This is a genomic window from Paenibacillus sp. KS-LC4, from assembly GCF_036894955.1.
In the GTDB taxonomy this organism is placed as follows: domain Bacteria; phylum Bacillota; class Bacilli; order Paenibacillales; family Paenibacillaceae; genus Pristimantibacillus.
In genome coordinates, this window is record NZ_CP145905.1 from 5,423,015 (window position 1) to 5,538,357 (window position 115,343).

A 115,343-nucleotide genomic window follows, 5' to 3' on the forward strand; every position below is an offset into this window, starting at 1 on the left:
TTGATTCGAATTTACAGGTTCTTCCTCCGTCGCCCAAGCCACGCGCGGCGCAAGCCCCGTCAGCGTGCTGAGCAGCATAGCCGCAATCATCAGCATTGCTACTATTTTTCTTTGTTTCATGTTCCCCCTCCTAGATGTATGCGTTTTCATTGGTTCGTAATAATTAAATAGCATAGCGCTTCTCTAATCAATAGGATTATTTACGCCAGTCGTTTAATTTTTTGTTCAATTCAGGATCAGCGATATTAAAAATAGAATAAGCAGGCTGAAAGGTTGTTTTTCACCTTTTCTTAAGGTAAACGCTGCAAATAGGAGCCATTAACATGCCGCGTTTAGCTCAATTAGGAGCCTCCCTTTTAGTCATGGCTATGAAATCAATTGAATAATTTAATTTAACAAGGTAAAATTTTCATATTGCTAACGATAAGATTTCATGAATAACATTTCATTATTGTCCTGAGGAGACCTGCGCAATGAAAAAAATGCTGCTCAGCCTGCTGGTCATGTGCCTGCTGCTGACGGGCTGTATGTCAGATGCCGCCAATGGCTTTGATTTCAGCATTAAGCTGCTTAAATATGCTTGGCAAACGCCGGAGAAGCTGTCCGTGCAGCAGCTAAAGCAGAAATACGGCGAAGCCAGCAAGAAAACGATTATGCCGCTCTACAATGTAGCAAAAGATAGGAAGTTCGAGTTTAATTTCCAATCCGATTTGTCGAAGCTCGACATTTCAAAATGGGAGGAAACGATCACCGTTCATACAGACCGGCAGGCGCTGCCCTCCAGCAAAATGGCTTCATTCAACCGGGTCATCCCTGTAGAGGGCAACAAAAGCATGATTACGGTCGAGCCGCTGGATTCAGGCGTGCTGCCGCTTCCTTCCGCCTCCTCCTATGAGCAATTGGGCTGGGGAAATGCGCCGATTTATTATCTCCGTATTGATTATGATATGGCTTCCACTACGCCACAAAGGCTGGAGGAGCCGCTCATTATCCCATTCACGGTACAGTCCAAGCTGCCCGTTCCGAATCTCAGCTACGAAATTAGCGAGGATGGCCGGCTAAAGCTTGTCTGGGATAAAATAACAGGCATCAGCGAATACAAGGTGTATCAAACCTTTCCCGAGGCTCGGAAAACGGATGGCATAAAGAGCGCTCCCGGCAAAAAATCCGCTTTTTATATGGAAAAGCCTGTCCTGATTGAACGGGTCAAAGGAACGGAGCTGAACGATTTTGGCGATACCACTTACGACCAAATAGTGCTCGATAGTGGCGAGAGCTTTACACTCGCGCAAAATACTGGTGCACAGGGCAACTTCTATGTTACAGCCGTTTCAGGCGGCAAGGAATCCAACTTCAGCGTTCCGGTCGTGACGGCTGATCTGTCGAGCCAGCTTCCGACGGAGGTTGCCGACGAATATGAAGGAGAGCTGTTCGGCAACACCTACGAGTACGTGGATGATTTGCCCTACAGTGTCGAAGTAAAGCATACAGATGGCTCTATCAGCTTTAAGGACATCGTATATGACACGACTAAGCTTGCCTTTGAGCCATCGAGTCCCCTGCGTATTCCGTATTCCATTAAAGGCACAGCGCTGACAGGCGTCGTCTGGGTTGAAGACGTCATAGAGGAGGATATCGAATATATCGCTTCTTGGTATGAGGACGAGGATGGGGAAGACGAGGGTACAGCTAATACCGGCTATGTTCAGCCGGAGAATACGACCTATTTTATACCAGATGCCGATGTACCGACGATTATTACCCGCTTCACCAAAGCATCTTCAGCCACAGATAATCTGATTGATCGGCAAATCGAGAATACGCGCCGGGTTGTCGCCAAGGGCGATAAAGCAACCGTCCCCACCGACAAGCTGCTGGAGAAGCTGCATATTTCTGCTGACTCGGCACTGGAAGAATATTTGGCTCGCAGCTTGATGACCGGAGAGGAGGACATTTCGCTCATGTCCTTTCCTGAAGCGCAAAATACCGAGGTTCTCATAGATGTCGTCGAGAAGGTCATGTACCAAAATCCTTATATTATTGGGCTGGCAAGCTACGGCTACGATTACCGCACACTTACGCTTTATGTGTCCTACGAAAATCCCGTCAAGGAGCTGCGCGCGAAGCAGCGGGAAATTATGCAGGAGGCCGAGCGCATTATTGCAGCCACCATTACGCCTGAAATGAGCAACGAGGAAAAAAGGCTGGCGCTTTATGACTACTTGAACGATACGACGGTGTATGATGATGAGGCGCTGGATAATGCGTATAAATATAATTTTCGCAAGGTGGACCCGGAGTTTTATGATGCTTACAGCACCTATGGCATTATGATCAATAAGCTCGGCGTCTGCATGAGCTATGCCTACACCTACAAGCTGCTGAACGATCTCGCCGGGGTGGAGACGATTGTCGTAACCGGCTATTTGGATGGCGTTCCGCATGCGTGGAACAAGGTCAACATTGACGGACAGTGGCTGAACGTCGATCCGACCAACAATGCGACCAATTCTGACATTCCCTATATGCTGTATAACGCCAACGATGCTACGGCAATCAACGAGGAATATATGGAGGATGCCTCTTACTGGCTGGATGATGAGCTTGATCAATTTACGGGCGAGAGCAATAAATACGACTACTATGTGAAAAATGGCCTCGAAGTTACTTCCAATAAGCAGTATCGTATTGAATTGAAGAAGCTCATGCAAAGCGGGCAGGAGCACATTATTTTGCGCCTCTCCCCTGAGGTTGATTATTCAGAAATGCTGGATGACACATGGGATATTGTGTGGGAGGAAGCACCTGATCAATATGATGATGCCGAAATGTATTATATGGGCAGCTACGTGCTGCTGGAATTATAAGGGTTGACGAAGCAAAGCCCGCTCCTTCAGCTAACGTTGAAGGGCGGGCTTTTGTTGATCCGGCTAAATTTACTGCCGTTCCGCGGTTGGTCTTCGCATCGTATGATGCGTCAGCTTCATGAAGGGCCGGAGACCCAGCGACTCGGCGAGTCCGATTGAGGCGGTGTTCGTCTCCAGCACATGGTATCTCGGTCTTAATCCGCCCTGCTGCAAATGCTCCAAGGCGGCAGCCACAAGCTGCCTCGCCAAGCCTTGCCCACGCCAGCGCTCCCGGGTATGTACACCCGCAATTTCCCAAACTTCATTATAATTGCAAAAAATAAAACAACCCGCAGCAGCTTCACCTTCCCGGTAGATGACGAAGGCATATGCGCCTGCGGCAAAATAGCCGTGCAGCTCTTCCGGCGTATAACCGTTGCTGCAAAGCAGCGGCAGCAGTTCCTCTGCCAGCGCCTCCTGCTTCACAACGTCCTCATGCCTAAGCCCTTTATGCTGCTGAGCGCTGCTGCCTGTCAGCTCGTCTTGGCACGTATAGGAAATATAAGCTCTTGCCTGCTCCAGCTCGTAATAGCGGGCAAGCTGTTCCCGGTACTCCTCCTTCTGCAGCTTGAACACAAGGCGGGAGCCTGCGGGAACAGCCTGAAGCAGCTCGGGCAGCAGCGACTGCTCCGTATACGCGACAAAAACGATAAAATCGGTGCCGGGATACGTCTGCTGATCATAGGGATAAGCTTCGACCGGCAGCAGCAGGAGCAGCCCCCATTGCGACGATTCAGAGTCCCTAATGAGCTTGCTGATGATAGATGCCTCGTAAGCCTCGATCATTTTCAGCAGCGTAATGTTCGTAAGCGTGTCCTGTTCTAGAAGCGGCACGATTTGATCCAGCTGCTGCATCTTCGCTCCCCCTTTTATACGAACCATACCCTAGCTGCACAGGGGCTTCAAACCTTCTTTTAAATGAATACCATTAGACCATGACCTGAAAACACATATCTGTTGAGGATTGGGATTGACTGAACGTTTTGATGGCGGAAGTGTGTAGGCGAGCATGCAAGTGGGACTTTATGGATGAAGTGTCGCACTTAGCTTGACAAACCGTCATTTGCTAAATCTTCAATTCGGCCAACTTCCATTTGATTTCCAACCCACTGCTTCCAATAACAGCTTCCTGAATTTAATCGACTTAATATAATCTACCCATATTGGCAGCTACCTATAGGCCTACTCCAATAAAGTTACATCTGTAACTTCAAAAGTTCTATTCTTGTCACTTATGTTTACTTTACTATTAAAATTAACTTTAATTGAATCTCCAACGGAAAAATCAGTTATTTTTAATTCTTGATTACTATTACTCTTCATTTTAGTATCCTCATTAATAATTACTGAACACAAATAACCTAAGCTGTTCCTCGAATCATTATCACTTTTGTTTACTTCTTCAGTACAATCAAAATAAAATTGATTGTTCTCTATCTTCTCAATATTTTTAGTAAGCGAATCAATTTCAACTGTCTTGCCACACGCACATAAAAATATACAAAGCACTAAAGTAAATAATCCATTTTTCATTGGAAATCTCCTCATATAAACGTACTTGTAATATTTATTTTTTTACATTTAATCCAAAAAAAAAAAAAAAAAAAAAAAAAATGAAAATAATCAAAATGAATTTCCAGTTGGGACCTTAACTAGTGGGTATGGCCGAACCCGTGACGAAGCCCCAAGGGCTAGGAACGGAAGTAGGGGCCGATGCTTTAGAGGACTCCAGCTTCCGCATCTCTGCGTTACCGTTTCACGGCTTTACCTCGGATGAGAAAGCTGGAACAAATCATCCTTCTTATTCTGAAGACTGTTTTTTTATCTGCACTTATTTGTCATGCGCACTTTTAATACTTTATATCTATAACCGCTAGATGGTTCATGCCCTATTGTTAATAACCGGCTTTAGACTCCTCAGACCAACCTGTGGAACATGGGATCAACAAGCTCACCGCAGGATATTTCTTACTCTCCTTGCGAAACGATCAGTATTGCTGTTAAAGCCTGCTATCTGTGATCCATCACTCATGTTCTAACCATTGGTTGCGCCGCCGCATACGTTCTGGTGAGTAACATCCCATTAATTGTCGAACGAGTGCAGTTGGGTGCTTAAAGTAATCTGTCTAAGAGTAGTCCTAGAGATAATTTAATATGCGAAATAAAAAACACAACCATTTAGACCATGTAAATAAAAGCTCCAAATGGTTGATTAAGTCCTTTAAATAGTATAGCAAACAGGAAGGAAACAAACACTTATGCAACGTAAAAACTAAAATAAGATATGAACAGCTCCACCGTAGGAAGAGGCTAGATCACTCATTACGTATTCCAGATGCGAATATACTCCGTCACTACCGGAGTACCCTTTATTTACTCCTTTAAGAGTAGTACCTCCATAAACAGTTCCGCCACTATCGCCACCAACCGAAGTATAACTTGCTTTTCTTAATTTTGTAAATGTAGTGCCTGAAAAAGTAGCAGAATAATTTTTACTATTTAGGGTACCGCATGAAACCGAATTTGTATCTGAAGATGCACCTGACATACAAATAGCCTCACCCACTACATCTTCGGAAGCATTTTGTGTCCTGTCATATTTATCATTCGTAGAAGCTGTTTTATATATACCTCCACCTGTATAATCTACTGAAGATGGGCCACCACCTACCATTCCAGCATCGGTATTTCCACTATTTTTATAATAAACCATCGATCCAATTGAATTTGTCCCTTGTTGATAATTAGTTCCATAGCAATGGCCAGCTGTAACTGCAAACTTTGCACCATTAGGGGGCTTAACCATAAAACCTACCGAACATTTATAAGATGATGAATTGCTTGTATAGGTTATTTTTAATCCACCTTTCATTGTAGAAGAAGTAGTTGCACGATTACTATTTCCACTTTCCTCAGCTTCTTGTATGTTAAGCATATTTCCAAATAAGTTTTCCAACACCTTTTTTTTCTCTTCAGTTACCATAACTACTCCAACATTAACTCTTTGGTTAATAACATCCGTATATACTTGATTAACCATAATGTTTTGTCTTTTTAGATACTCTAGATTTTCATTAATTTTAGTAACTGTTTCGTCTAGATCACTTTCACTATATGAGATAGTTTCAATTCGATATTTATACTCTCCAGTAAATAAAGGATCTATTAACGTTTCAAGATTTTCTAACTTGAACAATCCTTTGTTCTTTACTCCAATATGATAAGTCCCATTATTACTCTGATCAATATATAGCGTATATTCACTTCCAAGTTTTTCGTCCAGAATTGTTGTGAGAGCCGAATTCACTTTCTCTTGATATTCAATCCTTAGATTTAACTTTGCTTCTTCAGTTGGTGACAAGTGTACACCATACTTTCCAACTTCATTATTCTTAATTGTATTTTGAACGGTTACAAGACTACTGTCTAAACCAAATTCCTTTCTGAATTTTAACTCATTTGATTCAGCTTTACTTAAAATATTCACACTCTCTTCTGCCTTTACTACACTAGACCCCAAAATTGTACCGTAGCCACTTGGTATTAAACTAACCATCATAACTAAAACAACTAACAAGTAAAACATCTTCTTCCTCAAACTTAACAACCCCAAATTTTTATAATAATACAAACAACACCTTAATAATACATTATGAAAGCGATATGTAGAATAGTTAATATTCCTTATTTGTAAAAAATTTGTTTTTTTGCTTATGTACCCTCCATCACTAGCTTTGCATTAATGTTCTCAGAAGACAGATTGTAATATGAAGTGCGGCACCTAAAAATGACCTATGACTGATTCATGTGTAGAATGAAAATACCACACATCCTACATGGGAGAATCAGCTATGAGCTGCCAACAGCTTACCTCAAGCGAGCGAAGCCCGCTAGAAGTACTCGATCAATCGGGATGCTTCGCTAGAGGCACTGCGCATAAGCTCGAGCGTCGTCATTCCAGCATATCCCGTGAGCTCAAACATCAGGGAATAGAAGAATCTTACTATGCGAATCGAGCGCAGGAATCATACACAACCAAGCGAGCAAGTCGTAAACCATCGGGTAAATGGAATACCGAAAGGCAGCGGCACATCTCGATGAAGCTCGCAGCGCAGAAACCTGGTCTCCTCAACAGTTTGAAGGCAGGATGAAACGGACAAGCCCTAGCTTCGTGTAAGTCATAAAACGATCTACCGATGGCTATACCAAGGATGGCAAGTTAAAGCTTTTCTAAGGAATAAGGGGGAAACATCGTCAATCCCTAGAGAAATGCGGACGCTTTACGATCGGGTTATCCATCCCAGCGCTCCAAAGAAATACGTCAGTGAGAAGCCTTCGGACATTCGGAAATGGATACGGTTGTTTCTAGTCGCGGAAAAAGAAAAGCTTGCGTTATGGTTGAAGTGTCGCATCTGACTAGACAATCCGCCCATAAAAAACATCTAACAATGCTCCTCAATAGTTTAAATGAAACAATGTGAGAAATTCGATAGATGACTTAACATTTTAAGGCTACTACAATTTCCGCGCTGGCTGCACCTTAAGCAGCTTGCCTTTAACCGTCGTAGTTTTCATCGCTTGCAGCACGAGGTTGCCTTTGCCATTCAAAATCTCGACATAGGTCTTGTTGTCCTCAATCGTAATTATGCCGATATCGACAGCTGTCATACCCTCGATCTTCGCAATGGTACCGACGAAATCAACCGCTCTGAGCTTGTTTTTCTTGCCGCCGTTGAAATGCAGCTTGAGGATGTCCGCACTCAGCTGTGACTTTTTGTCTTGCTTCAATTCGGGACTTGCTTTCAGCTTCAGCTCAAAGCTTTCCCGGCGGCTGTCCACGATATTTTCGGGCGGAGCCTCTACCTGCCGTATTTTAAACCCGATGTACGCCTCAACATTCGCGAGAAAAGAATCCTCATTCGGCGTCACGAACGAGATCGCCTTGCCCTTGTTGCCAGCTCGTCCAGTTCTCCCCGCGCGGTGGACATAGCTTTCCTTCTCCATCGGAAAATCATAGTTGATCACATGGGTAATCCGATCAATATCAATGCCTCGCGCCGCTACATCAGTCGCTACCAAATAACGGAACTCACCTCTGCGGAACTCACCCATGACCCGATTGCGGTCATCCTGCTCCATGCCGCCATGAATTTTGCCAATCGGATAACCGAGCTGGGTCAGCTCACGCTGCACCTCATCGACATTCACCTGAGTCCGGCAATAAATAATGCAGCTATCCGGGCTTTCCATCACGGTCACATCCTGCAGCAATTGCAGCTTGCGATTATCCCGTACCGTATACAGAGAATGCTCGATTTCAGCCTTCGTACTGCCCTCTCCTTTCATTTCAATATCAACAGGATCATTCATGTAACGATGGCACAGCCGCTCTACATCCTTCGGCAGCGTAGCGGAGAACAGCAGCGTCACCCGCTCCTTGGGCAGCTCCTGAATAATCATTTCCAGCTGCTCGATGAAGCCCATGCTCAGCATTTCGTCCGCCTCGTCAATGACGAGGAAGCGCAGCTTGTCCAGGTCAATCGTATCTTTTTCAATATGATCCATAATGCGGCCCGGCGTACCGACGACCACATGATTTTTTTGCGTTAGCTGCATGCGCTGCGGGGCAAAGGGCTGCTTGCCATAAATAGCCGTCGCTTTAATTCTCTTGTAGCGGCCTATGTTCGTAATATCCTCGGTTACTTGATCAGCAAGCTCGCGGGTCGGTGTCAATATGAGCGCCTGCGGCCGATTTTCGTCCCACTCGACCATTTCACAGATTGGAATGCCGTAGGCTGCCGTCTTGCCGCTGCCCGTATGCGACTTGACCGTATGCGACTTGACCGTAAGATCGCGCTTGCTCAGCGCAATTGGAATTACCTCGCGTTGTACAAGAGTCGGCTGCTTGTAGCCTAAGCTATCCAGCGCCCGGGTAATGTCTTCACTTAATAAATAATCCTTAAAGCTTGCTTCACTCATCATAGAGCTCCTTTGGTGACTGTTATTTAGGCAAGTGTAAACGGCTGAAGCCGTCCTGTAGCGGCAAAGCTTCCGTTTCTAGTCAATGAAATATCGTTCCTTCAAAACGTTCAAATGGTGCAGCTCGTGACCAGCGATAATGTAGGCGAGAGCCAGTGCCGTTACCTCAGAATTGCTTGCGTTGCCGCGCCGTGCCAGCTCCTCATCGGAAAGCTTGCTAAGCAGCTTAAGCGTCGATTGCCTGATTACCCGATATTCCTCGGTCAGCTCCTGAATCGTATACTCGCTAAACCTCGCGCCCGCCACAAACACCTCCTGCTCAAAGCCAGGCAGCGGCGTCGTATCGCCCCGCGACACCCGCAGCAGGCGATAGCTCATGACGCGCTCGGTATCATTAATATGGCCAATGACTTCCTTTATGCTCCATTTGCCCTCTGCGTATTTAAAGTCGCCGCGCTCCTCTGGGATGCTCGCGAGCAGCTCGCTTGTCGTATCGTAAGCCGCAAGCAGCACATCCTTAATGCTGCCTTCCGGCACCTTTTCAATGTACGTTTGATAAAAAGGGTTATAGTCATGAATAGAAGGTCGATTGCTCATATTCGTTACCTGCCTCTCTTTATTTTCAAAGCTTTAGTTTCAGAGATTGTAGCATTCCAGCCCCTGTTTGAAAAGAGCGCTGCCGCTTCCTCCCCGCTGCAACCGCAAAGCGGGCTGCTCCCCAAGGCGGAATCCTCCGCCCTAGTGAACAGCCCTCATCTAACAGGTGGACTTTAGCCCCGCCTGTTAGCTTTTTTCGCTACTCTAAGGAGCTGCGAGGAATTTAGTACCCGCTTTTGTTGACAAAATCTCCACGGTTTTGGGAGTTTTGTCAATAAATTAGCGGTACTTTATTTCGTCGCAGTCTCCAAGCTCTATTATACGCTATTTCGTTGCCACAACCGGTTTATCCTGCGAAACCGCCAGCTGATACAAATAGATGCCTGTGCCGTCGCCAATCGCATAGTTCATAATCCGCTTGTTGACAGGGGAAAGCTCAGAGCGGTACAGCGTCGGGAATACCGGCACCTGATCCACCATGTATTGCTGCCATTCCTTATAAATGCCTTGGCGTACCGCTACATCAAAGGCTTTCTCCGAGACACCCTCGGCAAGCAGCCTGCTGTTCTCCTCCGTCTCAAAACGCGGGAAGTTATAAAGCGCATCCTTGCCATATAGACCAGCCGGATCGACATCAATACCAACCGACCATGCTGCTTGATAAACATCAACCGAAGGATCATCATCACCATTAGAGCCAACACGATCGTAGAAGGAGTTGAACTCGACCATCTCAAGGTTGACCTTCAGACCGATTGCCGCCCATGATTGCACATAATAACGGGCAAGCGGCTCCGCAATGTCTCCGCCCGTCATCGAAATAAAGTTAATGACCAGCTCGCTGCCATCCGGATTGGTGCGGAATTCGCCGTTCAATTTGTAGCCTGCGTCATCCAGCAGCTTTTTCGCCGCTTCCGGATCATAGGTTACACCTTTGTTCGTAGAATCATGGAATTCTGGGTGGGACGGTGGAATTAGCGTTGTCGCATTCCAGCGCAGACCGTGATAGAACTTTTTGCCGACAGCATCGTTGTCCACTGCCTGCCACATCGCCTTACGCAAATTCACATCGCCCATTTTCGCTTTATCATTCGGCTTAACAACCTTTGCTTCTTTATCCCACGTACCAAGCTTAAAGCCGATATACGTATACGCGCGGTCAATCATGCCGAGAAACTCGACGTTCGACATGTTCGCATTGTCCGGATATTGGTCAACCGGGAAGGAATCGACGAGATCAACACCGCCGCTCTCAAGCTGCTGTACAACCGTCGTTGGGTTGATGACCTTCAGCACAACCTCATCCAACACGGGCTCTCCGCGCCAATAATCCGCATTTTTCTCGTACACAACGGACTCGCCTGGTACAATTGATTTCACTTTAAAAGGACCGAAGCCGATCGGCTTCTCGCGCACTTCCTTGGAGGCGGACATTTTCGCTACGTCCATATCGCCAAAAATATGCTTTGCCAGTGGATATATCCAAACGCCGCCCGTCAGCAGGGACGGTGTAGACTGAATATACGTAATTTGCAGCTTCTTGTCTCCAAGCACCTTAATGCCGGAAATCGTTTTGGCCTTGCCGTCATGGTAGTCCTGCATGCCTTCGATATTCGTAAAATTGGAATCGTAGCGCGGGCCGTCATAAGCTTTGTTGCCAATAACCTCATGCGCGAACAGCCAATCCTCAGCCTTTACCGGCTTGCCGTCCTGCCAGTTCACATTGTCGCGAATCGTAAAGGTAAATGTTCGGCCATCCTCAGCAACCTCATAGGTCGCTGCGCCATCATTCGTATAGACGTAGTTCGCATCCCAAGTCAATAGTCCCTCGTCAAACCACTGGAGCACCATCGCATCCGGGTTGCCCGAATAGAAATTGTAGTTCAGCGTACCTTCAAATGGTGTATCGGACACCAAGCCGTAGGTGACAGAGCCACCCTTCAGCGCTGTACCTTCATTAATTTTCACCTTGTTAAAATCCTCAATAGAATAAAGACCATCCTCTTCAGCCGGTGCTGCACTTGCGCTGGCCGCAGGCTCCGCGCTCGCCCCGGGACTTGCACTCTCTGACACCCCGCTTCCGCCATTTGATGTACATGCCCCCAGCATGAGCGCGAGCACAAGCATCAGCGCAACGAATACATACCTTGCCCCCATAACCTTTCTCATTAAACCATCTCCTCCTTTTATTAGCCTTTTCTTTGTCTTGCGTCCGTCGCGCGCTTCAGCGCTTGACCAACATTATTTATACTCAACATCAATACCAAAATCAGCACTGACGCGGGTAACCAGATCCACCATCTGCTCTCCAGGGTTTGCGGGTTTCTCGCATAGCTGACTAAGGTACCGAGGCTCGGCGTGCTTTCAGGAAAGCCAAAGCCAAGAAAGGAAAGGCCGGATTCAAGACCGATGTTCGCTGCCAGATTCAGTGTCATCGTCACAATAATAATGGAGCTGAGATTCGGCAGCAGCTGGGTAAACATGATTTTGAGGTGGGAGGAGCCGAGCGTTCTGGACGCCTGGATGTAATCCAGCTCGCGCTCCTGCAGCGCCTTCGACCGAATCAGCCGGGCAATGCCCATCCACAGAAATGCCGTCATAATGAGCGAGAACGAAATAATGCTGTATTTAGGCACAGCGGTTACGAACGCAATAACGATCATGAGCGTCGGCAAAATCATAAAGAAATCGACAAAGCGCATAAACACATTATCTATGCTGCCGCCAAAATAACCTGACAGCAGTCCAATCAGAATGCCGACTATTCCGGTCATCAGCGTCACAATAATGCCGATGGACAAGGAGTTGCGCGTACCGATGATCAGCTGCCCAAATACGTCGCGGCCGCCATAGTCCGTCCCCAGCCAAAACTCGGCGGAAGGCGGCTTGTACAGCGAGAACAAATCAACGGTCACGATCTGCTTCTGATCCAGCACAAGCGAAATGCCATAAACAAAGATAATGATGAGTCCTAGAAAAAGAAAGGAAGCAAATGCTACCTTATCGCGAATAATTTCCCGCCAAATGATTTTCCAGCCGGAGGGGCTTCGGTCCGTCTCGGCGGTTGCAAGCTTGCTCATCGTTTAAGCCTCCCTGCGCGCTTATTTAATCCGAATTCGGGGATCAACAAGGCTCAAAATGATATCCGATATCAAAGCTCCCAAAATAGATGCGACTCCATACAGCATGACCAGCGCCGTCACGACGCTGAAATCCCGCAGGGAGATGGAGCTAAGGAAGAGCTGGCCCATGCCGGGATAGCTGAAGATGCTCTCGATAAAGACGGTGCCCCCGATCAAGCCCGTAATCTCATAGCCGAAAAAAGCGGCAATCGGCAGCAGCGAGTTGCGCAATATATGGCGATTGTAGACGCGGGACTCCGAAGCACCCTTGGCCCTTGCAGTCAAAATAAAATCCCGCTGCTTCGTATCAATAATTTCGCTGCGCAGCAGCTGTACCGTCGTGACGGTCGTAATCAGCGCCATCGACAAGGCGGGGAGCAGCAAATGATAGATTTTGCTGATTACATAGGCAGCCGTGCCAGGCTCCGTTCCCGGCTTGACGCTGCCGCCTGTAGGGAACCATTCGAAGTGGAAGCCGAACAGCCATAGCATGACCAAGCCAAAAATAAACAGCGGTGCAGCAAAGCCCAAATAGGTGTAGCCCGTAATCATGCGATCTGCCCAAGTATCGTTGTAGCGGCCACTCGTAATGCCGAGCGGAATTGCGATTAAGTACGTCAATATCAGCGTAGCGACCGACAGCCAGATCGTATTAAAAATGCGCTGGCCAATGAGCTCGGACACGGGCATCTTGAAGCGGAACGATTGTCCAAAGTCGCCTTGCAGCGCATGGATCACCCAGTTCCAGTACTGCACATGCCAAGGATCGTTCAGGCCAAGCCGCTCGCGCTGCGCCTCCAGCGCCGCTGGATCAAGGCTCGGATCAACAAGGCCGGTGAGCGCATCGCCAGGCATCGCTTTAGCGAGCAAGAAGACGAGAACGCTAAGCAAAAATAATTGCGGAATCATAATAAATATACGGCGAACAATCGTTTTCCACATCGCTATCCACCTTTCCCAGGCAGAGCTACCAGATGCGTGCTTGAGATCGGCCTTAGAGAATAGGCCAGGCCCTCTTCGTCAAAATAGTCTCTGTAGGCTTGATCATATTCGGCTTTTACCGCTGCTCTAAACTGTTGCTGCTTCTCTCGCTGTGTAGGGTCGATATCAGGGATGGCTGCAAGGAGCCTCTTGGTGTAAATATGCTGAGGGGTATGAAAAATATCTGAGGTGGTGCCTTGCTCCACATGTCTGCCCTTGTACATAATGCCGATGTGATCGCACATATGCCTTATAATTCCAAGGTCGTGACTGATAAACAAGTACGTGAGGTTTAATTCCTTCTGGATGTCTTGCATAAAATTAAGCACCTGCGCCTGAACGGATACGTCCAGCGCCGATACGGGCTCATCAGCAATAATCAGCTTTGGCTTTAAGGCAATTGCCCTAGCGATCCCGATCCGCTGCCGCTGGCCGCCGGAAAACTCATGCGGATATTTATAGATCGTCTCTGCGCTTAAGCCTACCTGCTCCAGCAGCTCTCGCACACGCCGCTTCTCTTCCTGCGGAGACAGCCGCTCGAAGTTGCGCAGCGGCTCCGCCACGATGTCGATGACGCGCTTCTTCGGATTAAGCGAGGAATACGGATCTTGAAAAATCATTTGAACATCGCGGCGAGCATTCAGCAAGCTTCTCCTGCCGCCCTCGCTTAAGTCCTTCCCTTCAAAAATGACGCTGCCGGACGTAATCGCATTCAGGCCGATGATCGCCCGCCCCGTCGTCGTCTTGCCCGAGCCGGACTCGCCAACAAGTCCGTAGGTGCTGCCCTGCTCAATCGACAAGCTTACGCCGTCAACCGCTTTGACCTCGCCAACCGCTCTGCCGAATATACCGCCGCGAATCGGAAAATGAACCTTTAAATCCTTAATATCAAGAAGCGCCATAGTCAGCCCCCTTCCCGTCCACTTTAGGAAAATAAAAAGTCCGATAGCAGGTGCAGCGGACGAAATGACCGGGACTTACTTCGTGCATCACAGGCTCCGCCTCATGCGCCGCTTCCTGCATCCACGGAATGCGGGAGCGGAAGCGACAGCCTTCGCGGGGCAGCTTCTGCAAGGAGGGCACGATGCCCTGAATGACATGCAGCCGAGACTTCTCGGCACTGGCGGCCGGAATCGAGCTGAGCAGCGACTTTGTATAAGGATGCTGCGCATTCGAAATGAGCGTATAAATATCAGCGATTTCCACAATCTGCCCTGCGTACATCACCGCTACGCGATCCGCCATTTCCGCCACGACGCCGAGGTCGTGGGTAATAAGGATGATGCCGGCACCGATATCGCTCTTCAGCTTGCGGATCAGCTCCAAAATTTGCAGCTGGATCGTGACATCGAGCGCCGTTGTCGGCTCATCGGCAATGAGCAGCTCCGGCTCATTGGCAATCGCTATCGCAATGACGACGCGCTGCCTCATACCGCCTGACAGCTCATGCGGATATTGCTGATACGTATGCTCAGGACGCGGGATGCCTACCTGACCGAGCAGCTCCAGCACCTTCACCTTGCGCTGCTCCACCGTCAGCTTGTCGTTATGCAGCAGCAAGGCCTCCTCAATTTGGCTGCCAATAATCATGAGCGGATTAAGTGCCGACAGCGGGTCCTGAAAAATCATGCCCATTTCCTTGCCGCGCAGCTTATTTAACTTGCCTGGCGACAGATGAGCCAAATCCTGCCCCTTATAATAAATATGCCCTTCGATTTTCGCCCGCGTGTGGAGCCCCATAATCGAAAAGGCCAATGCGCTTTTTCCCGAGCCGGATTCGCCAACAATTGCTAAAATTTCATTTTTCCTAACGGTTAGCGAAACGTCATCCACTGCCGCAAAATAGCGGTCAGCTATACGAAAGGACGTCGTTAAATGCTCCATTCTCAGCAATTCCTCACTCACATTTAATCACCCTAACGAATTATAATTTCGAGCGTTAATTAAATTGATAATTCTGAAAATAACGAAGCGCTTGGCTCAGCCTTTCTGGCGAATCCTGCTGTTGGAAGATGACATCCTGAGCCTCAATCTATGTCACATTTTATATCATTAAGAATAGAGTTACAATACTTTTTATTTATATTTCTATCTTTTTTTAACATCTAGTTCGATTTAAGAGATAATCTTAGTCAAGTATTAACATATATGAAGTCGAATAGCTTATTTAAAACCTTAAATAAATATTCATATTTATGAATTAATTATATTATGATTTTAATATATTTTTTAATTATAATTCTTCCTGAATTTAGATATTGTGCGTTTTTCGTAAAGAAATAACGATTTTCTACTTAGAGTAGATAGGGAAAAGTTGTAAATTGTATTGAAAGCAACAAAATCTTGCTTCGCCCTCCTCTTTTTTTTATTCGCTGGCATGCATAAACGCTCATCACAAATGCTTATCATTAAAAAAGCTGGTATCCCTGTTCGGACACCAGCCAATCGAATCTTTTTTCCCGGATCTGTGCGCCCTCTCCTCCAGCAGTTATTCTAGAGGAAAATGAGCAGCAAAATGCCCGCGACAAAGCAATAATAGGAAAAATATTTTAAATTTCCGCGCGCCATAATGTTCATGAACCAGCGCATAGAATAATAGGTAACGATTAAGGTAGCTATAAAGGCAATGAGATAAGGAATCATCAGCAAGCTGCGGTTCGGATCATTCGCAATGTCCGACACGCCAAGCACTAGTCCGCCCAAGCTAATCGGTATGTATAGCATAAAAGAAAACCGCAGCGCCGTCTCCTGCTTCATGCCGACCGCAATGGACGTAATGACCGTGGAACCGGAGCGGCTAATGCCCGGAATGAGCGCTACCGCCTGCGCCAGGCCTACAATTAAAGCGTCCTTGACTGTCAGGTCGCCATCCCGCTTGCGCCCTTGCAAATTGCGGATTAGCCAGAGCGCCACGCCTGTTATGAGCAGCGATATCGCCACCGTGCGGACGGAGGAGAAATAAGACTCAATTTGATCTTTGAGCAGCAGCCCGATAATGACGGCCGGCACCGTGCCAATGACGACATACATCGCAAACAGGAAGTCGCTTTTGTAAGCTTTGTCCCGTGTTCTCATATATTTGATTGTGTTAACAATTAGCCGATTAATATCTTGGCGAAAAATGTAGCCGATCGCAATAAGCGATGCCGTGTTCGTTAAAACCTCAAAAGCTAGCCCTCGCTGTTCAACGCCGAGCAACTGCTGGGCAATAATTAAATGTCCGCTTGAGGATACAGGAATCGGCTCTGTAAAGCCCTGAATAATGCCGAGAATCAAATACTTCAGCCATAATACGAAATTGTCCATACCGTCTCCTTTGTCGCTTATATTTACCTCCCCTATCATAACGCACTCTAGTAAAGATGATCAAATCCTGTGAGTTGCCCGCTCTTTGCTATCATGGTATAACTAGCAAAAGCATGATCTTTTCTAGTTGCGAGGGGGAGAAATGGTTTTGAAGCTGGTTTCATGGAATGTTAACGGGCTGAGAGCCTGCGTGAATAAAGGGTTTATTGATTATTTTAACGAGATGGATGCCGATATTTTCTGTTTGCAGGAGACGAAGTTGCAGGAGGGGCAAATTTCATTGGAGCTAGGCGATTCGTATTCAGATTATTGGAACTATGCTGTGAAGAAGGGCTACTCCGGTACAGCCGTGTTTACGAAAACGCCGCCGCTTTCTGTCCGCTACGGCATCGAAGAAAACGAAGAGCCGGAAGGCCGCATTTTGACGCTGGAATTTAAGGACTTCTACTTGGTTAATGTCTATACGCCTAATGCCAAGCGCGATTTGCTGCGGCTGGATTATCGACTGGAATGGGAGGATCGCTTCCGTACTTATTTGCAGCAGCTTGATGCTGTGAAGCCCGTTATCGTCTGCGGCGATCTTAATGTCGCCCATCAGGAAATCGACCTCAAAAACGCCAAAGCCAACCATGGGAACTCCGGTTTTACTGCGGAAGAACGCGGGAAAATGACTGAGCTGCTGGCAGCCGGCTTTATCGACAGCTTCCGCCATCTATACCCTGACCGTACGGACGCCTATACTTGGTGGTCGTACATGCCGAAGGTCCGCGAACGGAATGTCGGCTGGCGCATTGACTATTTTCTGCTTTCGGGGCGACTCGCCCCATTGCTGAAGGATGCGGGAATTGATTCCGCTATTATGGGCAGCGACCACTGTCCGGTTCTGCTTAGTATTGATCTATAATGAAGATATTAATGAAGATATAATTGATTAAACCGTCCAATTCTGCTTGCAGCGTTGACGGTTTTTTGTATATTTTGTGTAATTCGTGTTTTTTTCGCCCTCTTTTTTCGACATTATTAGATCAATTTCGACTTCATTCACCTCCATTAGACAATTTCGTTCAGAATCGGTTCAGCCCTTTTAAGTAGAATAGAGGTAAGTATTCTACTATTCGGAACAAGGAGACTTGGACAAATGAACGATTATTGGCGCAAAATAACCGCATTATCCCTGAAAAAGGGTCCCTCTCTTTTTGTTTGTGCTGCAGTATTGGGAACCACCTTGTCACTTTCTACTCCGGCATATGCAATTCCAGAACCTTCGAACTACTTTCTTCCTGTAGTAAACAATGATCTGCATTGGGTTAAAAATGATTCCAATGCGAATGCGGGAATGGGATCAACCATTGACGTTTATGGCAGCTACATCTCATTGGATTCACAGAAGCTCTTCCCTCCATCAACGGTCATCACGATGTTGACGGTGACCTCCAGCGATACGAGCGTCGCGTCTGCGGAAAATTATTCGTCCTTCATTGACATGGAAATTTTCGGACCGGGCACGACTGAAATTAAAGTTGAAGGCCTTACCGCTGAAAATGAAAAGCTGACGGAGCACTTCCGTGTCACGGTAGACCTCTTCGCCGATACGAATAGGGATGGGGTTATTACGTCTGCGGATGCTTTTCACATCGTTCGGGAGCTAAACCGAAATTCCGTTCTTACAAATGGCGAATTCAATCTATATGATATCGACCGGGACAGGTCCGTAACGGCGGCAGATGCATCCGCCCTAATGAGCCTTTACACGGGCAAAACCGTTCTAGGCTCGTCTGAAAAATATATCGTCACCTTAAGCGCCATTGACGATGCTCCAGTTATATATAACGGCTCTTTATACGCGGATACATGGGCACCAGGGCAAACGGTTTCCGCAGACTACAACTATTTTGATCCTGAAAATGATTTTGAAGGAAACAGCGGCTTTAAATGGTTCCGCAGCTTGCAGGCTGATGGCTCAAACCCTACGGAAATCATAGGCGAAACGTCGTACAACTATACGCTTCAGCAAGACGATATCAATCATTATATATTCGCGGAAGTGACGCCAGTTGCCGAATCGGGCAATCTGCTGACGGGCCAAACGGTGCTCTTAAAATCTACATCTGTCGTGATGAGTGCTACCCCTATCATTGTTAGCCGCACACCCGAAAATAACAGTGTAAACGTCAATAGAAATGCTGATATTGTTTTTACGTTTGACAGAGAGGTTACAGCCGTTCCTGGTAAACACATTCGTTTTTATCATTACGGAATAAATGACTTTACATTGGATTATCTTGCCAATGATGATTATAATATCGTCGTTGACGGAAAAACCGTTACCATTAAATACCTATCTGGAAAACTGTCTTACGGCACGAACTATGCTCTAGTCATTGATCCGGGTGCCTTTAAAGATGCAGATGATAATGACTTTGCAGGCTACGATAATGGAGAATGGGTGTTCACGACCGATTTCCCGAGCTAGCACTGTAATCCCCATTGCAACTTCATTAAAATAATTAGCGTCATCCATCTATACTCACTTTCATGGAGGTTAATATGCAAACATTATTGAGACAAGCACCTTCCAAACGCTTTCTTCTGCTCATGCTGAGCTGCCTGCTCATGCTGCCAGCTATTTTTGTACCGACTTCTGCTCATGCTGCGTCTGACGCTCCTGCAAAGGTTACGATTACGAACACAAATGTGACAGCCGGACAATCGGCAACGGTGCCCGTTATGCTCACCGATCCAGGTGACGGCGTCGGCGCTTACAATATGCAAATCGACTTCGATCCTTCCGTGCTGAGCATTGTCAGCATTACGCCTACGCATGGAGTAGTGGCTCCAGAAGACGGCGCTCCATCAGATACTGGCTATTTCCAGTCCAACTTTGACAACACTGCTGGCTGGGCTCGCGTCATCTGGATCGATTCCACGGGCGGAAATGCGCGCATCAATGATCCAGCCCAGTTGTTCGCCATTGAAGTCAAATCGCTCAGCAGCGAAACGACAGGCACTTATCACCTGACTGTAGATACTTCGAACGATGAGAAATGGGCCATCTACCGCAGCTCATCTTACGCCGTTTCGTCTACCGTTGAAGGTGGAGACATCGTCATCTCGAAAGCCAACTCCGGCTCTGGATCAGGTTCAGGCGGCTCGTCAGGCGGCGGCTCCGCAACGCCGACTCCGACTCCTACTGCAACACCAGCTCCAACAGCGACAACCGCTCCGGTTATGGTCTACATCGACGGCAAGGAGCAGCAATATGCAACCGCCCAAACCTCTGTACAGAACGGACGCACAATGATTCAGCTTGAGGTTGACAATGAGAAGGTCATCCAGCAAATCGACACGTCGGGCATCAAGGAGCTACGACTTCCAATTCAGAGCAGCACGGCTGCGGTTGTAAACAGCGGACTGAACGGCCAGCTCGTGAAGGAGCTGGAAAAACGCGGTGCCACGGTTAAAATTGAGACGCCTTCGGCCAGCTACACCTTGCCTGCCGGCGACATCAACATTGATGCGATTTCCGCTCAGGTCGGCTCGGCTGTCAAGCTGTCTGATATTAAAATCATCATCACCATTGCCGCAGCGGACAATGCTGTCGCAAATGCCGTGCAAAACCAAGCGTCCCAGCAGGGGGTAACCCTCGTCGGCGCTCCGGTCAACTTTGAAATTATTGCGCAATACAATGGACAAAACATTAGCATCGGCCAATTTAACCATTATGTAGAGCGCTCGATCACTCTGCCTGCCGGCTCCGATGGCTCGAAGATGACAACAGGCGTCGTGCTTGGCGAGGACGGCACTCTGCGTCATGTGCCAACCTATATTTCCGTAACAGGCAGCACCTATTTCGCCAACATCAACAGCTTGACGAACAGCAGCTATGCGATTGTTTATGCCCCTGCCTCGTTCAAGGATGTTGAAAAGCACTGGAGCAAAAACGACGTGAACGATCTTGGCTCCCGCCTGATTATGAAGGGCGTATCGAGCAATGAGTTCGCGCCGAATGCTTCCATTACACGCGCTGAATTTACGGCAACCCTGCTGCGCGCGCTTGGCATTCACAAGGCTTCCGGCAGCCCTTCGGTTTCCTTCTCCGATGTGAAAGCGGGCAGCTGGTACGAGAACGAAGTGAAGCTTGCGGTATCCAATAAGCTCATTAGCGGTTATTCCGATGGCACCTTCCGTCCGAACGGACTCATCACTCGCGAAGAAGCGATGATTATTTTGAATCGCGCTCTAGCGCTCACAACCTTGCCAACCGTCAGCGATGCCGCTGAAATCAACAGCCTGCTGGCTGCTTACGGGGACAGCTCCTCGGTGTCGGGCTATGCGAAGGCTGCCGTTGCCAGCGCTTTGAAAAACGGTATTGTGCAAGGTGCTGACGGCGCTCTTAACCCGGATTCCAATGTGACTCGCGCTGAAACGGCGGCTATTGTAAAGCGCCTGCTTGTCAAAGCGGGACTGATCAACGGCTAAGCCTACTCGCAATCTTGTTAAAAAGCTGTAGGATTCCGTGCTCGGAATCCTACAGCTTTTATTAAGTACTGCTGTTTGAAATAGACTATGACGTATAGCGTCCAGATTCAGAATCTATTCAAACCTAAGTAGTAGAATAATACCAAGCAGCTTAATCATTAAGATTAAAGGAGACTTAAGACAGATGAAACATTCTTTGCGTAAACTAGTTGGGGTTTCACGCAGCAAAGGTCCTTCGCTATTGTTGTGCACCGTCGTACTAGGCTCAAGCTTATCATTGTCCGCTCTGGCTAATGCTTCATCAGAACCGTCCAATTACTTCCTGCCTGTCGTAAACAATGACATCCACTGGGTCAAGCCTACTTCTGTTTACAGCCCTATCCCCAGCGTAGGTTCAGAGATTATTACATACGACTCGTCGATCAAGCTCGATACGACAAAGCTCTTTCCTCAATCGGCTACCATCACCACGTTAAACGCTTGGTCCAGCGATACTAATGTGGCAAATGCAGCTGTGGAGCTTCCTTACATTGAGGTTACCATTTTATCTGCTGGAACGACCGAAATCCGCATGGAAGGCATTACGGCTGGCAACGAAAAGCTGACCGAGCATATTCGCGTAACGGTTGACCGCTTCGCAGATACGAACAAAGACGGCATGATTACATCGGCAGATGCACTGCTTATCGCTAGAGCCATTGAGCGGAATACAGTATTAACTGCTGGAGAAGCCAATCTATACGATATTAATCGCGACGGCAACGTCACTGCGGCTGATGCCACTGCATTGATGAATCTCTATATCGGCAAAACTAATCTGGGCTCTGAAAAATATATCATCACGTTAAGCTCCATTGACGATGCTCCTGCTGTGTATAACTCCTCCTTAAGTGTCAACGCATGGGTGTCAGGGAAGACAGCTACTGCGCAATACAGCTATTTTGACGCTGAAAATGATGCCGAGGGCAATACCCGCATAAAATGGTTCCGCGGCACGCTCTCTGACGGCTCCGACCGTACGGAAATCACCGGTGAAACGGCGAATACGTATAGCCTTCAGCAAGCCGATATCCATTATTATGTGTTCGCTGAGGTAACGCCGGTTGCTGCATCGGGCGATCTACTGACGGGACAGGCTGTCCTATTAAAGTCCGATTCTGTCGTGGCAAACGCTGCTCCTATCATTGTAAGCCGCACCCCTGTTAACGGAAGCGTTAATGTCAATCAAAATGACGATATTATTTTCACATTTGATAGAGACATGTCCGCCGTTTCTGGTAAACTTATCAGATTTTATTATACTTCAACTAATTCTGAAGCCCTTAGTTTTCCAGTAGACTATCCAGCTCATGTTGACATTAGCGGAAATACGGTGACCATTACAGGTTTAGGAATGTTCCTGGCGCCAGATACAGAATACAGCGTAATTATTGATAACGGCGCCTATGAAGACAACGATGGAAATGCCTTTGCAGGCACTGTATTTTCCGAATGGGTATTTACGACCGAAAATGTTGGTTAACGCTGTAAAGGTGGTCCAACCTCAAAATATTCATAAACCGCACTGCTACTCTTACATTCAATGGAGGTTAATATGCAAACATTATTGAAACAAGCTCCTGCTAAACGCTTTCTGCTGCTCGTGCTGAGCTGCCTGCTCGTACTGCCAGCCCTTCTTGTTCCTTCCGCCGCGCATGCTGCACCGGTCGCTCCTGCAACGGTTACGATTACGAACACAAATGTGACAGCCGGACAATCGGCAACGGTGCCCGTTATGCTCACCGATCCAGGTGACGGCGTCGGCGCTTACAATATGCAAATCGACTTCGATCCTTCCGTACTAAGCATTGTCAGCATTACGCCTACGCATGGAGTAGTGGCTCCAGAAGACGGCGCTCCATCAGATACTGGCTATTTCCAGTCCAACTTTGACAACACCGCTGGCTGGGCTCGCGTCATCTGGATCGATTCCACGGGCGGAAATGCGCGCATCAATGATCCAGCCCAGCTTTTCGCCATTGAAGTCAAATCGCTCAGCAGTGAAACGACAGGCACTTATCACCTGACTGTAGATACTTCGAACGATGAGAAATGGGCCATCTACCGCAGCTCTTCTTACGCCGTTTCGTCTACCGTTGAAGGTGGAGACATCGTCATCTCGAAAGCCAACTCCGGCTCTGGATCAGGTTCAGGCGGCTCGTCAGGCGGCGGCTCCGCAACACCGACTCCGACTCCTACTGCAACACCAGCTCCAACAGCGACAACCGCTCCGGTTATGGTCTACATCGACGGCAAGGAGCAGCAATATGCAACCGCTCAAACCTCTGTACAGAACGGACGCACAATGATTCAGCTTGAGGTTGATAATGACAAGGTCATCCAGCAAATCGACACGTCGGGCATCAAGGAGCTAAGACTTCCAATTCAGAGCAGCACGGCTGCGGTTGTAAACAGCGGACTGAACGGCCAGCTCGTGAAGGAGCTGGAAAAACGCGGTGCCACGGTTAAAATTGAGACGCCTTCGGCCAGCTACACCTTGCCTGCAGGCGACATCAACATTGATGCGATTTCCGCTCAGGTCGGCTCGACTGTCAAGCTGTCTGATATTAAAATCATCATCACCATTGCCGCAGCGGACAATGCTGTCGCAAATGCCGTGCAAAACCAAGCGTCCCAGCAGGGGGTAACCCTCGTCGGCGCTCCGGTCAACTTTGAAATTATTGCGCAATACAATGGACAAAACATTAGCATCGGCCAATTTAACCATTATGTAGAGCGCTCGATCACTCTGCCTGCCGGCTCCGATGGCTCGAAGATGACAACAGGCGTCGTGCTTGGCGAGGACGGTACTCTGCGTCATGTGCCAACCTATATTTCCGTAACAGGCAGCACCTATTTCGCCAACATCAACAGCTTGACGAACAGCAGCTATGCGATTGTTTATGCCCCTGCCTCGTTCAAGGATGTTGAAAAGCACTGGAGCAAAAACGACGTGAACGATCTTGGCTCCCGCCTGATTATGAAGGGCGTATCGAGCAATGAATTCGCGCCGAATGCTTCCATTACACGCGCTGAATTTACGGCAACCCTGCTGCGCGCGCTTGGCATTCACAAGGCTTCCGGCAGCCCTTCGGTTTCCTTCTCCGATGTGAAAGCGGGCAGCTGGTACGAGAACGAAGTGAAGCTTGCGGTATCCAATAAGCTCATTAGCGGTTATTCCGATGGCACCTTCCGTCCGAACGGACTCATCACTCGCGAAGAAGCGATGATTATTTTGAATCGCGCTCTAGCGCTCACAACCTTGCCAACCGTCAGCGATGCCGCTGAAATCAACAGCCTGCTGGCTGCTTACGGGGACAGCTCCTCGGTGTCGGGCTATGCGAAGGCTGCCGTTGCCAGCGCTTTGAAAAACGGTATTGTGCAAGGTGCTGACGGCGCTCTTAACCCGGATTCCAATGTGACTCGCGCTGAAACGGCGGCTATTGTGAAGCGTCTGCTTGTCAAAGCGGGACTGATCAACGGCTAAGCTTAATCTGTATCGTTTTAATCAGGCTGCAAAGTTCTGCCTTTAGAATTTTGCAGTCTTTTTCCTCAAATATATATTCGACAAAAAGATACTAAATTCGTTCAATCGCTTGTTCTACAAAAAAAGCATCATCTCATCAATCGGCTTACAAGGAGACCTGTACGAATGAATGACTATTGGCGTAAAATGACTACTTTTTCCCGCAGCAAAGGGCCTGCACTTATTTTGTGTGCGACGATGCTAGGAACCGCCCTGCCGCTGTCAAATGCAGCGCATGCAACTCAACTAAGCTCCAACTTTTTCACCCCCATCGTTAACAAGGACATTAGCTGGATTAAGCCTTCCTCGTCTTCCAACGCGCCATTTGGCGCTGCTATCGAGCACAACGGTTCACTGATTACATTGGATGCAGGTGTACTTTTCTCTAATGTGGCTGGACTTTCACAGCTGACGGCCTCCTCTAGTAATTCCGCCGTTGCTACAGCAAATGCTTATCAGCTTTCCACTGAATTAGAAATTTTATCTGCGGGCAGAACTACGATTACACTGGAAGCACATACCGCCAGCCTTGAGAAGCTTACAGAGCAGTTTGAGCTGACGGTAAGCCGTATCGGGGATACAACTGGCGATGGTGTTGTCACAGCCGCTGATGCTCTATACATCATGAAGGTTGTGAACAGCGGCACTGTACTGACGCCGGAAGAAATAAATCTGCTTGATATTAATCGCGATGGCGTTGTAACCGCTGCGGATGCGACCAAGCTAATGAGCAGCTATGCAGGCAAAGGTCTTTCTTCAAACAGCTCCTCCTACATCGTCACGCTTAGCGCCATAAACGATTCACCAGTGATGTACGGCGCTTCGCTCAATGGTTTGCTGAAGGCGGGCGAAAGGATGACGGTGCAATATGACTATTTTGATGCCGAAAATGACGCCGAAGCCGCATCCAGCTTCCAATGGTACCGCGGCTCACATGCTGATGGCTCGGACCGCACAGCCATTGCCGGTGCAGCTTCGGCCTCTTATCTCGTCGCGCCTGAGGATGTTGGGCTTTATTTGTTTGTCGACGCTGCCCCCGTTGCAGCAGCAGGCACAACACAGGGTCAAGCCATCACGCTGACCTCCGACACGGTGGTGCCAGATACTTCCGCACCCTATATTCAGAGCCAAGTTCCGGTTCATTTAGCGGGTGAAATCAGCGCAACTGCCGATTTAGAGCTGACAATGAATAAGCCTGTTACAGCTGTTTCCGGTAAAAAAATCTATATTACAAATACGGCAAATCCGCTTGATGTTTACGCCTACGATGCAGACGGTGCTAGTCATATCATTATAGATGGCAAAAATATAACGATTAAGCATGCCGATCTAGGCAGTGAGACGAGCTATTCCGTCACGATTGACGCTGGCGCATTCAAGGATCAGGCGGGAAATGAATTTGCAGGCATCAGCGATTCCTCGGTATGGAGCTTTACAACAGCCGATATCGCCGCTCCGCTGGTTACTCAGACCGCTCCTGTAAATCAGGAGCTGAACTACGCCTTGTCATCTGAGCTTTCCCTGACGTTTAACGAGGACATCGTTCCAGTCACAGGCAAAAAAATTACGATTCGTCAGGCCGCAGACGATGCAGTCGTGCAAACTTATACGGTATCCGAGCCCGCGCAGGTTACGATTCAAGGCGGTAAGGCGACTCTCCACCCTGAATCACAGCTTTATCCATTAACAAGCGTAACGGCTTATTACCTAGAGATTGAGGAAGGCGCATTTACAGATACACACGGAAACGCGTTTGCAGGCATAGATAATGATGCAGTCTGGACATTCCTGACCGCAGATTCGCGGACGTTAACGGCAGTCGATCTTGAGGATTTGACAGAGGATCAGCTGCGAGCTTCTGGCGGGGCTATTTTCAACGTTACCTTGGATCAGGATACCTTTAATTCAGCAGCTGACATTGGCGACTTCGAGCTCAATCATGCTCCACAAGGTATGTCTATACTGTCTGTTATGCATCTGTCTCCTAATGAAATTTGGCTCTCGGTTGATTACGACGGCACCGACTTTGATACCGATATTGCAAATTTCAGCATTACGGCCAAGGCTAGCGCTTTGACCAGCGGTCGCGAGCTTAAGACTACTGACCTGCTGATTGCAGCAACGAATGAGCTAGAAATCACGAGCCTCTCTCCTGCCAGCCAAGCGACAGATGTGAGTAAAGCTCTGACGCTCTCGCTTACGTTTAATCGGCCCGTTACAGCGACAGCAGGCCAGTCGCTTACCGTGTATAAAGCAGCGGACGATACTGTTGCCGCCAGCATCGCCCTTGATGATGCCTCCAAGGTGACGTTTAACGGCAATACGGCTAATATCCAAATAACAGGGCTGTCAGGCGCGACAGCTTATTATGTGAAGTTTGCCGCTGGAAGCTTTAAGGATGGCGATGGTCTGCCATCGACGGCAATGACTTCGAAGACGCAGTGGACGTTTACGACGGTTGCCGACGCTCCGTCATTCACAACGTCGCCCGTTTATATTTCTGAATTTTTACTTCAGGATGAACACCGAGCAGCCGTAGAAATTTATAGCAACGGCAACAACCTTACAGGCTACAGCTTATTTGTTTACGGACGCAGCACTACAAATGGACAATATTACGAGAAAGAGCTGTCTATCCCTCAGCTCATTGCGAACGGAGTCACCATTATAATAGACCCGGCGTGGTACGACTTTTTTGATTTAACCAATGCTGTCTATTACAATCTTGAAGAAAAACTTGCTCCAGAATGGGGATTTATCGTGAGCGGCATCGCTATTAAGAAAAATAGCGTAGTCGTTGATGTGGTTGGCGATATCAGCTCAAACGGCGCTTTAACAAGCACCCTTTTCCCAAGCGGCGGCACCATGGTTCGCAAATCGGGGGAAATCGGCAAGAGCCTGTACGATACGAGCCAATGGACTTTTTATCCTACAGGGACGTACCAGTATATGGGAAGTCACACGCCATAACAAACAAGAAGAAGGACGTTTTGCAAAAATCATACTTTCTCTCTATTTTGAAAAAAAACTTGCCATCCTCTTCCGAACTCGGTAGAATCGACAAAGATTATAGACATAGAATGATGGGGAGGATCACTGGTTTATGGAAAAGCGTAGTACAATTGGAATTATGGATCGCCCTCCGCTAGGGCAGAGCCTTATGCTGAGCTTGCAGCATCTATTCGCCATGTTTGGCTCCACCGTACTCGTGCCGAATTTGCTTGGCGTCGATCCGGCTGTCTGCCTGCTGATGAATGGAATCGGCACCTTGCTTTATTTATGGATTTGCAAAGGCAAAATTCCCGCCTACCTCGGTTCAAGCTTTGCTTTTATCGCTCCTGCGGGAGCCGTTATTGGCGAGCATGCTGCCGGAGAGAGCGGCAATTATGCGGCGGCACTGGGCGGTTTTATCGCCGCAGGCGTTATTTTCACACTTGTTGCCTTAATTATTCATTATGCGGGAACGGGCTGGATTAACGTCGTTTTCCCTCCTGCGGCGATGGGCGCGATTGTAGCGATTATCGGACTGGAGCTCATTCCGGTTGCAGCGAAGATGGCTGGCTGGATTATGCCGGATCAATACCCGGACCCTGCGAGCTGGAAAATGGACGGTGCCACGGTTGCTTTATCAACGATTACGCTTGGCATAACCGTGTTCGGCTCCGTGCTGTTCCGCGGTTTTATGAAAATCATTCCGATTCTAATCGGAATTGTGTCTGGTTATGTCATTGCCTATTGTATGGGCATGACCGACTTTTCCGGTGTAGGGAAGAGCGGCTGGCTGCAAGCTCCTGAGTTTACGCTGCCCATCTTCCAGTGGGCCGCTATTCTTGCCATCGCTCCGGCCGCACTCGTCGTTATTGCCGAGCATATCGGCCATCTGGTCGTAACGAGCAATATCGTGGAGAAGGATTTGTCGAAGGACCCGGGGCTGAGCCGCTCTATGCTGGGTAACGGGATTTCCACAATGATTTCCGGCCTTGTCGGCTCCACGCCGAATACAACCTACGGTGAAAACATCGGCGTACTCGCAATCACGAAGGTTTATTCGACCTTTGTCATTGGCGGCGCTGCCGTCATCGCCATTGCGCTCTCTTTTTCAGGAAAATTCTCGGCGCTCATTTCGGGCATTCCGACTCCTGTCATGGGCGGCGTCTCCCTGCTTCTGTTCGGCGTTATTGCTGCATCCGGCTTTCGGATGCTTGTCGAATCAAAGGTTGACTACAGCAAGCCGACTAATCTGTTTTTGACGACCGTCGTAATGGTAACTGGACTCAGCGGCGTCACCATCAAGCTAGGCGATTTCGCCATCTCCGGCATGGCGCTTGCGACAGTCGTAGCGATTTTGCTAAGCCTGCTGTTCAAGCTGTTTGATGTGCTGAAGCTGTCCAACGATCACGAGACGGCCGGGCACTAGACGCTACATGAAGGCTCTATTTAACGGCTGATCATGCTTAATGCTTCGTATCCCATGAACTATAAAATGACGCACAAACTAACCATAGTTTGATGCGTCATTTTTACTGTAACAACAAGAGCTTATAGAGGAGAAATGCCTAACGCCCTCTACTCCACTTTTACATAGGATAAAAGCAGAGGAGGGAAGCCTTGTATGCCTTCATACCGCATTATCGTTGATCTATCTGACCGCAGGCTGTATTTGCTCGATGGCAATACGGTCGTAAACGCCTATCCTGTTGGCATCGGTAAAATGCTGACGCAATCGCCGCTAGGCGAATTTACGATTATAAATAAACAAGCCAATCCCGGCGGGCCGTTTGGCGCTTTCTGGATGGGCTTGTCCAAGCCGCATTACGGCATTCATGGCAACAATGATCCTGCATCTATCGGTCGTATGGTTTCGCATGGCTGCATCCGCATGTACAATGACGACGTTGTTGCGCTCGCCCATTTGGTTCCGATTAATACCCGCGTGACCATTCGGGAGTAGCGGCTGGCATACTCTGCCCCAAGCCTAAGTACTTAAATCAAAACAAAACAAGACAAGACGCAATGATTGGGCGTCTTGTCTTGTTTTGTTTTATCTTAAACGTAGCTACGAAATAGTAGCTTCACTAAATGGTGCGTCTGTTGCCCTAATTATTGCCGAGAGACTGCTCTCCTCCACCAGAACTCCGGGTAGAGCGGTGCTCTGTGGATGCCTCCTGAATGTGTCCGAACGCCCAGTGACTTGTCGGAACGTCCTTCCAAGCGGCTTCCTCACCCGTGAGCGGACCACGCTCCAGCACGCGATTAAGAATAACGACCGCCTCTGCGCGCGTCAGCGAGTCGTTTGGACGGAACAGACCGCTTCCAGAACCGGACATGATGCCAGCTGCGCTTACTCGTCCGATAGCTTCAACTGCCCAGTGGCTGTTCGTATCCTTGAACGACGCCTTGGCATCGCCCGCCGACGCTTTGTCTTTCAGCAAACGATCGACGATTACAGCCATTTCTGCGCGGGTAATCAGCTTCTCCGGCATGAAGCGGCCATCAGAGCCCTGCATGTAGCCCTGAGCCGTCGCTTGCGTGATCGCCTGCTTCGCCCATGCAGCTGATGGTAGATCGGTGTAAGATGCACCGGCCGCTACTGTAGCCATTTTCGGCAACGCTCTGGCTAGCAGCGCCGCCATTTCCACCCGGCGAACTGCTTGATTCGGACGGAATGTGCCGTCGCTATACCCTTGAATATAAGCTGTATGAGACAAGCTATCTTCGTTTAGTTTCACGATGGAGAAGGTGCTGAACTTAGTGATGGTAAACCGAATGCCTGGCTTGTCCGTTCCATTATAGCCTACCCGTTCACCCTTCACCCATTCCTTCGTACCGTCGCTGTGTTCGATGAAAACGCCCAGCTTCTCAAGCTCCGCACTCGGCAACTCCTCGCCTACCGGCAGCTCCAGCGTCACTTTGCGGCTGCTCATATTCGTCTCGATCGTCATCGGCCGACCAATTAGCTGCAAGCCGTCCGCCGCGGCTAACTGGAGAAGTATTGGCTCACCTTTAATGCGCTCTTCCACCTGCTTGCGTTCGACCACTGCCTTGATCGGTACGATATGGAAAAACACTTCCTCCTGCAAGCCTTGCAATGAGCCGCTCGGAATGAGAATGCCACCATTGTTAGTCCAGATTTGCAAATCAATGCCTTGCGCGGCAAACTGCTTCGCAGCCTCTGCCTGCAGCTTGACATTCAAATCGGATACCTCATCCTTCTCATCAGGAATGACGATTCTCGCTGTAGACGAGCCGGTTTCCTTCAATTGCTTAACCGCCTGCTCCGCCTGTACCAACGACAGTGTTACTTCGTCTTTTTTGCGGCCGTCCGCAAGGGTCGTTCTTACGATAGTCGTGGTAGCAACTACGCCGCCCTTGCCGCTGCCGTCACTGACATCAACTTTAATTTGCTCCGTCGATGTTGAAGTAGAGGCTTCACCACCGCCACTGCCACCGCCTCCCGAAATCGGCGCCGTCGGTATCGCTGCTTGCGAGGCTGCGGACGAATCGGACATTCCCGCAGCATTCTGAGCAACAGCCTTGAAGGTATAGGACGTGCCGTTCGTCAACCCAGTAACGACGGCCGACAATTGGTCACCGCCAACTGTAACAGAGATGTCACCAGGAGTAGATGTCACAATATAGTTGTCTACCGGAGCCTCGCTCACATTGGCTGGCGCACCCAAGGTGACTTGTACTTGCCCATTGCCTGATGCAACCGCCAGAATAGCTGGGGCCAGAGGCTTCGCTACCGGGCGGACCGTGCCAATTAGTGGTGACGAATCTCCAACAACGTTTACCGCGTAGATACGAATCGTGTACGTTGTTCCGTTAGACAAGTTATCAAAGCTTGCGCTGTACAGGCTCTCGCCGCTTTCCGGCACTTCCTTCACTGAGACGATTGCGTTGTTTAGCACCGCTTCGATGCGGTACTTCAAAATCGACTCTCCGACCGTATCGGTCGGCTTTGCAAAGGAGATGACTGCCGTCCCACTGCCTGGTACGGCATCGAAATTAGTCGGCGCTTTAGGCAGCGGCACAGGAGCGACAGCTTCTGAAGCCGGGCTCAGAACGGATTCGCCGGCAAGGTTGACCGTCTTGACCGCAAACACGTAAGATGTGCCGTTAATAAGTCCTTCTGCGGTATAGGCATTAGTGTCAACATTTGCAGCTATCTCCACCCAATCGGCGACATTGTCTGGACCTGCTTCTCCTTCATAAATGTATACCTTATACGTCTCCGCCATCGGCACAGCCGGCCAAGCCAGCATGATCTTGCTATCTCCGGAGGTAGCCGCAACCGATGCTGGAGCTGCTGGAGGAATCACTACAGATAACCTGCCGCTTGCGAAAGTCTTGTTCATCTCCACAGCATGCACATCTGTAAACGTCAGCTCCCGCACGTCGTTCGGCATCTCGACAGTTAGCTCGTGATCGCCGATTGGCGCATCATCTGCAACTGCGAAATTTATTGTGAACAAAGTTTGGGCATCCTGTGAAGCCGGAATCGGATTGTCTCCGCCCGTAACATCCAGCCAAGTAACAAATAACCAACCTTCGGCATTGTTATAGTGCGACAGCAAGCCTTGTCCCTCAATTCCATTGTAGCTCATCACTTGTGGATCGAACTTGATCCGTATGCCGTAGGAGGCTATCGCTTTATCAAGCGTCACCGCCTTCACTGGCACGGAGACGATGCCTTCCTCCCCTGCCTTGATAGATGCCGAACCGATTGCAATGGCCGCATTTCCTGATGGAGACACGGTCACCTTCCCATGCACAAGATCGGCAGATACCGGCTCGACATCCTCATAAAGCTGACCCTGAACGAGCGTCAGGGCAGAGTCGCCTGCTGGCGCGCCTTCCTTGATCTTGAATCGCAGCGTGAACAGCTCGCTGGAGTCTTCGATAAAACCGGTAAGCGTTAGCTTTAGCTTCAGACTCCCGGTAGTTGCTGTGTCTACGATCAGCTGCGCATTAGAGTCGATTGCCTTAATCAGCCCGCTAATGGCTGCTTCCTCTCCTGACACCGGCTCCAGGACGTTCGGATCGTAATGAATCGCAACGTCCGAGCGGTAGACATATAGATCAGAGCTATACGAGTCGAAGAAAACCGGCACATCAATATAAGCACCCGGCGCTCCGGCCACCGTGCCGACACGCACGGATGGCGTACCCGACGGGGCAGCGGACGCTTTCGGGAGCGCCGGCAGCAGCAACGCCAGCACCAGCAGCAAAGCAAGGAGTGCGCTGAACTTGCCGCGCAGTCCAGATCGGTTAGTATAAGAATAGTCCAATATGTTCACCTCAACGTTTCTTAGGTTGCATTGCCCATATAAATGTTCATAATCAAGGCAGCATCCGTTTCGTTCACTTCACCATCTTCATTCATGTCAAGTGCTTCAAGCTGATCTGCCGTCAGTGTAATTTTCCCTTTTAAATACTTGGTGATGAGCAGTGCGTCAGCAGGCGTTACGGCACCGTCCCCATTGGCGTCTCCCTTCAGCCCTATGACAAGCTCCACCTTGCCGGAAGTCTCGGAATAAGCGCCACCGTTATCCCCGGCTAACCATTCGAAGAAGGTCGTGCCTCCCCAAGCTGCATCGGGCGTGAATGCCAGGTCGCTCAACGAGGCTACAGGAATTGCTTGTCCCGCTTGAACAGGAATCCCTGCAAGGCTCAGCGTTCCGTGAGCTGGCAGCGTGACGATGCGAATCCCCTTCATCGCATGGCCGTTCGGATCGGAATAATGGTTCAGGAAATCCGAACCGTTCAATGTAATGGCCTTGCCCTGCTTGCCGCGTTTCATGAAGGAGCCGGCGGTCGGGGGATCGTTCAGCTCGGCGGTCAAGCTCAGCACCCGATTAAAGGTGCCCGTGTCATCTAGATTAAGAACGACAATACGATTTTGAGCCGCATCCGTCACATACAGCTTATTGTCAGGGCCAATGGCAAGGGCATGCGGCTCGCTGATTCCGTAATCGTCGGTCAGGTTGAGCCAAGACTGCAGCGTCGGCCGATTGTAGTAGGATGCGCCGTTATATGAAGCACGCGAGATTTTCGTCTTGTTTACAACCACGTAAAACATCTGGCCAACAAAATCTATGGCAATTTCCCCGGTCGAGGAGCCTTCCTCTGGAAACATGTTAAAGACGGATTCCAGAGAGACAAAGTAGCCTCCAGATTCCCATACCTTACCATCCGAATGAAGTGCAAAGCCTAGCTCTCCTGGTCCGGTGCTGCCTCTGCTCGATCCGTTCAAATTCAAATTAAGAGTAGCAGTTGAATTAACCAGGCCATATGTAGTAGGGTAATAGCTGGTTATTCCATAGCTTTCGAAATGAAAGCTGGCTTCCTTATAGACTTGCTGAGTGTTCGTGTTAGTTCTTTGCCTAACGATAAGACTTTTAATGTTCATAAGCTTCGGATAGTTATCGACAGCGGTGACCATCTTAGAAATTAATTCAATGGGAGAGTCCATCGCCTCTCCGTTATACTTGACTAGTGGCAGTGTCTCTCCATCACGGTTAAATGCATGCAAGCTCGCATTCAAGCCGGATTCGGCTGCGTAAATATTGCCGACTTCATCGACAGCGACTGCTGTCGGATTGTTGACGGAAAGTATCAAATTGGCCAGCCCATTCATATCCGCCCGAATGACCCGGTTATTGCCGGTGTCGGCAATGTACATTTCCGTTATTCCATTGTAAGTATAAAACTTGATATCTTGCGGCGAATTAAGATTCAGGGGAGCAACTGAGGCATGCGCCTCTTGTAGCGGCAGCACCAATGCAGCCAATAAAGCAAAGCCCATCATGACCACAATAGCCCTTCTGGTCCATTCCCTCACCCTTTTTGTTCCTCTAGATAGCATCTCGAACTGTTCTCCTCCTTGAGCCATCAATTTGATGGTATTTGTCAAACAGTGTAGCACCGCGCACTTAACAAACGCTTAAACGTTGCTGCTGTTGGCTCACAGGCGGTAAACGACTCCTGGTTAATCGCGTTCTTCAGCAAAAACCTTTCCCATTACTTGATAAGACTTTCTTAATGTTGCGCGTTTATTTTGGAGCTGCTTCAACACAAACATAGAAAGCGTAAAAGGTTTCAACGAAATTCCCAGCACGCCAGCCTCCGCCGTTACAACCGTGCCGTTAACGAAGCTTGTATCATTAGAAGGGAGGAACAAGGCAACCTTTGTGATTTCCTCATACTCGCCTGACGCAGGTTGAGGCCCATTCCCACCATTGCACGCGAAGCTCCGAATGCATTAGGCTCGGTTAGAGACGCCGCAATATTCGTTTTCACACCGCCTAGCGCCATCGCATTGCAGCGAATGCCGAAATTCGCATATTGGAACCCGATATTTTTCGTAAGGCCGACCACAGCATACGAAAGCAAAAATAACAAAAAACAGGTTAATCATGGTGGTATCTATCCATAATCAACCTGTTCAATGTAACGTATTAGCGTTATTTGGGGTATAAACGTACAGCGTTGCCGTCCGAATAGTTTTTTGGTAAATACACCGTTTCTTTAACTACTCCAGCACCAGCAATATTTGCATATCCGCATCTCATGCCTTCGACTTTATTTACTGTAATTTTAGGAATTTGTCCGTTTATGATAGCTTGTTCTATAAAAAAGAAACCACAACACGGGCGGATAGCTCGCATTGTGGCATTGCTGGTTGTATTGTACGATTTTGTCGCTGGGGTTGTAAACTATAATTTTCCGCCCACTTCTTCGAACCAATCATCAAATATATGACTAGATAATTTTTCAGGATCATTTGTATATTTTATCTCGTAACTGTACTGAGCATCTAATTTGTTCTTAGATACATCATAAGTCAATTTCATCTCTGTAGGCATTTCCATATTATTTTTTTTGCACAAATCACTAATTTCACGGAGATTTTTATTTAAAATGTTAAGTAAAGTAACTTGTCTTTCTTTCGAAATATTATAAACAGGTCTTGAATTACTATCAGTGTCTGATACTGCATCATTAACCTTATGTTTTTTAACAAAAAAATTGTTAATTTGATAAAATACATCTGTACTAAATTGTCCAAATTCATTAGAACCGTATATATATATCATATCTGCCTTATTGCTCACATACTCAAGACAAATTGACACCATATCTGCTTGTAGTTCTGAAAAATAATCTTCAAATACTTTTGTCATAATCCAATCTCCTTTTAATTTATTAAATCGAAAACTTTTAGCTCACCATCTATTGTGTAGGTTACATTAAAGCCAGACGGTCGAAGCGAATCCCCATCATATTTTATTTCTACGTCAACAGTTGGCTAATCCCCCGTGCCTTGGAAGTCATTGCATACAGAGAGGCTCGATTCAAACGTTGCGATGTCTCACGGTTCAAATTAGAAAAACCTCAAGAAAGCGAACATTACAACGAACAGGTCAATTATGGTAGTATCTGACCATAATCGACCTGTTTATTGTAACGGCATAGCATTATTTAGGTTATAAATTCAAGCATTGAAGTACGTACTAACGAAATCATGAAATCTTCATACGGGTATTACATAGGTTAAGTGTGTTACTGGTTGAATGATAGGTTTATTCGGCACTGGGTAGCCTCATTATTGATATTTTACCGTCCCTAAAAATCTCAGGTAATTGGAGTGAATTGTAGCTTCTATAATTTCCCCAGTATACTTAAAGTTATAAAGTAAAACTACTGCATTAATATCATTTGGAAGCTCTTCCTGCACTAGCGCATCAAATCTCGGTACAATTTCGTCATCAGAAAATCCTTCAAGTAATTGATTCAGGTCATTACTTACTTCTTCATAATATTCTGCTTCTCTTACCGCATCATCATATCTACGAATCTCAAAGTGTTTAGCAAATATAGACGGAATAAAATCCCCTTCATCTGAATAAGAAACAACAAGTAATCTATCTAGTTCCTCGGAAGATTGAACATTCCCTACCCACAGAGATACGAATCCTTCCTTTTCCATGTTTTAAGCCTCCTCTAAGGTTTTAATCCATCAGGCAGAACATCTACCCCACCTTCAAATCTATAATTCGCCCAATTTTGTAATCTTCTTTTAAACATATCATAATCAGTAGACGAATCAATAATTTCTAACAATTCATTATGTGCTTTTGTTGAACCTTTCCCACCATGTTTGAAATAACTCGTCATAGTAGCTCAAACGACTTAATATTCGCTCATACGTTTGCGTTACACTCGCCTTTAACTCAAATTTTTCTTCCCTTTACATTTATTTCTTCCCAAATTCAATCGACTCCGTTGCCGTCCGAATAGAGACGTTTCCTCTTTGATTTTCAAACCTTTAGGCATTCATCAGCAACTTGTTTCCTACTCAAAAAAATGCCTATTCCAGCTTAAATTGCACGATGGAATAGGCATTTTGAATTACTATTAAAATGAGAAAAAAATTTATATATTTTAATTATAGTTTTGAAATAAACTCACTAAATGTATCTGCTACAAAGTATGTTACCGGTTCTAATTCGCCTGACTCTTCATGGTTCCAAACACATACACTTGGATTTTCTCTATCCTTCCTAAAATCCAAACAAACAAAATCGCCTGCAAACAAAACAACAATTGGCAAAATATCTGCACCAATTAACTCTTCATTATCAGTTAATCTATCTTCAAGTTGTGTTAGTGTAACATCTATATCATACATACCTAATCTATTTTCTCTAGGTGTTTGAAGTAAACATAGAAAGCGATCTATTGCATATTCACGTCCATTACATTCAAAAGCTCCTTCTAGCGTTCTTCCTCCATTATTTTCCTTTAAAAAATCAATAAAATCCTTTGGAAGTTTTACTCGCCAGAACTTTTCTTTTCTCTCAAACAACTCATCAATTGGCAATGGATAAATGATAGTCGCTTTATCTATTTCCACAAAAATACCTCCCACTACTTAATTCATTACAGGAACGGCTCTTTTTAGGAATTTGTCCGTTTATGATAGCTTGTTCTATAAAAAAGAAACCACAACACGGGCGGATAGCTCGCATTGTGGCATTGTTGGTTGTATTCTACGGTGTAGTTGCTAAGATATAAACCGAGTTAATTTTATGGGTTAAACGAATTATTCTTCATTATCATCGTATAGGGAGTTCAAAAATTCATTAAGATCATTTGCAAGAAAGAACATATTACTCATATCATCTGGATTATCAGATTCTTGCTCGTGATCCCAAAAATATATATTACTGTAGTATTTTTCGTTTAATCCCAAACAAATCACGTTTCCCGAAGGATCATTTCCAATGGGAATAAACCCCAAAGGAAGTCTACCTTCATAAATATCGATATATTCTTCTAAGTTACTATACATGTCCCCAATACCATAAAAAATATTAAGCACTCCTTCTCCTTGCTCATCAGAAATTTTGAACATGCTTGGTGAAGGATCGCCTCCATTCGATTCTAATAAAAAATTTTTATATTGTTCAGGTAATCTCAAATTAAGCTTCTGCTGGAATTCATTAATTTCTTCTAATGTAATAGGCTGATGTGAGCCATCCATTTGTACCATTAATTACACCCCTTAATTATTTTATTCATTACCTTTTCCATTAACTTTTGATATCCCGCCACTATGGGTGAATTCAGCATGTACCTTTTCTTCGACTAAAATCATTGTCTTACCATCTTGATGGTGATGCCAAGTATACCCTCCAGGTGATTTATTAGGCTTAGTTACAGGAGGATTAGAGTCCTTACTCAAACGTGCCTCCAGATTTGCTGCTTTATAATCTGCTGGTCTATTTGTTGGTGAAGCGAATGTAATTTCTACGGGCCCAACAGTCGGGTGATAGTACTCTGAAAAGTCGGGATACCCATCTGGATAACTCACAGATTGCCCTTTCTTATTTGTATACGTCCATGTTCCATTTTCATCAATTGAAATACTCCCGCCTTTATCATACCACTTTTTAGGGACAGGTGAATTCATCGGTTTGGTTTCCAATATTTCTTTAGTTAAATCCGACAGTTCTAACCTCTTACCTTTACCCGTCCCCTCAGCCTCTCGCTTCAGCCGATCCATCTCTTCCAAATACCGCTTCTGCACGTCTGTTTTTGGAAGTTCAATTATCGACTTGTTGTTAGGAAAAGAGTCCATGAATTGGAACCCCTCAGGGGTCACAAGCTGATTGCCAAAGCCTAATCCACGACCATTTCCTGCACCCTCCGGTTTGACCGCTGGACTTTTCGGAACCGTTGGTTCAATTCCTCCTGGTGCCTTTACTTTAACCGAAAACAATAAGCCGAGCACTCCGATTACATCCTGCACATGCTCCTTGGAATTTGGATTTTCCGGTGCAAACGCTCCTTGCACCATCCCCGTTAGACCCAGGCTCAAATAATCCAAATAGGCAGACACCGACTCATTCCGATTCGCCGTTCGATCTTCATGTTCCTTCCATAGCGCCCCAGGTACACTGATCAAGCCCATTGTCGCGTTGTTAAAAAAATCATAGACGGAGTCGTTACTTTTGTTCGCTCGTTCTACATGAGCATTATATAAATCCGTTCCCACTTCAGCTATGCTATTTCCGGTTTGCTTAATCGCAGCCCATTCCACTGATGCTTGGTTTTTTATCACGCTCCAGTAGATCTCAAGGCTTTGCATCGCATCCTGCCCAAACTTCTCCAGCATGCCCGGCTTTTCCTCGACGACAACTTCCTTTGGCGGGGGATCGTATTTGCTTAATGCCTGCATGCTCTGCAAAATCGTCAGCACGTTCAGCAGCCCGCTTTTCACTTGCCCCTGCTGGACATCCGTTACTAATCCGCCCGCAGCGTCTCGTATCGTTTGCTGCAACGCATGAATTTCCTTCAGCTGCACCCTCGCCAGTTCACCCGTCGGACCCGGCGTTTGCGCCATCATCACCATAAAGAGATAACGTGCGTTGTCCGGCAGCGGCACCCGTGTCGTCAGGTCCCCTTCCAGCGCAAACGATGGATCATAGTCACACGCCAGCAGCGGCACCTGCTTAAAGTAGCTCGTCATATTCACATTTGGGGCAAAATAGCTCTCTGCTACACCAAGCGCCTTCAGCTTCTCTCGGCTAATCTCCGCCTGCTTGTGCATCTCCGCCATCAGCAGATGGTTTCCGAACTGCTTGTACACCGCATACGCCGTCTGCGCCTTCGCAATCAGATCACGCTCCGCGAAGATCGCCTCCAGCTTCATTTCCGCGTCCAGCTTCTCTGCTGCTGTCGCGCCTTGCAGGCCTGCGACCCGCCGCAGCTCCTTCACCAACGGGTCACTCGACCAGCGGTCTCGGCTCACTTGCGGCAAGATTCGGTCGATTAGATTCGTCACCATCGGACGGAAGGTGACGGGCACGGGCGTGTAGCTGCCGCCGCCTGTCGTCCCTACCCGCTTCAACAGGTCAAAACGCTCCAGCCCGCTCAGCCCCTTCGCCAGCTGCTTCGCTTCCTGCGCCGCTTCCGCCTGCACACGCTCGATGCCCTTCAGCGCTTTGCTGATCACCTCCGTCATCTGCTCCGCTTCCTGCGTCAAGCCCGTCAACTGCCTCTGAATCTGCTCCAGGCTGCTCAGCATCGGCAAAGAGCGATCCCAGCTTGCGATCTTTCCGCTCACCCGCCGTCGCAGCTCATCCGTGTCCGCTCCGATTCGCACCATCTGCTGCTGCAGGCGCCTCACTTCATCCGGTTTAAATATGACCTGCTTTCCGGCCATTTCACTCCTCCTCTCCCACTCGTTCTATCTCCCCTTGCCTTGGAAATCATTGCCCACTGAGAAATACTTCTTTCTTATATGAAATATAAGAACTTTATTTTCAAATAATTACCTTACTCATTATCACATTTAAATACCTAATTTACCACATATTCTTGTGTATATTGTACGGGATAATCATTTTCAAACACAGTCCTTGTCGTTTAAAAGAGAGAATTAACAAGAATTATTAACTATACCCGCGCAAAATTCAATTCGATTTCATGTATGTATAAATTTGAGAACCGTCAGTAGCTCTGAACCTCGTTTTATGTGCTCCCTCCTTTTCTACCCTATCCATGCTGCCAAAAACAATTCCTCACTGCTCCAACGAAGTGATTTTCAGCTTGTCATCAATAAAGTCCAGCACCTGCTGCAAATCCGCTATTTGCCGCTGAATATGCTGCTTATGGTTCAGCATTAATTGCACCAGCTCGGGATAATCCGACGGGATATTGATGAAGGACACACCTATAAACGGTCTTATTTCGTCTAGCGACATACCTGTTTTTTTCAAGCAAACGAGCATTTTCATCGTTTCAATATCCTTTACCCGGTAAAAACGATGGGTGTTGTTTTTACGCTCCGCCCGCGGCAAAACGCCGATCTTCTCATAATAACGAATCGTATCCTCCGACAAGCCGCTTTGTTCCGCCGCTTCTTTAATCGTGTAGATGCTCTCACTATCTTGTACCCTCTTTATTTCCAGCGTAGCTTTTCCTTCCTGTACTTCCTTTGCTTCCGACATCTCGCTTCCCCCTGTTTCAACCTAGATATAAAGAGCGTAACAAGGTTTCGGGGAAATTACCAGTTCATAAGCTGAGGTGCAATCCCTAAGGTAAAACCTTACAAAAAATCACTTTTCAACCGATAATACTTTTTAGAAAGCTCCGTTTAAGGGATTATATTCACAAAAAAATAAAAATAAGAAGGACTGAGATACACATGTCTATATTCCGTCGGACGTTCATTTGTCTTCTGTTGGTTTCAAGCCTGCTTGGGGGAAGCATCGTTAATGCCGATACGAGCCTACCTAGTGCTAGTGATCACTGGTCAGATACGTTGAAGCAATGGGCCAGCGAAAATGGCATCATTGAGGGGTATTCGGATGGAAGCTTCCAGCCGGATAAGCTTATAAGCGAGGCTGAGTTTTTGAAAGTATTGTATGAGGCGTTCGATAATGGGTTGTTGAGGAACGCTGAGACGGATGGGACCATTAAAAGCAGGATAGACACGCTTTATAAATTTGCAAAAGAGTGGAACCATCCCGTTGTCGGGACAGCCTCGTCAAAGCTTCGTACAAAGCCTATCACCTATGCACAAGCGGCTGCGATTATTGCCTCGGCCAATGGCGTACACTTTGAGGGACAAAATAACCTCATCTATCTAATTGGACATGGCATGGTTCACAGTGATTCCGCTTCGCTGTCTACCTTTAAATCCGATTCTCCTTTGACAAGGGCTGAAGCGATTCAATGGATCAGGCAGTTGACGGTTGCAGGAATGATGAGTATACAGGAGCGTCCAAAATCCCTATCCAAACGCAGCATGCTGCCGAGTTTGGTGAATGCACCAAAGCCTTTGCCCCTATTCAGCACGCAGCCATTAGCCAAGGATGACTTTGATTTAATCGGAAGCGATACTCAATCCGTGCTGAAATTATGGGATTCGAAAGCTTCTGTCGATGCACGGTTTGGAAAACCTCAGGGCATCTCTTTTGGACTGAGCCCGTATCCTTCCTTCTCGGTTAAATACAATAAAGTTGATCTGATAGGCCTTTGGTCTATCTCTAATGATGATGAATATACGGACACTAATCAGAACTTCTCTACCAGCAAAGGCATAATAGTCGGGAAAAGCACATTAAGGGATGTCCTTCTGCAATATGGAACAGCGGGGTATTTAAGCCCAGGCAGAGCATACCTCTTTTATGAGCAGGCGGAGGATGAAAGCTATTTTTCGCTTGATCCATTTTTCCAGGATACTCCCATTAATAATAGAAACCAAACCTATGGCTTCGCCTTCTTCTTCGATGAAGAAACATTAAAAGTCGATCTCATCATGTCTTTTTGGCTGCCTGTAGTCAGTGGGGAGAATTAATAACGTATTTTTAAACATGTTTTATAGGAGCGGTATCTAACCAAGAGGAGGGCTAGGGAAAATGCCTATCATTCGTCGTACATTCATTTGTCTGTTGCTTATATCGACTATGACTGGAGGAATAACGGCTTACGCCGATTCGTATAAACCAAATGGTCATTGGGCTGATATGCTGCTTCAATGGGCGAGCCATGTAAAAATAATGGAGGGGTATTCCGACGGAAGCTTCCAGCCCGACAGGTTAATAAGCGAGGCAGAGTTTTTAGTCGTCTTGTATCGAGCTTTTGATGTCCGGCTAGACAATAATCCAATTAGCACAGCCTACCAGCTTGCGAAAAGCTGGAATCACCCCATTGTCGGTTACTCTAAGCCTGCCCTGAGGTCAGTACCTATAACGCAAGGTCAAGCAGCAGCCATTATCGCAGCAGCCAGAGGAGTCCACTACGAGGGTCATAATAATATTATATACTTGCTCGGGAATGGAATGGGAAGCAGCCCTGATGCTGCACTATCGACTTTTCAATCTGATGCTGCTTTAACACGCGCAGAAGCGATTCAATGGATAAGACAATTAACCGTTGCGGGTATGCTTGACATTAAAGAACGGCCGAAAGCACTTTCCGACCTCAGCAAGCTGCCGGATCCCGCAACTGCTCCCAAGGCTCTGCCTTTATTCAGTACACAACCTGTTGTAAGAGCAGATTTTGATCTAATTGGAAATAATCCAGCTATGGGTGTAAAGCTTTGGGAAAGTAAACAGGCCATTGACTCTCGATTTGGTGAATCACAGCAGGCCGGTATGTTTAAACGCAACCAATATTCCACTTTCACGGTTCATTATAATAAAGCAGGCCAAGTGGACTCATGGGATATAGCTAGCGATAAAGACCATTTGGAGGCGAGCAAGCTCTTCTCAACTTATAAAGGCATTGTTTTGGAAAAAAGTACGATAACGGATGTTTTACAGCAATACGGGACAGCCGGATATTTAAATTCGGGTAGCGCCTTTTATTTTTATGAAGAAGCAGAGGATGGCAGCTATACGCCGTTGCCCCCCGCCTTCAGTAGATCACAAGCTTTAAACGAAAAGAAGACCTACGTCATCTACTTTAGCTTTAATACAGAGACTTCAAAAGTCGATTTTATAATGGTTAGTTGGCTGGCGAATGCATTTGGGAACTCTAGCCCCGATTAACTCATCATGCTTGCAGCATAAAAATCCCTCTTGATTGATTCAGGCCTCCTCCATAGCTGTGTGTGAGGAGCAGGAAATCGCAAGAGGGATTTTATTGTTTTGGTCTATTAGATTTGTGCTTGACCTATATTAGTAAGCCAACCAGCCCGCATCTGCGGTAACGACTGTACCGTTAACGAAGCTTGCGTCATCAGAAGCGAGGTGGCGATTTCCTCCGGCTCACCCGTACGCGGGTTGAGGCCCATGCCTGCCATCGCACGCGATGCCCCAAAAGGGTTAGGCTCCGTTATTGATGACCCAATGTTCGTATTCACCCCGCCAGGCGCGATAGCATTGCAACGAATGCCGAACTCTGCATATTGAAACCCGACATTTTTCGTCAAGCCGACGACTGCATGCTTAGCAGCTGTATAAGCCGCGCCCGCTCTAGAGCCTTGCAGACCTCCAGCAGAAGCAATATTGACGATAACCCCGCTCTTCTTCTCGGTGAAAAGAGGCAGCACCTTCCGGATCATACGCATCGGTCCTGTTGTATTAATCGCAAATACCCGCTCCCACAGCTCATCCAAATCGATCGCCGCATCGTTCGAAGCAGACGAGCCTTACGGGAATCTCTCCTTGCCTTGATGGCGGATAAGCCCTTTCAAACCATATCTATTACCGAGATTGTTGAGCATGCCGGCTACAACAGGGGGACCTTTTATGCCAACTATGAAAATAAAGAGGGGCTGCTCGACGAAATTGTGAGTGGACTGCTGGATAAACTGCTGCAAGCGTTCCGGGCGCCTTACGAACACGTCGAGGTTTTTAACGTGATTGAGCTGCTGGCCACCTATAGTATGAGTGCTGTATTAGGCCTCGTATGGCACTGGATTGAAACCGGCTTTAAGCACCCGCCCGCGTATATGCAGGAGCAGCTTGTTAAAATCATTAATTTATATCCCACCATTGCCGACACGTCGCTTAATGGTAAGCAGTCTTAGGGCTGTTTTTAAAATACGCTGGCCCTTACAGATGTCGACGCAATGCCATTCGTGCCATTAAAAACAAGATTGCCCCATGAGGTGAGTGTCGTCCAGTTGCTGCTGCTCACCAGATCCAGCCATGCGTTCGCGCTGTCGTTGCCAGTCCATGACCAAGCCAAATATCCGATACCCTTCGCTTGGCATTGATTCATAATTTCCTGTGCATTAACGGTCGTGCCGAGATTGTTGTTGCCGTTATTATAGTTATAGCCGAACTCGCCAACGATGATAGCAAGGCCGAGATTTTTCACATTTTGCAGCTCTGTTCCAATCGTAGACGAATTGTTCCATGCCCCGTACATATGAACGGAAAATAAAAGGTTATGCTGTGGATCGTGGCTTAGCAGCGCAGCGCCGTAATTTTTAATCGGGGAAACGTATTGCCCCCAGCCGGAGCCGTCTATGACGATTGTATTCGTAATTCCTGCATTGCGAATTGTCGTAATCGCAGTTTTATAGGCGTCTCTCCAAGCCGTATCGGAGAGGCTGGCGCTGCCCCATTCATTGGCGATGTTAACTAGCGCATATTTCGTATTATTTTGCAAAACAGCCTTTACATCATTCCGGGCAAAATAGTTCGCCATATTATTGAGCGCGGCTGCGCTATCGCTGCCTGTTACATCATGCAGCTCCACGACGGATACCATTTTCAGCGCTTTGGCGCGATCAATGATTTGCTGCAAGCGAGCCGCTGTTCCACTCGTCGACCAAACGATGCGCACCGTGTTGGCGCCATAGGAGCTAGCCGTCGTCAGCGCATTATAGGACTGGGTGTCGTACCAGGCATGCGGCATATTAATTCCTCGCATAACAAAGTTGTTTCCATTAGCGTCCTTTAAATTGTTACCGCTTACATAAAAGCCCGTAGCAGCAGAAGCTGAAGGAATATGAACCAGAGACAGGGAAAGCAGCAAAGTCATAACAACACCTAACAAAGCCGTTTTTTTCAACATTTCACGATTCTCCTCTTCATCATTTATTAGGCTAACTATTATTACTAAGAGCGAACTCCCTTCCTCCTCTCCTCACCTGAAATATACTTCAATGCTACTATACAATAAAGCGTTTACGATTTCCATATTTTTCAAACTAACATTTCATCCTAAATTATACTAACTCTCAACTAACCTAATCCAATAAAAAAAGTAGACATTCGACCTAACAGCGCCCTACTTTCAGCTATGATGTTAGCACTAACTCCCCAGAATAACTTAGCTAAAAAAATAGCTGCAAGGAAGCATTTGTCTCCCATGCCCCTTGCAGCTCTCATCTCGATCTCCGAACCCATACATCCTTATAGTTAATTTTGCCCCAGGCATTCAAGGCAATTCCCTGCAAAGACTGGTGATGACCGACCAACTGCCGGCTATGATGCAGAAATAAAAGGCTGAATTGCCGCTTGAGCCGCTCTTGAATACGCATTAGAATGTCCAAGCGAGCCTCCTGCTGCTGCTCCCGCAAGCATAATGAAATATGCTCGTCGACAAATGCGCGGTCTTCCAAGCAGAGACTGCTAGCTACGAAGCTCGTATCCGACTTATACAGCTCAATAAGCGTCATATCCGGCTGTTCGCCAAGCACCTCTCCGCCCAAAATAAGATCGGCTTCCCTCCTATGCTCTTCACTCGCTGCCAGCTCCTCGATTGGAAACACCCCAATTTCGATTCGAATACCCATCTTCTCGCAGGCCTGCCGGATCCACTCCACACTTTGCTCGTTGCTGGGCATTTCATACGTATACAGCTTAAGCGTCTCGCCAGCGTAATCCGATTCGCTAACCAACTGCAGAGCATAAGTGAAATCATAGCTGGAGCCATAATCAGTAGCTATCCCCTCTTCCAAAAACCCCGTTGACGCCTGCTCGCGAATGCCGCCCAGATCGGCAATCATCTGCTGACGATTCAAGCCGTAATGGATCGCTTGGCGCAGCTGTAGCGACTGCAGCGCTCCTTTTTTCGCGAGATTGAAGGCTAAATAAGTGCTTCCCTGCTCCAACTGCTCTACTTGCTCCAGCTCAAGCTGCTCCTGCTTCCCATTCGCTTGCTGCTTAAGCTGCGCTTCAAAATAAGCAAGCTGCGAATCCTGCACAGCAACGGACCATTCCCCACTTGATTCATAATTTGGCCAAACCCACATTTCAATGCGGTCCAGATGGGGACAGCCTTCGAAATAGAGCTCGTTAGACTCGGCAATCAGCATCGATTCATCATTGCGGGTCAAGCGGAAGGGCCCTGTTCCAATTGGCAGCCTGGCAAAATCATTGGCTCCTCCCACCTCACCCGTATGCTCTGGCACAATGCTGAAGCGCTCCGTACATAAGCCATGAATAAACAAAACATTCGGCTGCTTCAGCGTAATCGTGAGACTGTATGCCCCGGTTATGTCGATTGCATCTATCATGGAAATCAGCCAATTGGCAGGAGAGCTTGCCATCAGTCTCCTAAAGGTAAAAGCGACATCACGCGCTGTCATTCGCTTCCCATGGTGAAAGCGTACACCCTTACGCAGAAAAAAGGACCACTGCCTATGCTCCGAATCGCTCTCCCAATAGTGGGCCAGCTGCGGCTGAAACGTCCCCTTTGAATATTTCACCAGCGTATTGAATATTTGCTCCACCCAATGCGATTCCGTGCGCCGCGACACATAGGCAGGATCAAGCCGCAGAACAGGCCGATAAAAGGGAAAACGCAGCACGTCCTTCTCCTCCGTATCCTGCCGCAAGCCAAACTGCCTGGTGAGCCATGCCATGAAATCGGCTTTAGCCGTTTGGTCGGAAAGCTGCTCCATCAGCTTCCACGCCTCATTGATTTTCTCCTTTTTAACCAGCTCCTGCGCTTTGGCAAACGCCAGCTCCCTATAGGATTTTAGAAAAGCCAGCTGCGACAGATTTCCCCGCCCGCGCCCCGGAATCCACTCTACAAGCGCAAGCTCTGTCATTTTGTGCAAAAGCATTTGCGTGTTGCGGCGAGTGCATGACAGCAGCTCGCTCAATTCCTCCATCGATACGGCAATTCGATGCCGCTTCGGCACAGCAATATAATGCTTCCTTAATTGGCCGTAATAGTCGTGGACGTCCATGCGGGCTCCTTTGCGAATCAGCAATTGGTAAAAGGCGAAAAACAAAATCAGAACCTTTCGCTTTTCCTTCGTCTTTTTCGAAAGTATACTTTGATCCATAAATACGGTCAAGAGGAGCAGCCGCGAATGATGATACAAACCAATTTACTTCCCCTATCCGAGCAGCAATCACATAAGACGATATGGGGTCATCGGAATTTCCTTATTCTCTTCTTCACTAGCGGCATTATTGCCTTCGGCAACAAAATCTACGAGCTGGCGCTGCCGCTCATTTTATACGATTTGACCCAATCGGCCGTCGCTATGTCTACGATGAGAGGCATCGAGTTTCTGCCGAATTTACTGCTGGCCGTATTCATTGGCGTATTCGTGGATCGGGTGCATAAAAAGCGCTGGTCGCTTGCATCGATTTTGCTGCAAATGCTCATTCTGCTTGGCTTGTATGCCGCACTTGCTTATGGCGAGCCCTCGCTGTACGTGCTGTACATAGGCGGATTTCTGCTCATGACCTGCGGCTATGCCTTCTCCAATGCGAGGGTAGCGATCGTGAAGCAAGCGATCCCTAACGAGTTGCTCACCTCCGCCAACGTCTCGCTTAATTTTATTACGATGCTGATCGGCATTATTGGGCCGGCGCTGACGGGGCTTATACTCATGCTGCCGCGGCTTTATGACAGCTTATTTGTGACGGCGGCAGCGTTCGGCTTCGCTTTCATCCTGCTGTTATTTCTTAAATCCAATGAACAGCCGCGGGGTCAAGGGCATGCAAGCTTTTGGAAGGAGCTGCTGGAGGGCTGGCGCGAGCTGCGCCGCAACCGCTTATTGTGGCTCATTTCGCTCACGGTCATTTTCCTTAATTGCGCCTCGGGCATGGTTGATACAACGGTCATTTTTTATGCCAAGGATGCCCTGCTGCTGAGCAATTTCGAGCTGGGGCTCGTATGGTCGGCGGCCGGGATTGGCGGTCTCCTTGGCAGCTTCATTATTAGCTGGCTGCGCCGCAGGCTCACGGTCGGAACATTAATCACGCTAACGACTCTCGGCTTAGCCTTGACCTATATGATGATGTTCCTATCCCAGTCTGCCATCATGCTGGGCTCGTCGCTTTTTCTAAATGGCTGGTTCGAGACCATTAGCGTCGTCTGCATCTGGACCTTCCGCCAGGAAACGACGCCTCAGCATTTAATCGGGAGAATTAGCGGCATTACCGGCTCGTTGTTCAAGCTCGGCATGCCGTTTGCCGTCGCGGCGGCTGGCTGGATTTCCGTTTTCACCGCGCCAGGCGTTGTCTTTCTAGTGGCGATGCTTATTAATTTGATTTTGTTCTTTTGCTGCCGCTTTAGTCCGCTATGGGAAAAGCAGCCCGGTACGCTTTAATATCGGGCTGCCATTCTCTATCACACAGAGGAGCAGCGTGAGCTGGCTGTGCAATCCAGAGAATCGCTCACGAATAGCGGCCGTTTTGACAAGCCCGTCGTAACGGCGATTGAGGAGGCCTCTGTCTTCTATCCAGCAGAGGAATATCATCAAAACTATCACCGCAAAAATCCTGAGTTTTATAAGGAATCGCACATTTATTCCGGCCGCGAGGCGATTATTGAGAAGTAAGGATATAAAGTTCATCATTATAATAAAGGCAGCCCCTGAATGCGGGCTGCCTTTGCTTTTGAATGGAAACTCCCGTTGTCACACCAATCGTTCCATCCAAATCAAGTACAACTGGAAGCATTAAGCTCCAATTTGCACGCTGTATGTTCAATATATTTAATCTCACTTTTGCTAAACTTTAATAAATTATAATTCCCACATTATAAATTTTAATTAAATAGACTTTCGACAGGCACTTTTGCAAGCGATTACATTGTTAAAAAGTAAATATTGATTGATTTTAAAAATAAAATGAAAATACTGGTCATAATTTCGCGGGCTGCAACCGATATTAATAATACATAAACTTTTTCAAAAGGAGAATAGTAATGCTCTTAAAGAATTCACGATTTATTCGCAATTTGCTTATTCTTGGCTCAATTCGACAGACCGCAGGTAGAATTGTATTGTCCACACTGCTGATTATCGTCGTTTGTGTCTCCGTCCTCTCGTACACGTTCTATGTTCCAACCTCCAGAGAAGTCCAAATCCAAGCAGAAAAACAAATGGAGCTCTATTCCAGTCTTCTAGCTAAAGAGATTGATGCCAATTTAGTAGAAAAGCAGGCTATTATGCAGGTCATCGCCGAGCAAGGCTCCAAGTTGGAAGCGGATCGGCAGCAGCAGCTTGATTTTCTCGTCCAAGCCCATGATCAGCATCCCGAGTTTGAGTCGATTTTTTTCTCGCTTGACTTAATAGGCGCCAACGCCGTTAACATTACAAATACGGACGTCGATCTAGCTGATCGTCCTTACATCAAGCTTGCTCAAGAAGGCAAACCATTCATTTCTGAGCCGGTTATTTCCAAAACGAGGGGCACAATGGTTGTTATTGTCGGCGCTCCACTCATCAAGGATGGCAAAGCCTATGGCTTTTACGGAGCCTCCTATTCGATTAGCCAAGCGGTAGAAAGCGTCAGCAAGGCTCAATTCGGCGAAACCGGAAAAGCTTATATGACGTTAGCGGACGGAACATTCCTTTCGTACACGGATGAATCGTTTGTGTTAAATAAAAAACTGTCCGATCTGGGCATCGCCCCACTTGATCAAGCTCTCACCAATGCGACCCAAGGCAATACCGCCCCGATTCATTATACGGAAAATGGCGTTGAAAAAATTGGATTTATGAGCGTGACTAGCCTTGGATGGGTTATTACGATGTATGCGGAAGAAAATGAAATTTTAAAGCCTGTCGATACTTTGCTGAGTCTGATTCTCTTGGTTGGTTCAGGCATTATCATCCTTGCCCTGATTACAACAATTCTGATTGCTCTGCGGATTGTGTATCCCATTCGCCAATTAACACATGGCATTGATGTTTTGGCACAAGGCGATTTAACGTATCGCATTCCGGTCAAAGGCAAAACCGATATTAGCAAGGCGCTGCATTCCTTTAATGCCGCTGGCGATCAAATGCAGCTGTTGATGAAGGAGGTTAACGGCTTGTCCGAGCAGCTGACGGATTCTGCGAAGCAGCTTGCAGAGGGAGCGGATCAAGGCGCGCGTGCCGCACAAAGCATTTCCGAAGCGATTCTCGTCGTAGCCGAAAGCTCGGAGCGTCAAACGTCCAGCTTACAGGATGGAAGCCAAGCAGCCGACAGCATCGCTGTGCAAATTGATGGTATTGCTTCTTACAGTACAAATGCGTCTGACATCGCTTCCCAGGCCTCTAACCTCTCCGATGATGGAGCGGCTTCCATGGATCAGCTTAATGGAAAAATGGCGGAGATGGAGCACGGCATCGGCGAGCTTGCCCAAACGATTCATGCACTGAGCGGATTGTCCGGTAAAATCGGCGATGTCGTGGTCAGCATCAGCCAAATCGCCCGCCAAACGAATATTTTATCGTTGAATGCAGCGATTGAGGCTTCACGTTCTGGAGAAGCGGGACGCGGCTTTGCCGTCGTAGCGGATGAAATTCGCAAGCTTGCAGGCCAATCAATGGAGTCAGCGGAGCAAATTTCCGGATTCATCGGAAGTATCCGCCTCGAAATCGAGCGGACGCTGCAAGCCTCTGAACAGACTGTTTCCCAAGCGGCTGAGGGTAGACATACAAGTGAAGAAGCTCGTGAGCTGTTCGCTCGCATTCGCTCTTCTATTCAAGAGGTAGCAGCGAGCATTCAAGGCGTATCAGCAGCATCCAGCGAAATGGTGTCCGGTACGAACACATTGGTAGAATCCATTCACCTCATCTCCGACTCGGCTAGTGAAACGGCGGCCGAATCACAAAATGTTTCCGCTGCGGCAGAGGAGCAAATGGCCTCGATGGAGGAGGTTGCCTCATCCTCCGCAGAGCTTGCTAATATGGCAGAGAAGCTGCGTATTCAAATTAATAAATTCAGGCTATAGCCTTGAATTGAACAGACCGTCCCGGTGCATCGTCAAAAAAAGCAAAAGCCTCCTGCTTTTGCTGCTGACGATACATCGGGATTTTTTTGCTGATGCCACTAATCATCAGAAAATCGACCCATTCAATAATTGAATAAGACGTTCCTGACTCGTTCATCTATTCATAATGTCGTTAAATAATTGCTCCTTTTCCTGTTCCTTGTCTTGGTAAATTCCTAGATAGTCGAATATTTCAAAAGAAAAATCAACAAAAGCACGTCCTTTTGCAGTTATCACATGCCCGTCTCTCACTACCCGCTCATCTATGCAACGGTCACGCAGAAAAGGATCTGCTATCCCTAATTTTTCGATTCTTTCTATCGTGTTCATAAAATAGCTGATTTTGAGCTGGCTGCGCATGAAAGCAATCTCTGCTCTCCCCTTCTACAACGCTCTGCGTTTTTTTGATCCATCTATTAAACGTTGTCGCTTGATCAAAAAATAAGGCTGCGCCAGTCAAAAGCCTATGACTTTTGATTGGCGCAGCCCTTACCGCTGTAAAACCAGCTCAGCACAGCTATTTATTTAAATTCCAACAAACGCTATTAAGTGATTAAGTCCTGCCGAAGCGGCGTGAAGGTATCAAGCAGCTTGCTTGCTTTCAAAGCGCGGCAGCCATGCTCGGCATTGCTAGGAATGAAGATCGTCTCGCCCGCCGAAATGACGGCCTTTTCCCCATTAATCGAAAACTCCAGCTGCCCTTCCAGGCAGTAGGAAAACTGCTCATGCACATGGCTGTGCAAATAGCCTTCCGCTCCTTCCTCAAAATGCACCTCCATCATCATAATCGTATCGCCTGGTGTGAAAATCTTCCGTTTTACGCCTGGCTCGGCATTTTCCCAATTGTTCAATCTGCTCATCATTCGTCATTCCTCTCAACTATTATCGGAGTGGTATACACTTATTGCGGCTAAACATATTGCGTTTTGTTGCTGCTGCGGACGAAGCTCAGCTCATAATCATCCGCTGCGGTCAGCTTGAGCGCCTCAGAATTGAAGGCAGGCGCAAGGCTGCGGCATGCCGCTTTAAACTGCTCCCAGTTCCCGAATTCCTCCGCCGAGCCCAGCTTGCAGAAATACGCATTCCGGCGGCTGTATGCCCGGTATTCACAATGGAACAAGCGGTCATGGTGGGGAACCATGCGCTCGCTGCACCAGATGGCGGCATAGCCGCTGCCTTTTTTCCCAAACAGCCACTGTCCGTCTTGGACAAACGCATCAAACTTCGCCTCCGGGAAAAAGAGATGCGTAAACGCAACCGGATGGTCCTCCCCGATTTCATAAATCGCGCCCAATGTGCTGCCCTGCTGCTTGACCGCTGGCATAATGCCATTCCCATACCAATAGCCTGGACGCATGCCGCCATCGTCAGCCAGCTCTCCTGGATGATTCGTATACAGCACCGTATCGTTGTCCAGCGCCGCATACCACATATGCTGCTGATACCCGTACACGCCCGGCTCGAAACGCGAGGTGCCGTGAAAACGCTCATTAAACGATTTAACATAATCGCCCGATTCGGTATCAACGGACTCGTCAAAGCTAATATTTTGCCAGAAGGACGGGTTCGCATCATACCTCGGCGATTGAACCGAGGTCAGCATATAATCGGGCTGCTTACTTAGCTTCACCCATGCGTTGCCGGTCTGATACTCCAGCTCCAAGGACTCATTCATCAGGCTGGTGAAATGCTGCGGCATCACGTATTTGCTGTTCATTAGAAACACGATCCATTCACTGTTGCCCATTGGTGTATCAGGATTAAGCAGATGAATTAAAGATTGGGCCGACTGAGTAAACGGCAAAATGACGGAACGGTAAATACGAGCCTGCGGCGCGACGATTGAGCCGTGGAACGTATGATATGCGAAGGATTTCAGCATCTCATCCACCAATCGGCTTGCGCGGGCAGACTCCTCTTCCTCCATGTAATCGACGACATTTAGCAGTGCGCCAAGCGTCACGCACATATAGTCGGCGCTTAGGAACTCCTCAAAGCCATATTCCTCGACATCTGTCAGCCACTCGCGGATTTTGCCAAGCGCCACTTCGCTTGCCTGGACGCCTGTGCGGCCCGATCTTGCGAATAGCTGCTCCGGGTACTCGCGGCCCGCCATATAAGCGCAAATATAGAACATCAGCGCATGGTTTTCGCTCCAGAAGCACATGCCATCTGAGCCGTTCTCCGTCATCCAGAAGCGGTAGTCTAAAATCGCCTGCTTTGTTCGTTCCGTTAAATGGGCCGGAAGCTCTTGCTGCTGCATGAAGCGCAGCAAGCCCGCGAGGATAAAGTCCGAGCAATCCTCCCGCCGCTCAATTTGTCCAAGCGCGTGCAAAATATGCTGCTCATCATTAACGCCTTGTTGCCCTAGGTTCCAGCGTGCCAGCACGTAAAACAATCCAAAGCGCAGCGGTTGAAACGCCTTTTCCGTGCCTATCGCGGCTATTTCCTCGAACATGGCGCTTTTGACCTCGGCCGCCCCTGCTCCTTTGCGGTAAGTCGGCTTTTTGTTTTGCAGCAGCTCGATTTTGCGAATAAGCCTTCTTGATCCGATTTCACCATATACAATGGCCATCGGTGCACCCTCGTCAAGCTTCACGCTTCGCTTGCCGCTAATGTCCGCGCCAATCAGGCTATCATTCAATGCTTCCCCATATGCTAAGTAGATGCTGCAAGGCGCTTCCGCTGGGAAGCAAAGCTCGCTGCCCTTCAGCGTAATGCCTGACAGGAAGCGGTCCAGCACAAGAAACGGGTCGGCCTGCTCCGCATCCGGCAGCGTCACTGTCATTTGGTCCAAATGCTCCAATAATTGAATGCCGAAAATATTCCGCGTATCCCGCACCGCCAAATTTTGCATGCGGATGATCATCGTATTGCTGCCTTTGCGCAAAGGCAGCTGCATTTTCTGCTTATTAATCGGTTTATACACCGGCTCGGCAACGGAGCTTACCTTCTCCCCATTGAGCCATACTTCTATCGCTGTATACGTCCATAGGTTCGCCATGGCGATCAGGTCTTCTTCCGCCACAAGCACAGTAGCGGCAAGCAGCTCTACTTTTTGGGGCGTAAACGAAAACTGGCTGAAATTGACGAAGCCGCTGCAAGGGTAAAGATACTCCCAAGGCAGCCCAAGCTCGCTCTCAGCGCCAATTTGAATGACTTCATCAGCGGCAGGCGCTGGTAGACTCCTGTCTGCGACAATCGAGCGTAAATATTGCTCGTAGCGTATTTGGTTTTTGTCGGTTTTGTCCGATATAAAATCACTCAGCCGCGGTCCTGAAGTCAAATAATGAGTAATAAATCCGTTTTGCTTATCCACATGCACCCCTCCAATCGTTTCATTCAGGCATAGCGAACACAGCAAGCTGTCCGTCACGGTTTAAGCTCAGGACAGGGCGGCCATGCTCTCCTATGCTGACGCTCCATTCAGAGGTCTTCAACTGCTGCGTTCCTAGAGATGGCTTCATCACCGTAATAAACCAAGCACCAGCATGTTCTGTTGTCAGCAAGCCCTGAAGCACCTTCAGCGGCTGCATCTTCATTTGGTGAACCGATTCCCAGCTGTCCTCCACGTCGAGCTCCAGCTCCGGCGGCCCAAATACGAGCAGCTCGCACGTCAGTGGCGAAGTAGAAGCAGCTTCTACTCCGTTGAACAAGCCGCTGCCTTTAGCATAGTAGCAGGCAGGATGATCAAGGGGATGCTTCTGATCATTCGAAGCACCGCTGTCCGTTGCCAGTCTTCGCGTCTCCCACTCTAGCAGCCTAGTATGCAGCCGATGCTGATACGTATGCTCGCCAGTACCAATCAGGCGATCATAAATAACCCATTCTCCGCTATTCAGAAACCATAAGGCGCGCCTGTGCGTTACGCCACGGGATGCATAGCCGTCATGCTCCGCGCAAATCATTTGCTGCTCCGGCTCCCAAGCGATTAAGGAAACAGCAGCTTCTGGCACCCCCCATCTTTGGGTACGCAAGTAAGGCGTCTGATCCAGCCCGTCTACGAGAACGGTATTATGGGCGGAGGTGCTTTTGAAATAACGGCGCCACGGATTTTCCATATAGGTGTACGTGCCCGGATCGACGAACAATGCTTCGCCATAGGCGCACCATTCAAAGGACAACGCGTCGGCATGTCCATGAGGGCCGCCAAGTGCAGCGGCATCGAAGATGAGCTGCTGCTCCGAATCGCCAAGCCCATAATAGCCTGCTGCCGGAAAAGCAAACGGCAGCCGCTCCTGTGTATGGACATCGAGCAACGCTCCTGCCCCGATTGCCGTTGAATCGGGCGGAGATGCTGCTGCTTGCGACTGCGATGCTGCTTCTGGCGATTTAGCCGCCGCTGCCAGCAGACGGTCGATCGCCTCAGGGCCGACCGTCCAAAACTGCTCATACAGCTGATCCTTCAGCAGCAGCCCCGGACGATTATCATACAGAGCCGCCGCATTCAAATCTGGCGGCTGATTCGCGAAGGAATCGGCAAACGGCGCCATGCTGCCGTCCTGCCTGATCATCAGGCTTGCGAAGCGCGTCATGCCAGCCACAATACGCTCATATTCCTCGGAGAACGCAAGTCCACGCTTTTTCGCCATAACGGCACAATCAACGAACAGCTCCAGCGATACCATATGGTAGTGCGGCGTAAGCTCCGAATGGACGCCATCTTGCAGCACCTGCACGCGGATGCATTCCTCCAGCCGCTTCATCGCTATGCTGCGCCATTCCTCGCTTTCCTCCCAAGAAACAAACGTCAGTCCCGCGCCTAGCAGCCCGATCATATGCATAATCGAATGATTGATTTCAATGCTCGCTTTATAGGTAGAGAGAAACCAGGCATGCTCCTCCACCGATTGAAGAAACCGCTGCTTCGCCTCGCCACTCCAGCTTTCCGATTCATCGAAAAAATGATAGGCATATATCCATTGGCGCAGCCTGAGACCCGTTTCCAGCAGTCGCCACGGACCCGGCCTTTGAAAATAGGTCAGCTCCTCCTCCGGCAAATTTCTCGGACAAGGCTGCGTATCGATCCAGCCTAAAATATGCTCCAGCGCCTTAGCCGCATATTTCTCGTCCCCTGTGCACGCATAGGCGGTGCCTAAGGAGCGAAGATGCTTAAAGCGATTAATGCCCCATGTAAATTCCTTGTCCCCGGTTGGGTTGTAAAGCCAATTAATGGGCTGGCCCAAATCAATTTCAAGCCCTTTCCAAATGACAGGCTTATCCTCGCACCAGCGATTCGCCTCGGCAATCGCAGCGGCAGCCTGCTGTGGAAAACGCTGCTTAAAGCCTGCTCCCCAATCGCTTCTCTGCTTCGGCCTAAAATACAAATGATCCATTTAAGCACGCGCTCCTTTACTCTCTACTTGTCCCTATATTTTAAAAGCAGGGGCTGCCCGCAGGCAGCCCCTCTTTCCCTACAGCTATACGGCTACTGGCCGAGCGAGCCTTGCAGGCTCTTGGCGCTGAACGACGGATTGGCCTGAATATTGGTCAACCCCTCCGTACGAGCCGCTGCTAGCGCTTTGTTGTATCTCGCATTCAAATCCTTAATTACAGCATCCAAGTCCTGATTGCTGGTCAAAATGTATTCAATGAATACATCGCTTGCTTTTTTGCCTTCCAGCTTCGTTTCTGTAACCGAAATCGGAGTTGCTGGATAGATGCCGTCATATTTTGTTGGAAGGAAGCCCTCGATGCCCTTCAGTTCAGGCTTGCCTGCTGCTTCATTCACATAAGGCAGAACGGAAAGTCCAAGGCCCTTCTCTTGATATTCCTTACGAAGCTCTGTGTTGTACAGGTATTCTAAAAACTTCACAGCTGCAGCTTGCTTGTCCGATTGTGCATTGATTCCGATATAACCGCCTGCATTAACCCAAGTTACACCGTTGATTTGACCATCCTTCGTCGGTACAAGCGTTGATGACCAGTTGATTTCTGTCGGGAATTGCGACGTGTAGACTGCCGGCTCACTGGAGTGGTTCACATACATCGCGATTTTGCCTTGTGCAAACTGGGCGCGAAGCGGATCAATATCCAGTGCTTCAGCGCCAGGAATCATGCTGCCATCTACTTTCATTTGGTGAAGCGCCTGTGCAATATCACGGTACATGCCGAAATCAAATTCTCCGGTTTGGTAGTTAAAGCCCTCGTGGCTTGTTCCCGAGCTGAGCGAGCCCGATGCAAATGCTGGACGCGTAAAGCCGGAGCCATTTTTGAAATTGCTGGCGAAGCCGTAAATGCCTTCAGCCTTGCCTTGCTCTGTTACTTTTTTCGCAATCTCAACCATTTCGTCAAGCGTCTTTGGCGGCTCTGTGTAGCCAGCCTTCTCCAGCAGGTCTACATTGTACAGCAGGCGCCAGAACTGGCCTGTGTTTGGAAGCGTATACACATGTCCGTCTTTTGTATAAACATCCTCTACCAGCAAACCGTCGAATTTCGCTAAAAACTCTTTGCTGAGCAGCGTATCAAGTGGAGCAAAATAGCCTTTGCTTACATAAGTCTGAAAGTCACCGCTGCGGAAAATGTCTGGAGCCTGGTTGCTTGCGAATGCAACCTCAATCGCCTGATTGTAGTTATCCGCCATAACCTTCATTTCTACTTCAATGTTATCTGTATTCGTTTCGTTATATTTGTCTACCTTCTCCTGCATATAATCCATGTCATGACGATCTATTGTCCAATAGGAAATTTTCGTCTTTGCTGCGCTGCTTGCACCGTCTGTACCCGCGCTTGCTTCTGGTGCGGCATTCGTTCCGTTACCCGTTGAACAAGCTCCCAGCATCAAAGCCATTACCAGCAAGCTGCAAAGCAGAAACGAGCGTTTCGTTGAAAATCTTTTTTTCATCTGTCGTACCTCCCCTTTGTTTGGCAAGCGGCGTTCAAGTGTTGACTACCACCCAGCCCCTCCTGCTGACCTCATTGTAGCACCGTTGTCCGCCTGCCCATGAAGGACAAAAACACGATTATGGGAGGGCAAAATGACTATGATTGTGCTTCCGGTTCCGCGCTTTCGTATTTGCTGCGAAATTCCGTAGGCGTAAGCCCCGTATGCTTTTTGAACAGCTCGGTAAAATACGGACGGTCCCGATAGCCAAGCTCATACGTTATATCCTGTACTTGCAGCCCTTCCAGCAGCAGCTCCTTTGCCTTGTCCATTCGTGCGGAGGTGACATATTGCATGAATGTCATTCCGGTCTCTTTTTTAAACAAATTGGAAAAATAGCTCGGGCTCAAGTGGACGACATTCGCGCATTCCTGTACTGTCAAGTCGCTGCCGAGACGGCCGCCCACATAATTCATAGCCTGATGAATGAGCTGGCCGACATTGTTTTTCTGGCGCTTCTGGAGCCAGTCACAGCCGGTCAGTCCGAGCTCCAACACATCGTTAATCAGCTCGGAGGTAGATAAATACCGGCCTTTCTTAATCATGCTCAGCCGTTCATCAAGCCATATGCGCTGCTTGCTGTCCGCCTTCTCGGCAATGACGCGGTAAATGGAGAAGGCCAGTCCATAAAACAAATTGGTCATCACTTCTGGATCAGGCGGCGTCGGATAACGCAGGCATTCCTCGGAAATGCTCTCCAGCAGCTTCTCCGTCCCTTCCCGGTTGCCTGAGCGCAAGCAATAGAGCAGTTCCACCTCCTTATCTGCGGAATAATGGGGTGAAATATGATTTTGCCGTTCAATATCGCTATAGGAGATGACACAGCCACTGCCGGAATAAAACTGATAGCTGAGCGCTGTTTTCGCCTGATTATAGGAAAGAGCGATTTCGCTGATGCCTTCCACGCAGCTTCCGACGCCAATGGAAATGTCCCGCTTCGCGTAGCGATTCACATTATCCCGGCACTCCTCCGCCAGCGCCAGCATACCTACCTCCTCATTAGGGTTCAGCAATATGACAAATTGGCCCAAATGCTCTCGAAATACGATGCCCTTCGCCCGTTTTTTAATCGTTTCCTCCATTATGTTTTGTACGGCGAAGCGGGTTAGCTCCACTTCCCGCACGGATAGCGGGGAATGCTCGTCCATTAGCCCCTCGATCTGCACAGACATCGCTACGAAACAGCGGGTATCCATATCGATGCTTAGAAATTCCCACTTGTCATGCGCCCGCTCGGGCAGCTCATCATGCCGGATCAGCAGTCGGAAATACTCTTGGCGCAAATAGGGCAAGCTTTCCCTCACCTTACGCTCCAGCGTCAGCCGGTCCAGCTGCTCCAGCTGCTGCGTTTCAATCTGTGCTTTAGCGCGCAGCACAACGTCAACAATTTGCTGCGTCGTAAACGGCTTAACCAAATAATCGAACGCTCCCAGTCTCACTGATTCCTGAGCATAGGTGAAGTCGGTATAGCCGCTGAAAAAAATAACCTTGGCCTCCGGCTCTCCACTTTCCTTCAGCTCACGAATCATATCAATGCCGGTTCGCATCGGCATCCGAATGTCGGTCAGTACAATATGCGGATGCTTCTCTTTAATAAGCTGCAAGCCATCATGGCCGTTAGAAGCCGTGCCCACAATTTGAATGCCATGCTCCTTCCAAGGTATCTTTGATACGATTCCATCAATGACCGTCTTTACATCATCTATGATGCACATCGTAATTTGACTCATTCGTTTATCACCTCTTGAATAGGAATGATTAGCTTAACGGAGGTTTGCACGCCCGGCTCGCTTTCAAGCTCTATGGAAGCCTTATAGCCGTAATACAGCGACAATCTTGTCCTTACGTTCACTAATGCATAGCTCGTGCGCTCCACCACTGGACCATTCAGCATTTTTTCCACTCGCTGGGCATCCATGCCAATCCCATTGTCCGTGACGGTCAGCACCAGCAAGCCCTTTGCAGCATCGGCCTCCGCCTCAATTCGGATTATCCCCTCATGGGGCAGCTCCTGAAAGCCGTGCAAAATAGAATTTTCCACCAGCGGCTGCAGCAAAATTTTAAGCACAGGAGTATCCAGCAGCTTCTCATCGACCGTCTGTATGCTGTACCTAAACAAATCCGGATAGCACATTTCCTGCAAATTTAAATATTGCGCCACATGCTCCAGTTCCTGCCGCAGCGTCGTAATTTCCCGGCCATTGTTCAGGCCCAGCCGGAACAGCAGGGACAGCGAAACAATCATGCCGCTGACCGCCTGCTGCTCCTCCATCTCGCTTTTCCAATAAATTGTATTTAACGTATTGTACAAAAAATGAGGATCAATCTGCGCCTGCAGCGCTTTAATTTCCGATTTGCGCTTGTCCTGCTCGGATGCTTTAACCTCTTCAATTAATTCGCCAATTTGCTCCATCATCCGGTTAAACTTGTGGCCAACCTGACTAATTTCATCCTCAAATGCGCTCTCAAACCTGACATCAAGCTTATTGTGCTCAACCTTCATCATGAGATTACGCAGCTTGAACAGCGGCTTTAGCAGCAGCTCCGACAGCATGCTGGACATGACCAGCGCCAGTACGACGCAGCCGCCCATAATCGTAAGAATCGTCCAGCGCATGCGCTGGACAGGCTCCAGCAGCTCCGACTTGGATTGATAGCCGATCAATACCCAATCTGGATTCATCCCAAGCGCAGCATAATTAAGCAAATAAGCGTCACCGCTCTGGCTTATATATTCAAAGTTTCCTCGGGCGCTGGAACCGACCCGCTCATAAATTTGTTGATTGCTTTGCGGGATGCCTTCCGTAGAAGCAAGAACCTCCTTGCCAGTCCGATCCACGACGAGCTGCTGAAGGCTGGCGCTCTGCATATCCGCCTGAATGAGATCCAGTAAAATATCCTCGCGAATGTTGACTACGACATACACACCGGGCAGCTGGATATCAAAAAACGGTTTAATGATTAAGGTAATAACAGAGCTTCTCCGGCTGAACAGCTCATCTGCATGTCCCGGCACCCATAGCTTGCTCCATCTTTCCTTGGTATCCATTATCTTCTGATTAATAATCGTATTCTCAAAATCGCGGCCCGGGCTGCGCCGATTTCCCGTTGGATAAAAATCACCGAGCGGCGTATGCACCAGCACGGAGTCAATGGACTGCTCAGCCAGCATCAGCTGGGCAAAGGGCGTTTGCAGCTCGGAAAGCCGATTATAATATTCCTTCTTGCTGCTTGACTGCACATCCTTCAGCGTTCGTTGGAAGGGCTCGCCCATCATGAGGGTGGAGACGAGCACGACGATATTTTTCAAGCGCTCATCCAGCACCCTCGCCGACTTATTGAGCGTATCCTGACTGGTCTTCGTTGCCTGTGATTCCATTTCACGAGAAAAAGACACGGAAACATAAGTTCCCGTGACCGATATACATACGACGGTTAATAAAACGAACGAAACCCACAGCCGTCTTTTTAGCGACATTTTTCGAAATATACGTTTCATGCTGTTCATCGCCTCAATGCCTATGGAGTTGATTAGCCTTTATTAGCCCTTAACCGAGCCAACTGTAACCTGCATAAAGGAACGGTTCGCGAAAACATAAACGATGAGCAGAGGGAAAATCGAAATACATGCCCCTGCGAGCATCAATTGATTTTCAACCGCAGCTCCTGCCCCGTAGCGCAAATTCGCAAGTCCCACCGGCAAGGTCTGCAGATCAGGCCGCGACAGGGAAAAGACGAGCGGCAAAATATATTCATTCCAAGCGTTACGGAAGGTAAATAGCGATACAACCGCCAGAGCTGGACGCAGCAGCGGCAAAATAATGAGCCAGAAGGTGGAGTAGAAATTACAGCCATCTATAAGCGCCGCTTCATCGAGCTCCCGGGGAATGCCGCGGAAAAAGCCAATGACCATAAAAAACGCAGTCGCATGGGCGCTAATTAGAATGATTATGACACCCCATAGCGATTTCTGCAAACCGATGGAAACCATCAAATCGAACTGCGGACGAAGCACGACGGCACCGATGGAAATAAACAAAGTGAACGATTGCAGCAATATAAATAGCTTCTTACCCTTGAAAGCTACTCGGTCAACCGCATAGGCTGCCATTGAGGATACGAGCAGCGTGCCCACTGTAGCAAACACGGCTACATACAAGCTATTGAAGGTATAAGCGGAGAAATCCGCTTGAGTCCAAGCCTGCAAATAGTTTTTAAATTGCCAGGTGGAAGGGAAGAATGTCGCTCCCGTAGTCAGCTCCAGGTTGGTCTTGAAGGAGCCGAACAGCGCAATTACGATTGGAAAAAGCATCAAGGCTGCCGTAACAAGCAGCAGCAGCCATACTGGCGTGCGTACGATTATTTTGCGAATGGTCATGATCGTTCCCCCTCTTAATAAACGTTATTAAGTTTTTTCGACATCCAGAAATACAGCCATGTGACGATACCGACAATAACAGCCGTTGTGAAGCCGACCGCGCTGCCGTAGCCGATATTTTGCACGGAGGTGCCTGACGTCGTCAATGGGAAGAACAGCTTGTACAGGTATAAATACATAACCTCGGTTTTGCCGAAAGGACCGCCCTCCGTCAATACCATAATGCTCTCATAGCCTTTAAGCGACGTTGTAATCGCCAGCATAATAATCATTTGCAGGACAGGGCCGAGCATAGGAATCGTAATGTACCACATCCGCTGCACCGGATTTACACCATCAAGCGATGCCGCTTCATACACATCCTCAGGAATATTCTGAAGTCCCGCAATAAAGAGCAGCATATAGTTGCCGACTGCCCCCCACACCGCAATAATGACGATTGTCGTCATCGCATTCGCAGCACCCAGCCAGTCTACTGGAGCAGATACGATGTTTAGCTTCATTAAATACTGATTGATAATCCCGTTGTAGGAGTTGAACACAATATAGAAGACGATGGACATAACTGAGGCGCTGAATATCGTTGGCAGGAAAAAAACCGCCCGAAACAGATGCCGTCCCCGCAGCTTCCGATTCAAAATAACCGCCAGTATAAGCGATAACGGAAGCGTAATGATTAATTTTCCACCCGCATAGATGAAAGTATTCAGAACGGAGTGCCAGAACTCGACATCCCTTCCCACTCGCGCAAAGTTCTCAAGACCGATAAATTTCGGCGTGCCAAACCCTTGATAGTCGAAAAACATATATCGAAGCGCCCATACAACCGGATAAATACCGAGCGCCATAGTTAGAAAAAAGCTTGGAAAGCTGAACAAATACGCCCCGATTCGATTTTTATGCATGCCTTCATCTCCCCTTCTTTTGTAGCTTCATTGTATAGGATGCCGCCCTCCATACGGGATGGGGCAATCAATGAAGCTGGGGGGACGAAACGACTATTGTCGCTGCTGTCGTACGGACATGGAGTGAAGGGGCGCGTGAGGGGACATACTTATTTTAGAGATTCCAATTACGACGCTGCTTCAGCAATGGCGGGCTGGGCTTGTTCATCAAGCGTACGAAAGCCCCTAATGTAGAAGGGAAAAGAGCGGCTTATGTCTTCTCGCGAAGGAAAGGATACACTTTATTCTCTGCAAAAAAGAAGCTGTCCTTACGGCCTATATAGCCAAGGACAACTCTTTCTGTTTTAAACGATGGTATATGTGTTTATTTTTTTGTGTTATGGCACTTTGTTTATCGCAGCACTTTAATAAGAGCAGCAACCTCCTCATTGCCATAGCCTGCATCAAGCGCTCTCGCAAACAGCCGCTCGGCAAAGGCCGGGAATTCATCGTTAATGCCGGCTTCTCTCGCCTGCTCCATGAGCAGCTTTGCAGTAACCATACACATGTTCAAGGAGCTTTGTGGATGATCATATTTTTCTGCTTCAATTAATTCGCCCTCGTATTTAATAACCTCGCCGATGACAGGAGAAATCTGAGCCAGCATCGCACCGAATGCGCCCACTTGAAGACCATCCGACTCCATCATACGCGCGGCATGGAAGAAGCCCAAATAAGAACCAAATAAATAGGACAGAAATGCAAGATCCGTCGTCGCTGCTGCGCTCACCTGCTCGCCAAGATAAGGCACGCTTCCAGCCAAGCTTTTTAGAACCTCTTCACTTGCTTGAAAAGCATAAGCTGATCCGGATGTAAAAATAACTGCACCCTCTCCGCCTATTTGTGATGGCGAGGCAGCTATTGCGCCATCGAGATATTCCATTTCTAGCGCTTTGGCCCACGCTTCATTGTCACGTGCCTGCTGTGGACTGCCCGTACTCAGCTGTATGAGCACTCGGCCTGTCAAAGCGGACTTGGCTTCCTCCGTATCGAGCAGCTGATAAGAGGTCTGATAGTCGGAGACACAGACAATGGTCACTGGACTTGCACTAACAGCGGCTGCTACACTTGGCGCTAAGCTAGCTCCCTCGCTTACAAGCTGCTCTGCTTTTTCGGTCGAGCGGTTCCAGACGGTGACGCGATAGCTTTTCCGAAGCAAAGCGCGGGCCAGCATAGAACCCATTGCTCCTAATCCGACTATCGTTACCTCATTTATTTTCTTTTTCATTGGATTTCCCCCTTCATATTTGGGCTGCCATTAAATGCCGCATCGTAATTTCACGAGTGTCAATCATTGAAACAAAGGAACGGAATTCCGGCAGTGTCTTTAACTGCTCCAGCGCTGCCATCGCCGACTCCATATCCGACCAGTAAACCATATCCGTCCATTGGGCTTCATCCGCTGAATGCATGAGGGAGCGCTTCTTAAAGCCCGGCACCTTCGCCTTCAGCACTTCACTTAAATTAGAGGCTGCCTGGCAAAAAAGCGATTTATCTGTCCCTTCCTTTAAGGTGAATAAGACGAGCTCCAGCACGTCATTTTGTTGAGTCTGTTCCATTTTCTAAGCTTCCTTTCCATTTGCGAAATCATAAACTTGACTACACGGTTAACTATACGAAATAATAGTGCCATCTAATGGCACTATTATTTGAGATTTTTAAATAAAATCTATCTACCCGTAAAGGGGACTCTGACGATGAACAAAGCACAACGGCTCATTCAGCTCATCATGCTGGTTAATGAGCGCAAGCAATTTACGATACAGGAGCTTAGCGAGGAGCTTGGCGTCTCACGGCGGACAATGATTCGCGATTTAATGGAGCTAAGCGAGCTTGGCGTGCCGCTTTATTCCCAAGTCGGTCCGGGAGGCGGCTACCGGATTTTGCGCGAGAAGCTGCTGCCACCGATTAGCTTTACTGAAAACGAGGCCACCGCCTTATTTTTCGCCTGCCAATCACTGCAAAATTATAAATCGCTGCCTTTCGAAAATGAAGTAAACGCCGCGCTTCAAAAGTTCATGCACTACCTATCAAGCGAGCCTAAGCAAAAAATAGAACGGATGCAGCAGCGGCTCGTATTCTGGGTGCCGCCGCACCAGATGGAAATTCCTTTTTTGCAGCCCTTGCTTGAAGCCGCGCTAGACCAACAGGTTATAACGATCGTTTATGAGGCAGCTACACGGCGCGAACGCATGATTCAGCCTATTGGGCTGTATACGATGAATGGATTATGGTATTGCCAGGCCTATTGCTTCCTAGCTGAGGGTAATCGCGTCTTCCGCGTTGACCGTGTCAAGGCGCTAGCTCCTCAGGAAGACCAATCCATGCAGCTCGAAAAAACAGAGGCGCATATTCGGCCGTGGATTATGCGGATGGAGGAGAGTGACTTATTGCAGCTGGAGGTGGATTTAACGGCTGAGGGGGTACGAAGATGTCAGTCAGAGCTTTGGCTATCACAGGCTGTTATGTTACATGAGGACGGTTCAGGAACGATTCATACGAAACTAAGCGCCTCCTATATATCGTGGGCCGTGCAATTTTTTCTTGGCTTTGGTACAGAGGCAAATGTGCGGCAGCCCCCGCAGCTGCGTGCTGCGATTGGGGACAAGCTCAAGCAGCTTATGCAGCAATATGCCCATTAAGTAAAAAAATAAGCGCCTGTCCCCTCAGGGAAAGGCGCTTATTCAGCCTCATACGGCTTTTTCGTCAGCTGCATGAAGGCTTCTATAAAAAACTTTGGATCAGATTTCACATTGTAAGGATATACGCCTTGCTTCGTATGCAAATATAAAATACCCTCTTCCTGCCCCATGCGGCGATAGGACATGTCGTATACGTCATGAAGAGCAAATACGCGGTAGCCGGTTACAATCTCCAGCTCATATAAACAGATGGTGCGTTCATGGAAAATCATTACTTGCTCGGTAGCAGTCACTTGTCTCTCCATTTTAAAATAAGGATGAACCGCAATCGCTTTAGGCACTAGCAAGCCTCCCCATCGTTATTGTCCTTCCGCCCGCTCTTTAGCCATCGTATGCTCAAGATCGTCCTGAACACTCTTCTTCCATAGCGGCACTCCCGAACGATAAGCTGCCCTGCCATTTAGATGCCCCGCCACCGGAGAGGTCAAAAAAACAAATACGATGCCAAGCAGCAGCTTAACGCTGACATGACCCTCATAAAACAAAAAATAGAGAAAGGCACCGACCAAAATAAACAAAACACCTAGCGTCGCGCTTTTGGTAGCCGCATGTGAGCGCAAATAAACATCAGGAAGCCGTATGAGGCCAAATGCGCTGATCAAGCTAATGATTGCGCCAAGCAAAATGACGATTCCAATCGCAATTTCCCCTGCCCCGCTAAGCAGCCCGCTATTCAATGACCTCACCTCTTTCTATATATCGCGCAAATGCAGTGGTCCCGATAAAGCTTAATATACCGATTAACAGTACAATATCAATATAGGCCGTCGTTCTTAACAGGACGCAAAGGATCGCAACCATGGATAGCAAAATGACGCCAATTGTATCCAATGCGGCTATTCGGTCCGGTAGGGAAGGCCCCTTCAGCAATCTGTACATACAACCCAAAATAGCCAAGGCCAGCAGCGCTAGCGATATTAGAAGCAGATAGGTCGTCATGTCCTCGTCACCTCCATAATCGCTTTTTCAAATGTATCTTTAATTTGCACCGCTAGCAGTTCTGCATCGTGAATATCAATGGCATGGATGTATAAGGTTTGATTATCAGAAGATACATCTAAAGTAAGCGTACCAGGTGTAAGGCAGATGAGGCAGGAGAGCACTGTTATTTCCCAATCGGATTTCAGCTCCGTCCGAAAAGCGAAGATGCCAGGACGTATGGCTAGCCTTGGCTTAACAATTTGCAGCATCACAGCGATGCTGGACAGCAGCAATTCCTTCATAAACAGGATAAGCAGCTTGAAGATCGCCCATACTCTTTTCATATAGAAGTCATGCGGCCAGAAGCGGCGGAGCAGCCCTATGCAGCCTATGCCGATCAAATAACCGACGGTAAACTGCATGGTAGACCATTCATTATTCAGCAGCATCCAGACGAAAGCTATAATTAGATTTAATATGATTTGAAAGGCCATCCCATCTACTCCTTTAATACGGCATCAATATAGGTTGCAGGGTGAAGGAGCGTATCTCCTGCTACGGACACCCATCCGTATACCGCTTCTGAGCCCAGCCCCATTCCAATAACGAGAACACTTAAGCCTACGGCAGGCAGGAGCAGCTTGTTGCTTAACAGCGGCATTTGATCCAGCTCACGCTTCTCCTCCCCCCAGAAAGCCGCCATAAATATCCGAATTAAGGAGTAAAGCACGATCAAGCTCGATGCTAGCGCAACCGCCGTCAGGACATATTCCCCCTTCTGCAAGCCTCCCTGAAGGAGAAGCAGCTTGCCTGTAAAGCCGCTGAACGGTGGAATTCCTGCAATCGCAAGTGTCGCAAGCAGGAACAGCCATCCCATTAGCGGATACCGTTTGATCAGACCTCCCATATGCTGAAGGCCGTCCGTCCCTGAAGCTTGAATAATCAGGCCGCCTAAAATAAACAGCAGCGCCTTGCCCAGCATGTCATGCAGGAGATAAAACACAGCTCCATCCAAAGAAGCCTTGGAGGATACGGCTAGCCCTAATGCAATAAAGCCTACGCTAATCACTACGTTGTAATTCATAATACGCCGGATGTCCTGATAGGCAACCGCACCGAAGGCGCCTAACAGCATGGTTGCAATAGCCATCCATTTGATCCAGCTTTCAGTAATCGCCAAATCCGTATGAAAAATCAGCGTGAACGTCCGCAGCAGTGCATAGATTCCTACCTTTGTGAGCAATGCCGCGAACAATGCCGTTACGGCAGCCGGAGGAGCACCGTAGGAGCCGGGCAGCCAGAAAAATAGGAACAGTCCGGCTTTTAAGGAAAATACGATCATGAACAGCAGTGCAATGACATGCAATATCCCGCTCTGCCCTGCCTCCGCGATTTTGACGGACAAGTCGGCCATGTTTAGCGTGCCTACAACCCCGTATAAATAAGCAACAGCTGCGACAAACAGCGTAGAGGATAAAATATTAATGAGAATATACTTTAGCGTCTCCCTTAGCTGCCGCCTTGTGCCGCCCAATACAATAAGGGCGTACGAGGAAATGAGCATGACCTCGAAGCAGACGAACAAATTAAACAAATCGCCAGTCAGAAAGGAGCCATTGATTCCAACGAGAATGAACTGAAAAAAGGGATAGAAGTAATAGCGCTCCCGCTCCTTCCCAATCGTGCCGAAGGAATAAAACAAACAGAAGGCACTGACGAGCGATGCCGTTAAAACGAGCAGCACCGCGAGCATATCAGCGACAAATACAATGCCATATGGCGGTATCCAGCCCCCCATATGCAGCACCTGAACGCCCTCCGCACGAACTTGAAAAGCCAGCAGGCACGATACCGTTATTTGAAGCAGCATGCCTATTGCGCTGATCCAGCGCTGAAGCCTTACCTGATTTTTGAAAAACAATAGAAGAATAGCCGTGCATAAGGGAATCAGCAGCGGGAATACGAGCAAATTATTCATCGTCCTTCCCCCTCAGCTGCTCCATATCATCGGTTCCCAGCTTCTGATACGCCTTGTAGGCCAATACAAAGAAGAAGGAGGTCACGCCAAAGCTGATGACGATGGAGGTTAAAATAAGTGCCTGCGGCAGCGGATCGACGTAGGCCGCTGCTTCCTCCCCTAATAGAGGTGCCGATCCCGTTTTGAGCCGGGACATCGTCAGCAGCAGCAAATGGACGCCATGCGTGAGCAAGGAGGTGCCTAAAATAATGCGCAGCAAGCTTTTTGACAAAATAAGATATACGCCGACGGCAAACAGCACACCGATCGTTAGCGACATATACAGCTCCATACCTACTTATCCCTCCCTATCGTAAGGATGATCGTCATCGTAATGCCGACAACCGTCATATATACGCCCAAATCAAACAATACGGCCGTTGCCAGCTCGGTTTTTCCGAGTAATGGCAGGTCGAAATAACCAAAGGCATGGCTTAGGAAAGGCGCCTTGAATAAGAAGGAGCCTATGCCTGTCAGTACAGCGATAAATAAGCCAAGGGCAGTCAGCTTTTTGAAGTCGAGGGGAATGACCTCACGCATCGTTTTTACGCCGAAGGCCATCGTTAGCAATATGAGTGCAGCCGCAGTCATTAAGGCGCCGATGAAGCCGCCTCCCGGCTCATTATGTCCAGCAAAGAACAAGTACAAGGCGAACGTTATAATGATAAATACCGCTATCTTGGAAATCGTCTGCAAAATCACATCATTGCTCTTCCCTCGCCAAGCAGCCGAAAGCTGATTTTCAGCATTGGTTGTTATGGCTGCTTGGCTGGCACCATCTGCCTCGTTAGCGAGCCGCAGCCGAATCAGGGCATAAATGCCATAAGAGGCAATGCCAAGCACGACGATTTCCAGCATCGTATCAAATCCGCGGAAGTCCACAAGAATGACGTTCACGACGTTTTTCCCGCCAGCGAGCTCGTAGCTGTATTTCAAATAATAATCCGATATGGAATCAAATAGCTTGCTGCCGCTTACGCTCAGCGCAATGAGTGTCATAATTGCCCCAACCGAAACCGAGATGACTAGGTTAGTCAGCTTAAAAGGGAGCTTCGTCTCCTCTTTTTTCAGCTTCGGAAGGTGGTAGAAGCAGAGCAGGAATAGGGCAACCGAAACCGTCTCGACAATCATTTGGGTTAAAGCGAGATCCGGCGCTCGGAATATAACGAAAAACAAGGTGACCATGTAGCCTGCGGCACCAGTCCAAATAATCGCAATCATTCGTGACCTTGCAAAGGGTATCGCAATGACCGCAGCTATAAGAACCAGATTAATGACCGCCTCATAAAGCGAAACCGGGGCAAAAGCCGTAAAATCAAGCGTCATGCCGCCGCTGCGATACAGCCCCCATCCGAGAGACAGGATGAAAAAAATAAAAACATAAATCAAATAGTGACGGATTGAGCCTGTCATATAGCGATTAGTCAGACGGCGTGATCCTCCATGCAGCAGCCCGATTCCTTTGTCATAGGCAGCATTCAGGGTCGCCCGGTAAAAAAGCGGCTGATGAAGCACACGCAGGCGCTGATGGAAGCGATACACCATCATTCCAGCGGCTACGACTCCCATCGTCATGTATAACTCCGCTGTCCAGCCATGCCACATATGAATGGAGACGACGAAGCGGTCGCCCGGAAGCAGAAGACCCGGATGGATAGCCGCCATTGCCGGCTCAATTAACGAATAAGCCAGCAAATTTGGAAACAGCCCGAATACAACCGCCAGCGACGCTAAAACGACCGGCGAAAGCAGCAAGCCGAATGGCGCCTCATGTGGCTTTTTAGCCAATTTTTCAAACTGGGCGGGACCTGTAAACGTTCTGAACAGTAGAACCATGCTGTAGCCAAATGTGAAAATGCTGGCGACCCAGGCGATAACCGGGAAGACAGCCCCAATGGACTGCATGTTCATGACATCCATCTCCATAATGCCGAGTACAGCTGTGAAAAACATTTCCTTGCTTAAAAATCCATTAAATGGAGGCAAGCCTGCCATCGAGAAGGTGCCTATGAGCGCAATTGTAAAGGTGATCGGCATGACCGAAAGAAGCCCGCCAAGCTTGCGAATATCCCGGGTGCCGGTCTCATGATCCACAATGCCGACGACCATAAATAAGGCTCCTTTGAAAATAGCATGATTGATGAGATGAAAAATCGCTGCCATCGTCGCCTTCGTATAAAACAAGGAATCGTTGACGCCTGTATAGAAAGCAGCGGCAGAGCCAAGCCCGAGCAAGCTCATAATTAATCCAAGCTGGCTAATTGTTGAGAAGGCGAGCATTGCCTTCAGATCCGTTTGCTTGAGCGCCCGATAGGAGCCATAGATCAACGTAATCAGGCCAACAAGTGAGACTAACCAGAACCACACCGCGTGTCCCGCAAAAACAGTGCTAAATCTGGCGACCAAGTATAAGCCTGCCTTTACCATTGTCGCCGAATGGAGATAGGCGCTAACCGGTGTTGGTGCCTCCATCGCATCAGGCAGCCAAATATGAAACGGAAATTGTGCGGATTTCGTAAAGGCACCCAGCAATATAAGCAGCAGCGCCGGAAGGAATAACGAATGAGCAGTAAGAACATCCATGCTGCCTATCATTTCTCTGATGCTAAATGTTCCTGCCATCGTGTATAGGAGAATAAATCCGGCGAGCATGGCGAGACCGCCGAGCACCGTAATGAGCATTGATTTTAGGGCGCCATATTTGGATTTTTCCCTATTGTGCCAGAAAGCGATCAGTAAAAAAGAAGAAATGCTCGTCAATTCCCAAAACCCGTATAGCACAATGACGTTATCCGAGAGCACCACGCCAAGCATGGCTCCCATAAACAACAGCAAATACACGTAGAAGGAAGGCAGCGCCTCTTTCCCTTTGTCTAAATAAAAGATCGAGTATAACACCACTAAAGAGCCTATTCCGCTAATCAACAGAGCAAACAATAACCCTAGCCCATCCAAATAAGCCGTAAAGTTGATGCCTAGCGACGGTATCCATGGCATTGTCTCCGTGAGTGTATTTCCCGCTTGAATGAGCGGTAGGTGCAGAAGAAAATAAATAAATAGCAGCACAGGAACAGGGATGACGAACCAGCCCGTATGAAACCGATGCATCAGCTTATGGCATACCGCGCTGCCGCCAGCAAATAAAAAAGGCAAAATAATAGCCACATGCAGTAAAGACAACCTTTTCATCCTCCTTAACCCTGTTTATAGCTCTTTCCACTCAGTTTTTCCAAAAAAACGCAAAAAGAGCCCGCTGTTGGCAGGCTCCTCCGAATAAAGCAATATGCGATTTTATGACACAACTACTGTTCATTATAGTTTTAGCCCACTTTTTTGTCAAACCTATAAATGCAGGCACCAGGGCATGAAATACTTCTCAGCAGGGAAAACTTTTAATAAAAGAGGTGATTTCCTATGCTGCGAATAAAAATAATCGTTTGCTTATCCATCTTTGTTTTTCTGATTGGGCTAGGAGCTGTCACGAATAACCATCTGGAGCAACAAAAAAGATATACAGTGACCTCGCCCTCTGAAACGATGCCGACCTCTACGCTTTATCAGGCCTCCTTCTGGAAAAACGGAGATTTTCCGCCGCTCCCATTTCAGCCTAGAGAATATGTCCGCATTCAAAGGACGGCAAATCGTGACTACTAGATAGCAATAGCGCTCCTTGCCCCCTTTGACAAACTTCGTATTCCCCCTTAATGTGGGCAGCACATACAAGCAGTGAATAATAGGAAGGGTGAGTCGTCATGGATCGTCAAGTCAGCACCCTGCAAGTAGGAGAATATGTGCTGGAATACTCCATTGTGGGCGGAGGAGTCCCGCTGCTGTTTTTTCATGGCGGTCATTCCAACTGCTATGAGGAGTTCGGCTACCAGAACCTTGTCGCTTCAGGGTATTCCATCATTACCCCCTCCCGCTCAGGCTATAGCCGCACCTCCTCTATTGCTGAGCTGGAGCAAGCCTGCGGTCTATATTTGTCTCTGCTGGATCATCTTCATATAGCAAAAGCGCATGTTATTGCAGCCTCAGCGGGAGGGCCAACAGGCATCCTTTTTTGCGCAACCTATGCTGAGCGCGTTGCAAGCCTCACCCTGCAAAGTGCAATCACCTCGCCATGGCTCTCACCTCATGATTGGGCCTATCGCATTTTCAGGCGAATTTTCAAACCGGGGGTGGAAAAATGGACGTGGCTGCTACTGGCTCGGATCAATAACCTACTGCCGCGGCTTACATTCAGGCTGCTGCTTTTCTCCTTTTCCACCCTATCGCCAGCTGAAGCTTATGCAAGGCTCGACGGTCTCGCTATTGAATCATTTCGCAAAATGAACAATCGACAGCGCTCCTATAATGGCTTTCTTATTGATCTCAAGCAAGCTCAGGCTGATTATACGAAAGCATTACGTTCCATTAAGGCTCCTACCCTCATTATGCACAGTAAAAATGATCGTTCCGTCGCTCCCAAGCATGCTGAATATGCCACGGCTCATATTGCACATGCCGAAGCTTGCATTCTCGATGCCTGGGGCCACCTAATATGGATAGGCAAGCATACTGCCGAGCTGGATCGCAAGCAAAATGCCTTCTTAGCTGAGCATCTCATTCAAAGCTAAGACAGCGAACCTTGGCTCCCATGGGCAGCCATCATCTTAAGCTGCTCGCGGTACTGCTTTGGCGTAATGCCTTCATATTTTTTGAAAAAGCGGATGAAATAGCTCGCCGTCTGCAAGCCGATTTGCTCCGAAATACCGTCCAGGCTTAACGGAGAATGATAGAGCAGCTCCTTTGCCCGCTTCATCCGCAGCCGAATGACATAATCGCTGAAGCTGACGCCCGTCTCCTCCTTGAACAGCACGCTGAAATAGCTTGGATTCAGATGTACATGCTGGGCGACCTCCTTGATCGACAAAGGCATACCCATGCTTTCATGAATATATTTTACGGCACTAATAATATAAGCATTAGTGGAGGGCACGCCATAGGCAAGCCCGTTCGCCGCTTCCTCCGACTTGGACTGAAACACCTTGCCGACTGCCTGTATGAGCTGCTCCTGCCGAATCGGCTTCAGCAAATAATCGACGGCGCCCAGCTTTAGCCCCTTCTGGGCATACTCAAATTCCGCAAAGCCGGTGAGCAAAATGGTATTGATGTCGTTCTGCTCCCCGCGCAGCGTCTCAAGCAGCTCGATTCCGCTCATTAGCGGCATCCGAATATCGGTAATGAGCAGATCATAGGACTTCTCCCGAAGCAGACGAATCGCCTGCTTGCCATTGTCGGCCATCTCGACCTTCACCTTATCCTCTCCCCACTGCTCCAGGGTGAAGGCCACCCCCATGCGTGAGTTATACTCATCATCAACGACCAGTATGCTGTGATTCATCGTCAGAAGCTCCCCTCTCTGGTACGGGCATAAGCTCGGGCTCTAGCGGAATTTTCAATACAATCGTCGTCCCGGCACCCGGCGCGCTGTCAATGGTTAAGCCATACTGCATGCCATAGTGCAGCTGAATCAGCTTGCACACATTGAACAAGCCAATTCCGTTTTTACCGGTTACAAAAGCAATGCTCAAATCATTTTGTAAGCGTTCTCTTATTTGGTGCAGCTGGCCTTGGTCCATGCCGATTCCGTTATCGTGCACCGTGAAGGAGATGACGCCCCCATCCTCCCTTACGCGCAGCTTGATCGTTCCGCCATGCTCCATTGGCTCTATCCCGTGCACGATGGCATTTTCAACGAGCGGCTGAATCGCAAGCTTCGGAATACGCACGTCGCCAAGCTTGAGGTCGCAGTCAATCTCAATGGCGAGCCTATCGCGCCAGCGCATTTTCATAATATCGCCATACCGCTTAATCTGCTCCAGCTCCTCATGAATCGTGACGAAGCCGTCCTGGGTGCTGGAATGAATTGTATACCGAAACAAATCAGCAAGCTGAATGACCGTTTGCGCCAGCTCCTGCTCTCCTTTGCGAATATGATCCCAATAAAGGGAATCGAGCGTATTGAATAAAAAATGCGGATTGATTTGCGAATGGAGCGCTTTAATTTCGCTTTTGCTTTTCACAATTTCTATCTCGTATACGGATTTAATCAAATAATTAATCTGCTTAACCATCTGGTTATAGGTCATATTCAGCTGATTAACCTCTCGGTTGAAATATTGATCGGGATTTTCCCGTGGACTGCCATGCTTGCCGCCTTGAATGATGCGTGTCAGGCTTCTGATTGGCGACGTAATAAACTTGGATAAATAGTAGGACAGCAGGCCAAATACGAAAATGCTAAGCACACTCGCCCACAGTAGCACATCGCGCAAAAAGTAAATATCGGCAGTCAGCGTCTGCTTGGGAATCATAATTTGCAGCTTCCAGCCCGTAGCGCGTATGGCCCTCTCTACCGTCACATAATCGTCGTTCTCGCCTTCAACCGCGCCGACCGACAGGAGCAGCCCGCTATCCTCTACAACGTTCATGCTATTATTGTTCTCATCAAGAAGCCGCATCACGCGGCCTTTGTCCTTCGCCTTGTCCGTAGTCGCCAGCTCGATAATCGAGGGCTTAAGCCGAATGAGCAAATAGCCGCCCTTCGCATATTTCTCCTTCTCCAGCTTCACCTGCCTGACGGCTAGCAAATTATCGGGATTGTCCGGATCGCGTCCTATCCAAATAATCGCCCCGGCTTGATGGATATCGTCCGCCTGCTGTAAGGAACGCGCGTCTATCCGCTCCCCGATATTCTTCTCCACGATAGGGTACAGGCTGCGAGATAAGCTGTAAAGCTCAATATCCTTTATCGTATCTGAATAGGCTGTCTTCTCAATGAGCAGCTTCCTCAGCTTCATTCGTTCGTCATAGACTGCCAAATGCCCCTGCTTCTCCGAGCTGAGCGCTTCTTGTATCCGATCATCCATAGCCAGCTGCAGCGTTAGAACGTTAACCTCATTCAGCTGCGATTCCAGCCTTCCGCTTGCTTGCAGTGCGATCTCATCAATGTATAGCGACGCATTTTCCCGCTGCACCTTGGACAGCAGCACATACAGACTGCTCACCGTAAGCAGCAGGACGAGCGACATGGTCAAAATAAAACCGACGAAAATTTGACCTCTCGTCTGATCCAGCCCTATTTTTTTAAAATATCCCAATTGTTGCTTCCTCCAGTGAAACTTGCACAAAACCTATCCTCTCGAACGTTCGTGAAAGGATAGGCTTTGTCCGCATATGGTTATTGATTAGGATAGATCATTATTTTAATACTTGTATCCTTCTGTGTACGCGCCATTTCAACCGCTTCCTTCGTATCGCGAAGCGCATATTTATGAGTAATAACCTTCTCGATGTCCACGCTTGATTGGCTGAGCGCTTGGATAGCGCCCGGGTAGGTATTGGCATAACGGAACAATCCGAGCACATCTACCTCCGCATCAATAATCGCGTTCACATCAACCGGAATTTCAGAGGCTGCCGGCATTCCGACGAGCACAATGCGTCCTCCGCGCTTGACGGTACGTACAGCATCGGCAATGGCCCGACCATTTCCTGACGTCTCGACGATAACCGTAACGCCTTTTCCGCCTGTCAATTCGGCAATACGCGCCTGCACGTCCTCCTTCATTGGATCAATAATCGCTGTAACGCCCATTTCCTTCGCCAGCTCCTGACGGAACGGAACGACGTCTGTAGCATAAATTTCACTTACGCCAAACACCTTTGCCGCCTGTATCGCAAGCAGACCAATCGGGCCAAGACCCGTTACGAGCAGACGGTCTGCCGGAGTGACCTTTGCGCGGTTCATCGCATGAAGTCCCACGGACAACGGCTCCAGAAGCGCGCCCTGCTCAAAGCTGATTTCATCGGGCAGCTTGAATAGGAAGTCGCTGCGTACCGTTACATACTCGGCCCATGCGCCGTCAACTGGCGGTGTTGCCATAAATACGACGTCCGGGCACAAATTGTAACGACCCGACTTGCAATATTCACAGCGGCCGCAGGCAACGCCCGGCTCAACCGCTACCCGGTCGCCAATGGAGACATTCGATACGCCCGCGCCGACAGCTACTACCTCGCCAGCCAGCTCATGTCCGAGAATAATAGGCTTCTCCACGACATAGCGGCCAATTCTGCCATGCTCATAATAATGAACGTCTGAGCCGCATACGCCAATACAATATACTTTAACGAGCGCCTCATCGTCCTTCGGTGTTGGAACGGGTATTTGTTGGATCTCAATATCCAGCGGCTTGTTCATAACGGCCGCTTCCATAACGTTTTTGCTCATCATCAGCTCACCTTTCGGAATACTTGAAATAATCAAAGTCCGCATGCTTGCCGCGCCCGCTTAAATCCTGTACGCAAATGCCGATAAATGCTCCGGTGAAGCCTTGATCCAGCGCGATGCCATCCTTGACTAGCTCGGCGTTTTCATCCGATATTTTGCTGGCATCCAAAACAGGGCCTATTGGCTGCCAAGCCTTGCCATCCAATGAATAGTAAAATTGCAGCGCAACATGGCGAATTTCCGCCTTCAAATAGCAGCGCTCCGCCCCGTCAATGGACACGGGCTGGTCAAGCGGCTCATCATAGACAGCGCGGTCACTCGACATAATGCCGAGACATTTGCCCTGCTGCTCGTCGCGGCTGATCCATAGGTAATAATAATTCTTCGTATTGTAATAGTATACAAGCCCAGCAAGCTGCTGATAAGTGTCTGGCTCAAATTCTACGACCGTTTCAGCATCAACTGTAAACGATTGCTGTCGGCGTGCAAGCAAGCTCTGCCGATGAGCGGAATATAGCGATTCTCTTCCCTTCATCCTCATATGGCCGGGGCGCTCCTTCAGCGTCGCCCATTGCTCGCTCCGCGGCTCGCGCAGCGTATGAAGATGAATGCTGATCGCATCCCCGTCAAAATGCTCAACCTCCGGCTCCGCCTCGAAGGGATGCTCCGGCAGTGCTGGCGCGATGACCTGAACCTCAGGCGAGTGGCCTCCGCCAATTAAACGCAGCCAGCCATCCTCCGTCCAAGCGACTCTCTGAAGCGCAGTTTCTCTTCCAAGCGTGCAGCTTCCCGAAGGGCTGAGCGGTCGTGCGCACAGATGGGCAATGTACAGCTGTCCATCCTGCGTTTCCACTAGGCTCGCATGTCCAGCCTTTTGCAGCGGCAGCTCGGAGTGATCCGTTGACGTTAGAAGCGGGCCTGCCGGATCGGCCTCATAGGTGCCAAGCAGTGTCCGTGAGCGAGCAACCGTAGCCGCATGCCCATAACGCGTGCCTCCCTCGGCTGTAAGCAAATAATAATAACCGTCATGACGGTAAATATGCGGCCCCTCCGTCAAGCCAAGCGGCGTGCCGTCGAAGATCGTGTGGATCGGGCCTGTCAGCGCCTTAAGCTCCTCGGAATACTGCTGGATGACGATACCGCCGAACGGGTTTTTCCCTTTCCGATGATCCCAAGTTAAGTTGACCAGCCATTTGGTGCCATTCTCATCATGGAACAGCGAAGGATCAAAGCCGCTGCTGTTCAAATAAATCGGCTCTGACCACGGCCCCATAATATCGGTTGCTGTTACGACATAGTTATGCGTGTCCTTGAAGGGCCCCATATGACTTTTCACATCGGTAAACACCAGATAGAAGATGCCGTTGTCGTAGCTGAGGCACGGTGCCCATACGCCGCCGGAGTCGGGATTGCCGATCATATCAAGCTGGCTTGCCCGGGCAAGCGGTTGCGTCAGCACCCGCCAGTTTTTCAAATCGCGAGAATGATGAATTTGGACACCGGGAAACCATTCAAAGGTTGAGGTCGCAATATAATAATCGTCTCCGACACGAATAATCGAAGGATCGGGGTTAAAGCCCCGTAAGATCGGATTGTTAATTACGCTAATCGTAAGCGCCTCCTGTCACATATGCTATGAGCTGCTGCTACTTGATTTTCGCCAACTCGTCTTTGACGCTGTTCGAATTTTGACCGACAATCGCACCGACTGAGTTCAGGAATTGCTCGGCACGTTTGGCATCAAGCGCTTGGTCATAGTAGCTGAAGAAGCCTTCCAGGCTGCTGCTGATCGAGCTGTCGTAAGCGAAAGCCAGCGGATTCATTTTTGCCGCTTCAAGTCCTGGGTTTTTCATGGGGCTAATGTTCGCGCCTTCGTTAATTTCTTTCCGTTGCAGCGAATCCGTAAGGAAGCGAATCGCTTCATAAGCTGCCTCTTGGTTCGTCTTGGAGGAAATCGCCATGCCTGCGCCGAAGCCGCCTTGGTAAGTGTTAATACCGCCTTGTCCGCCATCTACTGTCGGGAATGGCACGAAGCTTACTTTGTCGGCAAAATCGCCATCCAGGAAGGAATTCATTGCCCATTCACCTTGCAAATACATTGCAGCTTTACCGTTTGTGAACAGCGATTCTGCTGCTGCATAATCAAGTCCAAGGAAGCCATTGATGAAGCCTTTATGATCGACAGCAAGCTCACGCAGCATTTCGCCCGCTTGCACAAAGCTGTCCTGTGTGAAATCGGCTTCGCCTTTTTTCGCTTTCTCGAACGGCTCCATGCCGCCGATGCGCTGTGCCAAATAGGAGAACCAGTGCAGAACCGGCCAGCGGTCTTTGCCTGCTACCGTAATCGGAACGATATTTTTAGCGTTCAGCTGATCTACGACATTTAGCAGCTCCGCGTAGGTTGTCGGAGGCGTCAAACCATTTTCATTAAAAATCTGCTTGTTGTACCACAGGGATACGCCGCTGAATAGAACGGGAATGCCGTAGTTTTTGCCATCGTAAGAGAACGTTTCCAAACCACCGTTAAGCACATCGTTTTTGAACGCTGCATCCTTGTTAAGCGACTCTGTAATATCGCCCAGCATGCTGTTCGATACGAGCGTGTCGAACGTTTCACCGCTCCAGTACGTAATGATATCCGGCACCTGGTTGCCTGTGATCGCTACTTTCATTTTTGTTTTCAAAGCCTCATCTTCAAAAAACTCAGCTGTAAGCTCAATGTTCGGATGCTCGTCGTTGAATTGCTTGATCGACTTTTCAATAATGTCCTTGTTTCTCGTCTCCATGCTCCACATCGTCAGCTTCGTTATATCGCCGGATACAGCTTCGGAATTGCCGCTCTCCGCCTTGTTGCCAGCGCTGGAGCAGCCAGCCATTACTGCCATTATCATTGTCAACAATAAAATAAGACCCTTTTTCATGTTTGTTTCCCCCTTGAGTAATGTCTAGCGTGAATGTTGAACGTCGCACCTTGAATGTTGAATGCCGCAGCTCATGTTCCTAATGCTCCTTAGAGCAAATTATCCTTTGACCGCCCCCGCTACAACCCCCTTCTGAATATACTTTTGTAGGAACATGTATAAAATAATGATAGGAGCTGTCGTGATGACCAATGCCGCGCTAATGAGCGAATAATCGGCACTGAAGTTGCCTTTGAACATCATGAGGCCGAGCGGCAGCGTTTTGAGCGATTCCTTGGACACCATAACGAGCGGAAATACGAAATCGTTCATGATGTTGAAAAAGGAAAGAATCGTAATCGTCGCCAGCACAGGCTTCGCAATCGGAAAATACACCTTGAAAAACGTCTGGTAAATCGAGCAGCCGTCGATCATGGCCGCCTCCTCCAGCTCCTTCGGCACGCCTTGGAAGAAGCCGTGGGCGATAAAGACTGCGACAGGAAGATTAAAGGCGATATAAGGGAAAAATAACGCCCAGAACGAATCATAGATTCCCAGCTTGTTCGCCATCGTAAACAGTGGAATCAAGGTGCTGTGAATCGGAATCAGCATGCCGAGAAAAAAAGCTCCGAGCAGCAGCTTCGAGCCTCTAAACGGCCGAATGGATAAGTAAAAGCCAATTAACGTTGCTACAACCAGCAGCCCGACTACCGAGAAAAAGGTAATGTATAGGCTATTGAACAAATATCCGTTGATGCCTTGGTTCCAAGCCTGCACAAAATGATCAAAATGCCACGATTCCGGCAGCCCCCAAGGGTTAGCAAAATACTCCTTATTGGTTTTGAAGGACGAAATGGCCATCCATACGAACGGGTAGCCTGTAAATACGAGATGGACCAGCAGCAGCACATACAGCAGCAATCGGGAAAAGCCCTTGCCGCGCGTCCCCGCAGGCAGCATCGTTTGAGTCGCGCTCACCTTCATCTCTCCTTTCTCTTATTGGAATCTGGCGCCAGTGCGGCTCAGAAGCTTTGAAATCATAAATGCGAGGCACAGCCCGAACAGCAATAAGAAGGTCGAGATGGTGCTGCCATAGCCGAAATCCATCATGCGGAATGCATTTTTCATCATATAGCTTGCTAGCACCTCACTGCTATTATTCGGTCCGCCGCCCGTCATAATGTAAATCAGGTCGAAATATTTCAAAGAGTTGATGACACAGTTTAGCACGGTGAACGTAATGGTCGGCCAGATGAGCGGGATTTGGATGCTGAAAATAATTTTCCACTCGCTTGCGCCCTCGACTCTCGCCGACTCCAGCACCTCATCGGAAATGCCCTGAAGCGCACCGATATAGACGATGATATAAAAGCCGATAAACTGCCAAGCAACAACCGCAATAACCGATCCGAGCGCCGTCGCTTCCTCCCCAAGCCATGCATGCGCCCAGCTGTCGAGGCCAAGCTGCACAAGCAAATTATTCAGCAGCCCGAAATTCGGGTCGTAAATTTGCCCCCACAAAATGCCAAGCACCGCTGTAGACAGCATAACGGGCGTGAAATAAATCGTTTTCATAAAATTCGAGCCTCTCAGCTTGTAGCCTAGTACAATGGCAAAAAACAAGCCGATCGGCAGCTGAATTAAAAGCGCTCCCAAAGTTAAATACACGGAGTTTTTGAGTGAGGTCCATAGAACCGGGTCATGGAGCAGCCGATTAAAATTTTCCCCTCCGTTGAAAATCTTTGCCGAAACTCCGTCCCATTGAAAGAAGCTATAATAAATACTCATACTGATCGGCACAATAATGACTGCCAAAAAAATCAACAGTGCAGGTCCCATGAAAAATAGCCTGCTGCCCAAGCGTCCGACGCCTGTCTCGTTCATCCGTAACATCCTCTCCTGCTTCATGCGCTTGATGCCTTGCTGCGTTGTATCCGTTTTCATTATTTTATCAACGACCTATATCTTTGTAATGACACGATGATTAGGTAAAATAGCACTTTCATTGGCTCGTCCGGCAGAGCGAGGGAACCGATGAAGCCAGCGCCTGCTGTTCGCGATGGGCCTGGCGGACGCAGCAGCCGCTATTTCAATTGAATCTCGGGCTATAGCTTATTTCGCGGACTCAGGAGCAGCTATTGCAGGAAAAATCGTACAAAATTAGAATCCGCACAAAAATGTAATAGCAGGATTGACATCGCGCCCAGAAGTAACTATTATAGTTACAACGATAAAGATTTTAAAAGTAGCTCATGCTAGGCTATAAAGGGATTTCAAGCATGGAAGCCCATTTTATTTCACACAAACCGAACTTATGGAGGCATGAATCATGAAAATTTTAGTAACTGGCGCAACTGGACAATTTGGCTCCCTCGTTATCAATTCCCTATTAAAAAAGCTGCCTGCTGATCAGCTTGCGGTAAGTGTGCGTACGCCTGAGAAAGCTGCGCATTTGCAAGCACAAGGCGTTGACGTACGCCATGGTGACTTTGATCAGCCCGCAACGCTCGATACAGCATTTGCTGGTGTTGACCGTCTGTTGATCGTTTCCGCTGATGCAGATAATGCTACACGTATTCGCCAGCATCAAGCCGCAATTGATGCCGCCAAAAAAGCAGGCGTAGGCTTCATTGCTTACACAAGTGTTGCCAATGCAGATAAGAGCACACTCTCGCTCGCAGAGGTACACCGCGCTGCGGAAGAAGCAATTGTTGCGACGGGAATTCCATATTCTCTGCTGCGCAACAACTGGTATGCCGAAAACGAAGCTGGCAGCGTACAGGGCGCCATCCACGGAGCACCTTGGCTGAACGCCACTGGCACTGCGCGTGTAGGCTATGCATTACGGAGCGATTATGCCGAAGCGGCGGCGGCTGTTCTAGCTGGCGAAGGCCATGACAATAAGGTCTACGAGCTGTCGGGCAAGCCGCGCACGCAAGCTGAGCTGGCAGCTATCACTGGCGAAGCATTGGGCAAAGAAATTAACGTCGTGGATGTAGACGATGCTGCATTCGGCCAAGCTTTGACGCAAGCTGGGCTTCCTGATTTTGTCGTAGCGATGATTGTTGATATGCAAGGGGCAATTCGTGAAGGCTCGCTCGATGTAGAGAGCAATGATTTAGAAACGCTGCTAGGTCGCCCTGCTGCTCCACTCAGCGCATTTGTTACTGCTCTTTCTGGACGTTAAGCTATTGTGATTAATAGGATAGGCTGAGTAAGTAAATGAAACGAGTCTGTCTCGACAGGTCAGAAATGACCTTCGGGACAGACTCGTTTTACATATAGATAGTCGGCAATCAGCAGCTTGATGCTGCTCGCATGTTTCAGGTGACTATCCGGGGGTTACCTCTGTCCTCAGAAAAAAACAGTGTATAGGGGTTCGAGCTCTTCGCATCCAAACAAAAAAAAGAGACAGACCGGCAATATGCCAGCTGTCACATTAACAATAAATAGAACAAGCCCCCGAGTCACCCTCACCTTATCCATACATCAGCACGTGGTAGCTACATTAAACCATATACAACCTAGCAACATGCTAATGCATTCCTGTTACATTTAAGAAACACTCTGAGCATCGGCAAATTCAATTCGATTTCTTCCATTTTGCTTGGCCTGATAAAGAGCTTTATCGACGGCGGCAAAAAGTTGAATTAAATACCCTTCCGGATTGTCCGGGACATGCTGAAGATTAAAGTCTTCAATGGATAAGCACCCTACGCTTACCGTAATAGAAACCTGTTTGATTTCATGATCTACTAAAATGTCGTTTGACTGTACCGCTACTCTCACTTGTTCCGCTAATTTTTCAGCTAACTGGCGTTCTGTATGCGGCAGGTAAATCATAAACTCCTCCCCGCCATAGCGAGTTAGAATATCAGTCCCACGAATGGCTTGCTTGACCGCCTGTGCCGTGCGATAAAGAACCTCATCTCCTATTACATGTCCATAGCGATCATTAATGGCTTTAAAGAAGTCAATATCAAAGAGGATCAGTGAAAACGGGATTTTATATTGAATATTCGTTATAACCTCATGCATGAGCTGCTGCGTCAAATAACGTCGATTGTAGCAGTTTGTTAAACTATCCGTCAGAACTAATTCCTCAAGCTTTTGATTAGCTGTGAACAGCTCATTGCTAATACGATCAAGGGCATGGTTGCGTTCCTGAAGAACCTCATTTTGCCGATTCATTTCTTTCACAAAAAAACGCTCTTTCGTGACATCCTGAAACGTAATGATATGTCCAATCTGCATGCGGTAGGAATCGACAATTGGCGAAGCCTGTATAATAAAATGACGCACGAGGTCTCGCTCATCAATGATTTCGATTTGAGACAACGTATTTTCTTTACGCTTATAACGTTCCAGAAACCTCTTGCTGCTGCCCTCAACACGAACAGAGCCGAGCAACGACTCCATATCAAAATAATCACCGACATTTAATTCCATATAATGGCGCAAGGCTTTATTCGCCTCAATAATGGTTTCATTATCGTCGAGTACAAGAATACCATATGGAAGCGTGTTGATCACATCCTCATGGGCGATGGAGACCAGCTCAAACACATTATATTTTTTAATGACATAAACAAAAAATAAATCTGAAAGAAAAATACCCATCGAAGTAAAGCCTGGAATGATCGGCAGCCACTCCCTCAATACCACATTAAGAAGAGCATCAATACCTGCAAATATAGCAAGCACGAATATTCCCCATAAGGTTACCTTCACTTGCTTCCTAATCATTGGTGAAGATTTAGGAGCCCTCAACGCCCCAAACAGAACAAAGAGGGAAGCAAAGAAGTAGCTCACCAAAATAGTGATGACTACCCAAAACCATGCGCCGTATTCTCGATGAATATAACCGCCCTCAAGCGGCATGACAAACATATTATGTGGGTTAATGACCACGCCAATTGCTGCAATAACAGCCGGAGCGAGCAGCAGAAATAACGTCTTCCCCCTTAATTTATTAGTATTTCCGGTAAGAAAGACAGTAAGCAACAGCCAGCCGCATCCTAACATAGAAAGGGCGACAAAAGACAATATTACATAAAACAACTGAAGAAGCGGATCACTAGTCAGATCTATTGCAATCTGACACAGGGGCCAGAGCATCATTAAAAAATGAAATAGAAAGTACACCTTATGTAAATTCGTAATTCTAACGGTAGCAAAAACATACACATATAAACCAGACAATAGGAGGAATAAAAAAAGATCATACCACACTAATGGGCTCACAAATCTTCTCCTTTTTTGATACGACGACTACGATAGTATAGAAATAGTATACTCCATAACACTTAAATGGACCTTTAAAAGATGATTTTCCCTATCATTAGCTTGGTTAAATTAACCACATCTTATCACACAGTAAAGCAGTCAGCTAGCCCATACAATGGCAGTCCAACCATCCTCTAACCGATTCCTTCATACCTTCTTTGAATTTGCCCGTGAATGGGATGATTATGGCCTATGCCATGTGAGGAGAAGAGCGTGGTTTGGGGATGAATTAAGAAGCTTTTACGCGGTAGCATTCTAGAGCCATCCGTTACCGGACAGCCCTTCATACATTTTATTAATGGTTCAGTGGATTATTATCCGAGAACAAATCGGGATTGTCTTGGAGCATGCTCGTTATGACTCTTGCTACCCCGGCCGCATCACAAACCCTTACAACCGCATCGCCAAGCCGCCCCTTATACATAGCGCCTTCGCTTTCCAGTAAATCATCTACTTTCCAAAAATGCTGCGACCATGACAGTCCGCAATGTCTGCGGGAAGGGACAGAAATTTCTGTTCCATCGGCTAAAACCGTGTAAAGCTGCTCCGAGTCATCCGTTAATCTGCCCGGTATATCTACCCATTCTTCGACTCCATGAATAAAGGTATTGCGCCTTAAATCGACTCCAACTAACAATATAGTCGCCCTGCGGTCGAGCAGCTTCCCCCAAGCGGAGCCTCTAGCGCAGGGCGTATCGAAGCGATGATCGTCGTTTGTAAGCTCTATAGCATCCTTGCCTAATGCTGCTACCGAATGAGTGGGGTGCAGCGAACGCACCACACCCGGCCGCTTGCGAAAAAGCTCAGGCAGTATTCCAACACAGGAGGGGGAATGATCAACGTAAAATTTCGGATTATCCGCATTGACGTAGGACCATGTATGGGTGGGCAACACCAACAGCCCCTCCTTCATATGAGCGGTTAACGCATCTAAAACGGTATCAGCGCCACCTTCAACAGGCCCAATACTTTTCATCGAGGAATGGACGAGCAGCGTCCCTTGGCTGTCAATGCCTAGCTGCTCTAGCTGCTTCATTAAATTGTCTATCGTATGCATGTTGTTCACCCTCCCCCGCCATTATATCAAACCTTGCCCTTCATTGTGATAGGGTTCGACGTATCCTCTCAAAGGAGAAATTCCTTTCTCTGCGACGGTATAATGAGGTTCGGTCAAGGATTTAGCACCCTAAAGCCGAAAGGCCTCGTCCCCATGTAAAGGAGACGAAGCCTTTTTGCCATAATCATTACTGAGCCGAAACATTAATGCTATCAATATTTGGCCCTTCTGTGCCTGTAGTGACCAGTTTTAAACTATTAGTTCCGCTGTTCATAGGTACCTGAATCGTCTTCTCGACCCAGGTTCCCCAGCCGCCGGTTGCTGTAAAGGCAACATTGCTAATCACTTTCGTACCGTTTACAAAAACATCTAAATTTCTCGTACCTGTTTCCAAGGCATACCGGATCTTAACATTTTTAGTACCTGTAACTGCAGCGTAGATGTTATTCCATTCAATAGCCGCATCGGTTGTAGCATTGAAGTTAACATATCCGCTGCCGCTGTAGCCGGTATGGATGGCTTCTACTAAAGAGTTGGTCAGTATAGTGCCCGTCTCTGCTTCATAAGAAGTACCGGTGCTCACAGCATTTTGTGTAAACTGCCAGTAATCAAAATTAAATAGGTTGCCTGAGCCAGCCCCAGTAAAGACTAGGAAGACGTTATGAGTACCGGTTGCACCGCTTACACCCGTTTCAATAACGCTCCAGTTTTGTGTTCCACCTGTGGAAGGTACATTAAGCGTTCCGACAAGCGGGCCGGTTACACTGTCAAGACGTATTTCAATATTCCCACCTACAGTAGAGGCTACATTTGCTTTAAAAGTAGTTGCTCCACTTGAACCGAATTCGGCGTTTCCTACAGCGACCCAGTCCCCATTGTTAATGCTCGTTACGTGAAGATTACTTACTGGTCCGCCTGTTGCTGAAGTTTTCTCCGTCAAAATGCGTCCATTCCAGGCAAACGTTTCAGCCTCTACCCGATTATAGGGATTGAGATTGGCAAGCTGCGATACGCCTGCAAAATTGGCTGCAACCTCCTGAATCGATCCATTCGCATTATGCACAAGCTTATTGATATGAGGGGAACGGTAGCCTCTACCTGCTCCGTATAGAGCATAGCTGACCGTTTGAGTATGATATACCACATACCACTGGTTGTTTAAATTAAACACAGAGTGATGGTTATTGCCTCCTGCACCAAAAAATGAGCCTGGATTTTTTAGGAAATGGCCTGCGTACGTAAAGGGTCCCATCGGACTTGTACTAGTCATATAGCCGATTTCACCTTTAGGCTTGTCAGCAGGATGCGTACCGCTGAAATTAATACAATAGGAGTAATAATATACCCCATTATACTTGTGGATGCCTGAGTCCTCAAACATGAACGGCGCATCAATCGTTGATGCACTTCCAACGATGCTGGTCATATCAGCACCTAATTTCAATACTCTAGCTGTATTAGGATTTGCATATTGCGCCTGCGTTGGATTTGAACCGCCAGGGATGCCTCCACCTGCATACAAGTAGCCTGTGCCGTCGTCATCTACAAATACGGCCGGGTCAAAAAGCCAAACTACGCCGGACATACCCGGTGTACTCGTTGTGACCAGTGCTCTTCCCAGCGGATCGCTCCATGGCCCGATTGGGCTGTCAGCTGTGAGAACACCGATACCTCCCCCACTATTTGCAAAATACAGGAAAAATTTATCCTGGCCATTTATTTTCTTCACTGCCGCAGCAGGAGCCCAAGAGGCACCCGCCCATTTTGCAATGCCTTGTCCGCCATTTGCTCCATTTGCACCTGCTACCGGAATAGCGCCGTGATCTGTCCAGTTCACCATATCCGCTGAAGATATAACGAACACCTTATTCAGATTAGCAAAAGAATTATCTTTAATCGTTCCGTTGCTATTATATTCATAGTCATCACTGGACATATAAATATATACTCTTCCGTTATAGGTCATTGCAAAGGGGTCCGCCCCTAAATGATGGTCAATGAGCGGGTTGGAATTCCCTACATTTTTGGCAATGGTCGTACTAGCCGCAAATGCAGACATCTCTGGCAGACAGCTCAATATTAAGGCAAAAGCTAATAAAAAAACGCTCAACTTCTTTTTCATTACTCCATATCCTCCTTCATTTCTTACGTACCCTGCCTCTTACAAGCAACCATTTCTACAGCCGTTCTGCTATTGGGCTGTAACGTTGATGTTATCTATATTCGGTCCCTCTGTACCCGTCGTAACCACCCTTAAAGTATTGTTTCCGCTATTCATGGCAACCTGAAGCGTTTTCTCACCCCAGCTTGTCCAACTGCCAGTCGCTGCAAAAGCTGCATTGCTAATCACTTTCGTCCCGTTAACATAAACGTCCAAATTTCTTGTTCCTGACTCTAACGCATAACGGAACTTCACATTTTTAGTTCCTGCTACGGAAGCGTAAATGCTGCCCCACTGAATGGCTGCATCGGTTAAAGCATTAAAGTTGACATATCCGCTGCCGGTGTAGCCCGAATTTATGGCTTCTACTACGGAGTTCGTCAACGTTGTTCCCGTCTCAGCTTCATAAGTCGTACCGCTGTTGTTGTTTCCACCGCTGCCCAGTTCAGCTACATAGGTTGTAACACTCCGTGCTGGAAGCTGACCTGTAAAGGAGCCCGCAGACACATTAATTGACGATCCGGCTGCAAGATTTCTAGTGCTGTCTGTTACCCATGAAGATACCGTCGATGCATTGCCGTTTTGCAAAACAAATTTTTGATTGACGGCCGAGGTGCTTCTATTAATGGCTACAATAACGACCTTGTTGTCACCTTTATAAGCAGAGACATGGACATTTGTTTCAGGAGTCTTGGTTGCATCAACCCTTACATAGCCTGGACGAACAAATTTGGAGAAATGAGCCATGTTATAGCCGCGTTTGCTAATCGTGCCGTCCTCTTTCATCGGGCCGTATTGTCTGCGAATATACCACCATACATAGGCTTGGAAATCGCCCTCAACCATCGCATTGTGAATATGATGGGATACATCCAATGCCTCAGGCCAGAGATCCGCCGAGTTGTTGTTGCTATTTGGATAGTATACTTCTGTCATCCAAAGCTCTTTGCCCGCTCCCTTTTGTTTGAACAGTGGGTACGCAAAATTGCTAACGCTTGTACCATAAAGATGGGCACCAAGAATATCCATATTGGCAAGAGCTTGCGGATCATTCAATATCGGATCTGACATATTTTTCAGGTATTGAAATGACTCTGGAGCCATGACCTTCGTATTTTGAATGGAGCCCGCATTTTCTTTCATAAAGCGAAGCATCTCTTGTGGCGTCCACCATGTCCAGTCATGAGCATAATCAGGCTCATTTTGAACCGAAATCGCATAAAGGTTCACACCGTTATTTTTCATGTAAGTGACAAAATCATTAAGATGCTGGGCATATGCAGCATACTTATCATATTTAAGACGTTTGGCTGAAGTATCGCCATTTTTATTGAAGGTCTCAATCATACTAGCTGGAGGATTCCATGGTGAAGCAAAGACGAGTGCGCCTTGCTCAATCGCGCGTTTGGCAGTCGGAACTTCTTTGTACCAATTGTTGCTGTCACCGTCTACAAAAATTCTTAAAACCGAAAAGCCAAGCTGATTTTGTCCATTGCCAAATGCCGTATCTCTTTGGGATGCTGTCAGATCCCCAATCCAGGCCGGGTGGTTAATACCTCCAAAGCCTTTTATTAATTGTTTTTCTGCCGATAAATTAATAACTGCATCGCTTGCTGCTGATACCTTAGGAGGACCTGGCACGGTTAATACTAACGGAAGCGCCGTTAAACATGCCAATAATACAAACATTGATTTTTTCAAACTTGAGATCATTTTTTTCATCTCCTTGGAATAGTAGTTTTTCCTATAAGCTGCTCCAGCTTCTCCGGCTGCTTCAACAACCGCCAACCACCTCCCTTCTCATATTTCTGTTCCCCGAGGGGCTTTGCTGGTTTGAAATTTTAAAAGGCCATCGTTCAGCCCCCCGCTTCAGCCCTGCTCACCATTTGCCTGCAACGCGATCCTTTATCGCCTTGGTTATCGTATTCTCATAGCTCTTCTTGTCCAGCTTGTTCAGCTCGCCGATATACTCCTCCCACAGCTTGTCAAAATCAGGCGGCGAGGACATGACCAGAGCAGGCAAATATTTACGCTGCACATCATCCGACTTCATCGTAAAAATTTGCTCCGGGGAGCCTTGCTCCAGCGCAATGGACCATACAGGGAACCATGGGCGTGCATCTGGCTTTGAAAACATCTCGCTGAACGTATCGACACCATATGCGTTCAGAATCGCTTTATCGCCTTCGGTAAACGAGGCATAGGCCAGCTCGGGCTGATTGCCGGGACTAAAGGCATTGCCGTCTAATAAAGTGGACTCCACGCCGTAACGCGGCCAGTCCGTTTGGAAGTAGGTGAAGCCGAAAGCACGACTGAGCTCCAGATCATCATGGTATTTGCGCTGATCATCGCTTGCGTAATAAAAACGGCCATGGTCATCTACACTGTAGGTTTGGTCCTTGATCCCCCACTGTACGAGGATTTGATTTTCTTCCTTCAACAAAGCATCGAAGTATTTAATAATGCGAATGGGATCCTTGGCTTTGATGGAAATGCCGACCCCATAATTGGCGACAAAGCCTGGCGGGTCCACATACTGATCTTTGATGTCTTTGTCGAATACAAGGGGAAGCGGAGCATAACGTTTCTCGTCAATGCCAGCCGCTAATAAACTTTTGGAAGCATCCCCTACCTGCCATGCATAGTTAAAGTAGCCAAGCACACGTCCTGAGGTCAATTTGGCCAAGTATTGATCCTTGTTCATCGTAAAGGATTCTGGATCAAACAGCTTTTCCGCGTTCACTTCGTTCAGCTTCTGAATCCATCTCTTCTGGTAGTCGGTTCCGGCTACAACCTTGGCCTCGTGGGTTTCCATATCGACAATAACACTGCCGTCGTTAGGATAGCCCGCAAGATGCATAGCAGGGTTTTGCAGCGTAAAGAAGTTATTTGCGACGCCGGCCAGAGAAACGAATCCGATTGTATCCGCACCATCAATTGTCGGATGCTTCTCCCTGTATTGCTTGATTAGAGCAAAATATTCGTCCAACGTGCTGATCTTCGGATAGTCGAACTCCTTCAGCACCGAACGCTGGATCCAGAAGGCTCCTCCGCCAATATTGGGACCGCCGATATACTCGCCCTGATTGGCGGTATACGGCAACGTATAAATTTTCCCGTCCGTCTGTCGCATTTTATCGAAGTAAGCGCCGTACACGCGTTTGATGTTAGGCCCGTACTCCTCAATTAGATCATCGAGCGGGATGTATGCTCCTGCGTCCATCAGCTTCGCCATTTCGCCACTAGAGCTAATCACATCTGGATAATCGCCGCTTGCAATCATGACTCCAGCCTTGGTTAGACTATCGCCTACGACATATTCCAGCTTCCAGTCGACACCGGTTTGTTGCTGCAATTGTTTTCCGATGACCGTTTCACTCGCCAAAGTGTCCTTCTTGCCTGTCGAAAAATGATAGTATGAAAAAGTTACAGGCGGATTCTCCTCTCCACTTGCTGTGTAAGCATCGGAGGTGGATTTGTTGCTAGAGACGCTGTTAGACGTACTGTTATCCGCCTTACTGCACCCTCCAAGCATCGCTGCTAATAAAATCATCAAGCCAGCAATTACCGCCATGCTTTTGTACATTTCAACAAAATCCCCTTCCAACCGCAAAGTTGTAAGCCCTTTCAATATATCAAGAAAGCGTTTTCTTGATTACCCTACAAACCATACCTTTTTCTTCGAAAAGCATACCCATTCTTTCCCAACTATTACAACTCCTCGGTTTCCAACGGCAGAACGATTTCGATATGCGTCCCCTTCCCTTCACTAGCGTGGATAGAGAAGTCAAACCGATTCTGGTAACACAGCTTTAGACGGTGATAAGCATTTTTCATGCCAACTCGCTCGCCTATATCATCATTTTCCTCCAAATAATGAAACAGCTCATCCAGCTTGGCCTGAGACATGCCGATACCATTATCGTCTAATTTGATATAAAGCTGCTCCTCCCGCTCGGTAACAGAGATCGTAATCATTCCTTTGTCGGGACTCGATTCGATTCCATGGATGCTGGCATTTTCCACAAACGGCAAAATAACCATCTTAGGAATTCGGCGGTTAAGCGCTGACGGATCTGCTACAATGCTATAGTCCAGCTTCCCCCCAAAGCGGTATTGCTGTATTTCCAGAAAGCTGTCTATCAGCTCAAGCTCCTCGCGCACCAGCACGTGCTTCCGACTCCAAGAAATAGACTGGCGAAACATTTGGGACATATGATGAATAATTTTTGCCGTTTCCCGCTCCCCCTTGATGACGCTCCTCATTCGGACAGATTCCAGAGCGTTAAACAGGAAGTGGGGATTAATCTGACTGTGCAAGGCATGAAGCTGCGCCTGCTGCTGCTTTAGCTCCAAATCCTTCTTTTGGATATCCGCAATATACACCTCATTAATCAAATTGTTGATCGTTCCCATCATTTGATTGAATTCCACCGTCAGCTGGCCGATTTCATCTCTCGCCTCCTCGTGAGGAATCGTCTGAAAGGTTTGCGTTTTCACCTTCTTCATATGCATGAGAATCTTTACCAGCCGGACATGCAGAGATCTCGACATCACTGCGATAATGATGGAGGGCAGCACAAAATTAATGCAGGCGAGCCAAATGACAATGAACCGCGAATCGCCTACCTCTCTAAGGAAGACCTCCTCATTCATCACACCCTGGAGCGTCCACCCCTCCAAATAACTAATGCCATCAAAAGAAGCCTCAAACAAATGTGAGTTTTTAGGAAGCGTGATATCCTCGAACCGCACATTTGCCTGCTGCCATTCTCCTACTCGTTCATAGCCAAAGCACACCCGTCCCTGAGGGTCAACCAAATAAACCTTGCCGCCAAAGGCACTGTTTCCGAATTTTTGGGCGAGCAAGTCCATGTTCAAATCAATTTTCACCAGCTGCTCAATACTGCCAGTACGGTAATTGTTTAACTGTTGAATGAGGCTGAGTTTCTTGTCGGAATAAACAAAAGCCGGATAAGGCGCAGAGGAGGACTTGGACTGGATATACCAGTCGGACTGCCGAACCGCTTCGTTCAGGAGATCAATGTAGCCCGAGGACAAAACGGTGGGATTATCTGTATACACCTGGTACCAGCGGACACCCTGCACGTTTTGATCAGAAAATGCCCCGCTCAAATAAGATTGATAAGTCTCAATGTAATCCAGCTGAGTGGCAAAATGCCTTGCAACTGTTTTGTTAAAGATCGGATCGGCATAGAGGGAATAGGAAAGACCAACACCTTGGTCAAACGTTACGCGCAGGTCGTTTTTGAGATTGTTCAAGGCCATGTCGGCATCACGGGTTTTTTGGCTGCGAATATTGACGGTTGTCACATTATAGAAAACCACGTTCGTGACAACGATAGGGATGAATACGGACAGTATGTACATAAGCAGCAGCTTCATGTAGTTCAAATTGAGTTTAAGCATCGCTTAGCCTCCCAGCTCCTTGGCATTCAGTATGTTTCGGTATTCTGTCGGCGACAGCTTCTCCCGCTTCTCGAACTGGGCGACAAAATAATCCGCATTCTGAAAGCCGACTCTGGCGGCGATTTCGTACATGCGCAGGTCAGTTTGTCGAAGCAGCTTTTTAGCTTCCTTGACCCGCAGCTCCAGCAAATATTCATTGAAATAAACCCCATAGCTTTTGCGAAAAAGCCGGCCTAAATACAAGGCATTCATATAAAACATGGCCGCGATGGATTTGAGACTAATATTTTCGCTATAATGGGCGTCAATATAGTTTTTAATCTGCTTGATGCTGCCTTTGGACCACTCCTGACGCAGCAACGCAATGTAGTCCTCCGCTTCCATAAGCGCCAGCATGAAATGCTCCTCCAGCAGCTGCAAGCTCCAATTGCCATGCTCCCGTTCAGCCAGCTCCTTTAACCGCCGAACCTCCTCCTCGCTGCCGTCCATCTCCTTAATGACTGCTATAATTCCGGTGATGCATCGGGAGAGCGACCCCGTTACAGCCTGCGGGGTGAAGCGCTGCTCACGGAACAGGCGGAACATGTCCGCCGCCGTTTGACGGTATGCCTCCCGGCTGCCCTCCTCCAGCTGCAAGACCAGCCGATTTGAAAGGTCTGGACTAATATCAAAAACATACAGCGACAGAGCCTTAATTTTTGAGTACCAAATTACACCGCGCTCAGCATATTTATGCCGGGCCGCCTCGCTAGCCTCCAAATAGGAATGGCGAAGCTCGGCAATATGATCGACGGCATTGCCCACATACATGCCAATGTCGCAGCTCAGGCGATGGGAAAGAGCTACGCGCAGCCTTTCCAAAGCTTGCTCGATTCCTCCCTCTCTCGTATGTAGCCCATCCACGTTTAACAGGAGCCCAAACTTGCCCGGCTGCAGCTCTATGACAGGAATATCTCCTTCTCTATACTCAATAGCGTGCAGCGCTTCCTGAAACATCTTAATGTCCGTCAGTTGCTCCTGCGGAGCGGCATACACGTCAACCAACACATACATCATGCTTGCACCCTCCGGCATGCCTAGCATCGCGGAATATGACTCTGCCTCCTTCTTGCTTAAAGCTCCCTGCATCAACGCTTCTAGAATAGAGTTGCCTTGCTGCTTGTCTCCGGACAGCAAAGCCTTCTTTTTTTCTATAATGCTGTAGGTCAGCCGCCGTAAAGCCGCCGTCATTTCCTCCTCGTCAATAGGCTTCATAATATAGTCGTGTACCCCGTAGCGTAGAGCCTGCTGTGCATAATTAAAGTCATTATAGCCGCTGATAATTATGAAAAACGGGTCAAGCTGGCCATGCTCCTTTACACTTCGAATCAGATCAAGCCCATTCACGAGCGGCATGCGTATGTCCGTAATGACTAAATCCGGCTTTAGCTCCATAATCATTTCCAGCGCTTCCTTGCCATTATTCGCCTCACCGACTATTGTAAACTTCATTTCTTCCCATGGGATTAGCTCGATCAGTCCTTTCCGAACAAATACCTCATCGTCTGCCAGCACTATTTTGAGCATCATCCATTTTCCCTTTCTTCATTAAAAATATAAACTCTCGCGTTTACTTACCTTGCCTCAAGTTTGTAAGCGCTATCATATTATTTGAATGATAATAAAGCCCAAAGGAATCTTTGCGAATTTCCGCTGATTTGGGGGCTTTAATAGAACAGTAAACATACCGATCACTTACTCATGTTAACACATTTACATATTTTATCCAAATAAAAATTTAATAGTTAAGTGGAGCTGAACCTTTGCGTACTTCCCAACTTATTAACATAATCCCGATAGATAGAGATAGACATATAGATGGTTAGCGTTCATGTAATATTAATAATTCTATATAGAGACTAAGCTTTAGAATGTGATATAATTCTCCACAGCTAAATACATAATTTAGAAATGAATTGAATGATTGCAGAAGTTCTCAGTCCTATGAAAAATTACATCGCTTACCAAGCGGAAACCTTTATTCTTAGTAAATATACAAGCCGCTTCTTGTTCGGAATCGCATTTCTTGCGGTTATTGCGGCAGACTTTTATTTCGAAAATTACATATTGTTCCAGTTTACTTATTTAATGCTCAGCATACTGGTAGGTCTCTCTTTCTGGAAGGAAGCCTGGATTCGAGGCGTGCTCGTCGTTCTTATCGTTTTCTTTAGAAATGCGATGACCTCCAAGAGGGTTTACAGAGGAGAGCTGGATGTTGCGTTTGCGATAGAGGAAATTCAAAAAAATGCAGGGACCCAATTTGATCCCGACGTCGTTAATGCCTTTCTAAACATCTGGCAGCGTGAAGGAACTCGATTATTATCCAAGTATTCTGCTTAGCCAACTATAAAGCAGCCTTAGAATAAGAAACAGCTATAGTCTCGGACCTGAAAATAACGTCCTTGACCACAGCTGTTTTATTTTTCCCGCTTTAGCTTTACGATATGCTCATTCTCATGAATATGAATGCCTGCCTGATTGCTTTTCGCTGCAAAAATCATCGTTTTGGCGACCGCACTGGCCTGCACAGGCGCATATTTTCGGAGCGGCCCCGAAAACAACGGAGAAAGCACGCCCGACAACGCTGCCGCGAATCGTTCCCCGAATCGAAACTCCCCCCGCTCGCCAAGCAGCAGTGAAGGACGGAAAATATGCAAAGCTGGAAGCTTAAGGCCGCTCAGCGCTTCTTCCACCTCCCCCTTCACTCGATTATAGAAGGCCCGCGAGGAGGCGCTCGCCCCGATCGCTGTTACAAGCAATAGCTGCCTTGCTCCTTGCTGACTTGCCAATTGCCCGAGCGATAGCGGGTATTGATAGTCTACTTTTCGAAAAGCATCCTGACTCCCTGCCTTCTTAATTGTCGTACCGAGTGTACAAAACACATCTGCACCGTCCATCTGGACACCCGCTTGCTGCAATTGCTCGAAGTCGACGATTTGCTCCACGAGCTTGGGATGCTCCATGCCCGTTGGTCGCCGAACAACAATCGTTACGCTCTTATATGCTGCGTCGTGAAGCAACAATTGAACCAGTTCCTTGCCAATTAACCCTGTGGCTCCCGCCACTACAGCTGTTCTGTTCATTTGGCTGCCTCCCCTTTTTTTCAAGATCACTCGAACGCATTACTTGCCTTCTTGTACGAATTGCTCAATACGTTGTTTAATCGAATCGCGAACCAGACGGAACTGAGCCATAATCTCTTCCTCTGTTCCTATTGCTTTTGCCGGATCATCAAAGCCCCAGTGCCATTTGGCCACGTTCGGATTGGATACGACGGGACAATGCTCGTCTGCGTGCCCGCAAAGAGTAATGACATAATCAGCATGATTTAAAATTTCAGGGTCAATGACATCGGACGTATGGCTGCTAATATCGACACCCGCTTCTTTCATTACTTGAACGGCACGAGGATTTAAGCCATGAGCTTCAAGCCCCGCACTTTTCACCTCATAGTTATTCCCGCCAATATATTTCAAAAAACCATCGGCGATTTGGCTTCTGCAAGAGTTCCCCGTGCACAAAAAATAAATGAGTGGTTTGTTCTCCATTTTCTTATCCCCTTTTCAATATGGAAGGTTTGTTTTTTTGCCCAGCGATTTCACTAATGCCACTGTAATCAACAAGATGACGGCAGCCACCAAAATCGTGGAAATCCAGACGTTTATGTTTACGGTATGAATGAAATAAAGCCATGCCGACAACCCCGCAAGCGTCATAAATAGGGTCGGTACCGTTAATAAAACACCGATCTTAAAATAGTACCCCCAGCTAATCTTCACCTCTTTACGCGAAAGCACATGGAGCCATAGAAGCGTGGCGAGTGAACCAATCGGGGTAATCTTCGGTCCTAAATCAGAGCCGATCACATTCGCGTAAATTAGGGCTTCACGGAGCATCCCCTCCGTCTGGGTTCCGTTTATAGCTAACGCGTCAATCATGACCGTCGGCATATTATTCATCATGGAAGACAATATCGCGGCGATAAAGCCCATTCCCACCGTGGCGACAAGCATCCCCTTATCCGCAACCGTTTGAATCACATTGCCAAGGGCATCCGTCAGCCCTGCATTTCGCAAGCCATATACGACAATATACATGCCCAAGGAGAAAATGACGACCGTCCATGGAGCTTCCTTAACAAGCTTTACCGTATGGATAACTGGACTTTTACGGGCTGCGATAAGAAATCCAATAGCCGCCATACCTGCTACAATAGAAACCGGAATGGAGAACCATTCGCTTCCAAAATACGCCAGTAATAATACAGCTAAAATAATCCAAGAAAGCTTAAATAATCTCTTATCCTTGATGGCATCGACTGGCTTCTTTAATTGAGCTAGCTCGTAATTTTTCGGTATGCTCTTTCTAAACAACAGGTAGAGCATGATTAAGCTTGCGATAATGGAAAAGAAGCTCGGAACGATCATCCGGCTGGCATACTCTGCAAACCCGACTTCAAAATAATCGGCAGATACGATATTAACCAAATTACTCACAACTAGAGGCAAAGAAGCCGTGTCTGCAATAAACCCGCTCGCCATAATAAAAGGCAAAATCATTTTATGTTCAAATTTCAATGCCCTCACCATGGAAAGCACGATTGGGGTAATAATTAATGCAGCACCGTCGTTTGCAAAAAATGCAGCTACAGCAGCGCCAAGCAAAATGACATACACAAACATAAGCTTGCCATTCCCCTTCGCGAGACGGGCCATATGCAGCGCTGCCCATTCAAAAAGACCAATTTCGTCTAAAATCAGGGAAATAAAAATGATCGCAACAAAGGCAAGGGTAGCATTCCAAATAAGCCCTGCAACCGCGCCAACATCCGCGAAGCTTACAACCCCCAGAAGAAGGGCAAGCAACGCCCCCGCCGTTGCCGACCAGCCTATGCTTAGCCCCTTCGGCTGCCAAATGACAAATACAAGGGTGAGCAGAAAAATAACAACGGCAAGAACTGTCATGCTTCCTCCCGTACACTACAGCTGTTATTTTTCAAGCCTGCAATTTGTGCTTTCATGGAAGGCAAATATTCATAAACACCTTGTACATAGGCTTCTGCTTCCGGGTCTAAAGAATAATAGACCCATTGCCCTTTTTTCTTTTCACTTAGCAGCCCTGCTGCCTTCAGCTTTCGAAGATGCTGGCTGGCATTCGGCTGAGACATCCCAATCAATTCGGTTATATCACAGACACAAAGCTCTCGTTCTCTTAACAATGCAAGGATGGTTAACCGTGTTTTATCCGCTAACAATTTAAAGGCTTCCGCCATTTGTAAAATTTTCTGTTCCATATTTTGCTCCATATTCTGCTCCATAAGCGGCACCTCCCTAAATATCTAACTAGCTAATGCTCGTGGCATAATCATATAATCAATCACTTATATAATCAATGGCGAATGTATTAAGCTTTTGTAAAGTCGACAAATAAAGAATAGCCAAGTAAAATCAGGCCTGAATACCTGATTTTACTTGGCTCGCGGTCAACAATTTCCGGTTTATCCCTTCACACCGCCGACAGTCATCCCTTGCACGAAATACTTTTGCAGAAAGGGATACACAATAATAATCGGCAGACTGGCAACAATCGTCATCGTTGCTCGAATGGAAGTCGGTGTTACCATCGTTACATTGCCCTGCGCATTGGCAAAGGCATCTGCTGCGGTTCCGCCTGTACTCGTAGTCGTGCTTGAGGTTGAAAGCACCTTCATCAGCTCATATTGCAGTGTACTTAAATGAAGACTGGAGGAATTATACAGGAAAACATCAAACCAGGAGTTCCATTGATAAACCGCTACAAATAGTGAAACCGTCGCGAGGGCTGGCACGGTAAGAGGAAGAACGATTCGCATAAACGTCGTAAAATCCCCAGCACCATCTATTCTTGCCGACTCCATAATTCCTTCGGGCAAGCCTTCGATAAAGGAACGAATGACAATCATGTTAAACACACCGATAATTCCGGGAATAATATAGACCCAAAAGGTGTTCAGCAAGTCTAGCTCCTTCGTCAGCAAGTAGTTCGGAATTAAGCCGCCGCTAAAATACATCGTAAAAATAAAAACGATCGTCACAAATTTTTTGAAAACATATTCAGGGCGACTAATGGTGTAGGCCAGCATCGCTGTGCAAAATACAGAGACTGCCGTCCCTACAATTGTGCGTGCTATAGAAATAAAGGTTGCATGAAAAATAGCGGACTCATTGAAAATATATTCATAATTTCGCAGCGTCCAATCACGAGGCCAAATATAGATACTCCCACGAATGGAATCATTGGCATCATTAAAGGAGAGAGCAAACATATTCAAAAAAGGGTACAGCGTTACAGTGATCAGCAAGAGCATAAAAATGATATTGCACACATCGAATATTTTATCTGGGGAAGAGAAGTATGCTTTACGAGTTGATTTCGCCTGACTCATCATGTTTGCCTCCTTGCATATGGATTAGTAGAGCCTGCTTTGACCTAACCGTTTCGCAATATGGTTCGCTGCAATCAGAAAGATAAAGCTGACAACTGTTTTGAACATACCGGCTGCCGTTGCCAAGCCATAGTTATTCATCTGCATGCCATATTTCAAAACGAATATATCCAGATTTTCTGAATAATCAACGTTCATACTATTGCCGAGCAAGTATTGCGGCTCAAATCCTGATTCAAGAATGAAGCCAAGGTTCATAATTAATAAAATAACGATGACCGGTCTCATGCCTGGAAGTGTAATATGCCAAATACGCTGCAACCGAGAAGCACCATCCATTTCTGCCGCTTCATATTGCGCAGGGTCGATCGTTAAAATGGCAGCGAGATAGATGATCGTGTTCCAGCCTACATTTTTCCAAATTTCAGATACCCCAAGAATGCCCCAGAAATATTCCCCTTTACCTAACCAGAGAATAGGCTGGTCAATTAGCTGCAGCTTCAGCAGCAGGATGTTGACAATACCCTCGGGAGAGAGTGCGGTTTGCACAATGTTTGCGGCCACAACCCAGGAAATAAAATGGGGCAAGTAGCTAATCGTTTGCACCGTTCTTTTGAAATAAACGTTACGCAGCTCATTGAGCAGCAAGGCTAATACAATGGCTGTTAAAAATCCTAACACGAGATTAATGGAACTCATGACAATCGTGTTGCGCAGCACGAGATAAAAGGCCTCTTCCTTGAATAGAAACGTGAAGTTATCAAGCCCGACCCATTTTTGATCAAAAAGATCCTTAGCCGGCTTGAATTTTTGAAAAGCGATCGTCCAGCCCCAAAGCGGAACGTATTTAAATAATATGACCCAAGCTAAAAATGGCAAAGACATCAGCATGAGCATTTTCTGCTTGGACAGTCTTTTTAATAAGTTTGTTTTGTGCAAGCGGCCGGTAGGCGTTGCTACAATTAGCTCAGTCTGTTTCCCCACTCCAGATGCCTCCTTTATACATAAATTTCTAATGATGATATATTTTGGAAGTAAAAGGCGAAGCTAGCTCCGCCTTTTACTCGCCTCATCTCCCATTCGCTGCTTATTCTAGCTTACCAATTACCTGCAACACGTTCCTTCACCTTGTTTGTAATAAAGGCTTCAAAGCCAGCAACGTCCAGCTTGCCGAATTCTGTCACATACTCATTCCAGATCGCTTCATAGGCTGACTTGTCTGCAAACACCAGCTTCGGATAATATTTCTTTTGCAAATCCTCGGATTTTTGATTATAAATCTGTTCGGGAGAGCCTTGCTCCTTCAAAATACTCCAAGCAGGATACCACGGTCGTTCTACCGGCTGCGCGAACATTTTGGAGAAGGTCTCCACCTTGTAGGCTTCAAGCAATTTGAGATCGCCTTCTGTATAATTCGCAGCCGCTACCTCAGGCTGATTGCCTACAGTATAGGAATTGCCATCCTCAAATACAGAGTTGCTGCCATAACGAGGCCATTCATAATCAAAATACGCCCATCCGTAGGAACGTTTAAACTCATTATCATTACGATTGGCAAGCTGCTGCTTATCCATCACGAAGCGGCCTTCTTCATTCTTGGAATAGGTTACACCTTCCTGCCCCCACTGAACCAGCTTCTGATTTTCTTCGGTCAGCAGGTTATCCCAATATTTAATAATACGGATAGGGTCCTTTGCACTAACAGAAATCCCGATTCCGCGATTGTTAACAAATGCAGGAGGATCAATGTAAGCATCTTTAATGCTTTCGTCGAATACGATTGGGAGCCCTACATAACGAAGATCGTCATTGCCAGCAGCTTTAAGGTTGTTAGTAGCATCTCCCGTCTGCCAGCCATAGTTGAAGTACCCAAGCACACGACCCGAAGTAAGCTTTGCAAGATACTGATCCTTGTTAGCTGTAAATGTCTCTGGATCAAGCAAGCCCTTACTGTTTATATCATTCAATGCAGCCAGCCATTTTTTCTCGAACTCCGAAGCTGCATACACTTTAGCTTCATGAGTATTCATATCAACCATTACATTGCCGTCGTTTGGATATCCGGCTAAATGCATAGGCACATTTGTAATGGAATAGAAATCACCCGACACACCTGCGGAAGTAATAAACCCAATTGTACTTTTACCATCTATCGAAGGGTATTTGGCTTGATATTTCTCAATCAGATCAAAATATTGATCGAGCGTCTTCACTTCAGGGTAGCCAAATTCCTTCAATACACGGCGTTGAATCCAGAAGGCGCCTTGCCCAACGTCCGGCTCAGTCAAATAGCCGTTGACATTGGCGGTATAAGGAAGAATATAAATATTTCCGTCCTCGCTTTTGATTTTATCCATGTAATCGCCATATACCCGCTTAATGTTCGGGGCGTGCTCCTCGATTAAATCATTTAATGGAATAAGTGCTCCTGCATCAATCAGCTTCTCAAGCTCCGCAACTGGGGATATAACGTCGGGATATTCTCCCCCAGCAATCATAACGCCGGACTTTGTGCTCGCATCGCCAACGACAAATTCCATTTTCCAGTCCACACCTGTTTGCTGCTGAAGCACCTTGCCAATGGTCGTGTCGCTGGCCAGCACATCCTTGTTCGAGCCGAAGCCAAAGTAAGTAAAGGTTACCGGCTCAGTACTTACCTCGGAGCCCTCCGTCTTACCTGCCTCCTTACTTCCAGCATTCTTCGCTCCACCATCGCTGCAGCCGGCAATAAGCATCGCCGAAGCCATTATAATGGCCATAGCTGTCTTGAGCCGTTTCTTGTTCATCATCACTCTGTCCCCTCTCTTACCCCATTAATTGTAAGCACTTTCATTATAAAAGAAATGAGGGCGCAATGTTACACCGCAAACCTTAGAATGTTCTTTGTAAAATAAAGCATCTGACCGGGTCATTTAATGATTGGCATGTCCCATTGGCAAGCGCAGCATAATACGTGTACCTTTCCCCGCATGGCTGTCAATCGTATAATCAAAGGAATTTCCATAACAAAGCTTTAGCCGTGTTAACACATTTTTCATCCCTACCGAATCGCCCATTGTAACGTCTTCAGAAAAATATTGATGCAGCTCCTCCAGCTTTTCTTCGCCCATGCCGCCGCCATTATCGGCAATCACGACTAAAATCCGTCCCTTGTCTTGTCCAATTTGAATGGTGATAAAGCCTATTCCGGGACTGCTTTCAACACCGTGAATGCTGGCATTTTCTACGAAGGGCAACAAGGTCATTTTCGGTATTTCATATTCCAATAAGGATTGCTCAACAGCAATTTGGAACTGAAGCTTATTGTCAAAACGATACTTTTGGATTTCCAGAAAGCTTTCAATCAATTCCAGCTCATCACGTATCGTAACGAAGCTGCGCTTCCACGCAATCGACTTGCGAAATATTTTAGCCATATTATGAATGGTGTTGGCTGTTTCGGCTTCTCCCTTCATCAGGCTTCGCATACGGACCGTTTCCAGTGCATTAAACAAAAAATGAGGATTAATTTGGCTGTGCAGCGCATGAAGCTGCGCTTGTCTTTGACGGATTTCCAGCTCTTTTTTTTGAATATCCGCTACATAAACATCATTAATCAAATTTTCTATTCGCTCGCTCATACGGTTAAATTCAACGGCAAGCTCGCCAATTTCATCCCGTTCCCGATTATAGGGGATTCTTCCAATCGTTTTGTTTCTCACTGACTTCATGTGCACCAGGATGTCCTTTATTCGGGTATGGATGGAACGAGATACCATGATGATGATGAGGGTAGGAACAAGAAAATTTATGATTGCGAACCACAAAATAAACTGTCCTGACTGCCGCACCTCATACAAAATCTTTTTTTCATCCATTACGCCATATAGCGTCCAGCCCTCCATATAACGTCTATCCTGATATTGCTTTTGGATCACAATCGGCTCATCCGGCTTTTTAATCTCATTCACCGTCCATTTATCGCCTGCCGCCAGCTGGTCGCCCAACTGCCCATTAACTAGATGGCTGTAGCGAACCTGATTGCTTGGGTCCAAAATATAGATATCGCCCTCAAAGCTGGAGAGGGCTATTAATTGAGCAATGTACTCCATATTAAGATCAATCTTTATTATATGCTCGTAGGCCTGATCACGCTGATCCGCTATTTTTTGAATGACACTGATGTTTTCCGGCGTTACATGCAAAAACGGATACGTATTGCTGTAATCCCTCACATGCTGATACCAGTCGCTGGCCCGGATCGCATCATCAAGCTTGACTATATCGCCAGACACTAAAATAGTCGGATTATCACTCATGATGACAGCCGAGCTCAGCATTTTATATTCCTTGTCCGAGCGATTGAAAATGTTGGAAATGGCTGCGAGCGACTCGATATATTGATCGTAGGTTTTATATTCCGTATTCAGATGGTGGATGAGCGATTTATCAATGGAATACAAATAGGTAATGCCTGCGGCATCATCAATGGCGACGCCAAGCTCTTTTTTCATCTGCGTAATGGCCAGCTCCGCGTCTGCCTTCTTCTGATTTTTTATTTTAGTGGTCATGACGTTGTAAAACATAATATTCGTCAGCACAATGGGGATAAATACGCAAACGATATAGATGAAAACCAGCTTGTTTCGCAGCTTTAAATGATGCAGACTAAATTTGAACACCCTGCATAGCCTCCTTATTTTCTGCCAATAATCTTATTGCGATAATCGGTCGGAGTCATTTTTTCCAATTTTTCAAATTGTGTTGCAAAGTAATCGGAATTCGGAAATCCAACGAGCTCTGCGATTTTATACATACGGTTGTTCGTTTGCCGCAGCAGCCGCTTAGCTTCTTCAATGCGCAATGAAAGCAAATACTCATTAAAATACATGCCATAGCTTTTGCGAAAGAGCTGTCCAAGATAAACAGGATTCATATAAAATTTTGCTGCGATTCCTTTCAAATTGATATTTTCCGTGAAATTCGCATCAATATATTTTTTGATTTTCTCAATGCTGCCCTTTCCTTTTTCACTTCGCTTGGCAGCTATATAGCCAGCCGATTCTTCTACAAAACGCAAGCATATATGCCGAAGCTGATTTAGGTTGCGGTATTTGTTTCGCCAATCCAGCAATTCGTTCAGCAGCAGCAGCTCCTTCTCGTCCCCTTCAAATTGTCTAATGGTGTTTATGATTGCAATCATGCTCCGTCTGATGGTATTGGCGACTGCGTCAGGAGCAAACCGCAATTGCTGAAATTGTTCAAACATCGTTTCGATGACGGCCTCATAGCCCTCACGTTCATTCTCTTCCATCTCGGTAATCAATTTGCTGTGCAATTCTTCATCTACGTCAAAATAATATAAGGATAGTGGCAGCATCTCAGAGGCCATAATAATACCGCGCGAGCCTGCAGCAAAACGGTAATTCAAGCATTGGCTTGCGCTGCTCCCGGACTGGTCCATGCGCTTAAGATGCTCCTCCCTGCTTCCGATGAATAAGCTTATCGTCGTTCCCAGCTCCTGCTCCAGCATATCCAGCAGCCAGGCATAAGCGGTATGCTCGTTATCGCCCCATTGCATGAGCCATGCTTGTGGGACAATTAGGCCATATTGATTGTTCTCGCGCACATGAACGAGCGGGAGCGTTCCTTCGCGCTGCATATACCGCTGAAGCGCCTGCTGCATGGCCGGTAAATAATCGAATGCTCCGGGCAGCTGCATATCCTGTATATCTGCAATGACATAGGTGTAAGAAGAAGCGGCCGGAAGCTGCAAAATATGGGAAATTTGCTGAATGACCTGATCGTTGGGCTCTGTTTGCAGCAGGGTTGCGATGATGGTATCAGCGAGCGGCTTCTCTCCTGTATAGGACAACAGCTGCATTTGATTCAGCGTATTTTCCACCTTTTTCAAAGTGGCGCCCAGCTCTTTCTTGTCCACTGGCTTCAAAATATAATCCGACACATTGTAGCGCAAGGCTTGCTGTGCATAAGTAAAATCATGATGACCGCTTATAATAATAAATAACGGCTGATGGTCGCCCTCCTCCTTCACATGCTTAATCAGCTCGAGACCATCAAGGACAGGCATCCTGATATCTACAATAACCAGATTAGGCTTCAGTCGCTCAATTAGCTCTATAGCTTGCTTTCCGTTTTCTGCTTCTCCGCATATTTCGAATTGCATGGCGGCCCAATTCATTAAATTGATCAGGCCCTTTCGCACAAATATTTCGTCATCCACAATGAGCACCTTGTACATAGCTGATCCTCCTCTTAACGTACAACCTTGCGTTTCATCCTATAATTGGGTACAGCTTAAAATGATCGCCCGTTTTTCGCTCGCTATAAAGTATACTTTATCGTTTACCATTCTCCTAGTGAAGGAAGTTGCAGTCCCATTTTGCTAATCACTCTAATCACCAATCTAATGGCCGGTTATGAGAAGGATCAAATCGCTGAAGCTTTTGGCTTGGACAAAGTGTGTAGCCTGTTGTTAACTCTTATCATTCACCAAAAAAAGATCGGTTTCAGATCACGTCTAAGTGATCCAAAACCGACCTTTATTGTTTAAGCGACACATATGCAAGCACGTGAAGAAATAGCAGGTTGGATTCGCAGCCACCATTATCGTTTTACTGAAATAGAGGAGCACCCAAGGAGTAGCCGACGATCATTAGCAGCAGTATCGTAATGTGGTTGAGCGAGAATATGAACATCGAACGCGCCCACTTTTCCTCTGGCTTCCGCCGATATCCGTCTACGCTCAGAATCAGCCAGATCAAGCTCAGGAGCGCATTCGCCACAGCGATGTACGGATTAAAGGACCAGAACATGAAGCTGCTAAGGAACAAGGCAACCAAATATACATTCATCTGTACGTACGTTCTGCGAATGCCCTTGACAACCGGCAGCATGGGGATGTTAGCCGCACGGTATTCCTCCATCCGACGAATGCCGATGGCATAAAAATGCGGCATCTGCCAAATCACCATTAATAGGAACAACGCCATTGCGCCAGGGTGAAAAATGTCCGGTGAAATCGCGGCCCAGCCGATCAGCGGAGGCATCGCCCCCGACAAGCTTCCCACCTCCGTATTATAGATCGTTCTGCGCTTCGTCCACATAGTATAAGGCACGACATAGAGAAATAATCCCAGAAAGCCGCAATAAGCTGCGAGCGGAGAAGAAATATACAAGGCGACAAGTCCACCTGTGGCGATCCAGATTCCCATGATCAGCCCGCTCCAAAGGTCAACAACTCCTGATACAGTCGGCCTATTTTTCGTCCGTTCCATTATGGCGTCGATATCACGATCATATAAATTATTGAAGATGCCAGCCGCTCCAATCACCAAGGCAGACCCGATCAAAGCGAGCACAATGTGGCCGATTTTATCGAAGAAAGATAAGTGATGAACGTACAGCGCCATGCTAAGTCCTGCGATCATCGCAATGAGGTTCGACTTAATAATGCCAAACTTTATCGTTTCAAAGAGCACCTTCGTAATGGAGGTGGGTATTCGTTCAATACTCGTTGTATTGCTTTGTATCAACATGAGAATAACACTCCCTGTATCTAATTTCACTGATATCGTTCATTTCTATAGGTTACCTCTATAGGTTACCATAAAGCATCACTTATTTGCTGCTACTTCTTTAACCCTCATGATTCTGTCAAAAATACTTGTCGCTTTCGTGAACAACGCGTTTGCGGGTTCAAAACAGCATGGTTAGCATCTGTTATTTATCAATATCATCCGCATGAAAAAACAACCCATCCTCTGTCGAAGTTGGGCTGCTGATAGGCCGCTGAAATTCGAATAACGGCTTTACCTATTTATATTCCACCATTTTGCAATCTGATATTCATAAAAAACTGTTCCCGAAGGAAAACTATCTTGCAAATCTAGGACCCATTCTACCCAGTTTGAAACCTCCATTGGAGTTTGCGGACCCTCAGCACCTCCCATATCAGTATTCATCCAACCTGGGTCCAATCCGTATATTTTAACCTTCGTGTCTTTTAACTCAGCCCCGACATTTACCGTCATTGCGTTTAGAGCTGTCTTTGTCATCCTGTATAAGTTATATAGCCCATCCATTGAATTGAAATCAGCAAGGTCGCTTGTAATATTAATAATCTTACCAGCCTGTGACCTTAGTAAAAGAGGCAGAAAGTCCCTTGTTGAGCGTAATGGTCCTAGCATGTTGACTGCGACCATCTCCTCCATCAACTGATCTGTAATAGTATCTATCGTATCATCGTTTTCATGTGAAAATACACCAGCATTATTAATCAATATATCAATATAATTATATTTCTTTTCTATCTGTTTAATAGTTAAATAACATGCCCTTGGATCCCTTAAATCAAACGGATATGTCTCAGAGATACCTCCAAGGTCAGAAATCATCTGTTCAACCATTTTCCCCTTAGAAATATCCCTACACCCCAGTAGTACAGTCATTCCCCGTTTCCCCAAACGTAAAGCTATTTCTTTCCCCAATCCTCTATTCGCTCCAGAAATAAATACAATGTTTGTGTTGTTCATAAATACCTCCAGATAATAATCATGAATGAATGGAATTTTCTTAATTTTCAGATATATTGTCGGTCAGATGAATACAACGCAGGGGTGTTATTATAAATATTAGAGTTATAATACTTCTATTTTTTCTTTTGCATCTTGATTCGCCCAATTTTCTATTCGCGTAATAAATAAATTCTTTCGCTTGTCCCATCTTTCGTTTGTTTCTTGTTCTCGTTCTCGTATAAGTACGTTTAATTCCTCACCGAACTCATAGGCCTCTTGCATCTTTTCTTTTGAAAGGTTGTCTGTCCGCATTACAATAGAATAACCCGAGAAATGATCCCAGTTTTCAAGTATCCATCCTTTTTCAATCGCCTCATAGTATAAAGGTGTTCCGAGATAAGGAGTAATAAAAGATAAATTGTATTCATCAACCAATAGCTCCATTTCTAACATTAGCCTGTACGTTTTCACAATGGATTGGGGTGTTTCAACTGGAAGACCGACTAAAAATAAATATACAGTATGAATATCTAATTCACGAATCCAGTTATGAAAATTTTCCAGCTTTTTGAGGTCTAATCCTCTCTTAGCTTGCTGTAATAGAACTTTTTCGTCTCCAGATTCCACCCCTACTTCAAGACCAACACATCCCGCTTGTTTCATTAACTTTAATAATTCGAACGAAAGACGATCTATACGCGTTTCACACCACCAATCTATTTCTAATTTTTCAGCAATTAACTGCCGACAAAATTCCTCAATGCGCTTTTGGTTGTAGGTAAATAACGGGTCACGAAATACTACCCCCGTTATTCCCAATTTTTTTATTTGCTTCATTTCCTGCATCATTCTATTTACAGAATGCATCCTTACCTTTTTCCCCTCAGCAAGTGGATACGGACAATAGAACCCGCAAGGGTGAGGGCAGCCATAACTTGAATGTATCGTGGCAATATTGTTTCGAGGAGTGCTCCTAAAATTTTCGAAAGTATATAAGCGATGGTCAACTAGATCCCGTGCTGGCATTGCAAATTGGTCAATATCATTTACTCTGTTCACTTCTGCAATAAATAATTTACCCTCGTTATCCAATGATGCCGTATTCGAATGATCCGTCCCCTCCACGATATCAATAATATTTCCAATAGAGTCAGGAAAAATGATCTTATCAGCACCTGATATTTTGGCAACCTTCTCCAAAACATCTTCATGTGTAATCGAGGAGCGAATATATACTTTTATCTTCGGATTAGTTTGTTTTGCTATTTGAGATATTTTACAATCATTCTCCAAAGTAGGAAGTGAAATGACGTGAATGAGATAATCTATACTATCATTTATTAATATGTTGATAAATTCTAATTCATCAAAAGGTGTTACCTGGTAGTCCCTCACAATAACCTCATGACCTTTACTTTGTATTTCTCCAGCTAGCATAAGCAACTCGGTTGGTGGAAAGAAAATTGAAATTCCATCTTCAAGTTTATATTCGAATAAATCACCGAATCCTCCAGAATATGATCTCATGACATGATATCCCTTTATATTTGGAGGGTTAACTAGTAAAAATTTCATTTTAATCATTCCTTTCTATTCTATGAAATTAGTTAAATTTATTAAAAATAGTCTGACTCCACGCATCGGTTCTTACGACTTATTACAGCTTTAATCCCTCTGCAATTCTTAGAGCGTTTGCTTGTATGGTCAACGTAGGGTTTACACCACCCGCAAAGGGCATAAATGAGCCGTCTGCTACATGCAAATTGTCAATCGTATGGAATCTACCGAGCTTATCCACCACCGACGTATTTTCATCCAAGCCAGCGCGACAGGTACCATGCAAATGGGCGCTTCCTAAATAATAATAAGAAGGATTGTTTTGAATTAGTGTCGCACCCATTTCATATAAGATACCTTTCGTTTTTTCTGTCATATAGTCCAATCTCGCCCGATCCAATTCGTGTGTTGTATAGTCAAGCATGATTTTCGGTACGCCTGTTGCTTCCTTCTGATCGGATAGTCTGACTCGGTTTGAATGTTGCGGCTGATCAGCCAAGATGCATTCTAGCTGGACGTACAGGCCTTTTCCAGGATTGCCGTAGTCGGTCCATGGATTGGCTTCATAGATCAAGCCTCCAAGACCTGATGGGCAATCACGGTCGATATAATGGTCGGTCATGGAAACAGTCGAATACAACCCCTTTAACGGCTCATTCAACTGAGTAAACGGATGATTTTCTACCCATCCCGAGACGTACTGACTTACTTTAAAGCTTAAGCCTGCTCCAACAAGCCCCGATTTATTGCCAACCCCATTCGGCCACCAATCATTAACGGATCGAAGCACCAGCGCCGAGCTTTGTATTGCATTTCCTGCTAGAACAAACTGTTTAGCCTTAATTCGGAAGATTTCCATAGTTCCCATATCCAAGCATTCAAGCTCAGCTATTCGAAACCTATCATGCTGAATAAATCGCAAAGCCTTTGTATTTTCCATCAGATCGACATTTTCATTTAAGACAGGCCGCAAAATGCGGGAGAAGCTGTCACCCTTGGCTCCAACAGGACATGCGTAATCCGTACAGCTTGTCAGATTTTCACAGGCCGGATATCCGTTTAACGAGGAATTATTGACCGCCAATGGAGTCGGGAACGGATTCAAACCGAGTCTTTTACTGGCATCAGCTATAACCATCCCTTGTTGGCTAAATGAATGTGCAGGATGCAGACGTCCCGTACTACTTGAGCTCATCATCGGATCCGCTTTTAAATCGCCAGAAACCCCCAGCCATGCTTCAATTTGATTGTAATAAGGGTCCAGATCGGCATAGGTGATCGGCCATTGAGGATCCATGGCATCTGAAGCCACATAGTTTCTTGCATCAAAATCTACATCTCGGTAGCGAAACGATACGCCGGCATAGAAAATCGTGCCTCCGCCTACCGCACTTGCCGACCATGGATTTCCATTCAATCCCCATTGACCATGCTCATCACGCGCATATGCCTTTTCTGCATGCTCCATGACTTGATCAATATTCGTTCCCGGCTCAACTTTACGGCCTTGCTCGACGATAGCGACGCGCCAGCCTTTCTCCGCAAACACTCGGCTTGCTACAGATCCAGCGGCGCCGCTGCCAATTACACATACATCGAACTCTTTTATCAAACTCAATCACCATCCATCCGTTATTTAGTATCCCTAGCTGCAATACTGAAATGCCCAGGCTCCACAATCCCCCCGCTTCCACCTCGTAACTGGAGTCCATGAAGCCTGCCGAGGTCCATGTAAAGCTCAGTTGCAAGCAGGGAGTAATCGAATCGGTAACAGTTCAAGCCCGCAATCGCATATTTAGTCTTTAATTCATGAATACGTTGATACGCTTCTAGTCCGACAATCAGCTCGTCCATATTTTTACTTTTCTCAGAAATCCAAACTCGATACTTTGCCTGATCTTGAGCTGATAGCGGAATATGCAATAAATGGATTGCACAATCATTCTTTATCGCGTACTCGATGCATTCCATCCGATTTGATGATATTGACATCCCATACAATTCTTTAATTAGATTTGGATTTTTCGGAAGATCGATATCCAGAAAGCACTCTTGATTATCGTCGATTGCTATGCACAGCTTGAAATCAGTCACGATTTTTTGGCAAGGAGCAAGTATAAGGTTATCCGCTAATTCCAAATCGTAAACTGAAGCTAACCGAATTTTGCAGTATCTCAATGCGCTGCTGCGGTCTAGGATATCAATCAGACGCCTTCTATCCTCCGCATTACCATGTCGCAGCCACATATCGAAATCAGCGAAGCTGCAATATTGTTTTACAGCCAGTTCAGGGAAAAAGTATTGGAGCAGCAAATGATATTCTGTTCCTTCATCTGTGGCATGAATTAAATTTTCTATCTTTCCCAATACCCCATACCTGTTCCGAATGTCATACTTCAGCTCAGACATCCTCTCTATAGCAGTGTGTTCATGCCCGAGAACAAAGAATTTAACCGGCGATCGCGTCAAATAATGAACATAAAAGGAATCGGAGTGAAGAAAACAGCGCTCAATATCGGCAGCTGTCAGCATGACCTGTTTCGTATGCTTGACAGTAAATCCATTCGCAACAATTTCGCGCATGATTTCATCCTCGAGCTTTCTATTGAAGCAATCTGGCTTGAGCATCATAATCGTATGTTCGTAATAATGAATGAATTCATCCATAAGATGTACCATTTGAGCAATGAGCATCTATTTCCACTAGCCGCTCAATAATACGATCCATACAGATTTGATACGGCTCCGCAAACTCAAAATCCAATGTACAGTCAAAAAAAGACTCAATTCGCTGCACAATTTCAAAATAATCTCGCTTGTCCATTTCCAGCGGCTGTGATTGAAGCATTTCCTGAAGCTCGTCCCCATCCATGCCTGTGACACCAGAAATCGCATGGATGATATGCTGGCGGTAATGTAACACGTTTTTATTCATAATAAGACCGACCTCTCGACCTAAATTTGTTCTAAATGAATTTTATTATTGATGCTCTCAATTAAGAAAGTGCCGGCATCATGCTCGTACTTTATCATGTGCATCCCTGTATTGCTCATCTTAAATTGCCATTGAAGCAAATTGTCGTTGTCCAGCTTCATAAAATGTAATAACGCCAATTGAATGCAAAACGCATGCGTGAAAACGATTACATTCGCAGTAGAATCATGTCCGTATTGATCCAGCAATTCCTGACAAAAACCGACAACTCGCTCTCTCTGCGATTTCAATGATTCCAGATCACGGATAACCTCCTGATCAGGGCTGCGGAACCGTTCGTGAAGCAGCATATCCCATTGAAGCTGGGTTATTGGCGGATCAAACCGTGAGGGGGCACGAACTTCTCCCAACCTTTCGTCATGTGACAAGGCGACCGGGAAACGCTGCCGAAAGATATTCGCTGTCTCCAGTGCCCTCTTATAGGGACTGGTAAACATTATTGTTGGCGTAAGCGTTGATGGAAAACGTTCGCGAAGAAGCATAGCCTGCTTCACGCCTAACTCGGTCAACTCGCATAATGGATCGTAGGCTTCGATGAGCGAAGCGTCATGCAATATATTGCATGACGCTTCTGCATGCCGAATCATAATAATGCGCATCGTTTCGCTCCTTCCTCGTTCAACTTATAGTAACGGGTTTCAAGGTAGAAAAACCATCGATCCATTTCTTGAGTGCATGCAAATGGATAAACTCTTCCTCCTCATATACAGAACTGAGCA

The 115,343-nt window shown here is 47.3% G+C and carries 90 protein-coding genes and 3 pseudogenes (2 of these 93 running past the window's edge); 20 read left to right on the top strand and 73 right to left on the bottom strand.

The window, feature by feature from the left end:
* Positions 1–120: the start of an immunoglobulin-like domain-containing protein gene (locus V5J77_RS22915; protein WP_338553151.1), read on the bottom strand. The gene continues 6,270 nt to the left of window position 1, outside the view; the window shows 120 of its 6,390 coding nt (coding positions 1–120); it begins with the start codon at positions 118–120; the stop codon falls past the left edge of the window.
* 353 nt (positions 121–473) lie between these two features.
* On the opposite strand from V5J77_RS22915, the gene V5J77_RS22920 reads away from it, so the two are divergent.
* On the top strand, positions 474–2,867 hold the full coding sequence (locus V5J77_RS22920) for a transglutaminase domain-containing protein (RefSeq protein WP_338553152.1): 2,394 nt from the start codon (positions 474–476) through the stop codon (positions 2,865–2,867).
* Between the two features lie 69 nt (positions 2,868–2,936).
* On the opposite strand, the gene V5J77_RS22925 is transcribed toward V5J77_RS22920, so the two are convergent.
* From V5J77_RS22925 to V5J77_RS22975, 11 genes are all read right to left on the bottom strand, one after another.
* Positions 2,937–3,761, bottom strand: a complete 825-nt coding sequence (locus V5J77_RS22925; RefSeq protein ID WP_338553153.1) for a GNAT family N-acetyltransferase — start codon at positions 3,759–3,761, stop codon at positions 2,937–2,939.
* 327 nt (positions 3,762–4,088) lie between these two features.
* On the bottom strand, positions 4,089–4,439 hold the full coding sequence (locus V5J77_RS22930) for a hypothetical protein (RefSeq protein ID WP_338553154.1): 351 nt from the start codon (positions 4,437–4,439) through the stop codon (positions 4,089–4,091).
* 739 nt (positions 4,440–5,178) lie between these two features.
* Positions 5,179–6,483 carry a S1 family peptidase gene (locus V5J77_RS22935; RefSeq protein ID WP_338553155.1) on the bottom strand — a complete coding sequence of 435 codons (1,305 nt, stop codon included), beginning with the start codon at positions 6,481–6,483 and terminating at the stop codon, positions 5,179–5,181.
* A gap of 938 nt (positions 6,484–7,421) precedes the next feature.
* A complete protein-coding gene (locus V5J77_RS22940) occupies positions 7,422–8,885 on the bottom strand; it encodes a DEAD/DEAH box helicase (protein ID WP_338557011.1) in 1,464 nt (487 codons plus the stop codon).
* 78 nt (positions 8,886–8,963) lie between these two features.
* A complete protein-coding gene (locus tag V5J77_RS22945) occupies positions 8,964–9,482 on the bottom strand; it encodes a DinB family protein (RefSeq protein ID WP_338553156.1) in 519 nt (172 codons plus the stop codon).
* Positions 9,483–9,806: 324 nt separating this feature from the next.
* Complete coding sequence (locus V5J77_RS22950) at positions 9,807–11,651, bottom strand: oligopeptide ABC transporter substrate-binding protein (RefSeq protein ID WP_338553157.1); 1,845 nt, start codon at positions 11,649–11,651, stop codon at positions 9,807–9,809.
* 20 nt (positions 11,652–11,671) lie between these two features.
* The gene (locus tag V5J77_RS22955) at positions 11,672–12,562 is read right to left on the bottom strand and encodes an ABC transporter permease (RefSeq protein WP_338553158.1); all 891 of its coding nucleotides are present in this window, start codon (positions 12,560–12,562) and stop codon (positions 11,672–11,674) included.
* 21 nt (positions 12,563–12,583) lie between these two features.
* Positions 12,584–13,546, bottom strand: coding sequence for an oligopeptide ABC transporter permease (gene opp4B, locus V5J77_RS22960; RefSeq protein WP_338553159.1), 963 nt, complete (start codon positions 13,544–13,546; stop codon positions 12,584–12,586).
* A gap of 2 nt (positions 13,547–13,548) precedes the next feature.
* A complete protein-coding gene (locus V5J77_RS22965; protein ID WP_338553160.1) occupies positions 13,549–14,487 on the bottom strand; it encodes an ATP-binding cassette domain-containing protein in 939 nt (312 codons plus the stop codon).
* A complete protein-coding gene (locus tag V5J77_RS22970; RefSeq protein WP_338553161.1) occupies positions 14,474–15,490 on the bottom strand; it encodes an ABC transporter ATP-binding protein in 1,017 nt (338 codons plus the stop codon). Before V5J77_RS22970 ends, V5J77_RS22965 begins: the two co-directional genes overlap by 14 nt.
* A gap of 588 nt (positions 15,491–16,078) precedes the next feature.
* Entirely contained in the window at positions 16,079–16,891 is an 813-nt protein-coding gene (locus V5J77_RS22975; protein ID WP_338553162.1) for an undecaprenyl-diphosphate phosphatase, read from the bottom strand.
* A 148-nt stretch (positions 16,892–17,039) separates the two neighbouring features.
* Between V5J77_RS22975 and V5J77_RS22980 the strand changes: the two genes are divergently transcribed.
* The 8 genes from V5J77_RS22980 to V5J77_RS23015 all read left to right on the top strand — a co-directional run bounded on the left by V5J77_RS22980 (position 17,040) and on the right by V5J77_RS23015 (position 29,886).
* Positions 17,040–17,795, top strand: a complete 756-nt coding sequence (locus V5J77_RS22980; protein ID WP_338553163.1) for an exodeoxyribonuclease III — start codon at positions 17,040–17,042, stop codon at positions 17,793–17,795.
* 234 nt (positions 17,796–18,029) lie between these two features.
* Positions 18,030–19,364 carry an Ig-like domain-containing protein gene (locus V5J77_RS22985; protein WP_338553164.1) on the top strand — a complete coding sequence of 445 codons (1,335 nt, stop codon included), beginning with the start codon at positions 18,030–18,032 and terminating at the stop codon, positions 19,362–19,364.
* A gap of 74 nt (positions 19,365–19,438) precedes the next feature.
* Entirely contained in the window at positions 19,439–21,370 is a 1,932-nt protein-coding gene (locus V5J77_RS22990) for an S-layer homology domain-containing protein (RefSeq protein WP_338553165.1), read from the top strand.
* A 184-nt stretch (positions 21,371–21,554) separates the two neighbouring features.
* Positions 21,555–22,892, top strand: coding sequence for an Ig-like domain-containing protein (locus V5J77_RS22995; protein WP_338553166.1), 1,338 nt, complete (start codon positions 21,555–21,557; stop codon positions 22,890–22,892).
* Positions 22,893–22,964: 72 nt separating this feature from the next.
* Complete coding sequence (locus V5J77_RS23000; RefSeq protein WP_338553167.1) at positions 22,965–24,896, top strand: S-layer homology domain-containing protein; 1,932 nt, start codon at positions 22,965–22,967, stop codon at positions 24,894–24,896.
* Between the two features lie 165 nt (positions 24,897–25,061).
* Positions 25,062–27,905: an Ig-like domain-containing protein gene (locus V5J77_RS23005; RefSeq protein WP_338553168.1), complete on the top strand. Its 2,844-nt coding sequence runs from the start codon at positions 25,062–25,064 to the stop codon at positions 27,903–27,905.
* A 133-nt stretch (positions 27,906–28,038) separates the two neighbouring features.
* Positions 28,039–29,352, top strand: a complete 1,314-nt coding sequence (uraA, locus tag V5J77_RS23010) for a uracil permease (RefSeq protein WP_338553169.1) — start codon at positions 28,039–28,041, stop codon at positions 29,350–29,352.
* A gap of 195 nt (positions 29,353–29,547) precedes the next feature.
* The gene (locus V5J77_RS23015) at positions 29,548–29,886 is read left to right on the top strand and encodes a L,D-transpeptidase (RefSeq protein WP_338553170.1); all 339 of its coding nucleotides are present in this window, start codon (positions 29,548–29,550) and stop codon (positions 29,884–29,886) included.
* Between the two features lie 145 nt (positions 29,887–30,031).
* Here the strand turns inward: V5J77_RS23015 and V5J77_RS23020 are convergent, their stop codons facing one another.
* The 9 genes and pseudogenes from V5J77_RS23020 to V5J77_RS23060 form a co-directional block, all read right to left on the bottom strand.
* Positions 30,032–33,226 carry an S-layer homology domain-containing protein gene (locus tag V5J77_RS23020; protein ID WP_338553171.1) on the bottom strand — a complete coding sequence of 1,065 codons (3,195 nt, stop codon included), beginning with the start codon at positions 33,224–33,226 and terminating at the stop codon, positions 30,032–30,034.
* Between the two features lie 20 nt (positions 33,227–33,246).
* Positions 33,247–34,803 carry a dockerin type I domain-containing protein gene (locus V5J77_RS23025; protein ID WP_338553172.1) on the bottom strand — a complete coding sequence of 519 codons (1,557 nt, stop codon included), beginning with the start codon at positions 34,801–34,803 and terminating at the stop codon, positions 33,247–33,249.
* A gap of 252 nt (positions 34,804–35,055) precedes the next feature.
* Positions 35,056–35,321 (bottom strand): annotated as a pseudogene (locus tag V5J77_RS23030) (SDR family oxidoreductase); the annotation flags it as partial.
* A gap of 332 nt (positions 35,322–35,653) precedes the next feature.
* Positions 35,654–36,121, bottom strand: coding sequence for a DUF600 domain-containing protein (locus tag V5J77_RS23035; protein ID WP_338553173.1), 468 nt, complete (start codon positions 36,119–36,121; stop codon positions 35,654–35,656).
* 422 nt (positions 36,122–36,543) lie between these two features.
* A complete protein-coding gene (locus V5J77_RS23040) occupies positions 36,544–36,927 on the bottom strand; it encodes an immunity 22 family protein (protein WP_338553174.1) in 384 nt (127 codons plus the stop codon).
* A 459-nt stretch (positions 36,928–37,386) separates the two neighbouring features.
* On the bottom strand, positions 37,387–37,854 hold the full coding sequence (locus tag V5J77_RS23045; protein ID WP_338553175.1) for an SMI1/KNR4 family protein: 468 nt from the start codon (positions 37,852–37,854) through the stop codon (positions 37,387–37,389).
* Between the two features lie 189 nt (positions 37,855–38,043).
* Positions 38,044–38,493 carry an SMI1/KNR4 family protein gene (locus V5J77_RS23050; protein ID WP_338553176.1) on the bottom strand — a complete coding sequence of 150 codons (450 nt, stop codon included), beginning with the start codon at positions 38,491–38,493 and terminating at the stop codon, positions 38,044–38,046.
* A gap of 21 nt (positions 38,494–38,514) precedes the next feature.
* Complete coding sequence (locus V5J77_RS23055; RefSeq protein WP_338553177.1) at positions 38,515–40,668, bottom strand: HNH endonuclease; 2,154 nt, start codon at positions 40,666–40,668, stop codon at positions 38,515–38,517.
* Positions 40,669–41,026: 358 nt separating this feature from the next.
* Positions 41,027–41,455 carry a MerR family transcriptional regulator gene (locus V5J77_RS23060; RefSeq protein ID WP_338553178.1) on the bottom strand — a complete coding sequence of 143 codons (429 nt, stop codon included), beginning with the start codon at positions 41,453–41,455 and terminating at the stop codon, positions 41,027–41,029.
* Positions 41,456–41,652: 197 nt separating this feature from the next.
* Between V5J77_RS23060 and V5J77_RS23065 the strand changes: the two genes are divergently transcribed.
* Together V5J77_RS23065 and V5J77_RS23070 are read left to right on the top strand one after the other, a co-directional pair.
* Positions 41,653–42,807: an S-layer homology domain-containing protein gene (locus V5J77_RS23065; protein WP_338553179.1), complete on the top strand. Its 1,155-nt coding sequence runs from the start codon at positions 41,653–41,655 to the stop codon at positions 42,805–42,807.
* Between the two features lie 61 nt (positions 42,808–42,868).
* The gene (locus V5J77_RS23070) at positions 42,869–44,002 is read left to right on the top strand and encodes an S-layer homology domain-containing protein (RefSeq protein ID WP_338553180.1); all 1,134 of its coding nucleotides are present in this window, start codon (positions 42,869–42,871) and stop codon (positions 44,000–44,002) included.
* Positions 44,003–44,131: 129 nt separating this feature from the next.
* Here the strand turns inward: V5J77_RS23070 and V5J77_RS23075 are convergent.
* Positions 44,132–44,568: pseudogene (locus tag V5J77_RS23075) on the bottom strand (SDR family oxidoreductase); the annotation flags it as partial.
* Between the two features lie 60 nt (positions 44,569–44,628).
* Here V5J77_RS23075 and V5J77_RS23080 point away from each other — a divergent pair.
* Entirely contained in the window at positions 44,629–44,985 is a 357-nt protein-coding gene (locus tag V5J77_RS23080) for a TetR/AcrR family transcriptional regulator (RefSeq protein ID WP_338557013.1), read from the top strand.
* Between the two features lie 8 nt (positions 44,986–44,993).
* On the opposite strand, the gene V5J77_RS23085 is transcribed toward V5J77_RS23080, so the two are convergent.
* Together V5J77_RS23085 and V5J77_RS23090 are read right to left on the bottom strand one after the other, a co-directional pair.
* Positions 44,994–45,980: a cellulase family glycosylhydrolase gene (locus tag V5J77_RS23085; RefSeq protein WP_338553181.1), complete on the bottom strand. Its 987-nt coding sequence runs from the start codon at positions 45,978–45,980 to the stop codon at positions 44,994–44,996.
* Between the two features lie 313 nt (positions 45,981–46,293).
* The gene (locus V5J77_RS23090; RefSeq protein WP_338553182.1) at positions 46,294–48,243 is read right to left on the bottom strand and encodes an ABC transporter substrate-binding protein; all 1,950 of its coding nucleotides are present in this window, start codon (positions 48,241–48,243) and stop codon (positions 46,294–46,296) included.
* Between V5J77_RS23090 and V5J77_RS23095 the strand changes: the two genes are divergently transcribed.
* The 3 genes and pseudogenes from V5J77_RS23095 (at position 48,232) to V5J77_RS23105 (ending at position 52,100) form a co-directional block, all read left to right on the top strand.
* Complete coding sequence (locus tag V5J77_RS23095) at positions 48,232–49,482, top strand: MFS transporter (RefSeq protein ID WP_338553183.1); 1,251 nt, start codon at positions 48,232–48,234, stop codon at positions 49,480–49,482. The genes V5J77_RS23090 and V5J77_RS23095 overlap by 12 nt on opposite strands.
* A pseudogene (locus tag V5J77_RS23100) lies at positions 49,483–49,713 on the top strand (peptide-methionine (S)-S-oxide reductase); the annotation flags it as partial. It lies immediately after the preceding gene.
* A gap of 368 nt (positions 49,714–50,081) precedes the next feature.
* Positions 50,082–52,100: a methyl-accepting chemotaxis protein gene (locus V5J77_RS23105; protein ID WP_338553184.1), complete on the top strand. Its 2,019-nt coding sequence runs from the start codon at positions 50,082–50,084 to the stop codon at positions 52,098–52,100.
* A 153-nt stretch (positions 52,101–52,253) separates the two neighbouring features.
* On the opposite strand, the gene V5J77_RS23110 is transcribed toward V5J77_RS23105, so the two are convergent.
* The 11 genes from V5J77_RS23110 to V5J77_RS23160 all read right to left on the bottom strand — a co-directional run bounded on the left by V5J77_RS23110 (position 52,254) and on the right by V5J77_RS23160 (position 65,903).
* On the bottom strand, positions 52,254–52,499 hold the full coding sequence (locus tag V5J77_RS23110; protein ID WP_338553185.1) for a hypothetical protein: 246 nt from the start codon (positions 52,497–52,499) through the stop codon (positions 52,254–52,256).
* Between the two features lie 185 nt (positions 52,500–52,684).
* The gene (locus tag V5J77_RS23115) at positions 52,685–52,999 is read right to left on the bottom strand and encodes a cupin domain-containing protein (protein WP_338557015.1); all 315 of its coding nucleotides are present in this window, start codon (positions 52,997–52,999) and stop codon (positions 52,685–52,687) included.
* Positions 53,000–53,049: 50 nt separating this feature from the next.
* The gene (locus tag V5J77_RS23120; RefSeq protein WP_338553186.1) at positions 53,050–55,458 is read right to left on the bottom strand and encodes a hypothetical protein; all 2,409 of its coding nucleotides are present in this window, start codon (positions 55,456–55,458) and stop codon (positions 53,050–53,052) included.
* 19 nt (positions 55,459–55,477) lie between these two features.
* A complete protein-coding gene (locus tag V5J77_RS23125; protein WP_338553187.1) occupies positions 55,478–57,475 on the bottom strand; it encodes an alginate lyase family protein in 1,998 nt (665 codons plus the stop codon).
* Positions 57,476–57,567: 92 nt separating this feature from the next.
* Positions 57,568–58,983: an extracellular solute-binding protein gene (locus tag V5J77_RS23130; protein WP_338553188.1), complete on the bottom strand. Its 1,416-nt coding sequence runs from the start codon at positions 58,981–58,983 to the stop codon at positions 57,568–57,570.
* 137 nt (positions 58,984–59,120) lie between these two features.
* Positions 59,121–60,752 carry a helix-turn-helix domain-containing protein gene (locus V5J77_RS23135; RefSeq protein WP_338553189.1) on the bottom strand — a complete coding sequence of 544 codons (1,632 nt, stop codon included), beginning with the start codon at positions 60,750–60,752 and terminating at the stop codon, positions 59,121–59,123.
* Complete coding sequence (locus V5J77_RS23140; RefSeq protein ID WP_338553190.1) at positions 60,749–62,521, bottom strand: sensor histidine kinase; 1,773 nt, start codon at positions 62,519–62,521, stop codon at positions 60,749–60,751. Before V5J77_RS23140 ends, V5J77_RS23135 begins: the two co-directional genes overlap by 4 nt.
* 42 nt (positions 62,522–62,563) lie before the next feature.
* Positions 62,564–63,400 carry a carbohydrate ABC transporter permease gene (locus tag V5J77_RS23145; RefSeq protein WP_338553191.1) on the bottom strand — a complete coding sequence of 279 codons (837 nt, stop codon included), beginning with the start codon at positions 63,398–63,400 and terminating at the stop codon, positions 62,564–62,566.
* Positions 63,401–63,414: 14 nt separating this feature from the next.
* The gene (locus V5J77_RS23150) at positions 63,415–64,305 is read right to left on the bottom strand and encodes a sugar ABC transporter permease (RefSeq protein ID WP_338553192.1); all 891 of its coding nucleotides are present in this window, start codon (positions 64,303–64,305) and stop codon (positions 63,415–63,417) included.
* A 391-nt stretch (positions 64,306–64,696) separates the two neighbouring features.
* Entirely contained in the window at positions 64,697–65,560 is an 864-nt protein-coding gene (locus V5J77_RS23155; RefSeq protein ID WP_338557018.1) for an NAD(P)-binding domain-containing protein, read from the bottom strand.
* 25 nt (positions 65,561–65,585) lie between these two features.
* The gene (locus V5J77_RS23160; protein ID WP_338553193.1) at positions 65,586–65,903 is read right to left on the bottom strand and encodes a hypothetical protein; all 318 of its coding nucleotides are present in this window, start codon (positions 65,901–65,903) and stop codon (positions 65,586–65,588) included.
* Positions 65,904–66,041: 138 nt separating this feature from the next.
* Here V5J77_RS23160 and V5J77_RS23165 point away from each other — a divergent pair, with 138 nt between their 5' ends.
* Positions 66,042–66,986, top strand: coding sequence for a YafY family protein (locus V5J77_RS23165; protein WP_338553194.1), 945 nt, complete (start codon positions 66,042–66,044; stop codon positions 66,984–66,986).
* A 38-nt stretch (positions 66,987–67,024) separates the two neighbouring features.
* On the opposite strand, the gene V5J77_RS23170 is transcribed toward V5J77_RS23165, so the two are convergent.
* Genes V5J77_RS23170 through V5J77_RS23200 form a run of 7 tightly spaced genes read right to left on the bottom strand, consistent with a single transcriptional unit; the run spans position 67,025 to position 73,164 of the window.
* Positions 67,025–67,327, bottom strand: a complete 303-nt coding sequence (locus V5J77_RS23170; RefSeq protein ID WP_338553195.1) for a hypothetical protein — start codon at positions 67,325–67,327, stop codon at positions 67,025–67,027.
* Between the two features lie 18 nt (positions 67,328–67,345).
* Positions 67,346–67,723: a monovalent cation/H(+) antiporter subunit G gene (gene mnhG / locus V5J77_RS23175; protein WP_338553196.1), complete on the bottom strand. Its 378-nt coding sequence runs from the start codon at positions 67,721–67,723 to the stop codon at positions 67,346–67,348.
* A complete protein-coding gene (locus tag V5J77_RS23180; RefSeq protein ID WP_338553197.1) occupies positions 67,716–67,985 on the bottom strand; it encodes a Na(+)/H(+) antiporter subunit F1 in 270 nt (89 codons plus the stop codon). The genes mnhG and V5J77_RS23180 overlap by 8 nt, the downstream gene beginning before the upstream one ends.
* Positions 67,982–68,461 carry a Na+/H+ antiporter subunit E gene (locus tag V5J77_RS23185; protein WP_338553198.1) on the bottom strand — a complete coding sequence of 160 codons (480 nt, stop codon included), beginning with the start codon at positions 68,459–68,461 and terminating at the stop codon, positions 67,982–67,984. Before V5J77_RS23185 ends, V5J77_RS23180 begins: the two co-directional genes overlap by 4 nt.
* A 5-nt stretch (positions 68,462–68,466) precedes the next feature.
* Positions 68,467–69,945, bottom strand: coding sequence for a Na+/H+ antiporter subunit D (locus tag V5J77_RS23190; RefSeq protein WP_338553199.1), 1,479 nt, complete (start codon positions 69,943–69,945; stop codon positions 68,467–68,469).
* Entirely contained in the window at positions 69,938–70,276 is a 339-nt protein-coding gene (locus V5J77_RS23195) for a Na(+)/H(+) antiporter subunit C (protein ID WP_338553200.1), read from the bottom strand. The genes V5J77_RS23190 and V5J77_RS23195 overlap by 8 nt, the downstream gene beginning before the upstream one ends.
* 2 nt (positions 70,277–70,278) lie before the next feature.
* Complete coding sequence (locus V5J77_RS23200; protein ID WP_338553201.1) at positions 70,279–73,164, bottom strand: Na+/H+ antiporter subunit A; 2,886 nt, start codon at positions 73,162–73,164, stop codon at positions 70,279–70,281.
* 234 nt (positions 73,165–73,398) lie between these two features.
* Between V5J77_RS23200 and V5J77_RS23205 the strand changes: the two genes are divergently transcribed.
* Together V5J77_RS23205 and V5J77_RS23210 are read left to right on the top strand one after the other, a co-directional pair.
* Complete coding sequence (locus V5J77_RS23205) at positions 73,399–73,638, top strand: hypothetical protein (RefSeq protein WP_338553202.1); 240 nt, start codon at positions 73,399–73,401, stop codon at positions 73,636–73,638.
* A gap of 98 nt (positions 73,639–73,736) precedes the next feature.
* Entirely contained in the window at positions 73,737–74,600 is an 864-nt protein-coding gene (locus V5J77_RS23210; RefSeq protein ID WP_338553203.1) for an alpha/beta hydrolase, read from the top strand.
* Here the strand turns inward: V5J77_RS23210 and V5J77_RS23215 are convergent.
* From V5J77_RS23215 to V5J77_RS23245, 7 genes are all read right to left on the bottom strand, one after another.
* Positions 74,597–75,367, bottom strand: coding sequence for a response regulator (locus V5J77_RS23215; RefSeq protein ID WP_338553204.1), 771 nt, complete (start codon positions 75,365–75,367; stop codon positions 74,597–74,599). The genes V5J77_RS23210 and V5J77_RS23215 overlap by 4 nt on opposite strands.
* Complete coding sequence (locus V5J77_RS23220; protein ID WP_338553205.1) at positions 75,342–77,126, bottom strand: sensor histidine kinase; 1,785 nt, start codon at positions 77,124–77,126, stop codon at positions 75,342–75,344. The genes V5J77_RS23215 and V5J77_RS23220 overlap by 26 nt, the downstream gene beginning before the upstream one ends.
* A gap of 80 nt (positions 77,127–77,206) precedes the next feature.
* Entirely contained in the window at positions 77,207–78,304 is a 1,098-nt protein-coding gene (locus V5J77_RS23225) for an NAD(P)-dependent alcohol dehydrogenase (RefSeq protein WP_338553206.1), read from the bottom strand.
* Positions 78,267–79,868 carry a glycoside hydrolase family 43 protein gene (locus tag V5J77_RS23230; protein WP_338557020.1) on the bottom strand — a complete coding sequence of 534 codons (1,602 nt, stop codon included), beginning with the start codon at positions 79,866–79,868 and terminating at the stop codon, positions 78,267–78,269. Before V5J77_RS23230 ends, V5J77_RS23225 begins: the two co-directional genes overlap by 38 nt.
* Positions 79,869–79,905: 37 nt before the next feature.
* Positions 79,906–81,180, bottom strand: a complete 1,275-nt coding sequence (locus V5J77_RS23235) for an extracellular solute-binding protein (RefSeq protein ID WP_338553207.1) — start codon at positions 81,178–81,180, stop codon at positions 79,906–79,908.
* A 99-nt stretch (positions 81,181–81,279) separates the two neighbouring features.
* A complete protein-coding gene (locus V5J77_RS23240; protein ID WP_338553208.1) occupies positions 81,280–82,137 on the bottom strand; it encodes a carbohydrate ABC transporter permease in 858 nt (285 codons plus the stop codon).
* Between the two features lie 18 nt (positions 82,138–82,155).
* Complete coding sequence (locus V5J77_RS23245) at positions 82,156–83,103, bottom strand: sugar ABC transporter permease (RefSeq protein WP_338553209.1); 948 nt, start codon at positions 83,101–83,103, stop codon at positions 82,156–82,158.
* A gap of 385 nt (positions 83,104–83,488) precedes the next feature.
* Here V5J77_RS23245 and V5J77_RS23250 point away from each other — a divergent pair, with 385 nt between their 5' ends.
* On the top strand, positions 83,489–84,346 hold the full coding sequence (locus V5J77_RS23250; protein ID WP_338553210.1) for an SDR family oxidoreductase: 858 nt from the start codon (positions 83,489–83,491) through the stop codon (positions 84,344–84,346).
* A 368-nt stretch (positions 84,347–84,714) separates the two neighbouring features.
* On the opposite strand, the gene V5J77_RS23255 is transcribed toward V5J77_RS23250, so the two are convergent.
* From V5J77_RS23255 to V5J77_RS23285, 7 genes are all read right to left on the bottom strand, one after another.
* Positions 84,715–86,403, bottom strand: coding sequence for a diguanylate cyclase (locus V5J77_RS23255; RefSeq protein WP_338553211.1), 1,689 nt, complete (start codon positions 86,401–86,403; stop codon positions 84,715–84,717).
* 337 nt (positions 86,404–86,740) lie between these two features.
* Positions 86,741–87,502: an AAC(3) family N-acetyltransferase gene (locus tag V5J77_RS23260; RefSeq protein ID WP_338553212.1), complete on the bottom strand. Its 762-nt coding sequence runs from the start codon at positions 87,500–87,502 to the stop codon at positions 86,741–86,743.
* 187 nt (positions 87,503–87,689) lie between these two features.
* A complete protein-coding gene (locus tag V5J77_RS23265; RefSeq protein ID WP_338553213.1) occupies positions 87,690–89,624 on the bottom strand; it encodes a carbohydrate-binding protein in 1,935 nt (644 codons plus the stop codon).
* A 69-nt stretch (positions 89,625–89,693) separates the two neighbouring features.
* Positions 89,694–91,451: a carbohydrate-binding protein gene (locus tag V5J77_RS23270; RefSeq protein WP_338553214.1), complete on the bottom strand. Its 1,758-nt coding sequence runs from the start codon at positions 91,449–91,451 to the stop codon at positions 89,694–89,696.
* A 91-nt stretch (positions 91,452–91,542) separates the two neighbouring features.
* Positions 91,543–93,249 carry an extracellular solute-binding protein gene (locus tag V5J77_RS23275; protein WP_338553215.1) on the bottom strand — a complete coding sequence of 569 codons (1,707 nt, stop codon included), beginning with the start codon at positions 93,247–93,249 and terminating at the stop codon, positions 91,543–91,545.
* Positions 93,250–93,374: 125 nt separating this feature from the next.
* Positions 93,375–95,093: a sensor histidine kinase gene (locus V5J77_RS23280; protein WP_338553216.1), complete on the bottom strand. Its 1,719-nt coding sequence runs from the start codon at positions 95,091–95,093 to the stop codon at positions 93,375–93,377.
* A gap of 3 nt (positions 95,094–95,096) precedes the next feature.
* Positions 95,097–96,662, bottom strand: coding sequence for a response regulator (locus tag V5J77_RS23285; RefSeq protein ID WP_338553217.1), 1,566 nt, complete (start codon positions 96,660–96,662; stop codon positions 95,097–95,099).
* 414 nt (positions 96,663–97,076) lie between these two features.
* Between V5J77_RS23285 and V5J77_RS23290 the strand changes: the two genes are divergently transcribed.
* Complete coding sequence (locus V5J77_RS23290; RefSeq protein ID WP_338553218.1) at positions 97,077–97,472, top strand: hypothetical protein; 396 nt, start codon at positions 97,077–97,079, stop codon at positions 97,470–97,472.
* A gap of 77 nt (positions 97,473–97,549) precedes the next feature.
* Here the strand turns inward: V5J77_RS23290 and V5J77_RS23295 are convergent, their stop codons facing one another.
* From V5J77_RS23295 to V5J77_RS23375, 17 genes are all read right to left on the bottom strand, one after another.
* Entirely contained in the window at positions 97,550–98,215 is a 666-nt protein-coding gene (locus tag V5J77_RS23295; protein WP_338553219.1) for an NAD(P)H-binding protein, read from the bottom strand.
* Between the two features lie 39 nt (positions 98,216–98,254).
* On the bottom strand, positions 98,255–98,680 hold the full coding sequence (gene arsC / locus V5J77_RS23300; RefSeq protein ID WP_338553220.1) for an arsenate reductase (thioredoxin): 426 nt from the start codon (positions 98,678–98,680) through the stop codon (positions 98,255–98,257).
* Positions 98,681–98,695: 15 nt separating this feature from the next.
* Positions 98,696–100,096: an arsenic transporter gene (locus V5J77_RS23305; protein WP_338553221.1), complete on the bottom strand. Its 1,401-nt coding sequence runs from the start codon at positions 100,094–100,096 to the stop codon at positions 98,696–98,698.
* A complete protein-coding gene (locus tag V5J77_RS23310; RefSeq protein ID WP_338553222.1) occupies positions 100,093–100,437 on the bottom strand; it encodes a metalloregulator ArsR/SmtB family transcription factor in 345 nt (114 codons plus the stop codon). Before V5J77_RS23310 ends, V5J77_RS23305 begins: the two co-directional genes overlap by 4 nt.
* Positions 100,438–100,629: 192 nt before the next feature.
* The gene (locus tag V5J77_RS23315; RefSeq protein WP_338557022.1) at positions 100,630–101,556 is read right to left on the bottom strand and encodes a carbohydrate ABC transporter permease; all 927 of its coding nucleotides are present in this window, start codon (positions 101,554–101,556) and stop codon (positions 100,630–100,632) included.
* Between the two features lie 24 nt (positions 101,557–101,580).
* Positions 101,581–102,453 carry an ABC transporter permease subunit gene (locus tag V5J77_RS23320; RefSeq protein ID WP_338557024.1) on the bottom strand — a complete coding sequence of 291 codons (873 nt, stop codon included), beginning with the start codon at positions 102,451–102,453 and terminating at the stop codon, positions 101,581–101,583.
* Positions 102,454–102,653: 200 nt separating this feature from the next.
* Positions 102,654–104,345 carry an ABC transporter substrate-binding protein gene (locus V5J77_RS23325; protein WP_338553223.1) on the bottom strand — a complete coding sequence of 564 codons (1,692 nt, stop codon included), beginning with the start codon at positions 104,343–104,345 and terminating at the stop codon, positions 102,654–102,656.
* A gap of 123 nt (positions 104,346–104,468) precedes the next feature.
* The gene (locus V5J77_RS23330) at positions 104,469–106,217 is read right to left on the bottom strand and encodes a sensor histidine kinase (RefSeq protein WP_338553224.1); all 1,749 of its coding nucleotides are present in this window, start codon (positions 106,215–106,217) and stop codon (positions 104,469–104,471) included.
* A 14-nt stretch (positions 106,218–106,231) separates the two neighbouring features.
* Positions 106,232–107,797, bottom strand: coding sequence for a response regulator (locus tag V5J77_RS23335; RefSeq protein ID WP_338553225.1), 1,566 nt, complete (start codon positions 107,795–107,797; stop codon positions 106,232–106,234).
* Positions 107,798–108,170: 373 nt separating this feature from the next.
* Complete coding sequence (cyoE, locus tag V5J77_RS23340; protein WP_338553226.1) at positions 108,171–109,094, bottom strand: heme o synthase; 924 nt, start codon at positions 109,092–109,094, stop codon at positions 108,171–108,173.
* A gap of 273 nt (positions 109,095–109,367) precedes the next feature.
* Positions 109,368–110,090: an SDR family NAD(P)-dependent oxidoreductase gene (locus V5J77_RS23345; protein WP_338553227.1), complete on the bottom strand. Its 723-nt coding sequence runs from the start codon at positions 110,088–110,090 to the stop codon at positions 109,368–109,370.
* 105 nt (positions 110,091–110,195) lie between these two features.
* Positions 110,196–111,647 (bottom strand): radical SAM protein, encoded by a 1,452-nt coding sequence (locus tag V5J77_RS23350; protein WP_338553228.1) that lies wholly within the window; start codon positions 111,645–111,647, stop codon positions 110,196–110,198.
* 82 nt (positions 111,648–111,729) lie between these two features.
* On the bottom strand, positions 111,730–113,247 hold the full coding sequence (locus V5J77_RS23355) for a GMC family oxidoreductase (protein ID WP_338553229.1): 1,518 nt from the start codon (positions 113,245–113,247) through the stop codon (positions 111,730–111,732).
* A 14-nt stretch (positions 113,248–113,261) separates the two neighbouring features.
* Positions 113,262–114,296: a nucleoside-diphosphate kinase gene (locus V5J77_RS23360; protein ID WP_338553230.1), complete on the bottom strand. Its 1,035-nt coding sequence runs from the start codon at positions 114,294–114,296 to the stop codon at positions 113,262–113,264.
* On the bottom strand, positions 114,289–114,564 hold the full coding sequence (locus V5J77_RS23365) for a DUF6137 domain-containing protein (RefSeq protein ID WP_338553231.1): 276 nt from the start codon (positions 114,562–114,564) through the stop codon (positions 114,289–114,291). The genes V5J77_RS23360 and V5J77_RS23365 overlap by 8 nt, the downstream gene beginning before the upstream one ends.
* A gap of 20 nt (positions 114,565–114,584) precedes the next feature.
* Positions 114,585–115,223 (bottom strand): histidine phosphatase family protein, encoded by a 639-nt coding sequence (locus V5J77_RS23370; RefSeq protein WP_338553232.1) that lies wholly within the window; start codon positions 115,221–115,223, stop codon positions 114,585–114,587.
* 19 nt (positions 115,224–115,242) lie between these two features.
* A protein-coding gene (locus tag V5J77_RS23375; protein WP_338553233.1) for an LLM class flavin-dependent oxidoreductase crosses the window boundary here: on the bottom strand, positions 115,243–115,343 show its end. 940 nt of this gene lie beyond the right edge of the window; the window shows 101 of its 1,041 coding nt (coding positions 941–1,041); its start codon lies beyond the right edge, outside the window; the stop codon is at positions 115,243–115,245.

Excerpts from the sequence above, each read along its gene's own strand:
- V5J77_RS22920 (WP_338553152.1), top strand. The coding sequence starts at position 474 with ATGAAAAAAATGCTGCTCAGCCTGCTGGTCATGTGCCTGCTGCTGACG.
- V5J77_RS22925 (WP_338553153.1), bottom strand. The coding sequence starts at position 3,761 with ATGCAGCAGCTGGATCAAATCGTGCCGCTTCTAGAACAGGACACGCTT.
- V5J77_RS22930 (WP_338553154.1), bottom strand. The coding sequence starts at position 4,439 with ATGAAAAATGGATTATTTACTTTAGTGCTTTGTATATTTTTATGTGCG.
- V5J77_RS22940 (WP_338557011.1), bottom strand. The coding sequence starts at position 8,885 with ATGAGTGAAGCAAGCTTTAAGGATTATTTATTAAGTGAAGACATTACC.
- V5J77_RS22945 (WP_338553156.1), bottom strand. The coding sequence starts at position 9,482 with ATGAGCAATCGACCTTCTATTCATGACTATAACCCTTTTTATCAAACG.
- V5J77_RS22950 (WP_338553157.1), bottom strand. The coding sequence starts at position 11,651 with ATGAGAAAGGTTATGGGGGCAAGGTATGTATTCGTTGCGCTGATGCTT.
- V5J77_RS22955 (WP_338553158.1), bottom strand. The coding sequence starts at position 12,562 with ATGAGCAAGCTTGCAACCGCCGAGACGGACCGAAGCCCCTCCGGCTGG.
- opp4B (WP_338553159.1), bottom strand. The coding sequence starts at position 13,546 with ATGTGGAAAACGATTGTTCGCCGTATATTTATTATGATTCCGCAATTA.
- V5J77_RS22965 (WP_338553160.1), bottom strand. The coding sequence starts at position 14,487 with ATGGCGCTTCTTGATATTAAGGATTTAAAGGTTCATTTTCCGATTCGC.
- V5J77_RS22975 (WP_338553162.1), bottom strand. The coding sequence starts at position 16,891 with ATGGACAATTTCGTATTATGGCTGAAGTATTTGATTCTCGGCATTATT.
- V5J77_RS22985 (WP_338553164.1), top strand. The coding sequence starts at position 18,030 with ATGAACGATTATTGGCGCAAAATAACCGCATTATCCCTGAAAAAGGGT.
- V5J77_RS22990 (WP_338553165.1), top strand. The coding sequence starts at position 19,439 with ATGCAAACATTATTGAGACAAGCACCTTCCAAACGCTTTCTTCTGCTC.
- V5J77_RS22995 (WP_338553166.1), top strand. The coding sequence starts at position 21,555 with ATGAAACATTCTTTGCGTAAACTAGTTGGGGTTTCACGCAGCAAAGGT.
- V5J77_RS23000 (WP_338553167.1), top strand. The coding sequence starts at position 22,965 with ATGCAAACATTATTGAAACAAGCTCCTGCTAAACGCTTTCTGCTGCTC.
- V5J77_RS23005 (WP_338553168.1), top strand. The coding sequence starts at position 25,062 with ATGAATGACTATTGGCGTAAAATGACTACTTTTTCCCGCAGCAAAGGG.
- uraA (WP_338553169.1), top strand. The coding sequence starts at position 28,039 with ATGGAAAAGCGTAGTACAATTGGAATTATGGATCGCCCTCCGCTAGGG.
- V5J77_RS23015 (WP_338553170.1), top strand. The coding sequence starts at position 29,548 with ATGCCTTCATACCGCATTATCGTTGATCTATCTGACCGCAGGCTGTAT.
- V5J77_RS23025 (WP_338553172.1), bottom strand. The coding sequence starts at position 34,803 with ATGCTATCTAGAGGAACAAAAAGGGTGAGGGAATGGACCAGAAGGGCT.
- V5J77_RS23035 (WP_338553173.1), bottom strand. The coding sequence starts at position 36,121 with ATGACAAAAGTATTTGAAGATTATTTTTCAGAACTACAAGCAGATATG.
- V5J77_RS23040 (WP_338553174.1), bottom strand. The coding sequence starts at position 36,927 with ATGGAAAAGGAAGGATTCGTATCTCTGTGGGTAGGGAATGTTCAATCT.
- V5J77_RS23050 (WP_338553176.1), bottom strand. The coding sequence starts at position 38,493 with ATGGTACAAATGGATGGCTCACATCAGCCTATTACATTAGAAGAAATT.
- V5J77_RS23055 (WP_338553177.1), bottom strand. The coding sequence starts at position 40,668 with ATGGCCGGAAAGCAGGTCATATTTAAACCGGATGAAGTGAGGCGCCTG.
- V5J77_RS23060 (WP_338553178.1), bottom strand. The coding sequence starts at position 41,455 with ATGTCGGAAGCAAAGGAAGTACAGGAAGGAAAAGCTACGCTGGAAATA.
- V5J77_RS23065 (WP_338553179.1), top strand. The coding sequence starts at position 41,653 with ATGTCTATATTCCGTCGGACGTTCATTTGTCTTCTGTTGGTTTCAAGC.
- V5J77_RS23070 (WP_338553180.1), top strand. The coding sequence starts at position 42,869 with ATGCCTATCATTCGTCGTACATTCATTTGTCTGTTGCTTATATCGACT.
- V5J77_RS23080 (WP_338557013.1), top strand. The coding sequence starts at position 44,629 with ATGGCGGATAAGCCCTTTCAAACCATATCTATTACCGAGATTGTTGAG.
- V5J77_RS23085 (WP_338553181.1), bottom strand. The coding sequence starts at position 45,980 with ATGTTGAAAAAAACGGCTTTGTTAGGTGTTGTTATGACTTTGCTGCTT.
- V5J77_RS23095 (WP_338553183.1), top strand. The coding sequence starts at position 48,232 with ATGATGATACAAACCAATTTACTTCCCCTATCCGAGCAGCAATCACAT.
- V5J77_RS23105 (WP_338553184.1), top strand. The coding sequence starts at position 50,082 with ATGCTCTTAAAGAATTCACGATTTATTCGCAATTTGCTTATTCTTGGC.
- V5J77_RS23110 (WP_338553185.1), bottom strand. The coding sequence starts at position 52,499 with ATGCGCAGCCAGCTCAAAATCAGCTATTTTATGAACACGATAGAAAGA.
- V5J77_RS23115 (WP_338557015.1), bottom strand. The coding sequence starts at position 52,999 with ATGAGCAGATTGAACAATTGGGAAAATGCCGAGCCAGGCGTAAAACGG.
- V5J77_RS23125 (WP_338553187.1), bottom strand. The coding sequence starts at position 57,475 with ATGGATCATTTGTATTTTAGGCCGAAGCAGAGAAGCGATTGGGGAGCA.
- V5J77_RS23130 (WP_338553188.1), bottom strand. The coding sequence starts at position 58,983 with ATGAAAAAAAGATTTTCAACGAAACGCTCGTTTCTGCTTTGCAGCTTG.
- V5J77_RS23135 (WP_338553189.1), bottom strand. The coding sequence starts at position 60,752 with ATGAGTCAAATTACGATGTGCATCATAGATGATGTAAAGACGGTCATT.
- V5J77_RS23140 (WP_338553190.1), bottom strand. The coding sequence starts at position 62,521 with ATGAAACGTATATTTCGAAAAATGTCGCTAAAAAGACGGCTGTGGGTT.
- V5J77_RS23145 (WP_338553191.1), bottom strand. The coding sequence starts at position 63,400 with ATGACCATTCGCAAAATAATCGTACGCACGCCAGTATGGCTGCTGCTG.
- V5J77_RS23150 (WP_338553192.1), bottom strand. The coding sequence starts at position 64,305 with ATGCATAAAAATCGAATCGGGGCGTATTTGTTCAGCTTTCCAAGCTTT.
- V5J77_RS23160 (WP_338553193.1), bottom strand. The coding sequence starts at position 65,903 with ATGGAACAGACTCAACAAAATGACGTGCTGGAGCTCGTCTTATTCACC.
- V5J77_RS23165 (WP_338553194.1), top strand. The coding sequence starts at position 66,042 with ATGAACAAAGCACAACGGCTCATTCAGCTCATCATGCTGGTTAATGAG.
- V5J77_RS23180 (WP_338553197.1), bottom strand. The coding sequence starts at position 67,985 with ATGACGACCTATCTGCTTCTAATATCGCTAGCGCTGCTGGCCTTGGCT.
- V5J77_RS23185 (WP_338553198.1), bottom strand. The coding sequence starts at position 68,461 with ATGGCCTTTCAAATCATATTAAATCTAATTATAGCTTTCGTCTGGATG.
- V5J77_RS23190 (WP_338553199.1), bottom strand. The coding sequence starts at position 69,945 with ATGAATAATTTGCTCGTATTCCCGCTGCTGATTCCCTTATGCACGGCT.
- V5J77_RS23195 (WP_338553200.1), bottom strand. The coding sequence starts at position 70,276 with ATGGAGCTGTATATGTCGCTAACGATCGGTGTGCTGTTTGCCGTCGGC.
- V5J77_RS23205 (WP_338553202.1), top strand. The coding sequence starts at position 73,399 with ATGCTGCGAATAAAAATAATCGTTTGCTTATCCATCTTTGTTTTTCTG.
- V5J77_RS23210 (WP_338553203.1), top strand. The coding sequence starts at position 73,737 with ATGGATCGTCAAGTCAGCACCCTGCAAGTAGGAGAATATGTGCTGGAA.
- V5J77_RS23215 (WP_338553204.1), bottom strand. The coding sequence starts at position 75,367 with ATGAATCACAGCATACTGGTCGTTGATGATGAGTATAACTCACGCATG.
- V5J77_RS23225 (WP_338553206.1), bottom strand. The coding sequence starts at position 78,304 with ATGCGGACTTTGATTATTTCAAGTATTCCGAAAGGTGAGCTGATGATG.
- V5J77_RS23235 (WP_338553207.1), bottom strand. The coding sequence starts at position 81,180 with ATGAAAAAGGGTCTTATTTTATTGTTGACAATGATAATGGCAGTAATG.
- V5J77_RS23245 (WP_338553209.1), bottom strand. The coding sequence starts at position 83,103 with ATGAAAACGGATACAACGCAGCAAGGCATCAAGCGCATGAAGCAGGAG.
- V5J77_RS23250 (WP_338553210.1), top strand. The coding sequence starts at position 83,489 with ATGAAAATTTTAGTAACTGGCGCAACTGGACAATTTGGCTCCCTCGTT.
- V5J77_RS23260 (WP_338553212.1), bottom strand. The coding sequence starts at position 87,502 with ATGCATACGATAGACAATTTAATGAAGCAGCTAGAGCAGCTAGGCATT.
- V5J77_RS23265 (WP_338553213.1), bottom strand. The coding sequence starts at position 89,624 with ATGAAAAAGAAGTTGAGCGTTTTTTTATTAGCTTTTGCCTTAATATTG.
- V5J77_RS23275 (WP_338553215.1), bottom strand. The coding sequence starts at position 93,249 with ATGTACAAAAGCATGGCGGTAATTGCTGGCTTGATGATTTTATTAGCA.
- V5J77_RS23280 (WP_338553216.1), bottom strand. The coding sequence starts at position 95,093 with ATGCTTAAACTCAATTTGAACTACATGAAGCTGCTGCTTATGTACATA.
- V5J77_RS23285 (WP_338553217.1), bottom strand. The coding sequence starts at position 96,662 with ATGATGCTCAAAATAGTGCTGGCAGACGATGAGGTATTTGTTCGGAAA.
- V5J77_RS23290 (WP_338553218.1), top strand. The coding sequence starts at position 97,077 with ATGAAAAATTACATCGCTTACCAAGCGGAAACCTTTATTCTTAGTAAA.
- V5J77_RS23295 (WP_338553219.1), bottom strand. The coding sequence starts at position 98,215 with ATGAACAGAACAGCTGTAGTGGCGGGAGCCACAGGGTTAATTGGCAAG.
- arsC (WP_338553220.1), bottom strand. The coding sequence starts at position 98,680 with ATGGAGAACAAACCACTCATTTATTTTTTGTGCACGGGGAACTCTTGC.
- V5J77_RS23305 (WP_338553221.1), bottom strand. The coding sequence starts at position 100,096 with ATGACAGTTCTTGCCGTTGTTATTTTTCTGCTCACCCTTGTATTTGTC.
- V5J77_RS23310 (WP_338553222.1), bottom strand. The coding sequence starts at position 100,437 with ATGGAGCAAAATATGGAACAGAAAATTTTACAAATGGCGGAAGCCTTT.
- V5J77_RS23315 (WP_338557022.1), bottom strand. The coding sequence starts at position 101,556 with ATGAGTCAGGCGAAATCAACTCGTAAAGCATACTTCTCTTCCCCAGAT.
- V5J77_RS23320 (WP_338557024.1), bottom strand. The coding sequence starts at position 102,453 with ATGCTCATGCTGATGTCTTTGCCATTTTTAGCTTGGGTCATATTATTT.
- V5J77_RS23325 (WP_338553223.1), bottom strand. The coding sequence starts at position 104,345 with ATGATGAACAAGAAACGGCTCAAGACAGCTATGGCCATTATAATGGCT.
- V5J77_RS23335 (WP_338553225.1), bottom strand. The coding sequence starts at position 107,797 with ATGTACAAGGTGCTCATTGTGGATGACGAAATATTTGTGCGAAAGGGC.
- cyoE (WP_338553226.1), bottom strand. The coding sequence starts at position 109,094 with ATGTTGATACAAAGCAATACAACGAGTATTGAACGAATACCCACCTCC.
- V5J77_RS23345 (WP_338553227.1), bottom strand. The coding sequence starts at position 110,090 with ATGAACAACACAAACATTGTATTTATTTCTGGAGCGAATAGAGGATTG.
- V5J77_RS23350 (WP_338553228.1), bottom strand. The coding sequence starts at position 111,647 with ATGAAATTTTTACTAGTTAACCCTCCAAATATAAAGGGATATCATGTC.
- V5J77_RS23360 (WP_338553230.1), bottom strand. The coding sequence starts at position 114,296 with ATGGATGAATTCATTCATTATTACGAACATACGATTATGATGCTCAAG.
- V5J77_RS23365 (WP_338553231.1), bottom strand. The coding sequence starts at position 114,564 with ATGAATAAAAACGTGTTACATTACCGCCAGCATATCATCCATGCGATT.
- V5J77_RS23370 (WP_338553232.1), bottom strand. The coding sequence starts at position 115,223 with ATGCGCATTATTATGATTCGGCATGCAGAAGCGTCATGCAATATATTG.